Here is a 97,514-nt window from a genome sequence, read left to right as displayed (position 1 = left end):
GCGGCACCGCGCGCGCGAGCAGCACGACGGTGCCGCTGCCCCCCGCGGGCCTCACCGCGCGCCCGGTGCCGCGGCGGCCCACGCACGAGACCCTCAGCGCGCCCGACTACGACAGTGAGCCGGAGCCCGCCACGCAGATGGCGCGTCCGCGAGACCTGCCCACGGCGGACCCTGGCGATGACGACGAGGAGTCCACCGCCGTCCGCACCGTGCCGCTCACCGTCCCGGCGAGCGACGACGCGGAGGATGACGGGGACGGTGAGTTCACCGTTCCGCTGCGCAAGCGCCCGCGCATCGAGGATGTGCCCACACGGCCCATGCCGGGCCCGGGTCGCCGCAGCCTGACGCCGGATGAGCGCCCGGGTCCGCCCGTGCCCGCTCGCGTCCTGGAGTCCCCGGTGGGGCAGGCTCGCGCCACGCCGGAGGCCTTGCGCCCCAGGCGCGCGACGAACCCGGCCTCACCCCTGGCGGCGCCGCCACGCCGGGCCTCGGAGGATGAGGACGACGGCTCCGGAACGCTCTCGCTCACGCAGCCTGTGCAGCGCCCCTCCGCCCACCGGGACGAGGCGCGCACGCAGGACAGCGCCATCACGCCCCCGCCGGCGCCCACCCCGTCGCCGCGCGCGAGTCGGCCCACGACCCCTCCGCGTCCCGCGCCCCTGGATGAGCCCTCGCTGCCGACGGGCGTGAGCTTGTCGGGCGCCACGGATCCCGACTCGTTCGCGGGGACGGCGCTGGATGATGATGACGACGAGTCCACCGTGGGGTCGTCGGAGGCCTTCGCTCGCCGCTCCGAGGATGACGAGGAGCGCGACACGCTGGCTCAGCCCGCGTCGCGCTCGCGCGGCATGCTGGGCGTCGTCCTGCTGGTGGGCGGCGGAATGCTCTTCTTCCTCCTCGCCGCGGGCATCTTCTGGGCGCTGAACTCCCCGGCCTCCTCGGAGCCGGAGCCACCGCCCCCGGAAGTGGGCCAGGCGACGGCCATCGTCCCGCGCGGCGCCGAGCCCCGACCGGCGCCCGAGGTGGCGAGTCCCCCCGTGGACAGCGCGCCCGCGACCTCGGAGGGCATCGACACCGGGGTTTCGGATGCGGGTTCGATTCCCACGGCCGAGAGCCCCCCCGCCGCGGTCGTCGCGCCCGACTCGGTGGATGCCGGCGTGCCGACGCCGCAGGTGGCCGCGACGCCCATCGCCACCGAGGCCAAGGTGCTCTTCGAGGCGCCCGCGAAGACGATTCTCAGCCGCCCAGGTGGAGCCCGCCTGCCCCTCAACAAGGTGCTGACCCTCCCCACGGGCCCCTTGCGCGTGAGTTTTGACTGCCCCGGACGCCGCGCACCTCGGGGTACTGAGACCTACGTCATCCGACCCGACTCCGGGGAGGCCCAGGTGCTCAAAATCTCCTGCAAGGCGCGACGCTAGTCGCATCGGACACTTGCTCGTATGGGGCATCCTCCCCCTGGGGCGGACAAGTGGGACCGGGTGGGGTTGAGTGGACTTAAGTCGTTGGAATCCCTCGGCTTTCTAGCAGGCGAGCGCGTTTACACGTGTCAGACGGGTCCGTAGAATCCCGCCCCACGTCATGGCGCCCTCGAAGAAGCAGAAAAACGTAGTGAAGAAGCGGAGTTACACGGCCGGTCGCGTGGTTCGGCAGAGCCCCGTGGACCCCGAGCCGAACCGCCTGGTGAAGGTGTGGCGGCGGGTGCTCGAGCGCCGTCTGCGCACGCGCCTGCGCGCAAAGGTGGCGGTCGAGATCCACGACAACACGCACACGATGCTCACGTTCCAACGTCAGCGGGCGCTGTGGCGGCTGCGGCTGCACCACATGTTCCTGGCCGCGCCGGACGAGGTGCTCCAGGCGCTCGCGAGCTTCGTTCGGAAGGGGGACCCGGACGCCAGTGCGCTCCTGGACAAGTACATCGAGCGCAACCGCGTGTTCATCCGCCGGTTGTCACCGGCGCAGATGCGCCGACGCATCCGGTTGGAGCCGGTGGGGCAGCACCACGACCTCTTGCGCATCTACGAGCGGCTCAACGAGCGCTACTTCCAGAGTCGCATCGACGCGGCCATCACCTTTGGCCCGGCGCCTCGGGTGAAGCAGCCGCGCAAGAGCATCAAGATGGGCTCGTACTCGGCGGACTCGAAGGTCATCCGCATCCACCCGGCGTTGGACCAGCCGGTGGTGCCCCGGTACTTCGTGGAGTGGATCGTCTTCCACGAGATGCTCCACCACGTGTACCGCGCGCGGCGGGGCGAGGACGGGCGCCGGTGCATCCACCCGCCCGCGCTGATGGCGCACGAGAAGCGCTTCCACGACTACTCGCGCGCGCTGGCCTGGGAGAAGGAGAACCTGGACCTGCTGCTGTGCGCTGGCATGTCCCCGGCCTGAGGGGGGGACGACGGACTCCCCTGCGCCTGAGGGGCTCAGGGGAGGATGAGGCCGCCCGCGCTGCGCCGCTCCGTCGGGAGTGGGGCCCCGGGCGCGGGCGTGGTGGGCTCGGGGTCCCCAGGCAGGGCCTCGGCCGCCGCCAGGGCGAGCACCTTCTGGAACAGGGTGTGGGCGAAGCTGGAGAAGGGCTCGTCGGGCCCGTGATAGAGGCGCCGCGCCTCGCCCCGCGCCACCTGTGCTTCATGCGCGCGGCCGGTGTGCTCGAAGAAGCGGGCCATGTGCCACAGCCGCAGGCCGTAGCGGCGGCGGACCTCTGGCGTGAAGAACGCGCGGGCGGCGCCGAGCACTCTCTGGTGAACCTGCTCCTGGCGCTGCGCCTCGCTGAGGGCGAGCGGGCTGGAGGTGAGCGAGGTCACCTGGGCGAGGAGCTGGCGTGTCTCGAGTTCCGGAGGCAGCCACTCGGCCATCTCTGGGGTGCTGTGGAGCTGGTAGCCCGCGAGGACGTGCCGCGTGTCGTCGGCCTCGGGAGCGGGTGGGGCGGCGGGCTCGGCGCGGGGCTGCACGCCGTGGTGGCGCAGCATCGTGTCCAGCTCGGTGGGGAAGGGCGTGTGCGAGCGGAGGTTGGCGCCGGCGGCCTCGGCCAGCAGGGCGGCGCCTTCCTCTTGCGAGACCTCCACGCCGTACCGGTTCTCGTGCCCGAGCTTGAGCATGCGGCGCACTTCGGCGCGGCTCGTGTCGACGCGGGTCAGCTTGAGCACGCCGCGCTCATCCGAGATGACGGCCTGGGCTACCTCCATGCCTCCGCGGATGGGGCGGGACAGCAGGAGGCCGAACTCGCCGTCCGACGACATCAGCGTGACGAGGGCGGGCAGGGTGTCGGTCGTGGGCGCCGGCTGGACAGGCCCGGACGCGGTGGGGCGCGGCGCTTCGGCCACGGCGACGCCGCGCGAGCGCAGCCGGTACAGCGCCTTCTTGGCGGCCTTGGCCAGGGACTTCACCGACGAGGCGGCCAGGGCCTCGGGCAGCGCGGCGTGTCCGTCCACGACGGCGCCCTCCAGCACGGCGGCGGCGAGGGCCTCGGGGAGCACCTCCACGTCGGAGGCGCAGAGCGAGGCAGTGTCGCGCGCGAGGGCTCGTGCCCGGTCCACGGCATCAGGAGGGAAGGCGGGCAGCGGCGTGCCGGCGCGCAGCGCATCCAGCAAGGGACGGGGCTCGGTGGGCGAGGGGCTCATGTGCGTCCCCCTTCTATCGCACGTCGAGCGAAATCGCGGTCTCTGCAAGGCTCCGCCGCCCAGCAGGCCACAGTCGCCAGGACTCCAAGGTCCGCGACGACGCGCGAGCCAGCTTGCGCCATGTGCTCGGTGGCAGATGCCCGCGACGGAGCCGCCGCTGACACGTACCAACCGGAACCCCCGCCTCGGCGCGGCTGCGCCGAACCTCCGTCGGCGCAGTGGCAAGAACTCCAGGGTCAGCGACGACGCACGAGCCAGCTTGAGCCGGCGTGCTCGACGATGACGAGGTCCGACTGGAGCCTGGCGCCGAACACGCGCGATGGATGCACGCCCCGGACGAGGAAGTGGTCGTACCAGTCGCCCTCGGTGTCCCAGCGCATGTCCTGGGGGCGCCACTCGGAGGGGAAGGTCGGCGGCGCTTCGTCTCGGTAGCGCAGCGGCGAGTGGGGCGTGGAGGCGAAGGTGAAGTTGGGCACTCCGCCCCGAGCGCGCGCCAGCACCGCGGCGCTGTGCAGGAAGACCGGGAAGCGCACCACGCGCGAGCCCGGGTCGAACACGAGCCCCATGACCTTCGGGCGCGACGCCGTGGCGGCGGCCAGCGCATCCCACTCGGAGGCCTCGCGCGAGAAGGCTCGGAACCCGGATGCCATCACTCCCGCCAGGAGCAGCGCGCACGCGGCGGCGGCCAGCCTCAGCGGACGCCACGTGTCTGGCGCGGCGGCGGGCATGGCGATGATGAGCAGGGCCGCGGCCAGGTGGGCGTAGCGCGTGTTGAGGTAGTAGACGTAGCCGCGAATATCGAAGGGCAGCAGGAAGAAGAGCGCGAGCCCCAGCAGCGCGAGCCCCAGCAATCGGAAGCGCGCCACGGAGCCCTCGGCGCGTGGGCCGGGCCGCATGAGTCCCAATCCCCAGCCCCCGAGCGCCACCGCGCCCACGGCGTACAGCGGCCAACGGTCCGAACCGTCATGGAACGTGTTGGCGAGCACCTGGAGGAACTCGGCGCGGTTCTGCTCGAAGCCCTTCCACGCCAGGTTCTGCGGCGAGAGCGGGGGACCCCAGGCGTGCCACGGGGCTCCCGGTTGGATGTCCGGCGCGTCGCCAAAGCGCAGCACCACCCAGGCGAGGAACAGCGCCACGCTGGGCATCACGCCCACGAGCGCGGCCAACCTCGGCCGCACGCGGTCCACGAACCGCGCCACCTGGGCATCTTCCGGCACCGGCGTGGTGAGCAGCAGCCAGGGCAGGCCCACCGCGAGGAACCCAAAGGCCTGCACATGAAAGAGGAGCACCGCGACCAGGCACGCCGCGAGCCCCACGGCCCAGGCTCGGCGGCGAGACACCTCCGTCAGTGTCCGCACGAACAGGCCGCAGCACAGGAATGTCAGCGGAAGCGCGGCGAGGTAGTTGATGAAGCCCCAGCCGAAGCTGTCCCCATACGCCAGCGGCAGCGCGAGCAGCGCGGGCCACGTGGGGCGCCCCAGCGAGCGCAGGAGAAACGCCAGGCTCAGCGGAAGCCCCACCACGTAGGCGGTGAGGAAGACGCGGTTGGCCAGCTCCAGCGGCAGCAGCCAGTTCAGCGCGCTGACCAGATAGTAGTACCCGAGGTAGGGCGTCAGCGCGTGGCGCGCGGCGAAGAGCTGGGGATACAGCGTGGTGGGGTCATCCAGCCGGTGCAGGACCGAGATGAGGTACAGGTGCTGCGGCAGGTCCACCATGGGCAGCGCGCGGGACACCCACAGAGGCAGGGCGCCCAAGAAGAGCGCGGCGACGGTGATGAGGCGATCGGTTCGGTTCGGCACGGGAAATGGGCGCGGACTGTATGCGGCGGCTCCCCTCCGAGCGAGCAGCCCCTGTGGGGTAGGTAAAGGTGGGGCCGTGTTCTTGGCACTGGGGTAGGCGCTGGGGTATAGGCGCACCTGTAGCAGGGGACGGCGACTGTCCCCGGCGAGGAGAGCGGACATGACGCGCATCGCGGCTGTGCTCACGGCGGGACTGCTGGCGGGTGGCCTGTTGGGCGCACCAGGCAGGGCGGATGCCTGCGAGGCCCACGCGAAGGCCGCGGCAACCGCCCCCGAGCCTTCCTCCCCCGAGGCGAGGCCCGCCGAGAAGGCCGAGGCCGCGCGCCCACTGGACGAGTTGGATGAGCTCGTGGCCGGCAAGTGCTCGTGCGGGAGCAAGGCGGACTGCACTTGCAAGAAGGGCGCGTGCGAGTGCAGCAAGTGCAAGGGCCGGCACCCGGCGCGCCAGGTGATGGACGCGCTGCGCGGCCACTCGCCGGAGCCCAAGCTCCAGGACGCGCGCTACGACGCGTCCGCCGGCATCTTCATCTAGGCGTCTGCGCCGAGCCCTTCTGGGCCTTCACCACCAGCAGCGGCGGCAGGGAGACGCGCTCGAAGCGCACCAGCCCCGCCGCGCTCGCCGCCGCCTTGAGGGATGCCTCGGTGCGTGGATGAAGCCCCGCGCTGCGATGGAGCGCGGCGGCGGGCCGGGCCGGCGGCAGATAGGTGGCCGCCACCCAGCGGCCTTCCGGGCGCAGCACGCGGGCCACTTCCAACAACAGCCGGCCCAGGTCCTCCACGAAGTGGAGCGAGCCCGCCATCAGCACCGCGCCCAGGGACGCGTCCTGGAACGGTAGGGCAGGGGCCTCGGCGCGCAGGAAGTCCACCGCCGCGCCGTCCTCGCGCGCCTGCCCCACGCCCTCCTCCAGCATGGCCCGTGACACGTCCAGGCCCAACACGGGCGGGAAGCCCGGCTCGCGCGCGAGCTTTCTCGCCACCCACCCAGTGCCGCAGCCCACGTCGAGCACGGGCGCCTCGGGCTGGCCCAGCAGCGTGCGCAAGAGGACGTACTCGCTCTCGCGGTCCAGCGGTTGGCGGGTGAGGGCGCGCTGAAGGGCGGGGCGCACGTAGCGCTCGAAGGAGCGGGCCACCCAGCGCTGCTCCAGGCCGCGCTGCACGGCGCCCAGGCGCGGAGGCTCCAGGACCAGGTCCGCCACCCCTTCCGCCACGGGGTAGCTGGCCCCGCAGTCCGCACAACGCAAAGGGCCGAAGTGGAGGACCGCGGCGTCGTCCGGAGGGCTCAGGTGGGAGCGCCTGCATCGGGGACACCGCAGCAACTGGAGGAGCGCACGCCGCATGGGCGGCGCACCCTATCAGGCGGAGGGGGCCTTCGAGCGCCCCGCGCGCGCGCCCTCGGCGACGAGCACCGGCCACCCTCGGGCCATGGCCTCACGGAAGAAGGCGGCCAACTGGCGCCGGCCCGCGTTCACCGCGCCCTGGAAGGGGTCGATGAGGGCTTCCTCTCCGAGGCTCCGGGCCGCGTTGAGCTCCACGGGCGTGCCGCAGCGCTCACAGCGGATGGACACCTGCCGCACCAGCGCGACCGGGACGGCGTAGCGCGCGCCGCACTCGGCGCACTTCCATACCAGGGCGCGTTCACCGGACTCGCGCCGGGCCAGCGCTTCCAACTCGTCGGCCAGGCGCAGCAGGGCGGGCAGGTCCTGGGGCGGCTGCGCGAACACGGCGCTCGGGCCATAGCCCGCGCCAGGGGAGCCGTGGGCAGGAGGACGGTCGCCTTGCAGCAGGGCGCGAAGCCGGTCCCGGGCGCGCTCGTCGCGGAACTCAGCGCCGGTGAGGGCGCGCTCCACGGCCTCGTGCATCGGAGGGAGCTCCGGCTCGAGGCGCTCATCATCCGGCAGCGTCTGCGACGAATCCGTCAGGCGATGCCCTGGAACTGCGAGAAATCGGAAGGCCACGGGCTCTCCATTGCACCCTGGCTCGCCCGGCGCAAGGCGGGAGTTGGCGAATGTCCGCCCCCGCGACAGTGTGACCCGGCCCTACCGCGACCACTCCAACATGCGCGTCAGGGGCGCGAGCGCCGCACCCTGCAGGTCCAGTGGCAGCACCAGCTCGGGCGTCCGGTCCTTCATGCACCGGTAGAGCTTCTCCAACGTGTTGAGTCGCATGTACGGGCACTCGTTGCACGCGCACCCGTTGTCCGGCGGCGCCGGGATGAAGGTCTTGTGCGGCGCGCCCTTCTTCATCTGGTGGAGGATGCCCGCCTCGGTCACCACGATGAACTTCTCGGCGGGGCTCGTCACCACGTGGTCCAGGATGGCCTTGGTGGATCCGATGAAGTCCGCGTGGCGCAGCACGGCCTGCTCGCACTCGGGATGGGCCACCACGCGCGCGTCCGGGTGCTCGACCTTGAGCTGCACGAGCTTCTTCTCGCTGAAGATCTCATGGACGATGCAACTGCCCGGCCACAGCACCATGTCCCGCCCGGTCTCCTTCATCACGTGGCGGCCCAGGTGCTGGTCCGGCGCGAACAGGATGCGGCGGTCCTTGGGGATGCGGTTGACGATCTTCACCGCGTTCGAGGACGTGCAGATGACGTCGCTCATCGCCTTCACCGCGGCGGAGCTGTTCACGTAGCTCACCACGAAGGCATCCGGATGCTGCGCCTTGAACGCCTGGAACGCGGCGGGTGGGCAGCGGTCCGACAACGAGCAGCCGGCCTTCAGGTCCGGCAGCAACACCTGCTTGCCCGGGTTGAGGATCTTCGCGGTCTCGGCCATGAAGTGCACGCCGCAGAACACGATGACGTCCGCGCGCGTCGTGGCCGCCGCCTGCGCGAGCGCCAGACTGTCCCCCACGAAGTCCGCGACGTCCTGGACCTCGCTCTCCTGGTAGTAGTGCGCCAGGATGACCGCGTTCATGGAGCGCTTGAGCTCCGCGATCTCCCGCTCCAAGTCGACTGCGACGCCCATCGGGGGCCTCCCTCGCTGGAGCGTCATTTAACCGGCATGCCGGATGGGAGCCAGCCTCACGTCCCGCCCCCCTGGCCGCCCACACGCGCAGCGGGTTCCGACGGTCGGATGACACCCCCGGAGTGCGTGCCGCATGGCCCCTCTAGGCCCCGCTGCTGGGTTCGTTAAGATGCGCCCACGTTTCCCGCCGTCCTGCATCCTGACTTAAGAAAAACTTGTTTGTCCTGTTTCCAGGATGATCAAGGGAGAACGACTCCCTGGGCCCGCGTCTGTCCTCAGGCGTCCGCGGGCTGGGGTGCCCACGTTCTCCCTACCTGGTGAGTTATGCGGTCCGGGGCTGGAGGCAGTCCCCGGTACGAGGAGGACGTATGAGCGTGTCCACGCGTGCTGTCCTGGTCGTCCATCCGAGCGCGGAGCGCCGTGCTCAACTCCGAGAAATCCTGGCGGAATATGAAGTTATCGAAGCGACCAACCGCTTGGATGCTTCGAAATTTCTGGTCCGGACTCCGCCCGCCCTGGTGTTGACGACCCCGGAGCTCTTCCCGCGGTTGCTCAAGGACCTGGAGCGGTCCGCGCCCCGGGCGGTGCGCGTGGTGCTGTGCCCTCGGCGGACGGTCCAGGTGCAGCAGGAGCTGGTGGACCTGGCGGCCGCGGGCCACATGTTCTTCACCCTGGAGGAGGAGCCGCTGGACGCGCTGCGCAAGGCGCTCCACGAGCTCATGCAGGTGCGCGGCTCGGGGCGGCGCGACCCCGCCGAGCCCTTCATGGCGCACTTCGAGGCCGGGGGCGTGCGCTACCAGGCGGAGGTGGCCGACGTGGGGACGGGGGGCGTGGGCTTGCATCTGATGGGCGGCGTGCACGTGGAGCGCCTCACGCCCGGCACGCGGCTGGAGGGCCTGGTGCTGACGCGGCGCGACGGGACGCCGGTGCTGAACGCGGTGGGCGCCACGGTGCGCGTGCTGCGCGCGATGAACGGCGCGGGGGGCCACCACCTGGGCGTGTCCATGGAGCGGCCGCCGCGTGCGGAGGAGGGCTCGCTGTCGGCGGTGCTCCAGGACCGCGTGGCCATCCACGGGCTCTTGCGGCGGGCGGTGCGGCGCGGGGCGGCGTTTTCGCTGCGCAGCCACGAGGGCAACCGGCTGGTGGACTTTGGCCATGCGCGCTTCGCCATGGAGTCCACGCGCCTCCTGCTGTCCGAGCAGCGCCACACCGCGGAGCTGTTCAACCCCGGGGACATGGTGCAGCTGTGCTTCGACCTGGGCGGCATGAGCCACGTGGGCACCACGGCGGTGCTCAGCCAGGACGGCGCGGTGCTCGCGGTGGCCATCCCGCGCTCGTTGACCGAGTACCACCGCCGCAACAGCCTGCGCTTTCGCTCCACGCCGGATCGGCCCTTCGCCATCTCGTTCGTGGCGCCGCTCACCGGCGAGGAGGTGTACCGCCCGCTCTTGGATCTCCACGTGGGCGGCGTGGCCTTCTCGTTCGACGCGGGGCACGAGGTGTATCCGCCGGGCCTGCGGTTGGACGCGCTCACGCTGCACCTGCCCGGAGGCAGCACCGCGCGGTGTCGCGGACATGTGGTGGACACCGGCCCGCTGGCGCACTCGGATGAGACGCGCACCATGGAGCGGCCGCGCCGCTGCGGCGTGCGCTTCGACGAGCTGGATGACGTGGCGCACCGGGCCATCATGGAGGCCTTCATCCACGCGCGCTGCCCCTTCATCCACGACGGCTCGATGCTCCCGTTCCCGGCCATCTGGGACATGTTCCGCGCCGCGCGGGTGCGCTTCCCGGACTATCCGCTGGAGGGCGGGCCCGCGCTCACCACGCTGGAGGATTCACACCGCATGCTCGGTGACGGGCGCCACGGCCTGTCCAAGACGCTGGTGTTCGAGCGCGATGGCGACTTGCGCGGCCACTCCTCGGGCCTGCGCATCTACTCGCGCACGTGGATGTCTCAGCACCTCGTGGTCCGCCCGGGCTATCACCGTCAGGAGTCCATCTCGCAGGACCTGGTGAGCCTCGCGGTCGACTACGCCGAGTCGCTCGGTGACATCGATTACCTGCGCGGACTCTGGCGCGGCCACAACCGCTGGAGCGCGCGCATCTTCGGCGGCATCGCGGCGCGCATGCAGCGCCCGGGGCTCAGCAGCCTCCACGCCTATACGCCGTGCCGCATCCCCATCCAGCGCGCGCTGGCGATGGATCCAGGCGCGTGGCGCGTGCGCCCCGCCGCCGAGGAGGACGTGGCCTGGCTGGAGGCCTACCTGCGCGAGCATCAGGACATCGTCCGCCTGCGCAGCACGGACTTGCTCGGCGACGAGATGCGCCTCACGACGCTGTCGCGCCGCTACGCCGAGCAGGGCCTCGAGCGCGGACGCGAGTTCGCCGTGGTGGACGGGCCTTCCGGGCCTCTTGGAATGGTTGTCATGGAATCCATGACTCCAGGCTTGTTTTGGGCGGAGTGGTTCAACGCATTCTGGATGGTCATTCCCGACCCGGCGTCACCGCATGCGAACGAGGTGCGGCGCGCGTTGGTGGCGCATGCCTCGCGGCGGATGGCCGAGCGGGGCCGGCCCGTGGCAGAGTGCCTGGCCGAGGACGGGGACCTCTCCCTGCTGGCGACGCTGGGCTTCCAGAACCTCGGGCGCGTGTTCGAGTGGAGCATTCATCGGACGCTGGCGCGCGAGTGGAACAACCAGCTCGTCTCCGTCTTCGAGCGTCTGTCGCGTCCACAAGAGGACGAGGCGACCCTGGAAGGGCACGAGACGGCGGCATGACCTATCTGATGGAGTCGGATTCCGAGGCGCGGCGGCTGCTGGAGCAGGAGCGCTCCTCTCCGAGTCTGGAGCGCTTGCGGGTGACGGGGCTGCGCCCGGGCGCGGTGGTGCTCGACGCGGGCTGTGGCCCCGGAGCCATCACCGCGTCGTTGGTGCGCATGGTGGGGCCAGAGGGGCGGGTCGTCGCGTTGGATCCCAGCGAGCCTCGGTTGGAAGAGGCCGCGCGGGTGCTGCACGGGATGGACAACGTGGAGCTGGTCTGCGCGGCGTTGCCTCAATCGGGCCTGCCCGCGTCCCTGGCCCAGACGGGACTTCCGTCGGATCACTTCGACTACACGTGGTGCCAGTACGTCTTCGAGTACCTGCGGGATCCGGAGACGGCGCTCGATGAGCTCATCCGGGTGACGCGGCCGGGCGGCAAGGTGGTGGTGGCGGACATCGACGGGGTGGGGCTGCTCAACTGGCCCTTCCCCGCGCTGCTGCGCGACGGCACCGAGAAGCTGATGCGCGCGCTGACGGAGCAGGGGTTGGACCTGAACGTGGGGCGCAAGCTCTACCACCTGTTCCGCCAGCACGGCCTGCGCGACGTGCGCGTGCACCTGTCTCCGTTCTACGTGGTGGGCGGCCGCGCGGATGACGCCATGGTGGCGGACTGGTCGCTGCGCTTCGACGTGCTCAAGCCCATTGGGGTGCCCGCGCTGGGCGGGGAGGCGGCCTACACGCAGTTCCGCGACGCGTTCCTGGAGATGCTGCGCGACGAGGAGACCTTCAAGTACGCCGTGGTGCTGACCACGGAAGGGACCAAGCCATGACGTCGGGAGGCGCGGCGCCGGACGACCTGGCGCCAGTCCCCGCCGATACCCCGGAGATCAGCGTCCGGACCCTGCGCGGCTTCCTCCTGCACTTCGAGGAGGCCTATGGCCGCGAGCGGCTGGCCGCGCTGTGGGCGCGCGAGAAGCTGCCGTTGCCACTGAGCTACGTGGAGACGCTGTCTCACTTCGTGTCGCTGCGCTTCGTGGAGTCCATGTTGGACCTCATGGTGCGCGACTCGGGGGACCCGGAGTTCGCGACGAAGGCGGGCATGCGCATCGCGAGCCCCGGCGCCATGGGCTTCGCGTACTACATGCTCAAGGCGCTCGCGACGCCGGCCGTCTGCTACGAGCGCACCGTGGAGCTGGGGCCCACCTTCAACCGGGTGGGCACCTTCCGCATCGTGCAGATGGGCAGCGACCAGATGGTGCTGCGCTACACGTCGCGCATCCCCGAGCACGGCCGCAACCTGTGCCGCGCGCGCATGGGCAACTTCGCGTCGCTGCCCACCATCTGGGACCTGGCGCCCGCGGAGGTGCGCGAGACGCAGTGCCACGTGGAGGGCGCGCCCTGTTGTGAGTACCACCTGCGCTGGCAGGCGTTGCCGCCGGTGGCGTGGCGCCGCTATGTGGGCGGGTTGGTGGGCGTGGTGGGCGGATTGATGGCGCATGCGCTCGCGCTCGGGCCGGCGGGCTTCTCCGTGGGCGCGTTCGCGTTGACGGGCTCCGCGCTGGGCGCGTGGCTGGACACGCGCGCGGAGCTGGAGCGCAAGGACCTGCAGCTCAACGAGCAGCATCAAGGGCTCAAGCGCTCGCTGGAGGACCTGCAGCGGCGCAACGAGGAGATCTTCCGCACCAACCTGGAGCTGGAGGACCGCGTCGAGGCGCGCACGCGCGAGCTGTCCGAGGCCAACTCCAAGCTGGAGGCCGCGCTCGTGCGGCAGCAGGAGTTGGATCGCGTCAAGAGCGAGTTCTTCGACAACGTGAGCCATGAGCTGCGCACGCCGCTCACGCTCATCCTCCTGTCGCTGGAGTCGCTCCAGAAGAAGGCGCCGGAGGAGCTGCCCGAGGTGCTGCGCCAGCACCTGGCCACCATGGACCGCAGCGCGCAGCGCCTCCTGCGGCTCATCAACAACCTGCTGGACCTGGCGCAGCTCGAGTCCGGCAAGGTGCGCTTGCGCTACCACCCGCTGGAGCTGCACGGCTTCCTCACCACGCTGCTCCTGCCGTTCCGCACCATGGCGGAGAAGCAGGGCGTGGAGCTGGTGCTGGATGGGCAGACCGTCTCGCCGGTGCACGTGGACAGCGAGCGCATTGACATCGTGTTCCAGAACCTGGTGTCCAACGCGCTCAAGTTCACCCAGGCGGGCCGCGTCACGGTGCGCGTGCGCGAGGACGACACGGACGTGCACGTGGAGGTGGTGGACACGGGGCCGGGCATCGCGCAGCGCGACCTCGCCGTCATCTTCGATCGGTTCGCTCAGGCGGACACGTCCGGCACGCGCCGGTTTGGCGGCACGGGCATTGGCCTCGCGCTGGTGAAGGAGACGCTGGAGCTGCACTCGGGTGGCATCTCGGTGATGAGCGAGGTGGGCCGAGGCTCCAACTTCCACGTGCGGTTGCCGAAGGGCACGGCGCACGTGCGCGACGAGCTGCGCGAGCGCCGACGCCAGGATGTCCCGGTGCGCCGCGACCGCCGCATCTCTGGCAACTTCCCCTCGCTGTCGACCCAGGCGCCCACCGCGGCTCCCTCCTCGGCGCCGCATGACCACCCGGGGCCGGATCAGCGCGCGCCGCGCGTGCTGGTGGTGGAGGACGACCACGAGATTCGCGCGTTCATCGCGGGCATCCTGGAGCAGCACTACCGCGTGCTGGAGGCGTCCAACGGCGAGGAGGGCCGGCAGCGCGCGATGACCGAGCATCCGGACCTGGTGCTCTCCGACGTGATGATGCCGGTGATGTCCGGCCTCCAGCTCCTGGACGTGCTGCGCGCGTCGCCGCAGACGGTGGACATCCCCTTCATCCTGCTCACCGCGCGTCAGGATGTGTCCGCCAAGGTGGAGGCGTTGGGCTCGGGGGCCAATGACTACCTGGGCAAGCCCTTCAGTCCTCGCGAGCTGCTGGCCCGTGTGGAGACGCAGCTGCGCCTGCGCGAGGCCGCGGTGCGCGCGGCGGAGAACGAGCGGCTGGCGGCCATCGGTCTTTTGACGTCGGGCTTCGCGCACGAGGTGCGCAACCCGCTCAACGGCTTGATGAACGCGCTGGTGCCGCTGAAGGAAGTGGTGCAGGGCGGGCAGGGCACGGACCCCGACATGGGCGTGGCCATGCTGGAGGTGATGGAGGAGTGCGGTCAGCGCATCCGCCACCTCGCCGAGTCGCTCTTGTCCTTTGTCCGCACGGCGGAGAAGCCCGTGGCGGTGCGCCTGGACGCCGCGCTGGACTCCACGCTGAGCGTGCTGGGCTGGAAGGTGCCGCCGGGCGTGGTGGTGGAGCGCGCGTACCACTGCTCGGAGCCCGTGCTGGGGGACCCGGGCACGCTCAACCAGGTGTGGCTCAACCTGCTCGACAACGCGCTGCGCGCCGTGGGGGAGAGCGGGCGGGTGCGCGTGGCCACCGCGCGCGAGGGCGACGAGGTGCTCGTGTCCTTCACCGACACGGGCGTGGGCATCCGCCCCGAGGACATGGAGCGCATCTTCCAGCCCTTCTTCTCCACCCGCGCGGCCGGAGAGGGCACGGGGCTGGGGCTCGCGCTGAGCCGGCGCATCATCCTCCAGCACGGAGGGCGCATCGGCGTGTCGAGCAAGCCGGGCGAGGGGACGCGAGTGGAGGTCCGCCTGCCATTGCGTCCGACGGTGGGCGGGGCGCCTGCTCCCACGCCGCCCTCCCAGGACAGGTGGACGCGCCGGCTCGGCTGAGTGCGTCACGACGGGCCGGAAATTCCGCCGCTTCTCAGGTGTCCTCTCTGTCAACGCAAAGGGACGGCTCTGCTACACTGCCGTGCCTTTTCCAGTCCTACCCCTCACATCCTTTCGAGGAAGACACGGCATGCAAAGCACCGTCGCCGCAGGCGAGACCCGCAAGGGACATCCCCCCGGCCTCTACCTGCTGTTCGCCACCGAGATGTGGGAGCGCATGTCCTATTACGGCATGCGCGGCCTGCTGGTGCTCTTCCTCACGGCCAAGGTCGCCGACGGAGGGCTCGCGTGGACCAACGCGGCGGCGCTCGATATCTACGGCACGTACACCGGGCTGGTGTACCTGACGCCCATCCTGGGCGGTTACATCGCGGACCGGTACATCGGGCAGCGCAAGGCCGTGGTGATTGGCGCCGTGCTGATGGTGCTCGGCCACTTGCTGTTGGCCTTGCCCGGCATGGCCATCTTCTACGCGGGCCTGGGCCTGCTGATTGTGGGCAACGGCTTCTTCAAGCCCAACATCTCCACCATGGTGGGCGGGCTGTACCCGAAGGGCGATGGGCGCCGGGATGCCGGCTTCACCATCTTCTACATGGGCATCAACCTGGGCGCGCTGTTGGGCAACTTCATCTGCGGCACGCTGGGTGAGAAGGTGGGCTGGCACTGGGGCTTCGGCTCGGCCGGCGTGGGAATGTTCCTGGGCCTCATCATCTTCCTCGCGCTGTCGAAGAAGCTGTTGGGCGACGTGGGCCTGGCTCCGGCGCCCCAGCCGGTGGTGGCCGCCTCGAGCGCGACGCCCTCCTCGCCGCGCGGCTTCACGCGCCAGGAGATCGACCGCATCATCGCCATCTTCATCATCTCGATGTTCGTCGTCGTCTTCTGGACGGGCTTCGAGCAGGCCGGCGGCCTGATGAACCTCTATACGAACCAGAAGGTGGACCGGACCATGTTCGGCTGGGAGGTTCCCACCACGTGGTTCCAGAACTTCAACTCCATCTTCGTCGTGTCGCTGGCCCCGGTGGTGGCGCTGGTGTGGAGCTTCATGTCCGCGCGCGGCAAGGACCTGAGCTCGGCGGTGAAGATGGCCCTGGGCCTGCTGTTCATGGGCATTGGCTTCGTCTTCATGATGGGGGCCTCGCGCGAGAGCGAGCTGTTGGGCAAGGCCGCCTCGTGGTGGGTCATCGCGGCGTACCTGTTCCACTCGGTGGGTGAGCTGTGCTTGTCCCCGGTGGGCCTGTCCATGGTCACCAAGGTGGCCCCGGCGCGCGTCGTCTCCGCGATGATGGGCGTGTGGTTCCTCGCGAACGCGGCGGCCAACAAGCTGGCCGGTGTCCTCGGTTCGCGCGCGGACAAGCTGGGCGAGATGGGCGTGTTCGAGGCCATCGCCATCGGCGCCATTGCCTCGGGCGTGCTGCTGCTGGCGCTCGCCCCGGTCATCAAGCGGATGATGCACGGCACGGATCAGGGCGAGACGCCCACCGACTCGTCCGAGTCAGACGGCCGCCCGGTGTCCTCCGCGGCCTGACCGACAGCCGTGACTCCCGGAGGGGCACTGCCGCTGCCCCCCGGACATGAAAACGCCGGAGCACCCTCGGGGCGCTCCGGCGTTTTTCATTGCCCCGAAGTCCGAGTGGCGCGCCACGAGGGCCTTGGGGCTCGGGCTTCGGGGGGCGGTGGCCGCGCTCCGTCAGGGCGTGGGCCTGAAGCCAATGCCGTGCGGGGTGTCCTAGTGGCGAGCCCTCGGTCGGGGCCCGCCGCGGAGGCGGCTCAGGTCGCGGGCGCGGCGGCCGGCGCGGCGCCCTCCGAAGGCGCGGGCACCGGGGCCTGGTAGTAGTCGCGGACCACGAAGCGGCGGGCGACGAGCGCCATGCCCACGGCGGCGGCGGCGGCGAAGCTCGCGTAGAAGAAGAACTGGCCCGCGCCGGTGAAGACGTTCAGCTCGGAGGCGATGGCCACCGCGATGTTCGCCGTGGCGTTGCAGACGAGCCAGATGGACTGCACCACGCTCTTCATCTCGCGCGGCGCCTGGGTGTACGCGAACTCCAGGCCCGTGGTGGACACGAGAATCTCCGCCACCGTCAGCACGATGTAGGGCAGGAGCTGCCAGGCGATGTTGAGCGTGGTGCCGTGCTCCATCATCACCTGATAGCCGCCCGCGATGACGTACGCGACCGCGCCCACCGCGAGCCCCAGGGGCATGCGCCGCAGCGGTGTCAGCTCCATGCCCGCGCGCTGCAGGGCCGGGTACACCACCGCCGTGAGGAACGGGATGAGCAGCATCACCAGCGCGGGGTTGATGAACTGCATCTGGCTGGGCTCGAACTTCAGCGGGCCCACGTAGGGGTCCATGGAGCGGGCCTGGACCACCCAGGTGGAGGCCTTCTGGTCGAACAGCATCCAGAAGAAGGGCACGAACGGGAGCATCAAGCCGCTGATGCGGAAGACGGCCTTGGCGCCCTCCACGGCCTCGGGCGGGTGCCGCTGCAGCGCTGCGTCCAGCCAGTGGGACTTCGCACCCGCGGGCGCCTCCGGGCGCTTCCGGGAGAGGGCGGAGAGCACGATGCGCAGGAAGGAGTGCGGGTTGGGCCCCGAGGGCGGCACCAGCACGTAGTGCTTGCGGCCCAGCCAGAACAGGAACGTCGCGACGAACATCAGGACGCCGGGGATGCCGAAGGCCACCGCGGGCCCCAGCTTCTTGAGCGCCAGCGGGATGAACAGCGACGCGAACAGCGAGCCCAGGTTGATGGTCCAGTAGAAGATGGCGAAGATCTTCTTCAAGAGGTGCTTGTTCTTCGCCGTGAACTGGTCGCCCACCATGGCCGCCACGCACGGCTTGATGCCGCCGCTGCCCACCGAGATGAGCAAGAGGCCGGTGAAGAAGCCGGGGATGCTGTTCTCGAACAGCGCGAGGCACGCGTGCCCGGCGCAGTACACCAGGCTCAGCCAGAGGATGACGCGGAACTTGCCGAAGAACCGGTCCGCCAGCCACCCGCCCACCAGCGGGAACCAGTACACGCCGAACATGAAGAAGTGGAAGAGCGCCTTGGCCCGCGTGGTGCGCATCTCCGTGTCCGGAATCTGCGTCAGGAGCAGGTAGTCGATGAGGAACACCGTGAGGATGTTCCGCATCCCGTAGAAGCTGAAGCGCTCACACGCCTCGTTCCCGATGATGTAGGGGATCTGCGGCGGAAAGCGGTCGTCCTGCCCGGTACGTGTCTCGGCCATGGGAGGGCGAACCTACCCAAGCCCACCCTTGGACTCCACCGGCCTGGTGGCCCCACGGCCCTCGCTCGCCCGGCCACCGTCTCGCGCCCACGCAGGTGCAACCGCGTTGCAGATGCAAGCGGAGCACGCACGCTTGCCCACCCACCCGGAGCGTGCGGCTAAATAGCTCTGGCGGTTTATGCGTGAATTATGTCTATGCCGGATTTGACATGAATTAAGGAGTCTCTATCATTCCGGATACTCCAAGGTGGGCGGAGGGGCGGGGCGCGGTCAGGGCCCCGTCCCTCTTCCCCGGAGTCTCGCTTCGGGGCCGCTCGCCGGAGGAGTCGCTCGGCGCGGACTCAGGCGGCGTCATCCACGCGCTTGCCGACTCGGGCGCGGCGCGACTTGCCCAGCACGTGGCGCAGGTAGCGGCCGGTGTGGCTGCCCTCGACCTGGGCGACCTGCTCGGGCGTGCCGGCGGCGAGCACCTGTCCTCCGCCCGCGCCACCCTCGGGGCCCAGGTCCACGATCCAGTCCGAGCTCTTGATGACGTCCAGGTTGTGCTCGATGACGAGCACCGAGTTGCCCGCCTCCACCAGACGGTTGAGCACGGACAACAGCTTGCGGATGTCCTCGAAGTGCAGGCCGGTGGTGGGCTCGTCGAGGATGTAGAGCGTGCGGCCGGTGGCCACGCGCGCCAGCTCGCGCGCCAGCTTGATGCGCTGGGCCTCGCCTCCTGACAGGGTGGGAGAGGGCTGGCCCAGGCGGATGTAGCCCAGTCCCACGTCATCCAGCGTCTGCATGACGCGCATGATGTCCTTGTGCGCGCCGAAGTGCTGCATGGCCTCGCGCACGCTCAGGTCCAGCGTCTCCGCGATGTTCTTGCCCTTGTAGCGCACGCGCAGCGTGGCCTCGTTGAAGCGCTGGCCATGGCACACCTCGCAGGGGACGTACACGTCCGCCAGGAAGTGCATCTCCACCAGCTTCACGCCATCGCCCTCGCAGGCCTCGCAGCGTCCGCCCTTGATGTTGAAGCTGAAGCGCCCCGGCCCGTAGCCGAACGCGCGCGCCTCGGGCGTCATCGCGAACACCTCGCGGATGGCGTCGAACACCTTGGTGTACGTGGCGGGGTTGCTGCGCGGGGTGCGCCCGATGGGGCGCTGGTCGATGTCGATGACCTTGTCCAGGTGCTCCAGGCCCGTCACGGCCTTGTGTTTGCCCATGGGCTCGCGCGTGTCGTAGAGCGCGCGCGACAGGGCGGGGAAGAGAATCTCGTTGATGAGCGTGGACTTGCCGGCGCCGGACACGCCCGTCACCGCGGTGAACATGCCCAGCGGCAGGTCCACGTCCACGTTCTTGAGGTTGTTCTCCGACGCGCCGGTGATGCGGATTTGATGCTTGGGATTGGGCACGCGGCGCCGGTCCGGAATCTCAATCTCCTTGCGGCCGGACAGGTACGCGCCCGTGAGGCTTTGGGTGTCCGCCATCACCTGCTTGGGCGTGCCCTGCGCCACCACTTGTCCGCCCAGCTCGCCCGCGCCCGGCCCGAAGTCCACCAGCCAATCGGACTCCTCCATCGTCTCCTCGTCGTGCTCCACGACGATGACGGAGTTGCCCAAATCGCGCAGGCGCTTGAGCGTGGTGAGCAGCTTGCCGTTGTCTCGCTGGTGCAGGCCGATGGAGGGCTCATCCAGGATGTAGATGACGCCCGTCAGCTCGCTGCCCATCTGCGACGCCAGCCGGATGCGCTGGCTCTCACCGCCGGACAGCGTGGACGCGGTGCGATCCAACGTGAGGTAGTTCAGGCCCACGTCCACCAAGAAGGACAGCCGGCTGCGGATCTCCTTCAGCAGCTCGCTGGCGATCTTCCGCTCGTGCTCGGACAGCCCCAGCGCGCCCAGGAACGCGTGCGCATCCGCGATGGTCATCCGGCTGAGCTCCACCAGCGAGCGGGCGTGGACCTTCACCGCGCGACTCTCGGGCCGCAGACGCTCGCCCTTGCAGGCGGGGCAGGGCTTGTCGCTGAAGTACTTCTGCAACTCGGCCCGGCGCGCCTCGGAGGTGGTGGTCTTGAAGTTGCGCATCATCTTCTCGACGAGTCCCTCCCACTCCATCTTGTACTGGCCGCCCTCGCCCCACTCGACGGTGAACGCCTTGCCGGACGAGCCGTGCATCAGCGTCTCCTTCTCGCGCTTGGTCAGCTTGGCGTAGGGCACGTCCAGGTCGATCTTGAACGCCTTGGCCAGGCTCTCCACGAAGTCCGCGGTCCAGCCCTCGCCGCGGTTCATGCCCGTGGCCCAGGGCTCGATGGCGCCCTCGCGGATGGAGCGCGACGGGTCCGGCACGATGAGGTCCGGATCCATCTCCGGCTTCGTGCCCAGGCCGTTGCAGTCCGTGCACATGCCCAGCGGGTTGTTGAAGGAGAAGGACGCGGGCGTCAGGTCCCCGAAGGACAGGCCGCAGGTGGGGCACGCGTTCAGCTCGCTCATCACGCGGTCGGACGCGATGGCGCCCGTCTCGTCGGTGACGATGAGCGTCCCCTTGCCCTCGCGCAGCGCGGTCTCCACCGAGTCCGTCAGGCGCGTGCGCACGTCCGCCTTGAGCACGAGCCGGTCGATGACGAGCGCGATGTCGTGCTTGGACTTCTTGTCCAAGTCGATGCGCTCCTCCAGGTTCTTGAGCTTCCCGTCGATGCGCGCGCGGGAGAAGCCTCGCTTCTGCGCGTCCGCGAGCAGGTCCTTGTGCTCGCCCTTGCGGTTCGTCACCAGCGGGGCCAGCACCTGCACCTTGCTGCCCGCGGGCGCCTTGAGGATTTCATCGACGATCTGCTGCGCGCTCTGCTTGCCCACCTTGCGACCGCACTGGGGGCAGTGCTGCACGCCGATGGAGGCGTAGAGCACGCGCAGGTAATCGTGGACCTCCGTGACGGTGCCCACCGTCGAGCGCGGGTTGTTGCTGGCCGCCTTCTGCTCGATGGAGATGGTGGGCGACAGGCCCCTCAGGGTGTCGTACTTCGGCTTCTCCATCTGCCCCAGGAACTGCCGGGCATAGGAAGACAAGCTCTCCACGTAGCGACGTTGCCCCTCCGCGTAGAGGGTGTCGAACGCGAGCGAGCTCTTGCCGGATCCCGAGACTCCCGTGAAGACGACCAGCTTCTTCTTGGGGATGTCCAGGGAGACGTTCTTGAGGTTGTGCTCCTTGGCGCCGCGAATGGAGACGACATCGGGTTCGGACATGGGCGGGCGATCTATCACTGAATGGGTGTTCCGGTACGTGGAAAGGCGGACGCACCGAGTGATTGGGGACCAACCCGCGGGAGCGCAATGCGCATCCCCGGCCGGCCAACCCAGGGAAAGGGAGGGCCGCAGGGTGACGAATCCGAGGGGCTGTCCCTCGGACCGAGGCCAGTGTCAGGGGCTGGCGGTTCCGGAAACTTTTTCCGGGTTTCCGAACTCAATGGGAATCCCGTTCCTCAGGATGGGTAAGGCTTTTCCCAGGCCGGCCAATGAGTTGTCGCGTCGGCCGCCCGACGTCCCGCCTGGGGAGCCAGCGGGCATCCGGGTTGCAGACATCCGGCCTTGCCGGGGCGTGCCGCACGAGTGGGGGCTCCCCGGCGTCTGTGGGGAGGACGGCACCGTATGCGAGGACCTCGGGTGTGGGCGTGGGTGGCGGTGGTGGCGGCGTGCATGGCGTGTGGACAACCGTCCTCACATTCTGCGCGGACTGCATTCGAGGCCCGGCCGGAGTCACTGGAGTTCGGTGTCGCGGCGGTGGGCCGGACGAAGACGTTGAAGCTCCGGCTCGCCAATGGTGGGCGCGCGCCGTACCGCGTGGAGGGCGCGACCTCCAATGTGCCGCACGTGCAGGTGCCGCCGTTCGAGCCCTTCACGCTGTCTGCCGGAGCGGAGCAAGAGGTGGAGGTGCGCTTCACGCCCGACGTGGAGGGCGATGTACAGGGGCAGGTGCAGTTCCTCACCGATGCGGACGGGGAGGCCAGCGCGACGGTGCCGGTGTCGGGGCGGGGCGTGAAGGCGACCCTGGAGGTTCCCGAGGCGCCGCTCGATTTCGGCAACGTGGGGTTGGGGCAGGTGGAGACGCTCCCGCTGACGCTGCGCAACACCTCGGCCGTGGACAGCCCGCTGGAGCTGTCGCTGGCGGGCTCGGACGCGGACGAGTTCTCGGTGGGGCCGGGGCTGCCCGCGATGCTGTCGCCGGGGGAGTCGCGGCAGGTGACGCTGTCGTTCGAGCCCACGCGGCTGGGCGCGGCGGAGGCCGAGCTGCGCGTGACGGTGTGCACCGGGTGCGAGCCGGCGGTGGTGCCGCTCAAGGGCACGGGCGTGGCGAGCCTCCTGGAGGTGACGCCGCTGCACGTCGACTTCGGGCGCGTGGCGGTGGGCGCCACGGCGGAGGAGCGGATCACCGTGCGCAATCAGGGGACGGAGCCCCTGCGCTACACGGGCGCTTCGTTGGTGGAGGATCCCGGCGGCGTGTACCGGGTGGTGAGCGCGCCGTCGATGCCGGGGAACCTGCTACCGGCGGGTGGCTCGGTGGAGGTGCGCGTGGCCTTCACGCCGCTGGCTCCGGGTGCGGCGGGCGCGGGGCGGGTGTTGTTGGATGTGGGCAAGGCTGGCACCAACACGCCGGGCCCCAAGGTGTCGCTGACGGGGGAGGGTGGGGGCTCGTGCGTCGCGGTGTTGCCGGATCGCCTGGACTTTGGCGTGGTGGCCAGCGGCATGACGGCCACGCGGCAGGTGGAGGTGCTCAATCACTGTCGTGACGAGGTGCTCTTGAGCAACCTCGCCGTCGCGACGCAGCAGGGCGGCTATTTCACGCTGGCGCAGCCTCCGGCGAGCACGCCCATTCCGTCCGGGCAGTCCCTCAAGGTGGGCATCACCTTCAGCCCTCGCCCGAGCGCGGCGGGAGGCAGCGCGGGGCAACTGGGCGTGACGGTGCGCCATGGCTCCGCGTCCTCCACGCAGGGCGTGGCGCTGCTGGGCGAGGGGCAGGTGTTCTCTCCCTGCGTATTCGCGGTGCCGCCCACGCTGGACTTCGGTGGGGTGCAGGTGGGCACGGAGGTGGCCCTCGGGGTGACGCTGCGCAACACGGGCACGGAGCGCTGCTACCTGGCCTCCATGTCGTTGGCCTCGGGCTCGGACGTGGCCTTCAGCGCGGAGCCGGTGGAGAACGGCGTGCTGGCGCCGGGGCAGAAGGCGACGCTGGTGGTGCGCTTCAAGCCGGATGAGGCGGGCGACTTCTCGGGGATGGCGGAGGCGTGGCTCAACCACCCGACGCTGGGCCATCCGCTGGTGGCGCTGGCGGGCAAGGGCGTGCAGGGGTGCTTCTTGGTGCAGCCCGGCACGGTGGACTTCGGCACCGCCAAGCTGTCGTGTGGTCCTCGCACGCGGGACGTGGTGGCCATCAACCAGTGCTCGGGGCCGGTGTCCGTCTCGCGGCTGGGCTTGGAGCAGGTGGGCTCCGAGTTCGAGGTGAAGGGCGTGCCGGCGCTCCCGCTGGAGATTGCGGCGGGTGGCAAGCTGCGGATGACGGGGGTGTATGAGCCCGTGGACGACGGCGCCGACGCGGCGGCGCTGCGCTTCACGCTGCCGGATGGGCAGGTGTACACGGCGGGGCTCGTGGGCCGGGGTGTGACGAAGGCCGACCAGACGGACGTCTTCTTCCAGGAGTCCGAGGCCAAGGTCGACGTGCTCTTCGTCGTCGACAACTCGGGCTCGATGATGGAGGAGCAGCAGAGCCTGGGGCAGAACTTCGCGGCGTTCCTCAGCGCGGCCAGCAAGGCCAACGTGGACTTCCGCATCGGCGTCACCACCACGGGGCTGGATCCGTCTCCCGGCGGTTGGTCCGAGTGCCCGGGCGGCGCGCAGGGCGGTGAGAACGGACGGCTCTTCCCGGCGGATGGCTCCAGCCCGCGCATCATCACGCCCACCACGCCCAACGCGGCGGCGGTCTTCGCCAACAACACCAAGGTGGGTGTGTGTCATTGGAACGAGCAGGGCCTGGATGCCGCGTACCGCGCGCTCTCCGAGCCGCTGCTCAGCAGCGAGGACGATATTCGCACGCCGCTGGCGCATGACGGCAACGCGGGCTTCCTGCGCGACGATGCCAAGCTGGCCATCATCGCCCTGTCGGACGAGGAGGACTTCAGCTCGCAGCCGGTGTCCTTCTACGAGTCCTACTTCCTGTCGCTGAAGGGGCAGGACAAGTCGCGCGTCAGCTTCAACGCCGTCGTCGGCCCGCCGGACCTGACGACGTGCCCCACGGCGAGCAGCTCGGGCAGCCGCTACGCGGCGCTGGCCCAGGCGTTGGGTGGCGTGGTGGACAGCATCTGCACACCGGACTGGGCCACGTCGCTGGAGAAGCTGTCCCTCAGCGCCTTCGGTCCCAACCGGAACTTCCCGCTGTCCGCCAGGCCGGCGGACACCTCGAAGATTGTCGTCAAGGTGGATGGGGTGGTGCAGACCGGTGGGTGGTCCTACGACGCGGGCACGAACACGGTCGTCTTTGATTCGGCGACGGCGCCCGCGCCTGGCGCGATGATCGAGATCACCTACCCGCTGGGCTGCGATTGAACCCTGGGGAACCCTGGCGGACGGAGTTCTGTCCGCCAGTGGCTCCCGGGTGCAAAGGCTGCTCGACAGGGTGGGTCCGTTGTGCGCACCCTTCGCGCCAAGATGCCGCAGGACTCTCTCCTGGTCGCCGCGCTGGGCGACATCCATGGCCGCTTCCATCGGGTGGAGGCGTGGTTGGACGCGCTGTCACAGGCGCGGGGCAGGGACGTGGACCTGGTGCTCGCGGTGGGAGACGTGGAGGCGTTCCGCCGCGCGGATGACCACCGACGCAAGGCCGCCAAGCGCGCCATGCCCGCGGAGTTCGCCGAGTACGCGGACGGCGTGCGTCGGGTGAAGCGACCGCTGTATTTCATTGGCGGCAACAACGAGGACTTCGAGGCGCTGCACGACGTGCAGGGCGGCGGTGAGCTGGCTCCTGGGGTGCAGTACCTGGGGCGCTCCGGCATGCGCGAACTCCGGGGCCTGCGGGTGGCGTACCTGTCTGGCATTCACGCGCCGCGCTTCTATTCCCAACCGCTCAAGCGCCCCTTGTCCCTGGATACCGCGAAGCAGGCTGGCTACTTCCGCGAGGGCGAGGTGGAGCGGCTGCTCCTGGCCCGCGATGTGGATGTGCTGCTCGTCCACGAGTGGCCGCGCGGCATCGTGCAGCGGGCGCGAGACGAGAACCCGGATCCGCCCCGGCCGCTGCCTTCGTATTGGATTGGCAATCCGGTGACGCGGCGGGTGGTGGACACCCTGGAGCCGCGGTGGTTGCTGTGCGGCCATTCGCACAAGGCCTTCGCGATGACGTTGGAGGGCCATGGGCGCTCCGGGGCAACGCGCGTGGCGTGCCTGGACCAGGCCTCGCGCCCGGACGAGTCGCTCTTCTGGATGGAGTTCGAGGGACGCGAGGTGGTGCGCGCGGGCTGGGGGACCTCGGGCGCGGTGACGTGGGAGCCGCCGCGCCGCTGGGACATGGCCATGTTGCCGCCCCTGCGCGCGGAGGGCGACGGCGCGCCGCTCGGGCTGTGAGCCCCGGGCACGCCGCCGCCTGGGCCTTGCGCTACTGCCGCACGAAGCCGCGTGCGCGAGCCCGCGCTGTGCCGGACGGACGCAGCGTGGCCGACTCGAACCGCGGATACTGGAAGCCCGAGCCCGGCGCGAAGACGTAGGCGGTGACTTCGTATGCCGTGGCTTGTCCGCTCGGAGACGGACGGCTGGGCGCGAGCGTGCTCGGCAGCGGGAAGGCGAAGGTGCGCACCCCGGCCCGCGACGGGCCCACGTACTTCCAATCCCACGTCATGCCGCGCGCGCCGCGCAGCACGGAGACGAGCTCGGTGCCCGCGGGCGCGGTGTATTGGTAGCTGCCCTCGAGCGCCGTGGGCGCCGGGGCGGTGTCACACTCGCTGACGCCGGGCGACAGGCCGCGCACGCCGTCCGGCAGGGCGAGCACGCCCACGCTGCCCGCGGTGGGCGCGTAGTTCCAGGCGCTGAGCGTCTCGCACAACGCCGGGCTGGTGTTGTCGGCCTCGGCCTGAAGGGCCTCGGCGGCGGGGGCGAGCGGCGCGATGTACTGCGTGCTGAAGGCCGTCGCGGTGCCCGCCTGCGATTGGGCCTCCCCAATGGGCTGGACCGGGAAGCCCGGCTGTGTGCGCACCGCGCGGGTGATGAGGCCGTTGGACGTGCCACTCCAGTCGAGCGGGAAGGCCGCGTCTCCCGTCGAGGTGGTCGTCGTGAGCGGGCCCGGCTCGAACGCGATGTCGAGCGGGGTGTCGCCGCTCAGCGGACCCACGCTGCCCATGTCCTTGTGCGAGTACAGGCCGCCGCCGGACAGGTGGTACGCGTACACGGACAGCGGCACGCCCGTGGGAAGCCCCGCGAGGGAGTACGTGGCGGTGCCGCCCGGCATGGACACGAAGTTGGTCGTGAGCGAGAACCCATTGGTTCCGACGACCCAGACTGCGGCGCTGCCCGTCGCCGCGCCGCCCGACAGCGTGCCGGACAGGGTGACCGTCCCCGCGGTGGCGGAGGAGCGCTGTGCCCACGCCGCGCCATCGAACGTCCACACCTCCCCGGCCGGGGTGACGAGCACGAGGTTGCCGGTGCCCGGGTCGTACGCGAGGTTCCTTCCACCCGCGGGAGGACTGCCTACCGCGCCCTGCGCCGTGACGGTGCTCCAGGTGCCCATGCGGAAGCGGAGGAGGTCATTGCGCGCGGTGCCGCTGGCGGTCCCGCCAAAGACATACAGGCCGTCCCCGGGGCGGTAGGCCATGCCGTGCCCGCGGCGTCCCAGGGGCATGGCGGGCGCGCCGGCCCACGCGTTGGTGGTGCGGTTGTAGGTGGAGCACGTCGTCTGGTCCGCGCCACCGAACGGCGTGCCGCTGGCTCCGCCGCACATCCACATCAGGTTGGTGCTCGTGTCGACGGCGGCGGCGGCGAACGCGCGGGCGGTGGGCAGCGTTCCGGTGGGTGTCAACTTGCCCCAGCCGGCCACGAAGGTCCAAAGCTCGTTGTTGACGGTGAGCGTGTTCTGCGCGCCCGTGGCCGTGGTTCCGCCGAACAGCAGGATGCCGCCCGCGACCGGGGAGGGCGCGATGGCCGCACCGGAGCGCGCGCTGGGACCGGGCGCGCCACTCTGCTGCCACGTACGCGTGGCGGACGAGAACTGCCACGTGTCCGAGAGCTTCGTGCCCGTGCAGCTCTCACCGCCGAAGAGGACGCTGACCCCACTGCCCTTGAACTGGAACGCCGAGGCCACGCGCGCGGCAGGGGCGGCCGTGCCCGTCATGCCCGGTGGCGTCCACTCCTCCCACGCGGGCGTCGCCGGAGTCCCCAACGCCACGGTGTCGTTGAGACAGCCGTTCGGCATGCCCGGGGTGTTGTTGCGTCCGCCCATGTGGATGAAGCGCGCGGCCGTCGTGTCCCAGGTGGCGGCGGACGAGGCGCGCCGCAGCGGCAGGGGATAGTTGGCGGCGACCAGCGTCACGCGCGACGCGTTCACCTGCGCCATCGTGACGTTGAAGAGGTTGCTGCCGTTGGCGGTGATGTCCACCGTGTCCATCGCGCCGTCCAGGCCCAGGCCCGTGAAGTACACGCGGCCCTGCGCATCGGTCAGCGCCTCCCGCGCGGGCGTGTACTCCGCGCCATTCTTGCGCACGCGCACTCCCACGTTCGCGCGTGGCTGGTTGTTCTCGCCCAGGACGAACACGGTCAGCGCGTCCGTGATGGGGCTGCCCTCGGGCTCGACGCCCAGCGTGCCCATCGAGGCCTGAGGCTGGGGCGCCACGACCTCCAGCGACAGTGAGCCATGGGCCGCGTGCCCATTGGCGTCCACCACGTCCACGTCCACCGCGTGCACGCCCGCCGCGCCCGGGGTGGGGATGCCGGACAGCTCGCCCGTGTCCCCGTCCAGCGCGAGGCCCGCGGGCAGTCCCGTGGCGCTCAGGTGCAGCGGCGCCTTGCCCGCGGAGGCGGCGAGGGCCTCCGCGGTGCCCGGCGCGCGGCGGTACGTGACGCCCTCGGTGGCCCTCGTGAGCGTCGTCGTGTCGAGGCTCGGCGGAGCGTAGACCGCGAGGGAGAACGCCTGGGTGGACTCCGCGCTGGCCGCGTCCGTCACGGACACCGTGAAGGTGGCGGTGCCCGTGGCCGAGGGCGTGCCGGACAGCGCGCCCGTGCTCGCATCCAACGTCACGCCCGAGGGCAGCGCGCCAGCCACCACGGCCCAGGTGTAGGGCGCCTGACCTCCGGTGGCGGACACGCCGGCGCTGTAGGCCTCGCCGGTGTATCCGTCCGCGAGCGCGGCCGGGTCGATGACCGGGATGTCGTCGAGTGCTCGGGCGACCCGGGCCGGCATGTCTGTCTTTGTATCGCGAGCCGACGGCGAGCCTGCCGCTGGCGTTTCATTCGAGCATCCCGACAGCAGCGACGCGGTGAGACACGTGAGTCCAAGCAGACGCGTTGGGTTCATGGGGCTCCTTGTGGGGGCATGGCTCTCGCCTCTCCGGCCCTCCGAGGGAGGGTCGGTCTTGACTTGGTATTCTTGCAGTCCGGGGAAGGCTTGAGTCGAGGGCAGGGTGTCGACTCAAGACATCAACGTCAAGAGAGGTGTTGACGGATGTCTAGATGTTTCGCGTGGTGTGTCACCTGATACCCACGGGAAATCAACGAGCCCGAGTGAGCCGAGGCGCGGTGGGCTCCCAGGGCCCTGGGGCGTGAGAACCCGGGCCCCGAGAGGGACGTCACATCATGAAGCCTGGGCCACGAGGACGATGAGGCCTCGGCCGCACACGTCATACGTCGTGTTCTCGCCGCCAATCTTGTCTGTGCTGGTGGGCGTGAGATGGACCTGGTTGGCGCCCTCGTTCCACGGGCAGGTGTCGGTGACGCGGTACCAGCTGTTGCCGGTGCCGGGCCAGGGCAGGGTGAACGTCACGTTGCCGGACCAGCCGTTGTAGGCCACGTAGATGGCCTTCACCGTCTCGCCGGTGAACTCGGTGGCGTCGACGCGGAAGGCGATCGCGTGGTTCGACGGGTCGTCGAAGTAGGTGGAGTTGGGGACGGTGCCGTCCGGCTTGAACCAACGGTGCTGCTCCATCACGTTGACGGTGGGGTTGCCGTCCGTGGCGCTGTAGAAGCCCGCCGGGCGCAGCGAGGGGTGCGCGTTGCGGAACGCGATGAGGTTCTTGGTGTAGAGGCGGAAGTTGGTCTGGTCGGTGTTCCAGGTGTAGTTCAGCCAGTTGCCGGACGAGTCCAGGTTGTATGCGTTGTTATTGCAGTTGACCGAGCGGAGGAACTCGTCACCGCCGGTCAGCATGGGCACGCCCGCGCTGAGCATCAGGAACGCCAGGCCATTGCGCGCCGCCTGGCGCTGGAGGGACGCGGTGCCGCCCTGGTCCCAGCTGTGGTTGGTGTCCTCGCCTCCGTCGGAGGGGCCGTAGGGCCATGGCTGGGAGTTGTTCTTGCTGTTGCAGGAATAGAGGTCCTTCAAGGTGAAGCCGTCGTGGGCCACCATGAAGTTCACCGAGTTCAGCGGCTTGCGGCCGTCATCCCCGAACAGGTCCGACGAGCCCGTGAAGCGGGAGGCCAGCGTGCCCGTCGTCACGGAGACCACGCCGAGCTGGTTCTGGTCCTCGCGGAAGGCATCGCGGAACATGCCATTCCACTCCTTCCAGCCCACGGGGAAGTTGCCCACTTGATAGGAATTGCCGCCGATGGCCCAGGGCTCGGCGATGAAGTCCGTGCCGGCGCCGCCCGTGTCCGGTCGAGGCGCGAGCGCGGTGATGATGTGATTGAGCGCCGTGCCCGAGTTGTCCCGGTTGTAGTTGAAGCAGCCGTGCTCACAGGTGTTGCCCAGCACCGAGGCGAGGTCGAACCGGAAGCCATCCACGCCGAGCGTGTCCTTCCAGTACGCGAGCGAGTGGATGATGACGTCCTGCGCCACCGTGTTGAACGTGTTGTAATTGCCGCCCACGCCGGTGTTGTCCCAGCTCAACTGCTTGTCCGTGGTGAGGCTGTAATACGTGGGGTTGTCCAGGCCGCGGAACGACATCAGGTTGAACGTGCTCGAATCCCCGCTCGTCCACGCGCCGCCCTCGCCAGTGTGGTTGTAGACAACGTCCACCAGCACCTTGATGCCCACGGCGTGGAACGCGCTCACCATGGCCTTGAACTCTCGCGTGGGGCCGCCCGCGCTCTTGTCACACGCGTAGCGGCGGTCCGGCGCGAAGTAGTTCAGGGTCATGTAGCCCCAGTAGTTGTCTCCCGCCGTGGTGGTCGGGGCCGTGTCGTTGTTGTCGTTGTCCGTCTCCTGGAGCGGCAGGAATTCCACCGCGGTGACGCCCAGTTGAGACAGCGCCAGCGCTTTCTGGCCCGCGGTCTTGTACGTGCCCAGGCAATTGGCATCCAGGCCGGAGGCCGTGTCCTGCTTCGTCAGGCCGCGCAGGTGGACTTCATAGATGACGTCGTCCTTGAACGCGCGCGTGGGCCTGGTGCCGATGGACGTGGTGTCTGGCAACAGCACGATGCCCTTGGGCGCCACGGTGCCGCTGTCCTTGTAGCGGTGCGTCGGGCCGGAGGCGAACACCGTCGCGTCCGCGTTGAGCGGATTCACCGGGTCGTGGCTCAGCTCCAGCGCATAGGGGTCCCACAGCAGCTTGTTGGGATTGAAGCGGTTGCCATTGCTGTCCACATCCGAGACGAAGCCCGCGGTGCGGTTCGTCTTGGACCAACCCGCGACGTGCGGCCAGTTGGGCCCCCAGGCGCGGAAGCCGTAGTAGACGGTGCCGGTGATTCCCGCCGCCTTCACGGCGCTGACGTCGACGCTCAGACTCCACACATGGGTGGTGGCGTTGGGCGTCATGGAATACTTCACGACCTCGGCGGCCCCCTGCGGCGCGGCGTAGAGCCACAGCTCGATGTCCGTGGCGTTCAGCGAGTACACGCGAAAGTCAATCTTGGTCTGGTCCGCGTTGTAGCGAGCGCCCAGTGTCCAGGTGACCAGCTCCTGCGAGGTGCGTTCCGGAGTGGAGGGCTCGGGCTGGGGCGGCTCGGTGGGGGCGCAAGACATCCACGCGGAGGCGAGCCCCGAGACCATGAGCGCGGGCCAGCGCGCGAGCCAGGGGCTCCGGCGATGACGACGGGAGGAAGACGGCATGATGTGGCTCCTGACGCGGCAGGCTGGAATTCCGGAGGGGAATTGGTTCAACGGGTCCGCGCTCTACCCGGGGAATTCCGGTATGCATACCATCGCGTCGACGGGGAGCGCCGCCGGCCACGGGCGGGGTCTGTATCACCCGGTGGGCATCAGAAGCTCCCGGACAGGCCCACATCGCGCGGGCCGACGGACAGGCTCAGCCGTGGGGGGGTGGAAGGCGTCGTGTCGTCCGTCCGGCCATGCAACAGCAGGGGCACCGCGGCGCCGAACGCCGAGCCGAGAACCGCGCCCGTGACGACATCGGTGAGGTAGTGCTTGTCCGCGGCCATCCGGAGCAATCCCACGGACGTGGCCAGGGGCAGGCCAATGCCCCACAGCCAGGCTTGATGTGCGTCGCCGCGCAGCGCGGCCACCGTGCCAGCGGAGACCACCAGCGAGAACGCGAGCTGTGTGTGTCCGCTGTAGAAAGACAGGTTGTTGTCGTTGGGGTGCGCGGTGAGGCGCTTGTCCGCGTCGGGCAGGACGTGCACGAAGGGCCGCTCGCGTCCCGCGGCGAACTTCACCGCTTGGTTGAACACGGAGCCGAGCATCGCGCTCTCCAGCATGATGGTCGCGTCCTGCGCGAAGCGCGCGCCGGAGTCCGGCCCGCTGGCTCCCACCGCGTACTTCAGGCCGAACATCGCGAGCGGCACGCCCGCGAAGCCCACGGCGTTGCTCCACGTGTCCGCGCGCCGCCGCGCGTCCGGCGTGTCGCCGGCGAGTCCGCGTCCCCAGCGGTCCAAGCGGTTGAGGGTGTCACGGCCGTCCGAGGCCCGGTCGCACCAGCGACAGTGGGCGGGGGCCAGGTCGTCCTTGAACAGCGTCTCGCTCGTAATCCAGAGCACGGCGGGGATGCCCGTGAGCAAGCCATCCCGCGTCCAGTCGAAGCGCAGGGCGTAGGGCGGCGTGGGGGCCTCACCGGACTCGGCGCGGACGGGGGCTCCGGGCAGCAGAAGCAGCAGGGCTACGAGGGCAAGAGAGCGAGGGGCGGGCCGCACGGTCGCGAGCATAGGCATGGTTGGCGTCCAGGCCGGGGAGCTGCCCAGGAATCCTGGAATCTCGTGGCCGCCTCCCTCCACGGGGGGAGGGTGGGCGGGCCGCCGACAGAGCACAGTGGCGAGCGGTCGTCGAATCGAGCATGCAACCCCGCCGCGCCCCCGTTCTACACTCCGCCCCCCGCATGTCCGCCCCTGGCCGCACGCTTCATGTGTTCCCCGACGCTGGCCGGCGTCAGGCCGCGCTGCGCGCCGAACGCCCGGGCCGGGGCGTCCGCGTGGGGACGCACCAGCTCACCTGGGATGCGTTCGTGCAGGCGTTGGGTGGGGCGCGGGAGCTGAATCGCCGGCCGTGCTCGGCCCTGACGGCGCGGACGGTGGTGGCCACGCTGGGGCCGAGCCTCGGCGCCACGCCGTATGGCGACTTCGTGCGCGAGCCCGGCTTCGCGCGCGCGGCCTTGGATGCCTTGCTGGACCTGAAGGCGGGGCGCCTGTCGCCGCGCGAGTTGCAAGACGCGGCCGAGGCCCTGCCGCCGGAGCGGCGTCCGCGCGTGCGGGTGCTGGCGCGGCTGTTCTTTCTCTATGAGCAGCGCCTCGCGGTGCTGGGACTGGCGGACCGCGAGGACGTCGTGCGGGGCGCGCGCGAGGCGCTGGACCGAGGCGCCTGGCCCGCGGCCTGGGAGGACGTGAGCACGGTCGTCCTGCATGGCGTCTATGATGTGCGCCCCTCGGGCCTGGAGCTGCTGCTGGGGCTGGCCGCCGCGTGTGAGGCGCGACGCGTGGCGCTGCGCGTGGAGACGCCGGTGGGAGGCTCGCCCGTCGCGGACGCCGCGCTCGCCGCGCTCTTCCGAGCCTTCGAGAGCCGGGGCGAGTCCATGCCCCACGTGGACCTCTTCAAGGCGGATGTCACGTTCGAGGGCCGGCCCTTCACCGACTTGGGACGGCAGCTGTTCTCGCCGCGAGCGCCGCGGGACGTGCTGAAGGGCGCCGAGCCCGCGCCAAGGTTGTGGAGCGCCGCCACCGCGAGGGACGAGGCCCGACTGCTCGCGCGGGATGTCCGGCGCCTGGTGGCCGATGGCATCGCGCCTGGAGACATCGCGGTGGCGTATCGCGAGCTGGGGCCGGAGGCGGGCTGGCTCGCGGAGGCGTTGGGCGAGCTGGGCGTGCCGGTGCGCTTGCCATGGGGCGAGCGGCTCGCGCTCGCGGGTCCGGTGCGCCTGGCGCTGGGCTTGCCGCAGTTGGTGGAGGACCGCTTCCCCGCCGAGCGCGTCGCGGAGTATGTGAGCAGCCGCTACGCCCCCACGCTGTCGCGCGGAGGCCCCGAGGCTCCAGCCTCGCTCTTCGCCCTGGCCGCCGTGCGAGATGACCGCCTCGGCGCGGTGCGTGGACGGGGCGCGTATGACGTGCGTTTGGAGGGGCTCGCGAGGAGGTTGCTCGCGCTGTCCGGGGCGCGCCGCAAGGAGGACAGCGTCCGCGTGCACGCGGTGCAGCTGCTGCGCGAGCGATGTCTGCTGCTATTCCAGCAGTGCCGTCGCATCCCCGAGGAGGGCAGCGCCGAGGACCTGCTGAACGCGTGGTGGTTGGCGGTGGAGCGGTTGGGGTTGCTCGACTCGGAGGGGCCGCTGGCGCCCCGCGAGGAGGGCGAGCTGGGCGCGCGCTCGGTGGATGCACGGGCCCGGGATGAGGCGGCACGGCGTGGCCTGCGCCACAGCGTGGACGAGCTGCGGCGCTCGCTGCGTTCGGTGGGCGGCGGTCCGAAGTTGCGGCGGCGCACCTTCGGGCGATGGCTGACGGATTCGCTCGCGGACCTGCACCTGCCCGCGCGAGGCCCGACGACGGGCGCGGTGGAGGTGCTGGACGCGCGCGAGGTTCCAGGGCGCACGTTCCGGCACCTGTTCCTGGCGGGCCTCACGGAGGGCCGCTTCCCCGGGCGCGAGCCGGCCTCGCCACTGCTCGCGGACGCGGAGCGCATCGCGCTCAATCAGCACCTGGGCCGCGACGTGTTTCGCCTCACGGGGGGCGAGTTCGAGGACCGCGCGGCGTGGCGTCTCGCGGAGGACCGGTTGTTGTTCGCCAGCGCGCTCTCGGCGGCGTCGGACGGGCTGAGCCTGTCCTACGCGGTGGAGGCCGCCGGCGGTCAGGAGCAGGTGCCCTCCGCGTTCCTGGAGGAAGTGCGGCGACTGACGGGGCTCAAGTGGGCACCGCGTTCGCAGCCGCCCATCGCGCCGCTGGACGAGGTGCTCACCGCGACGGAGCTGCGGCGGTGCGTGGCGCTGGAGGCGGTGGCCTGGCCCAAGCTGCGCGTCACGGAGCCGGATCCCGCGGGCCCGCTGCTGCGCCATCGCTTCGAGTCCGAGGGCTGGTACCGCAGCGCGCGCGAGCTGGCGCACATGGAGGCCGCGCGTCTGCGCTTCTTCGGAGATCGAGACGCCGCGCCCGGTGAGTTCACCGGCGGCGTCCAGGCGCCCGAGCTGGGAGCGAAGCTGCGGGAGACATTCCACTTCGGGCTGGAGCGGCCACTGTCCGCGTCGGCGCTCGCGCGCTTCGGCAACTGCAGCTTCCAGGGCTTCCTCACGTACGGGCTCAAGGTGACCGAGCCCGACGCCCCGGGCGAGGAGTTCGACGCGCGCGGGCGCGGCACGTTCTGGCACCGCGTGGTGGAAGAGGTGTTCAAGGCGCTGAAGCAGCAGGACCTGCTGGGCAAACCGCCGGAGGAGATCCCCGACGCGGTGCTGGACGCGGCGCTCGCGTCGGCGGTGACGCACTTCGAGAAGTTCCACCACGTCGGGCATCCGGAGCTGTGGAAGCTGGCCCGAGAGCGGGCGCGCGCGATGGCTCGGCGCATCCTCACGGATGACCGCCGAGGGCTGCCCTTCGAGACGCTGTCGCCCGAGGGCTTCGAGCTCGAGTTCGGACCTTCGGCGGATGACGAGCGTTGGAGCAAGGTGCTGCTGCCCATCGCGGATGACGCCATCGTGTTCGAAGGCAAGATTGACCGCCTCGATGTGCGCGGCGCGGAGGTGGGCGTCATCGACTACAAGTCGGGTCGCTTGGACAAGCGCACGTTGAAAGAGAACCTGCTGCGCTCCGACTTCCAGCTCCCGCTCTATCTCTATGCGGCGCGTGAGAGCGGCCACGCGCGGGCGCGCGACGCGGCGTGGTTCTCGTTGCGCACGGGCGCCAGCATCCACCTCACCGAGGTGCTTCCTGCCGAGGAGTTGGAGGACTTGCTGTCGAAGGACCCCGCCGTGCGCGAGCGCGTGAAGGGCTCGGGAGGGCTCAACCTGCCCAACGCGGTGGAGGGATTGGTGAACACGCTCAGGGCGGGCGAGTTCCCCGCGCGACCCAATGACTGCGGCGCGTGTGGCTTCCGCGCGGTGTGCCGCATCACTGAACGTCGCGTGACCGAGGAGGGGAGCGGATGAGCGACACGCCCTCGCCCCTCGCGCTGGAGCGCAACCTCGCGCTGCTGGCGGGCGCCGGTGCTGGAAAGACCTACAGCCTCGTCACCATGACGCTGCACCTGTTCTCGGGCGCGCGCACGGTCGGCGAGGCGCTGCGGCCCGCGCGGCTGTGCATGCTCACGTTCACGGACAAGGCCGCGGCGGAGATGCGTCGCCGCGTGCGCGAGCGTCTGGATGCCCTGGCGCAGGGAGATGCCCCCGCAGGATCCGAGCCCGTGCTGCGCGCGTCGCTGGAGCGGCTGGGACGTCCGTTCCCGTCGGCGGAGGCGTGGCGACAGGTGCGCGAGGAGTTGAGCGCGGCCACGGTGGGCACGTTCCACTCGCTCTGCGGACAGATGCTCAGGCGCGCGCCTCCCGCGGTGGGCATCGACCCGGCCTTCGAGGTGTTGGATCCGCTCGAGGCCTCGGGGTTGGTGCAGGACGTGGCGGAGCGCGTGGTGCTCGACGCGCTGGAGGAGCAGGACCCGAAGGTGCGCGAGCTGTGCTCGGAGCTGGGCTTCTCGGGCTCGGGCTTCTCGGATGGGCTCGTCGCCGCGCTCATCTCCGTGTATGCGACGCTGCGAGAAGAGGGCCTGCGCGCCGCCGCCGCGCGAGTGGGTGACGCGGCCGAGGGCCGTGCCCAGCTGGAGGTCCTCATCCAGGATGGCCGCAGGCTGTGCGGCGAGGCGCGCGCGCAAGACGCGAAGGGCGAGTGGAGCCAGCTGCTGGCCGCGTGCGAGCGCGCGCTGGAGGGAATGACGCCCGAGACCTTCCTGGAGCCGAGCCACTTCCCGCTGCTGCGCTCGGTGCTGCTGTCCGAGCCGCGCAACCTCGCGCACCTGCGCAAGGGCGCGGGTGCGCTGGTGAAGGAGTTGCTCTGGAAGGTGAAGGGCAAGAGCGACGGCTCCGTGCGGCGCCTGGAGGATGCTTACGCGGCGTGGCGCTCGGCGCCGTTTGAGGCCACGTTCCGCGAGCTGCTCGGCCGGCTGGAGACGCGCCACGACGCGGAGATGGCGCGGCGCAACGTCTTCGACTTCACGTCCCTGCTCGTGAAGGCGCGCGACCTGCTGAGAGACTTCCCGGAGTTTCGTCAGCAGGTCCAGGAGCGGCTGGGCGCGCTGCTGGTGGACGAGTTCCAGGACACCAATCGCTTGCAGTTGGAGCTGGTGTTGCTGCTCGCGGAGCAGCGCGAAGGAGGGCCGCGCGAACTGGCGCCCGATGCGGACCTGGTGGCGTCGCTGCCGCTGGAGCCCGCGTTCCTCTGCGCGGTGGGTGACCGCAAGCAGTCCATCTACGAGTTCCGCGGCGCGGACGTGTCTGTCTTCACGGTGCTGGCGAAGAAGATTGTCGCGGAGGGAGGCGCGCAAGACTTCCTCCAGCACAACCGCCGCTCGGTGCCGGGCCTCCTGTCATTCTTCAACCGCGCGTTCGCGGGCGTGCTCGTCTCGCGTCACGAACCACCCCGTCCCTACGAGGTGACGTACGTCCCCGCGCAGGACGACCTGTCCCCCGTCCGCCCCGCGCTGCACGATGGGCCCGTGGTGGAGCGGTTGATGCTCCCCGAGGCCGCGACCTCGCTGGATGTCCGCGAAGCGGATGCGGACGCGATGGCGCGACGGCTCCGCTTGCTGCTCGCGCCCGGGGCACCCGCGACGGTGGCGCGCGAGGATGGAGAAGGCCCACGGCCCGCGCGCGGTGGTGACGTGGCGGTGCTCTTCCGGACGTTCACGCACCTGGAGGTCTATCGCCAGGCGCTCATCCTCCACGGCGTCCCGCACCGCGTGCTGCGGGGCCGCGGCTTCTACGGGGCGCAGGAGGTGCTCGACCTCGCGTCGCTGCTGGCGCTGCTGGCGGACTCGGAGGACTCCCTGGCCTTCGCCGCGGTGCTGCGCTCGCCGCTGGTGGGCCTGTCGGATGCCTCGCTCTTCCGCCTCGCGGGGGATGCGCCGCTGTCGCTCGCGTCGGCGGGTCTTCGAGACGCCGAGGTGCGCGCTCGGCTGCCCGCGCGCGAACAGGTCCGCCTGGAGCGGTTCCTGGAGGTGCTGCCCGCCCTGCGCCGCGAGCGGGATCGCCTGGGGGTTCGCGCGCTGCTGCACGTCGCGCTGGAAGAGACGGGGTATCGCGAGGCGCTGGCGGGCTCGCCCTACGCGGAGCAGGCCAGCGCCAACGTGGACAAGCTGCTCGCGATGGCCGCCAGAAGAGACGAGCGAGGCACGGGCGGCTGCGTGGGCTTCGCGCGCGAGCTGCGCATGCTGGCTGACTCCGACCCCACGGAGGCGCAGGCGGATCTGCTCGACGCGGATGACCCGCGCGCGGTGCAGTTGCTCACCATCCACCGCGCCAAGGGCTTGGAGTGGCCCATCGTCGTCGTGCCCGCGCTGGGCGGCCGGCGGCGCACCACCACGGCGCGGGCCCACTTCGAGCGCTCACACGGGCTCGCCTTGCGCCCCTGGGTTCCGGACTCGCTGGAGACGTTCACTTCCGAGCGCTTCGAGGCCGTGCGCCAGGAGCTGAAGGCCCGCGAGGATGCCGAGTACCGCCGCCTTCTCTACGTGGCGCTCACCCGTGCGAAGGACCTGCTGGTGTTGTCCGGAGGAGAGGAGCCGCGCGCGGGCAAGGACTCGTGGTGGCACATGGTGGATGCGCGCGTGGCGGACGACGCCGAGGTGCGCGAGCTCGTGGACGACGTGGACGTGGAGGCGTTGCCTCCGCCTCGCGAGCCCGAGCCTCCTGGTCCCGAGGACGTGGCGCGCGCAGAGGCCCGGGTGGAGGCCGCGCTGCTGCGCGTGACGGGACTCGATGAAGGCCTCGCGGAGGCGGGCGACGCGGTGGCCTCGGTGGCGGGCGTGCAGGACTTCCTCACGTGCCCGCGTCGCTATCACCACGTGCATCGCGTGGGACTGGCTGCCTCCCCGCTGCCGTGGGAGGTGTCGCCGCAAGCCGCGGCGCCACTCGTGGAACAGGACGCATGGCTTCCCTCGGTGGGGCCGGACGCGCAGGTGGCGCGGCTGCTGCGCGACGTGGACCTCGTGCGGACGTCGGGTCCGGACGCGGACGCGGCGGATCGCCGGGCCCACCTGGAAGCGCTCTGGCGCGAGGCGGGGCACGCGCCGGACTCGGAGGCCATGGAGTCAGCGCTGCGCACGGCCGAGCGCTTCCTGTGCACGGACTTCGCGCGACGGCTGGGCGCCTCGCCTGCGTCTCGCGTGCACCGCGGCCTGTCCTTCGTGTCGCACCTGGAGGACGGGGTGGCGTTGGAAGGAGAGGTGGACATCTTGTGGGAGTCCCCCGAGGGGGAGGCCGTGGTGGTGGCGCTGCGGGCAGGCGGGCGGCATCCCTTGGGCGCGGCGGCGTGTGCGCACGCGCTCGAGGCTCAGGCGTTGGCGGCGCGAGGCCTGGTGCGCGAGGGTGTGCGGGTGCGCGCGGGCGTGGTGTTCCTCGGGGAAGCGCGGCCCGAGCCGGAGTTCCTGGCCCAGGCAGCGGGTGAGCAAGAGGCGTCCCGGCGGCTTGCGAACGCGGTCCGGGCACTGGTCAAGGAAGAAGCGCGGGGCAAGTGGCCCGGACGTGACAAAGCGGCCTGCCAAGCCCTTCATTGCGGCTTCGCGGAACACTGTCACCCGGCCCCTCGCGCGTGCTAAGCGGCGGGCACCATGCCGAACGTCGTCGTCGTTGGAGCGCAGTGGGGAGATGAGGGAAAGGGCAAGGTCGTTGACCTGCTCACGGAGCACGCGCAGGTGGTCGTCCGTTTCCAGGGCGGCAACAACGCGGGCCACACCCTCGTGGTGGGCGGACAGAAGACGGTCCTCCACCTGATTCCCTCGGGCATCCTTCACCCGGGCAAGACCTGTGTGATTGGCAACGGGGTGGTGGTGGACCCGGCCGTCCTCGTCGGGGAAATCGATGCGCTCAAGGCGCGCGGCTTCCTCAAGGACGACACGCAGATGCTCATCTCGGACAATGCCCACGTCATCTTCCCGTGGCACAAGCTGCTCGACAGCTTCCGCGAGAAGGCCCGGGGTGGCAGCGCCATTGGCACCACGGGTCGCGGAATCGGACCGGCCTACGAGGACAAGGTCGCTCGCCGTGGCATCCGCGTGCGTGACCTCCTCAACCCGGAGCGCCTGCGCAAGCGCATCGACGAGCGCCTGCCCGCCGCGCTGGAGGAGATGAAGGAGCTGTGCGCGAAGGCGGGCGTGGAAGTGCCCCGTCTGGAGGCGCCCCAGGTGCAGGCGGAGTTCTCCGCGCTGGGCGAGCGTCTCAAGCCCTTCGTGCACGACGTCTCCCTCTTCCTCTCCGAGCAGGTGCGTCGCGGCGCCCGCATCCTCTTCGAGGGCGCGCAGGGCACGCTGCTCGACGTGGACCACGGCACCTATCCGTTCGTCACCAGCTCCAACTGTGTGGCGGGCAACGCCGCGGTGGGCTCGGGCCTCGGCCCCACGGCCATCGACAAGGTCATGGGCATCAGCAAGGCCTACACCACGCGCGTCGGTGGCGGTCCTTTCCCCACCGAGCTGAACGACGAGACGGGCGAGCGGCTGCGCAAGGTGGGCGACGAGTTCGGCGCCACCACGGGCCGCCCGCGTCGCTGCGGTTGGCTGGACGGCGTGGTGCTGCGCTACGCGGTGCGCGTCAACGGCCTGTGGGGCCTCGCGCTCACCAAGCTGGACGTGCTCAGCGGCCTCAAGACGCTGCAGATCTGCAACGCGTACGAGCTGGACGGCCAGAAGGTGACCGAGCTGCCCGGTGACTACGAGGACCTCGCGCGCGTCAAGCCGGTGTACGAGACGCTGCCGGGTTGGGACGAGAAGCTCGCGGGCGTGCGCACCTTCGACGAACTGCCCGAGAACGCCAAGCGCTACGTGCGCCGGGTGGAAGAGGTCAGCGGCGTCCCCGTGGTGTGCGTCTCCGTGGGCGCCGACCGGGGCGAGACGGTGCTGCTGCAGAACCCCTTCCGGAGCTGAGCGGCGACGTGGGTCGAAGACCCACGGGATTGACTTTCGAATCAATCCTGTGGGTCGATCCTCCCCATGTCCGACTCGAACACCGCCATCATCGTGGACGCCGTGCGCACCGCGCGCGGCAAGAAGAAGGGGACGCTGGCCGGGGTCCATCCCATGGACCTGGCCGCGCACGCGTTGAGCGCGGCGCTGCGCCGCACGGGCGTGGACCCTCAGCGCGTCGATGACGTGGTGTTGGGCTGCGTGTCCCAGGTGGGCGAGCAGGGGTTGAACATCGCGCGCGGCGCGGTGTTGGCCTCGGGGATGCCCATTGACGTGGCGGGCGCCACGGTGAACCGATTCTGCGGCTCGGGCCTCCAGGCGGTGAACTTCGCCGCCATGCAGGTGATGTCGGGGCAGGCGGAGCTGGCCATCGGCGGTGGGGTGGAGTCCATGAACCGCGTGCCCATGGGCTCGGACGCCGAGGGGCCGGGCTCGCCCGCCGCCCCGTCCCTGGTGGAGCGCTTCCCCAACCTGGTGCCGCAGGGCGTGTCCGCGGAGCTCATCGCCGAGCAGTGGAAGTTGTCTCGCGCGCAGGTGGACGAGTTCGCGCTGAGCAGCCAGCAGAAGGCGGGCGCGGCCATCCGTGACGGCCGGTTCCAGAAGGAGATCGACCCCTTCTTCGTCACGGGCGCGGACGGTCAGCGCGTGGGCTTCGCCACGGACGAGCACTGCCGCCCGGGCACGACGATGGAGGCGCTCGCCGGGCTGCGGCCCGTGTTCAAGGAGAACGGCGTCATCCACGCCGGCAACTCCTCGGGCATCGTGGACGGCGCGGCCGCGGTGGTGGTGGCCAGCGACAAGGCGGCGCGGGCCTGGGGGCTGCCTCGTCGGGCGCGCATCGTGGCCACCGCGGTGGCGGGCTCGGATCCGGTGCTGATGCTGACGGGGCCCATCCCCTCCACGCGCAAGGCGCTGGCGCGGGCCGGGTTGTCGGTGAAGGACATCGACCTGTGGGAGATCAACGAGGCCTTCGCGCCGGTGCCCATCGTGGTGGCGCAGGAGCTGGGCATCTCCCCGGACCGAGTGAACGTGAACGGCGGCGCCATCGCGCTGGGGCACCCACTGGGGGCCACGGGCGCCATGCTGGTCGCCACCTTGCTGAGCGAGCTGGAGCGCCGGGATCTGCGCTACGGCGCCGTCACCTTGTGCATCGGTTACGGAATGGGGGTCACCACCCTCATCGATCGCCAGGTGAGCTGACGCAGCGCCGGCTTTCTGCTACGGCACTCGAGTACCCGCACGGTGGGGGCTGCCATGGTCGTCGTTGTCTCGCGCGCAAGGGCCTGGAGTGTGGCCGCGGCGCTGCTGCTGGGCGCGGCGGCGCCGTCCGCCCTGGCACAGCAGTCACCCGTCACTGAGCGCGCGCCCTCCGAGTCCAACTCCACCCTGGCGGCGTCGCGCATCCGGGATGGGGACGTGTTGATGCGCGAGCGCCGCTATCGCGAGGCGGCCTTCGCGTTCCTGGATGCCTCGCACGCGGACGCGGGCCACGTGGAGGCGCGCTTCAAGCTGGGCAACGCGCTGGCCGTGCTCGGCTACTACGGGCAGGCCATCGAGCAGTGGGAGGCCGCGGCGCGCCTCACCACGGACACGGCCATCCGGCAGAGCGCGCAGGACAACGTGGCGCGCGCGAAGGTGAAGCAGGCGCAGTCGGGCAGCTCGCCCCTGGCGGCGGGGCTGCCTCCGGGCTCGGGGCCGGTCGCGGAGCCCACGCGCGTCCAGGCGCGCAAGGCCTACGAGATGGGCGTGCAGCGCATCGGCGAGCGCGACTTCGCCGGGGCGCTCCAGAGCCTCACGCAGGCGGTGCAACTCGAGCCGATGCTGGCGGTTGCCTATACGGCGCGAGGCAGCGCGAACATCGGGCTGCGCCGCTACCCCGAGGCCGCGGCGGATTACCAGTACGCACTGAGGTTGGAGCCCGATTCGGCCTCCCCACTTTACGGGTTGGCTGAGTCCTACCGCGCGATGGGGCGCAACGCCGAGGCGCGGAGTCTCTACGAGCGCTACGCGGCGTCCACGGCCGCCGATGTGCGCCCTCCGTTGCAGGCGGAATCCCGACAGAAGGCGGAGCGTCTGCGTTGACCGCCTGCCAGCCCGTGGGGGGCTGCGTTTGAAACCCACCCGTGTCCGTCACTAACTTCCAGGCATGGACGGCAACGACGCGCATGCGGAAGGCAAGCAGGTGTTCCGTCCCCGTCGGGTCTTCGCGGTGAGCATGGGCGCGGCAGGCCTGATGTGGGTCGCGGTGCTGGTGTACCTGTTCCGGTTTGAGGGCGTCCCGCTGAAGACATTCCTCTCGGCGGGGTTCTTCGTCCTCTTCTTCGCGGTCTCCGTCACGTACTACAGCCGCACGCTCATCGTGGTGGACGCGCGCGGCGTCACGTACCGAGGACTCGTTCGCACGCGCTGGTTCCCGTTCGCGGACATCCGCAAGCTGGATGTGCTCCCCGGGCCGGTGACGGTCTACGCCATCCGAGGCACGGGCGGCTTCGTGCACTTCACGAGCTTCTTCAGGCACCACCAGGACCTCGCCCGGCTCCTCGTCGAGCGGGCGGGGCTGTCCCCCCTGCACGGGGCCTAGCCAGCGCTCCTCAGCCCGCCAGCAGCGCATAGGTGACGAGCAGCCCCACCAGGGCCGCGGTCGCCGCGAGGGTGAGGAGCCAGCCTTCCACCGCGTCGCGTCTCGGCTCGGGATGCGCAGCGGGTGGCGCAGGAGGCTCGGGAGGGGCGGGCGCTTCTGGTTCGGGCGGGAGCGGCGCTGGCTGCGCAGGCGCCTCCGCGATGGGCGCGGGCGGTTCGTCCACCGGGGCCTGGAAGCGCAGGAGGGAGCGCCCCAACTCGATGACGTCTCCGTCCGTCAGGGGCGTGGCCTGTCGCAGGGCCTTGCCGTTGAGGAAGACGCCGTTGGCCGTGCCCAGGTCCTCCAGGTGGAAGCCGTCAGCGTCATGGTGGATGCGCGCGTGCACGCGGGACACGGCGCGGTCGCGCAAGCGCACCTTCGCGCCACCTCCACGCCCGATGTCCGTGAGCGCTTCCCCGATCGCGAAGGTCCGCCCCAGGTCGAGCCCGGTGAGGCAGGTGAGGGTGGCCGCGCGAGAGATGACGTGCTCCGAACCCAAGAGCAGCTCCTTGAGCACCGCCACGGTCCCCACGCCGCGCTCCACGGGGACCTCGGGCTCCAGGACGCGCACGCACATCTGTTCGGTGAGCCCGAGGACCTCTCCCGGCAGCACCAGCCGGGCGACTCCGGGTGGCACGAACACCTCGTTCACGGTGAAGGTGCGCGAGGACGCGACGGTGAGCCGCTGCTCCTCGATGCTCAAGGTCAACAGTGCCGGAGGGAGCCCCTCCAGGTGGACCTGATCCTCGGGACCTCCACCGAGCCGATGCGTGCCCTCGGGAAGCTCGAAGGGGATGGTGCTGTCCTGATGTTCGAACTGGAAGTGCATGGGCGCCGACGAAGCAAGGCCGAGGCCCCGCTCCCATCACGCGCTTTCGCGGGGTTGGCGCGCGCGGGCGGTCCGTGACGTCTGCCCCCGTCCGAGGCCCGAGACGGCGTGTCAGCTCCGTGGGAGGCGCGTGCCGGGATACACCGCGACCGCGGATCCATCCGCGACGAACGCCGAGCGGGGCTTCCCGCCAAGACTCTCCACGAAGGCCTCGCCGTACAGGGCTCGCACGTCGCAGTCGAAGGTGGAGTCCGTCGCGCGCCACACCTTCCATCGAGGATGCTCGACCGCGTACTCCGCGCAGCCTCCGTCGCGCTGGGCGGTGTAGCCCCAGTAGTGCTCGGTGATGAACTCCTCTTCGGAGTCAGGTGCGCTGGAGACGGGCGCGCCCTCGGTGCTCGCGGAGAGCTGGTGCCATCGCCCCGCGTACCGCCAGCCGTACGCGACCCGTCCGGGCGCACCGCTCTCGGCGGCTTCCATCTCCACGGTGTGCCGCATGGGAACCGAGAGATACGGCTCGTTGTAGAGCACGCGCGCCACGGTGGCGATGGCCCAGCGAGGCACCAGCTCCCGCACGAACACGACGCCCCGGCGCCAGCCCTCGGGGCCTTTGCGCCGCACGTAGAAGCGCAGGTTGACCTCGTCGAAGTCGCGATGCATTGGCACGGCGACGCCGCGCACGCGGGTGTCGAGGAAGCGGAAGCCCACCATGCTGGCAAGCGCCTGTCCCTTCCACGTCTCCAACTCGGTGCCCACGGGGACGAGGGGGCGGAGGACCTCCGGCGCGACCTCGTAGTTGAGCATCAGCAGGGAACGCCAGGTCGCCGTGAGGAAGGGGCGCATGGGGCGCGTCGTAGCGAACCTGCTGCCCCTCGTCCAACCTCGCCTGCCGCCCGAGCGGCTCCGTGGCGTGGGAGGCACGAAGCCCGCATCGCCGGTGCGCCTTGGGGCGCGAAGCTGGCTAGGATGCCCGGCCTCGATGCGCCTCCATTCCACGTCCTGGTTCACGCTTCTGCCGTTGCTGTGCCTCGTCACGTCCTGTCGGGACGAGCAGGCGGGCCCGGCCCATCGCACGCCGCGTCTGCCGGCGGCCGCCCAGGTCCGCACGCGCGAGGCTGTGCCCTCGGACCTCACCTACCGCGCGGACACGACCTTCGCGGGCGGCGCGGTCGCATACCTGGGCTCGCGCGTGACGCCTGAGCGCGCGGCACCAGGGCAGCCCGTCACGCTGACGCATTACTTCATGGCACGGCGGCCCCCGCCCGAGGGCTTCGGCTTCTTCGTGCACGTGGTCGACGTGGCCAGCGGCCAGATGGTGGGCAACGCCGACCATGAGATTCAAGACGGCGCCGCGCCGCTCGCGACGTGGCCCGTGGGCAAGGTCATCGAGGACACGCACGTGGTTCCCATGCCAGCGAGCCCCGCGCGGGTGATGCTCGGCTTCTGGCGAGGCGATGATCGACTGCCGGTGGACGATGCGCGCGCGCAGGACGGCGCGAACCGGATGCTCGGGCCCACGCTCGGTGGTGCTCCGCCGGAGCTGCCCGAGTACAAGGTGTCTCGCGTGAAGAAGGCCCCGGTCATCGACGGGGTGCTGGACGACGCGGTCTGGAAGGACGCGCCGGCGGTGACGCTGGTGGGCAGCTTCGATGGGCGGCCGGCCTCCCTCCGTACCGTGGCGCGGCTCGCGTACGACGACGCGAACCTGTACGTCGCCTTCGACGTGGAGGACCCCGATGTCTGGGGCACGCTGCGAGAGCGCGACGCCTCCATCTACGAGCAGGAGGTCGTGGAGATCTTCCTCGACGCCAACGCGGACGGGCGCACGTACAACGAGCTGGAGGTGTCGCCCCACAACGTCATCTTCGATGCGTACTTCCCCGCGCGACGCCAGGGCATGGACCTGTCGTGGGACTCGGGCATGAAGACGGCGGTGAAGGTGCGGGGAACGTTGGATGACCCCTCGGACCGCGACGAGGGGTGGTCGGTGGAGATGGCCATCCCGTTCAACCGGCTCGCCGAGGTGCCGCACCTGCCCCCCCAGAAGGGAGACCGCTGGCGCTTCAACCTCTACCGTCTGGAGCATCGCGACCGCCGACAGGTCGAAGGGCAGGCCTTCTCACCGCTCTTCGTGGGGGACTTCCACGCCCTGCCGCGCTTCGCGTGGCTGACCTTCCAGTGAGCGTGTCTCACGCGTGCGGCGAGAGTTCCCAAGGCGCGTCCGCCACGGAGCGCTCGGAGGGGTCGCCGAGGAAGCGCAGGAAGCCGCGCAGCTCCAGCGTGTCCACCAACTCCTCTGCCTCCAGCGCGGAGAAGCCCTTGGCCTCCACGAGCAGGTTGCGCATGAACGACTTGCCGCGCAGGTAGCCGATCGGCTCGCCAGGCGGCAGCAGGGCCTTCAGGTCGGCGGTGAGCTGCCGGAGGTCGATGTCCTCGAGCGTCATCCGCTCAAGGATGGGAATCCCCCGTGCGCTCGGCAACCCTCGTCGCCGCCGGCGCTGTCTCCCCCGTGAGGAAGGGGACCATGCGGACGTCCTGGCCGTCGCTCTCCAGGGTGATGGCCCCGTCCACATCGGTTCGCCAGCAGGTGGTTCCCATCGCCGCGTAGCGCGTCAGGACCTCCTCGTGCGGGAAGCCGAAGCGATTGCGGCGGCCCACGCAGAACACCACGTGGCGAGGTCGGGCCCGAGTGAGCAGTTCCTCGGAGGACGAAGTGCGCGAGCCGTGATGCGGTGCCTTCATCACCGTGACGGGCCCGCCAAGGTGCTCCAGGAGTGCCGCTTCGCCCTCCGCCTCCACGTCGCCCGGCAGCAGCACCGTGACGTCGCCATGCCGCACGCGCAGCACGATGCTCTGGTCGTTCACGCCCTCCATCAGCTCGCGGTCCCGAGGCGGGCCGAGAACCTCCAGCGTGGCTTCACCCAGCTTCACGGACGGATGGCCCAGCTCCACCTGCTCCACCACGGCACCTCGCGCCGAGTCCACCACCGCCCGAGACAGCGCGCCCTCCGCGGTGCCAGCGGCGAGCCACAGGCGCTCGGTGGGAACCTTCGCCAGCGTCGACACGAGCCCGAGCGCATGGTCCGGGTGGGGATGCGACAGCACCGCCAGCTCCAGGTGAGAGATGCCCGCGTGGCGCAGGAAGGGCACGACGATGCGCTCGCCGGGGTCCGCGCCCTGGGGCACGCCGCCCGCATCCAGCAGCGCGTGATGCCCCCGTGAGCTGAGGACCACCGCGTCTCCCTGTCCCACGGCGAGGAAGGTCAGGCGCAGCGCTGGGGTGGGGCGCAGCGAGGGCAGCAGCACCGTCAACACCACGGCCGCGGGCACGAGCGCGCCCCCCCACCGCCACCGTCCCGAGCCCAGGGCCCAGAGCCCCAGGCCGGCCGCATAGGCCAGTCCCATGCCCACGCCGAGCCCCGGCACCTCCACCGCCGCGAAGGGCAGGGCGGAGAAGATGCGGGTCACTCCGAGCAGGAGCTGTGACGCCCACGCGCCGGCCCACAACACTGGCGTCGCGAGCAGCGGGGACAGCACGAACAGGGCCGCGCCACCGGCCGCGAGCCCCGTCAGCAATCCGCACAGGGGCAGGGCGACGATGTTCGAGGCCAGACCCGCGACGCTCACGCGCCCGAAGGCCTCGGCCACGATGGGCAGTCCGGACAACGTGGCCGCCGCGCTCGCGCAGAGTGTTTGAAGCACGGCCTCGCGAGCCTTGCCCAGCCACCGCTTCATGCGGTTCGTCTCTTGCGGATCCGGAGGCGCCAGGGGAATGGCGGCGCGGAGCGCGGGCGACAGGAGGATGAGCCCCAGGACGGCCAGGAACGACAGCCGCAGCGACAGGTCCACCACGCTAGAGGGCAGCCCCACCACCAGCACCAGTGCCGCCGAGGCGAGGCTGTTGAGGCCATCCGCGCGCCGCCACAGCGCCAGTCCCAACAGCACCACCGTGGCCATCACCGCCGAGCGCACCGCGGGTGGCTGATTGCCCGTGAAGAACACATAGGCCCAGACGAAGGGCACGGACACGGGGGCCGCCACGCGCCGCGCATCGAGCCTCCGCCAGCGCGCACCCACGCGGACGAGCAGCCACCTCAGGAGCGCCAGCGTCATCAGCGCGAGCGCCGCGACATGCAGCCCCGACACGCTGAGCACATGCGCGAGCCCCGCGCGCGAGAAGGCCTCCTCCCACGTGTCATCCAGCGCGGCGCGCTGCCCCGCCGCGAGCGTGAGGAAGAGCGCGGCCGAGTCGCGGCTCGGGGCCACGGCATGGACCGCCTCCGCCAGCCGACCTCGCGCATCCTCCACCCAGCTCCGCCACGCAGGGGCGGGAGAGAGGACCAGCAGGCGGTCGGCCGCGAGGCTCCCGGTGAAGGCCACGCCCCGCCTGCGCCGCGGTGACGAGAGGTCGCGCTCGCCTGGGTTCGCGGGGGGCGCATCCGGGGCCAGCCTGGTCTCCGCCTGGATGCGTTGCCCGGGCAGGAGCGCGCGGGCGCCTCGCGCCGTCAGGCTCGCCCGGAAGCGCGCGGGCTGCATCGGCCCGTCCAGCGGACCTGCCCGCGCGACCACGAGCCCCACGCGGGTGGCGCCATCGAAGGCATCGACTCGGTCCACCTCGCCTTCGAGTCGCGCGGCCCCGCCGCGGGCCAGGGACGGGGGGATGTCGACGCGTGCCTCCAGCCCCGCCAGGCCCGAGCCCGTGAGTCCCAATCCCAACAACACGGCGAGGTGTGCCCCGGGCAGCCGAGCAAGCGTGCCGCCCAGGACGACGAGCAGCGCGCCACCGAGGAGAAATGCCCCGGCCGCGGCGCCTGTTCGAGAGGGCCAGAGCGCCCCGAGCACGAGGCTCAGCGCAGGGAAGAAGAGAGGCCGCGACCCCAGGTCGCGCCACGCAAAACGCTCCACGCCCGACCCCCGCCCGCCACCCTACGCGTCGCTCACACCGAGCGACAGCGCGTACAAAAGCGGACACCGTAGTCGGGCCCACCTTGGGTGGTCAAGGCGATCTCGTTGCCCGTCGATGTGGTTTGTGGTAGTAGTGCCCGGCTTGAAGGCCGGGGGTTGAGTCTTTCAAGGAGGCAGTTAGTGCAGACCAGCTTCAAGACTGGTGACAAGGCGGTTTATCCGGGCCAGGGCGTCGGTGAGGTGATGGGCATCGAGCACACCGAAGTGGCCGGACAGCGCCAGTCGTTCTACGTGCTGCGCATCCTGGAGAACGGGATGCGGATCATGATCCCGATCAACAAGGTCGGCTCCGTCGGCCTGCGGGAGATCATCAGCGAGGAGGACGTCAAGCAGGTCTACTCCATCCTGAAGGAGAAGGACATCTCCGTGGACTCGACGACGTGGAACCGTCGGTACCGCGAGTACATGGAGAAGATCAAGACCGGCTCCGTGTTCGAGATCGCCGAGGTGCTGCGCGACCTCTACCTGCTCAAGGGCGACAAGGACCTGTCTTTCGGTGAGCGCAAGATGCTCGATACCGCTCGCTCGCTGCTCATCAAGGAGCTGTCGCTGGCCAAGGACTGCTCCGAGGAAGAGATCGAGTCCGACCTGAAGAAGATCTTCAACCTCGCCTGACCTTTCACCGCGGGCGGCCAGCTGCCTCCGGTATCACCTCCGCCCCGGGTTCCCTGTTGGAATCCGGGGCGTCGTGTTTTCGGCCCATGACCGAGCCCTCCTTCGACCCTGAATCCGAGCTGGCCCTCGTACGGGACGAGCGCGCGCGCCGCATCGAGGAACTGGAGGCGCGCCTCTCCACCCGGGGACGCGTGGGCGTACGTCCCTCGGTGGCGCTGATGGGCATGGTGCTGGGCCTTGCGCTGCTGGCGGTGCAGTGGCAGGACCTCGCGTACTTCGCCTCGTCCGCCACGCCGCTGACGCTGGGCGCGGAAGGGGACTATCGCTACGAGCGGCTCGTCACCAACCGCTACGCCCAGGTGCATGGCATCCCCACCTCGCGCGGGGCCTATGAGCGCCAGGGCGACAGCTTCTCTGTGCTGGTGGGGCTGCGGGACTCGCCCTTCGTCGTGCGCCGCGCGCCATTGCCGGGAGAGCGCTGGGATGAAGGACGGCCGCCGTCGCGCCCTGACCCCACGCCCTTCGCCATGCGAGGTCGCCTGCTCTCCGAGGAGGAGGCCCCGCGTTACCGGGAGGCCTTCGCGCTCCTGCGCGCGCAAGGCGAGGTTCAGCCGCGAGAGGGGCGGCTCTGGTTGCTCGTGGAGGGGGAACGCCCTGGGGCGGACCGGGGGCGGCTGCTCGTCGCGTTGATGCTCAGCGCCTTTGTCTGCGTCAACGCGGTGCTGCTGGCGCGCGGGATTCGGCGCCGCTGAGTCGGGTCAGTCCGTCGCGTGCCTCGCGATCCTCCGAGTCGTATTGGAGGGCTCGCTCGTAGTGCTCGCGCGCCTCGTCTTGCCGACCCCCCTGGGCGGCCTCCCGACCCACCAGGGTGTGCAGTCCGGCCAGTTGCTTGCGCAGCACCGGACCTTGCTTGCTCCAACCATGCGACAGCTCGAAATCCAGCGACAAGGCCGTGGTCAACGACGCGATGGCGTGGGGCAGGTCCCGCTTCGCCAAGGCCTTGCGCGCGTCGGCTTCCGCGGCCTCGTAGCGGGTCAGCAGTGCGGCCAGCGCCGTCAGCTTCGCGCTTTGGGCTCGCTCTCGCGCAGCCGCGACGTTGCCGGATTCGTAGCGGGCGCGAACATCCGCCTCCAGCGCCGAGGCGCCTCCCCGCGCCGGCGTGACCTCCACCACCTGCTGCGCCCCTCCACGCTCCGCGGCCGCGGTGGCCGCGCGCGTGCGCACGCGGGGCTCCTGCGGCTCGCGAGGCGCGGCGGATGAACCCGGGCCTCGACCTCCGGCACGAGACTCCTGGGCCTCCCGCTGCGCCGCGGCCGAACCCCGGCCTCCCGCCCGCGCCACCTGGGCGGCGCTGCGTGTCTCGGTGGGCGCTTCCTCGGGCGTGTCGTCCGAGGAGGGGTCCACTTCCGTCGCCGTCAGGTGGATGCCGGGCCGAGGCGGCTCGGGTGGAGGCGCTGTGGCCTCGCTCGGAGGCGCCGCGGGAATCACCGAGGGTTGGGTCTCCGTGGCGCGAACCGCCGCGAACGTGAGGAGGGCCGCCACGGCGGATCCTCCCGCGGCGGCCAGCAACGCCACGGCCAAGGAGCTGGCGCGTCGCCGGCGAGGGGGCTCTGGAGGAGGGGGCTCGGGTGGGTGCACTGCGGGCAGCCCCGCGGCGGGCGTCCCACCAGGACCCCGCAACCGAAGCACGGCGTTCCCCAGGCTGAGCTCGTCGCCGGAGTTCAGCTCGACCTCGCCGGTGATGCGCACCCGATTGACGAAGGTGCCGTTCTGGCTGCCCAGGTCCCTCAGGACGCAGTGGTTGCCCTTGCGGGTGAGCTGGGCATGGCGGCGGCTGATGGAGGCGTGTTGCAGCCGCAGGTCCGACGACGACGAGCGCCCCAGCGTCATGGCTCCCTGCTGCACCGGCACGAGCTGTCCGGCGCCAGGGCCCTTCTCCACGTAGAGGAACGCCGGGGGATGACCGGGGTCCGAGTACTCCTTGTGCCAGTCGAGCCGCGGGGACAGCTCCCGGTCCGAGCCCGTCCGGTCGCCCCCTTTGCGCCGCCGCCCCTTGCGCGGCCCCGCCGGGAACTGGGGCACCCGCTGGGGGCGCGGGTCATCCGCCTGGAGCGGGGCGACCTCGTCATCGTCGAAGGGGAGGTCCACCGAGTCGTCCGGGGCCGCTTGCTTTCCCGGCGGGCGGGGCGGTCGCGGCGGGCGCTTGGGGTTCGGTGGAGCCATGCGGACCATTCTCCCTGAGTCGGGCGGGGGACGGGAGTCTCCTGCCTGGTTGCCCGAGGTTGCGCCCGGAGCGGCCGGATTCTACCGGGCAACGCCGGCTGATACCTCCGGGCCGCTGTGTATTGCTGGCCTGTGTGGGACCCGGGATCCTAGAGTGCCGGCCACACCCACCAACACCCGAGGAGACCCGCCATCGTGTCCCCGCCCCCCATCCGGCTCTTCAACACGATGTCCATGCAGAAGGAGCTGCTCGAGACCCTCGTCCCGGGCAAGGTGGGGATCTACGTCTGTGGGCCCACGGTCTATAGCTACGTCCATATCGGGAATGCGCGCACGTTCACCTCTTTCGACGTGGTGGTCCGCTACCTGCGCTACCGCGGCTACGAGGTGACCTACGTCCGCAACTACACGGACGTGGACGACAAGATCATCAAGGCCGCGCACGAGACGGGCGAGGCCCCGGTGGCCCTGGCGGCCCGCTTCGTCGAGGCGTTCCGCGAGGACGCCCAGGCGCTCCACCTGCTGGAGCCGGATGTCTCGCCCCGCGTGAGCCAGACCATCCCGGAGATCGTCGCCATCATCCAAAAGCTCGTGGACAAGGGCTACGCCTACGAGTCCCAGGGCGATGTCTACTTCTCCGTCAGCCGTGATGCGGACTACGCCAAGCTGTCCAAGCGCAACCTCGAGGAGCTGTGCGTGGGCGAGCGCGTGCAGCCGGGCGACCAGAAGCGCGAGCCGCTCGACTTCGCGCTGTGGAAGGCGGCCAAGCCGGGCGAGCCGTCCTGGGACAGCCCCTGGGGCAAGGGACGGCCGGGGTGGCACATCGAGTGCTCCGCGATGAGCGAGAAGTACCTGGGCGCCTCGTTCGACATCCACGGCGGCGGCCTGGATCTCATCTTCCCCCACCACGAGAACGAGATCGCCCAGAGCGAGTCCGCGACGGATCAGCGGATGGCGAAGTACTGGATGCATTGCGGCTTCCTGGACCTGGAAGGCGCGAAGATGTCCAAGTCGCTGGGCAACGTGGTGCGCCTGCGCGACGCGCTGACGCGAGTGGACCCCGAGGCCCTGCGCTTCTTCTTCCTCTCCACGCACTACCGGCACCCGCTCAACTTCGCGGACAAGGCCCTCGCGGACGCCGAGGCGCGGCTCGAGTACTTCTACGAGACGCTGCGCAAGGTGGACGAGCGCGTGGCCGGGAAGGACTTCGCCGCCGGCCCGCTGCACGGTGAGCCTGGTCGCTTCCGCGCCGAGTTCGAGACCGCGATGGACGACGACTTCAACAGCGCGGGCGCCCTGGCGGCCTTGTCCGGGTTGTTCGCGCTGATGAACGAGCTGACCGACAAGCCGCCCGTGAAGGACAAGGCGATGGTCGGTCGCACGCTGCAGGCGCTGCGCGAGGAAGTGCGCCGCGTGTCGTCCGTGCTCGGGCTGTTCGAGGACTCTCCCGCGGAGTGGTTGTTGCGCCGGCGGGATCGCGCGGTGCGCGAGCGGGGCATCGACGTGGCACAGGTGGAGCGGCTGCTCGGAGAGCGGGCGGCGGCGCGCGCGGCGAAGAACTTCGCGGAGTCCGACCGGGTCCGAGGGCTCCTCAAGGAGCAGGGAGTGGAAATCATGGACACGCCAGGTGGCACGGTGTGGAAGGTGGCTCCCGCCTCCACCTGAAATCCCCCAGCGGAGACGTTGGGCTTCGTGTTACGCCCAGGGGCCATGAGTCACTTCTGGCCTCTGCTGATGTGTCTCGGTGCCGGCTCGGCCCTCGCGGCCGGTTCGGCGCCCTCGGTGACCCCCGCGGAGAAGAGCGCGGCGCGAGCCATCGACGCGAACGTGCTCCGCGCGCACGTGCGCTTCCTCGCGGGGGACTTGCTGGAGGGCCGAGGCCCGGGGACTCGTGGCGACGCGCTGGCGCAGGCGTACATCGCCGCGCAGTTCGAGGCCTCCGGCCTCCAGCCCATGGGCCAGGACGGCTCGTACCTGCAACCCTTTGAGCTGGTCGGGCTGTCGGGCCATCCGGACACGATGGCCTTCCTCGCGCCCGGCGCGGCCTCCGCCACCGAGCTGAAGTTCCGCGACGACTTCATCGCCGTCTCCGGCGTGCAGGCACCCGAGGCGAAGCTGGAGCAGTCCGAACTGGTGTTCGTGGGCTACGGCATCGTGGCGCCGGAGTACGGCTGGGACGACTTCAAGGGCATGGATTTGCGCGGCAAGACGCTGCTCATCCTCAACAACGACCCCGAGGATGACCCGCGCCTGTTCGCCGGGCGCACACGACTCTGGTACGGCCGCTGGGATTACAAGTACGAGCAGGCCGCGAAGATGGGGGCCGCGGGCGCCATCATCCTCCACACGCAGCAGAGCGCGGGCTATCCCTGGCAGGTGGTGCAGAGCTCCTGGTCCGGCGAGCAGTTCGAGCTGCCCGCCGCCGCGGGCCCGCGGTTGGAAGTGAAGGCGTGGACCACCGAGGACGCCACGCGCCGCGTGTTGAAGCTCGCGGGGCAGGACCTGGACGCGCTCCGAGCCTCGGCCCAGCGGCGCGAGTTCAAGCCCGTGCCGCTCGGCGTGACGGTGTCGGCGCGGTTCGCCACGCAGGTGCGTCGTCGCCCCACCGCGAACGTGCTGGGCCTGCTGCCCGGAAGCGATCCCACGCTCAAGCACGAGGTCGTGCTGTACAGCGCGCACCATGATCACCTCGGAATGAAGGCGGACCCCAAGCCGGGCGAGGACGCCATCTACAACGGCGCGGTGGACAACGCCTCGGGCGTGTCCGCGATGCTCGCCGTGGCCCGCGCGTTCCAGCAGCTGTCCTCGCCGCCGCGTCGCTCCATTCTCTTCGCGGCGGTGGCCGCCGAGGAGCAGGGATTGCTGGGCTCGCAGTTCCTCGCCGAGCACCCGCCGGTGCCGCCGGGCCGCATCGCCGCGAACATCAACATCGACGGCGCGAACATCCACGGCCGCACGCGCGACGTCACGGTCATCGGGTTGGGCAAGTCCAACCTGGATCCGCTCATCATCGCGCTGGCGAAGTCGCAGGGGCGCGAGGTGAAGGCGGATCAACTCTCGGACCGGGGCTTTTTCTACCGCTCGGATCAATTCAACTTCGCGCGCCAGGGGATTCCGGCCGCCTACTTCGGCAGCGGTATGGACTTCGTGGGCCGGCCCGAGGGCTGGGGCAAGCAGCGGCGCGAGGAGTGGGAGGCCCGGCACTACCACCAGCCCTCGGATGAGCTGCGCCCGGAGTGGGATTGGTCTGGTGCCGTGGAGGATGTCCAGCTCTTCTTCCTGCTGGGCGCCCAGGTGTCGCGCCTGCCGGAGGCCCCGCGCTGGAATCGGGGCGATGAGTTCGAGGCGGCCCGCCTGCGTGCCCTGGAGGCGCTCAAGACGCAGGCCGTCACGGGCGAGGCGGGGGCCCGGTAGCGCCCGTCCGTCTTCCTCCAGACGGGCAGGCACGATCCTGCGTCGCCCCGACGAGCGGGGTGTTAAATCCAGGATCATGCCGGAGTTCCAGCTCGTCAGTGACCACACGCCGCAAGGCGACCAGCCACGCGCCATCCAGGAGCTCACCGAGGGCTTGCTGCGAGGCGACCGCTACCAGACTCTCCTGGGCGTCACGGGCTCGGGGAAGACGTTCACGATGGCGAACCTCATCGCCAACGTGAAGCGGCCCACGCTCGTCATCGCGCACAACAAGACGCTGGCCGCCCAGCTCTACGGAGAGTTCAAGACGCTCTTCCCGCACAACGCCGTCGAGTACTTCGTCTCGTACTACGACTACTACCAGCCCGAGGCCTACGTCCCCTCGTCGGACACCTTCATCGAGAAGGACTCGTCCATCAACGACAACATCGAGCGGATGCGGCACTCGGCCACGCACAGCCTCCGCACGCGCGACGACGTCGTCATCGTGGCCAGCGTGTCCTGCATCTACGGCCTGGGCGCCGCTCGCTCCTACGTGGACCTGGCCATCCGGTTGAACGTGGGCGCGGAGTTGGGGCGCGACACGTTCATGCGCCAGTTGGTGGAGGCGCAGTACGAGCGCAACGACCTCGACTTCCACCGCGGCACCTTCCGCGCGCGCGGCGACACGGTGGAGGTGTTCCCCATCTACGAAGAGGAGCGCGCGGTGCGCGTCAGCTTCTTCGGCGACGAGGTGGAGCGCATCACCGAGTTCGACCCGCTGCGCGGCGAGACGCACGGCCAGCTCGAGAAGCTGGTCATCTTCCCCGCGAGTCACTACGTGGCCGGCCCCGAGGCGCGCCAGCGCGCCATGCAGACCATCCGCGAGGAACTCTCCGAGCAGCTCCAGCTCTTCAAGCGCGACAGCAAGCTGGTCGAGGCGCAGCGGCTCGAACAGCGCACCATGTATGACCTCGAGATGATCGAGCAGGTGGGGTACTGCAACGGCATCGAGAACTACTCGCGCCACTTCTCCGGGCGCGCGCCGGGGGAGCCGCCCCCGTGCCTCATCGACTACTTCCCGCGCGACCTGCTCGTCCTCATCGACGAGAGCCACCAGACGGTGTCTCAGATTGGCGCCATGTACCGAGGCGACCGCGCGCGCAAGGAGACGCTCGTCTCGTACGGCTTCCGCATGCCGAGCGCGCTCGACAACCGCCCGCTGAAGTTCGGTGAGTTCGAGGAGCTGGTGCCTCAGGTCGTCTATGTCTCCGCGACGCCGGCCGAGTATGAGCTGCAGAAGTCCAAGGGCGTGGTGGTGGAGCAGATCATCCGCCCCACGGGCTTGACCGACCCCGAGGTGGAGACGCGGCCCGCCGGCAATCAGGTGGATGATCTGCTGGAGGAGGTCCGTCAGCGCGTGTCTCGCAAAGAGCGCGTGCTGGTGACGACGCTCACCAAGCGCATGGCGGAGGACCTCACCGAGTACTTCGCCGATGTGGGCGTCAAGGTTCGCTATCTGCACTCAGACATCGATGCCATCCAGCGCACCGCCATCATCCGCGATCTGCGCAAGGGCGAGTTCGATGTGCTGGTGGGCATCAACCTGCTGCGCGAGGGCTTGGACATCCCCGAGGTGTCGCTGGTCGCCATCCTCGACGCGGACAAGGAAGGCTTCCTGCGCAGCCACGTGTCGCTCATCCAGACCATTGGCCGCGCGGCGCGCAACGTGAATGGCCGCGTCATCATGTACGCGGATCACCTCACCGACTCGATGAAGCGCGCCATGGAGGAGACGGCGCGGCGCCGGGACACGCAGCGCACGTACAACACGCAGCACGGCATCACCCCGCGCTCGGTCCGCAGCAACATCACGGACCTCTCGGAGCACCTGCCCGACTACGACGCGGGCGCCATGGCGCTGCCCATGGCCGCCGAGGGCGAGAACGACGTGCTGGTCCCGAAGGAGATCAAGCGGCTCATCGCGGAGTTCACCCAGGACATGCTCAAGGCCGCGGACGAGATGCAGTTCGAGAAGGCCGCGGAGTTCCGCGACCGCGTCCAGTTGCTCAAGGACATGGACATGGGACTCAAGCCCGCCTCGCGCTCGCTGCTCAAGGCGCCGCCCAAGGCCGTGGACGCGGTGGCGGCCACGCCTCGCAAGGGCAGGGGAGGCCGGCCGGCCGCGTCGAAGAGTCCGGGGGGCCGCTCGCGCATGCGCGGCAAGAACTAGGGACCGCGCGCATGGACATCCGGCTTCAGGAAAAGCTGGACGCCCTTCCCACCGACCCCGGCGTGTACCTGATGAAGGACCGCCGGGGGCAGATCATCTACGTGGGCAAGGCCGTCAATCTCCGCAACCGCGTGCGCAGCTACTTCACGCGCACGGGGGATACCCGCGTCTTCGTGTCACTGCTGGATTCGCTCCTCGGTGACATCGAGACGGTGCTCGTCCACAACGAGAAGGAAGCGCTCCTCCTCGAGAACGAGCTGATCAAGAAGCACAAGCCGCGCTTCAACGTCCTGCTCAAGGACGACAAGCAGTTCATCTCGCTGCGCTTGGATCGCACCCAGACCTATCCGCGCCTGGAAGTCGTGCGCAAATACGAGAAGGACGGCGCGCGGTACTTCGGGCCGTACTCCAGCGCGGGCGCCATCCGCGAGACGCTGCGGCTCATCAACCGCTTCTTCCGCCTGCGCACCTGCACGGACCACGTGCTGGCCAACCGCACCCGGCCGTGTCTGCTCTTCCAGATTGGCCGCTGCCCGGGGCCGTGCGTCTATCCCGTCCCGCCCGAGGACTACCGCAAGAGCGTGGACGAGGTGGCCATGTTCCTGGAGGGCAAGGCCACGGAGCTCATCGAGGGCCTGCGCCTGCGGATGAAGCGCGCCTCGGCGGAGCTGAAGTTCGAGGAGGCCGCGCGCGTGCGCGATCAACTCCTGGCCATCGAGCGCAGCCTGGAGCGCCAGAAGGTGGCCACGTCCGACTTCAAGGACCAGGACGTGTTCGCCTTCCATCGCGAGGGCGATCGCATCCTGTTCTACGTGCTGCACGTGCGGCAGGGCCGCCTCAACGGTGGGCAGGCCTTCCCGTTCGGCAACCAGGAGTTCCCGGACGAGGAGTTGCTCGCGTCGTTCGTGAACCTCTACTACGACCAGGGCGGCTTCGTTCCGGAAGAGGTGCTCTTGCCGCTGGAGCCGGGCGATGGCACCGACGGCCTGGAGGCCCTGCTCGCCGAGCGCAAGGGCGAGAAGGTCCGCGTCATGGTGCCGCGCCGGGGCGAGAAGCATGACCTGGTGCTGATGGCGGCGAAGAACGCCGAGCAGTCATTCATTGAACGCCGGCGCACCAAGGACGAGACGGACGCGGTGCTGTCACGCCTGCAGTCCAAGCTGGGCCTGCGCAACTTCCCTCGCCGCATGGAGTGCTTCGACATCTCGCACTTCCAGAGCTCGGCCATCGTCGCGTCCCAGGTCGCGGTGACGGATGGCGAGGCGGACAAGTCCCGCTACCGCCGCTACAAGATCAAGACGCTGGAGATCCAGGACGACTTCGCCAGCATGTACGAGATCATCTCCCGGCGCCTCAAGCGCGGCTTGGAGGAGGGGGACTTGCCGGACCTGCTCGTCATCGACGGCGGCAAGGGGCAACTCGGCAGCGCGCACGCGGCCATGAAGGACCTGGGGGTGGAGGGCGTGGACGTGGTGGGCCTGGCCAAGAGCCGGGACCAGGAAGTCTTCGACCGCGACGCCGAACGCGCGCAAAGCCCCGAGCGCATCTTCGTCCTGGGTCGCAAGGACCCGGTCGTCCTGACCCAGAACTCCGCCGAGATGTTCATGCTCACGCGCATGCGTGACGAGGCGCACCGCTTCGCCATCACCTTCCAGGCTCAGACGCTGCGCAAGAGCCGGGTGCGCTCGGCCCTGGAGGACATCCCCGGCGTGGGCGAGGTGCGTCGCAAGCTGCTGCTCAAGCACTTTGGCTCGCTCAAGCGCGTGAGCGACGCCACCATCGAGCAACTGGCCGAAGCCGTGGGGCCCGCGATGGCGGAGCGCGTCCATGCGGGGTTGCACGGACACCCCGACGAAGACTCCGAAGACCCGATCCGCGAGGCCTCCCTGGACGACGCCACCGAACCCCTGAGCGAAAAATCACAAGGAGGGTCCCCACCCGATGCGGCATGATTAAATTCGGCTGCGGATTCCCGGGGGGAGTGCGCTGGAACCGCGACGTTCCTAGGGTTTTTCATTGCGACCAAGCTTGGCGCTGATTTATAGCGGTTGACGATCCGAGCAAGTCAAAGAGGGTGAGGGACGGACAATGAGGCTGTATCCGAAGGTGATCCCGATCATCTCGCGCGAGGCCGTTCAGCAACTCATGGCGGACGGGGACATCGAGGTGGAGCCGATGCGCGTGGCCGACGCCGAGATGGACCTGTCGGCCATCATGCGCGAGTACCTCGCCAACGAAGAGCGTGTGAACCAGGCGACGCGTGAGGCCCTGGAGCGTCGCGGGTACGACTACTCGAAGTTCAACCAGGTGAAGCGCGAGATGGCGGACGTTCGCGGCTTCAAGATGGGCGACGAGGGCATCGAGTACGTCATCAACCAGATGATCGAGTTCCTCCTCATCAGCCGCAACGTCGAGGAGGTCTACTCCGTCGACAACATCCTGCGTCAGAAGATGTTCCAGGTGATGAAGAAGCACCTCGACGTGGACGATGAGATCGACAAGGAGGCCCGCTCCCGCCTGAAGCACCTGCAGGAGGGCACCAGCGCCTTCGACATCGAGTACAACAAGACCGTGGATCAGATTCGCCGGGCTCGCGGCCTCATCTAGTCCCGGGGCGTGCCGCATCCCGCCCCGCTGCCTACCTTGCTCGAAAGGGAGGCAGCGACGATGGCGGGGACCTTCATCACGCTCCTGTTGTCAGGTCTCCTGGTGGCGGCGCCAGGGGAGGGCGGGTTCACGTTCGAGGGCCTGAAGGCCAGCGCGAGGACCGAGCAGCCCGACGGCTTCTTCACCCAAGGCACGCTGCCCTTCACCGACCTGGCCGAGCGCGGCTTCGGTGAGGCCTCGCTCGACGTCGAGGACCGCGTCTCCCTGCCGGGGGCCACCTTTGGCGACCGTGCCCGCCTCGACGCCCGCTTCCGAATCGGTGGCGTGGACTACCGCGTGGAGCTGACGCAGGCCGGCTTTCCTCCCCGCCAGACGCTGGCGCAGGCGCCCGCCTTCGCGCTCCCCAAGCCTCCTCCGCATGTCATCGAGGGCGGCGTGATGCTCGGGCGCGCGGTGTATGGCGACAGCGGTGTGGGCTGGCGGGCGACGACGCGCGCGCATGCGGCCATTGCCGTCTGGGGCGTGGGGAGCGTGTGGCGCAACGGGCGGCTGCTGACGGACGCGGCCTTCGTGCACGCCGCCGCGCTGGACGCGGGCATCTTCGCGGATGACGACACGCACCGCATTCAGCGGCAGGCCCGTCCAGGGGACACGGAGCTGCTCATCCTGGTGTGGAACCTCCCGCCCGAGGCGGAGCCTCGGGGCTTCCTCCAGTTCGGGTTTGATCGCGTGGCCATCACCGTGGGCGGCACACCCGTGCGCTCGGTGGCGTTCGTTGACGTCACGGGCGAGCCGCCCGTGAGCCTCGCGGAGCTGACGCCCGTGGCCCCGGGCGCGTTCCCGGGGGGCTCGCCCTTGCCACCCCCGCTTCCGCTCGCGCAGCAGGCCCAGGCGGCCGCCAGCGCGACGGGCGGCGCCGGGACGCTGGCCGGCACCACCGCGCCCGATGTCATCAGCGGAACGTTTCTGCCTGTCGAAGCGCCCAACCCTCCCGCCAACATCTCGGGGCAGTTGCCTGGCACGCCGGACCCCGGTTCGCTGGAGCAGGTTCAGGGGTTCGTCTCACCCAGCGCTCCTGCGCCCGGTGCCCCTGCCTTCACTGGCTCCGCGCCGAGCGCCTTCCAGACGCCGCCCACGCCCGCGCTGGTGACGCTGGGGGGCTTCACGGTGCTGCCGGTGTCGCCCCCCAACTTTGACGCCTTCGTGGGCACGTCGCAGGTGAGCCCGGGGCTGTTGTCCACCGTGACGCCGCTGGGGCAGGACACGTCCGTGTCGACTCCGCCGCTGCTGGGGGCGCCCGCGCCGCTCAATGCGGCCCCGCCGCCGCCGCTGTTGGGCACGCCTTCGCCCCTCAATGCGAGCCCGGCTCCGGCGCTGCCCGCCACGCCCGCGCCTCCGGGGCCGGCGGGGACTGCGCCCGTGACGCCCTCGCCGTGAGCGGATGCGCGCCCGTTGGACTGGAAAATTGACCCGGCGCTACGGGCCTGTAGCGTCCGCGACATGTCCTCTTCCGTCGCAGTCCTCGCTCCCCCCGCGAGTGTGCGCCGTGCCGACCCGGTTCGCGTGGCGCGGGACCGATTGACTCGGGCGCTCCCAGCGCGCGCGGACGCGGCCGTGCTGGTGGACCTCCTGGAGGATGACCTGCGCGAGGGATTGGACGCGCTCGGTGACGTGGAGGCCCACTTCCATGGGCTGCTCGCCACGCTTCAGCGAGGCGCGTTGTCTCCCGTGACGCTGCTGGACGCGGGCGACGATGACCGAGTGCTTCAGCGTCTGGAGTGTCTGCACGAGGCGGTGACGCACCTGCGTCGCCGCCTGTCCCAGGCCGCGTTGATGATGCGGAAGGGGTAGCGCTCGACGGCGCCACCCCCGCCCCGGCTCACAGCGAGCCGAGGAACTTCACCAGCGCCGCGCGGTCCGTCGCGTTGAGGGAGCGGAACCCTTCGCGCGCCTTCTGCGCCTCGCCCCCGTGCCAGAGGATGGCCTCCTCGAACGAGCGCGCGCGCCCATCGTGCAGGAAGGCCGCGTACGGCAGCACCGTCTGCGTCAGGCCCAGGCCCCACAGCGGCGGCGTGCGCCATTCGGTGCCGGTGGCCGCGCCGTCCGGACGACCATCCGCGAGGTCCGGACCCATGTCGTGCAGCAGCAGGTCCGAGTACGGGTGGATGCGCTGGTGGGACAGCTCCGCGACGGGGTGTTCGCCCGTCTCCAGCGTCTCGCGATGGCACTTCTCGCAGCCGAGCGCGCGGAACTTCGCCTCGCCCAGCTTCACCTGCGCATCCTCGAGGCTCGTGCGCGCCGGTACGCCCAGGGACTGCGCATAGAAGACCGCGGCGTTCAACGTGGCCGCGGAGACCTCGAACGTGCCGTCCGCCTCGGGGAAGAGGGGATTGGAAAGCCCCATGTCGTTGAAGTACGCCTCGGCGGACTGCTGCGTCAGGTTGGGGCTGTTGGCCTTCCAGCCGAAGCGCCCGGGGGCCAGCGCCTGCGTGCGCACGTCCCAGACCTGATTCACGCGCCCGGAGATGCCGTCGCCGTCCCGGTCGGACGGGTCCGCCATGGACTCGAGCGTGGCGATGTCCACGGCCTCCAGCAGCCCCAACCCGAAGACGGGCGGCGGCAGGCGAAGCGACATCAGCATGTTCGGCGGAAGCGCCGAGCCGTCCGTGGGCACGATGGTGACCGAGGGCACGCGCATTCCGTAGGTCGTGCCGTCCATGTACTGGCCCTGGCTCTCGGTCCAGGCCAGCGTGACGGTCGCCTCGGGCCGCACGTTGTAGACAGCCTGGTCCTGTATCTGGAAGCCGAACCCCGGCACCGGCACGGCGCCGTTGGGGTGGTTGGGCGTCCCCTCCGGAAGGCTCACGCGCACGAGCAGCTGCGTGCGCTGCGGGCCCTGGCCCATCACCGGCATGCCGCGGCCGTTGCGCAGGTGGCAGCCGTTGCACGAGGTGTTGTTGTACGTGGGACCCAGCCCCGGGTTGACCGGGGCCGGGCCCGGGACGAACAAGGCCGCGAAGGCCGCGTCGCCCTTGCGGTGCAGGTCCTCGTGCTCCGCGGAGAGATTGGGCGCGGGCAGGGCGAATGCCTGCGACGTACGGTTGTCGATGGTGGTCTCGCCTCCCGCACGTGGAGGCGCTTCAGGTGACACAGGCTCATCGCCGCATCCCGCGGCCAAGAGCAGACTTCCCACAATCAAGGCACGTCGCATGGCATTCCCCCGTTGGGCTCGTCTCAGGGCAGGACGATCTTCTTCACGTCCTTCTCGAACGTGTCATGCAGCTTGCGGATGGCGGCCTGCGCGGCCTCGATGCGGGGCGCGGCGGCGGGGTCCTTGATGGACACCGGGAACGGCTCCGGCACCTGGCCCAGGGCCGCGATGGCGTCCGTGATCTCCTGGCGTACGCGCGCATCCAGCGCCGCGTCCTTCTCCTGCACCACGGACGTCAGCGTCGTGCCCGTGGTCGTCTCGTCTGGCAGGTGGCCCAGGTAGACGTTCTGCACGCTGCGGATGTTGTTGCTGAAGTCGCTGAGCGAGTTGAGCGCGAACTGGCTCTCCACCAGGTTCGGATCCTTGGCGTCGTACGGGTCGGCGATCTTCCCGTTGGCCACCTCGTCAAGAATGCCCACGATGCCGGTCAGCATCTCCTGCGCGGCGGACTCCACGGTGGGGTAGGCCGTGTTGGTCTTGTCACCCGCCGTGGCCAGCGTGTTTCGGTACGGGGCGTTGCCGTCCTTGCCCGTCGTCCACGCGCTCGCCAACTGGCTGCTGATGCCCTTCATATTCGCGGTGATGGCCAGCAGGTACTCGAACTGGCGCGCGTTGAAGTCCGTCTCCTTCCGGGTGCGGTTCTCGCCGAAGAGCAGGTACTCCACAGTGTGGAATCCCTTCTGCGCCTCATCGAGGTTGTCCACATACGCGGGGGTGAGCGCGTTGTTGTTCGCGAGCACCGCGTCCAGGTCCGTGCGGTTGACCGGCCAGCTGTCCAGCGCGGGGTCGAACTGGTAGCTGGTCACCGGGCCGAACAGGAACGACTCGCTCTGCTCCCACGGCAGGCGCGCGGCGACCCACGCGTCCTGCGCGGCCTTCAGCTTCGCCGCGGACGGATCCGCCTTCAGCGCCGCCACCGCGGCATCCAACTCCGTGATGCGCGTGGCGAGCTTGTTGTACGTGGGCACCACCACGGCGTCAGCGAAGTTCACCACCAACGCCTGGTCCAGGCTGTCGGTCGTCGAGGGCGGGGACGTCTTGTCGTCGCCGCAGGCGCTCAGCGAGAGGGCGCCGCCGAGCAGGAGGGAGAGCTTCAGGGAACGGGAGGTCCGGAACATGGAGGGTTTCCTTGTTGCAACCAGGTATCAGTAGACGAAGCCAGTGGAGAGCCGGAGCGTGTTCTCCGGGCGGAAGTCGGACGAGCCCATGCGGCGATGGGCGAAATCGAGCTTGGCGAACGCGATGCCCGCCAGCGTGTAGCCGGCGCCCACCGTGTACGTGGTGCGCTCGAAGCGGGGGTTGTCGAACAGCTCGGCGCGCGGGTTGAACTGCGTGTCGGAGTAGTCCACGCGCACGAAGGGCTCCAGCCGGTGGTCCTCACCCAGGCCCAGGAGCGGCGCGACGTCGTAGCCCAGCTCACCCCAGGCGGCGAGCGCGTTGTCCGACACCGGCGTGCGCAGCACGTTGAGCAGGTTGGACAGGCGCGAGTTGCGCGCGGACACCGCGCTCGCGTTGCTCAGGTGGCCCCAGAGCATCAGCGCATGGGCGCGGAACGGACCACGCTTGAGCGACAGGTGCGCGTCCAGGATGAGCACCGAGGCGGACACGTAGCCGCACGGCGCGATCACGTTGGGATTGGCGTCATCACACTGCTGCACCAGGTCCGGCTTGGGGCGGTTGCGTGACGTGCCGCCGTAGTACGCCGACGCGCCGAAGGTGATGCCCTCGAAGCGCGTCACGTCCGCGCGCGCCACCGCCGCCAGGTCCGTCGCCTTCACCAACTCGAAGCGCGTCTGGTGTCCGCGGGCTACCCAGCTCTGCGAGCTGAAGCCCGTGGAGTCGAGCCCGTTGACCACCTGCCCGATGAGCCGCAGGCCCCACGGCACCTCCAGCTTGGCCTGCAGGCCCATCTCGTCCCACGTGTTGGGGATGACGCGCGTCTCGGCCTCCGAGCGCACCGTGCCCAGGTAGTCCGTGGGGCGGTAGTCGTCGAACAGCGTGCCCACCGCCACGTAGAAGCGCCCGGCCGAGAGCTCCAGGTGCTGACCCAGCTTCTTCGTGAGGTACAGCTCCTCGAGCAGCACCTCGCCGCCGCGGCCAATCTCCTGCTCGAACTCGCCGAACTCCTCGTACTCCAGCTCCATCGCGGTGCCGGTGCCGGCGTGCTCGAACTCGACCTCCATCTCGGCTTCCAGGCCGTACTCCGGCAGCGCCGCTTCCATCTCCAGCACGAGCCGGGTCGTGTCGAACTGCAGCCGCGAGTCCTTCTGCGAGCCGCCCGCGCGGTTCTGGTTCTCGCCGTAGTTGAAGTAGCCGAATTGCAGCTCGCCGTAGCCACCGAACTCGAGGTCCAGGCGAGGACGGTGCTTCTCTTCCTCGGCCTTGCCCTCTTCCTTCTTCGTGGGGCCATGCGCCTCGGCGGGGCGCCCGTGCTCCTCACGCTCCTCGCGCTCCTCCTTCTTCGCCTCCTGGCGGGTGACGTGCTCCTCCTCCGCGTGGGCCACCGGCGCGTCGGAGGGGCCCGCCTCGCTCGAACCGGCGCGAGGCTCGTCCTCGATGCGGCCACGGGCCGCTCGGGCGGTGACAGGGGTCAACAGGAGGGGTGCGAACAGCAGGGGCACCAGCAGCAGCGGCGTCGAGGTGGTGGAGCGCATTGGAGCGGCGCGCACCCTAGACGCGGGATTTTGATTTTGCAAACCACTTTCAATTGAAGGTGCAATGAAACGCCAGCGCCGGGTTGGGGCGCTGGCGCTCCGGGGCGCTAACCCCGCGTCACCACTTGAGGTCTTCGGTACCCTGGGCCTCGATGCGCTTCTCTCCGGGACGGGAGACGGCGGTCAGGGTGGCCCGCACCGCGCCCAGGTCGATGGTGCCGACGGCGGCGAGCGGGAGGCGGCGGGCGTCGTCGGAAATCCACACGTGCACCTCGCGGCGCTGGCTGGGGCGATCCACGCGCACGGCGGTTCCGGACATGTGCCAGGCCTCGAACTCGCCCAGGGGCAGCGACACGTGCTCTCGTTGAATCACGGTGCCCGTCATGCGCCACATGCGGCGCACGCCGTACACGTCGAAGCAGACCTGGAGGTCCTTCTTCAGGGGGAGCTGGCGCAGCAGGTACACGGAGCCGGCCACGTCGAGGCCGTCCTTGTCGAAGTTGTAGTTGGCGACGCCGCGAGGCCGGTCCCCAATCTGGTAGTCCACCTTGACGGAGCGGTCCTTGGCGCCGAAGGCCACCTCCACCTTGCGGTGCGTCTCGTTCTCGGTGGCGTCCTCGGTGTAGCGGGACGGGCGCAGCGTGCGCGGGTGCAGGTAGCTCACCGCGGTGCCATGCACGCGCCGCACCTTGGAGAAGAGGGTGTTCGTCTGGGCTTCCACCTGCACGGGCAGGGCGCCGTTGGCGGGGCGCTGCACGCGCATGGTCATCTTCCCGGCCTTGGCGCCCATGGCGTCCAGGTCGAACTCGAGCAGCTCGCCGGGCATGAACGCCAACGGCATGCGCAGCGCGGGCAGGCCTTGCGCGCAGGGCTCCACGGTCACCGGCGCCTCGGGCCTGGTCGGCTCGGGCGTGGTGTCATGGCCGTCCGGAAGCTGGGCCCAGGCGGCGGTGGTGGACAGCGTGAGCCAGACCACGAGGAGGGTGCGCATCGAATCCATCCTTCTTTCTTCCGAAGGGACTACGGGGGGCTCCCGGGGATTGGACCGCCCGGGCGCTGTTTCTGTTCAGAGGCTTCCCACCGCTGGCGCAGCCGCGCCGTGACGTCCTGGCGCACCTGCTCCCATTCTCGCGCGTCGCGAGAGATGTCATAGCCCGAGCGAGCCAGTCGGCGCGCGGCGGCCTGGGCGAAGGACGCGTCCCCCAGGCGGGCCAGCAGGCGCAGGTACTCGTAGTCTTCCAGGCCGTCGCGCAGGTGCTTGAGTCGCAGGGACACCACCGGCTGGTGTCGCGAGCCTCCCACCCTGCCCGGCGTCCCAGGGTAGAAGAGCGTCCCGTCGCCGTTCCCGCCGAACTCGAAGACGCTCGACCACACGTCCCTCTGGGTGTTGTAGGCGAACACGGTGTCGAAATAGAGCTCACCGTCCACGCCGGACTCGAAGGCCAGCACGCCCATGGCGCGGTTGAGGGGGGCGGGGTGGTCCACCATGTAGGAAGCCCAGCCTCCATACGCGGCATCCGCCTCCGCGTCCGGCAGGGGGCCGCCATTGCAACCGTGTGAGTTGCAGCTCTGGTACCACCACACCTTCGTCCCGGACGGCAGCCGCGCGCGCAGGGCGCTCACCCCCAGCACCGTGGGGCACGTCTGCGGCCCGGGCCGCGGATAGAAGCAGTTGAGCGTGGGTGCCAGGATGTCCGCCGTTCCCTTCAAGGCATCATCCAACGGACTGGTGACAAGCACGGGGATGTGCCCGGCCTCGCGCACCCGCTTGGACTGCGCGCGCACGAGCGGCACGTCCGCGGGCTTGGGCTCGTCCTTGGCGTAGAAGAAGAGTTGCGCGGCCCAGCCCTTCTGTTGGAAGTGCTCGGCGAAGGCGCGGTAGTACGCGACCTTCTCTGTGTCGGTGCTCGCCTTCGTGTTGTCGCGCACGTCGGTGGTGGTGAAGCGCGCGCCCGAGGGCAACGCCGTGCCCTCGAGGAAGGGCGCCATCTCCGCGTCGTACGCGCGCCAGTCCACCACCGCGCGGCCCTTCTCGAAGTGGACGGGGGGCGGATCCATGCCCATGCCGTGCGCGCTCACGCGGTGCGCCAGCAGCGCCTGGCCGTACTCGCGCAACAGCGCATGCGCCTCAGCTGATTCCGGGGCGAGCCCATGTGCCCGCGAGATGCTGTACAGCGAGATGCCGAAGCTGTTCGGCAGGGACGACGTGGCGGGGAGCGCGAATGGCTGGACCTCCACCGTGAAGGGCACGCGGAGCAGGTCCTGGCCGTCCGCGCTCAGCGCGAGCTTGCCCCGATATGTGCCGGGCGCCTGCTTCTCGGGCGCGCAGACCTCCACGTAGAGGACCGCGGGGAGAGACGCGTTGGCGGGGGCCTGCAGCGGCAGCAGCGGATCCGGCCAGGGCCCCGCGCGGCCCTGCCCGTTCGACGGCGTCTTCACGTCGATGAAGCCCTCGCGCCAGAGCGACGCGGTGAGTGCCTTGCCGGGCCCGCGCAGTGACAGCGGGCGGGCGCGCACATGCTCCACCATCCCGGAGAGGACGACCTGCGTCGCCTCGCATTCGCCGCGCGCCACGCTGAGCCGGGCCTCGCGCTCCCCTCGGACGGGCGCACCGGGCCGGACCTTGATGAGGGGAGACACGACTTGTGGCGCGGCCGGAGCGGCAGCCAGTGTCACCAGGATTGCCCACGCCCATCCCACGCCCATTCCCCCCTTCGCCCCCAAGTCTCGCCGTTAGCCGCCTGGGGACTCCGCGCGGGCCACCGTCACCACGCGGCCCGGTTTGTAGTCGGTGAGCTCCGCCACCACCGTGCCCAGCGAGAACTCCGCTTCGATTCGCACCGGGACATGGCTCGCGTCCGAGGCGAGGTACGCCACCAGGTCGCGCTTCGTGTCCAGCTTGCCGCCGAACTCGGTGTGCACGCGCACGCGGAAGGCCTCGCGCAGCCCCATGCCGGTGGAGACGACCTCGCGTGCCTCCACCACCGCGTGCATGGAGAACTGCCTGCTGCCGGTGAACACGGAGTAGACATACTCGCGCCCCACCGTGAGCGCTTGATTGCGCAGCGCGAACGTGGCGCCCGTCATGTCCAGGGTGTTGGGTGGCAGCTCATGAGTGGACTCGCGCGGGGCTTCGCTGTCCTTCTGTTTGATGACGAGCGCGCTGGCTCCGTCCGCGGTCATCTTGATGCGCTGCCGGCGACGCTTGCCATTCTCGTCCGAGTGCAGGTCGCTGCCCGCCACGCGCTGGCCCGCCGCGTCCCAGTACGACACGAAGCGGCTCTTGATAGGCCACACGCCGATGACGTCATCGGACTTCGCCACGGACACGATGGGCCAGACGTTCTGCTCCCATTGCGTCATGGGCGCGCCCACCGTCACCTGCGCGGTGCCCGCCGTGATGCCGAGGTACCTCACGCGATACTGGGCCTGTTCGCCGGGGCCGAACGCGGACGGCGCGGTGCCCTCGGCGAGGCAGACCCCGGCCCACAGCAAACCCGTCAACGCGGCTCCGAGCCCCCACTTGGACTGCCTGCGCATCGAGTGAACTCCCTCGCAAGGAAACTAGGTAGCCGGCCCTGGCTCCGCCAACCCCGCCCCCGAACCCTTCGCCGCGCCGGACATTTCCTGGACGGGCCCGGCCTTGCGCCATTCAACGCCCGCCCGGTCGTCCCCCGGTCGCGCGGCATGGACTCCCCACCGGGGCCGCACTCTGGCATGTCCAGGTGACAAATCCCCGACGCCGCGCGTCGTCCTGCGCGGGAGGTGGTTTCGCGGGTAGGGACTGGCGGGGCGGGCTGCTAGCCTCGCGCTCCACGCCCACACGCCCAGGAGTCGCGCGCATGGCCAGTGATTTCGATTTCGACGACGACGCCCAGCAGGAGTCCGCCGGCTCCGGCAAGGCGCGCAAGGACTACGATTGTCCGTCTTGCAACGCCAACAACCCGCTGGACGAGCCGCTCGTCAACGGAGACGAGGTCCGCTGCAACTACTGCGGCTGCGAGTTCAAGGCGGTCGTCAACGCCGAGGGCCGGATGAAGTTCAAGGAAGTGTGACGCGGCCCGCGGCGGCGGGCGCTCAGGTCCGCTCGCCGAAGATGGCCGTGCCCACGCGGACGAGCGTGGCGCCTTCTTCGATGGCGTGCTCGAAGTCGTGCGTCGTCCCCATGGACAGCCCGGGCAGCCCGTGCTGTCGGGCCAGCTCCCTCAGCGCGCGGAAGCCCTCGCGCACGCGGGCGTCGTCCGCGGAAGGGGGCGGCAGCGCCATCAGCCCCACGAGTTGGAGCGCCGTCAGCGCCTTCGCCGCGTCCAGGAACGCGCCCAGCTCGGAGGGCGTCAGGCCGCTCTTGGTCGCCTCGCCCCCCACGTTCACCTCGACGTAACAGGGCAGGGGCGGTGCGTCCTGGCGGCGCTTGGCCAATTCCCGCGCGACCTCCAGGCGGTCCAGCGCGTGGAAGGCGCTCGCGACGCGGGCGACGTACTTCACCTTGTTGGTCTGCAGGGCGCCAATGGCGTGCCACCGCAAGTCCTTCAGGTCGGCCAGCTCCACCGCCTTGTCGCGCAGCTCCTGGGCATAGTTCTCGCCGAAGTCGCGCTGCCCGGCGGCGTACGCCTCGCGGATGAGGGCCGCGGGCTTGAGCTTGGAGACGGCCACCAGCGTGACGGACTCCACGGGACGCCCCGCGCGCGCACAGGCGGCGGCGATGCGCTCGCGCACCTGGGCCAGGTTCTCCGCCACGCCCGTGCTCATGACAGGTCCTTCCAGGGCAGCGGCACTCCCGCGCGTTCCAGCAGCGCGAGCGTCTCGCAGAGTGGCAGGCCGATGACGTTCGTGGGGCTGCCCTCCACGCTGGCCACCATGAACGCGCCCTTGCCTTGCAGGGCATAGCCGCCGGCCTTGTCGAGCGACTCGCCCGTCGAGGCGTACCAGGCGATCTCCGCGGCGCTGAGTGACCGGAACGTGACGCGGGTTCGCACGATGAAGGATTCCTCGTACCGGCCCGCCAGGGCGACGCCGGTGTGGACCTCGTGGGTCCGACCGGACAGTCGGCCCACCATCGCGCGGGTCTCGGCGGCATCCTGGGGCTTGCCGAGCAGCTCCAACCCGAGCACCACGGTGGTGTCCGCCGCCAGCACCCAGGCCCCGGGATGACGAGAAGCCACGGTCCGGGCTTTCTCTCGGGCCAACCTCGTCACATAGTCCACCGCGGGCTCGCCCGGATGGGGCGTCTCGTCGATGTCGGCCGCGGACACGATGAATGGGAGTCCGAGTTGAGACAGCAAATCTTTGCGTCGAGGCGAAGACGAGGCCAGGACGAGCTGCGGGGTTTGATCCGCGTGCGTGTGCATGTTAGGGCTCGCGGCCTTAGCAGACTTGCTCGCCGGAGTGGACCCCGATGAACCCCGCGGACCTCCTGACGGCCATGAAGCGGACGGTCGAGCAACTGGCCGCCTTCAACGAGATGGCGAAGGCGTTGACTTCCACGCTGGAGCTCCGGGAAGTCCTGGCGCTCGTCATGCAGAAGGTGAGCAGCCTGCTGCTCCCGCGGAACTGGTCGCTCATCCTCCAGGACGATCGGACCGGGAAGCTCTACTTCGAGATCGCCGTGGGGGAGGGCGCCGAGGTCCTCAAGGGCCTGCAGCTCAACCCCAGCGAGGGCATCGCGGGCGCGGTGTTCAGCTCCGGGGTGGCGCGGCTGGTCCATGACGTGGGGGGCGACCCCAGCTTCTCTCCGCGCTTCGATGAGGCCTCCGCCTTCCACACCCGCTCCATCCTCGCCGTGCCGCTGCTGGCTCGCGGGCGCGTGCTGGGGCTCATCGAGCTGGTGAATGGCCCCACGGATCCGCCGTTCTCCAACGACGACCTCACCATCCTCACCGCCATCGCGGACTACGCGGCCATCGCCATCGAGAACGCGCGCAACTTCCGGCGGGTGCAGGAACTCACCATCACGGATGAGCACACCGGCTGCTTCAACGCGCGGCACCTGCGCGCGCAGCTCGAGCTGGAGGTGAAGCGCTCGGTCCGCTTCCACCGTCCGTTGTCGCTCGTGTTCCTGGACCTGGACCACTTCAAGTCCATCAACGATCACCACGGCCACCTGATGGGCAGCGCCACGCTGAAGGAAGTGGGCGACCTGCTCATGGGCCTGGGGCGCAACAACCTGGACGCGGTGTTCCGCTACGGGGGCGACGAGTTCGCGGTGATGCTGGTGGAGACGGGCGCGGACGGCGCTCAAATCATCGCCCGGCGCATCTGCGAGGCGTTCCGCGAGAAGACCTTCCTGCAAGCCCAGGGGCTGGACGTGCGCCTCACCGCGAGCGTCGGGGTGGCGTCCTTTCCGGACCACGCCCACGCCTCGCTGGACCTCATCCGCGCGGCGGACTTCGCCATGTACGCGGCCAAGGCGCGCGGCCGGGATGGCGTCGCGGTGGCGGACCGGCCCGTGGGAGACAGCGAGCCGCCGGACTTCTCCTCGGCGCGCTGAGCGGCTGGGCCCCAAATGAAAAGGGCGGCGGGGTTGCCCCGGCCGCCCTCTCACGCTTCCTCCTGGCGGAGGACTACCCCGCGGACGCGGGGCCGAGGAGCGAGTCGATCGCCTCGGTGTTGGTGACGACGGTGCCGCTCTTGCGCAGCGACTTGAGGAACGACTCCGTCAGCTCGATCTGCTTGGCCTGATGGGCCTGGCTGCGCAGCTCGTCCTTGCGCTTCTCGAAGCCCGCGGCGTCCGGCTTCTGGCGGTCCACCACCTGCGCCACCACGAAGCCCTCACCCACGGGGAAGACCTCGTTGAGCGGCTGCGCGGTATTGGCGGCGAAGGCCGCCTTCACCAGCGCCGGCGCGGGGCCCAGGTGCGGCACTGACTCACCCGCGGACGTGAAGCTGTCCGTCTCCACGGCCTCGGGCTTGGTCTCCGTCTCGAAGCGGAGCAGGGCCGGCTGCTGGCCCTCGGCCACGGGGAACTGCTCCTTCAGCGACTTGCCACCCTTGAGGGAGGCCAGCGCCTTGTCGGCGTCCGCCTTGGCCAGCTCCTTGGCCTTGTCCTGCTTGTAGAGCGTGGTGGCGATCTCGCCCTTCACGTCCTCCAGCTTCTTGTCCTGCGCGGCCTGCTTCTCATCCACCTTCACCAGGTGCACGCCGAACTTCGTCTCCACCGGCTGAGAGACCTCGCCCGCCTTCAGCGCGAAGGCCGCGTCCGCCAGCGTCGGCTCCCAGCTGCCGCGCTCGATCCAGCCCAGGTCTCCACCCTTGTCCTTGCTGCCCGGATCCTCGCTGCTCGCCTTGGCCACCGCGGCGAAGTCCTTGCCGCCGGCGATCTCCTTGCGCAGCGCCTCGGCGCGCGCCTTGGCCTGGGCCTTCTGCTCCGCCGTGGCGTCCGGCGCCAGCTTCACCAGGATCTGCCGCGCGCGGATGCGCTCCGGCTGCTGGTACACGAACTTGTTCGCGTCGTAGTAGTCCTTGATCTCCTTCTCGTGCGCCTTCGAGAAGTCCGCGAGCTGCTGCGCCGTGGGCGCCGCGACCTTGTCGGCGTACATGGTGGGCAGGAAGCGCGCGAAGGCCAGCTTCGCCTGGTTGCCGTCCTTCTCGTAGCGCGCGTGGACCTCGTCGTCGGACACCACGGCGCCCGTGCGGACCACGTCCAGCATCTTCTGCGCGGAGAGCGACCGGCGCAGCTCCGCCTCGTACTCGGTCGGCGTCTTCCGGTAGAAGTCGCGCAGGACCTGCTGATAGCGGTCGAAGTCGAAGTTGCCGTCCTTGTCGTGGAAGTCGGCGTTCTGGTGGATGAGCGTGCGCAGCTCCTCATCCGACGGCGCGATGCCGTGCTGCTCGGCGGCCTGGGCCAGCAGCTCGGCGTTGACCAACCGCTCGAGCACCTGCTGGTCCAGATGGAAGTTGCGGGCAAGCTGCTCCGTGATGGGGCTGCCCTGCGAACGCAGGAAGTTCATCTGGCGGGCCCACGCCATGCTGAAGTCACGCAAGGGGATTTCCTTGCCATTGACCACGGCTGCTGCGCTAGGAGCCGCCCGCGCCGCGCCACCGCCGCGACCGAACCCGGAGCTACCCGGGCCGAACTGCAGCGTGAACACCACGGCGATGCCGATGATGAACAGCAGGGAAATGACCTTCCGGGGGTTCAGACCGTCCATTGTCGTCACTTCACTTCGCGCTGGACGCGCCCGAAAAGCTTCCCTCTGCGGAAGGTCTCGCGGCGCGGTGTTGTTGGTAGCCCGGCCGGTGAGGGATGGACCTGAACCCTCCCCCCACGTAGGGCCTTGACTGCCTAGGACAACAGACCAGAAAATGCAAGCGATTTAGAGAGTTTAGCCAGCCCCCTCTCCCTCCCGCCGTCCCCTCCCACTTCCGGGAACTCCACCCGTGCTGTCCTTGCTCAAGCGGTACCGCCGCCCCCTGCTCGTGGGGATTCTGCTGCTCTACCCGCTCGCCGCCTTCCTGGTGAGCGGGCGGCGCGGCAGGGACCCGAATTTCATCGACCGAGGGGTCATCGCCCTGACGGCCCCCGTGCAGCAGGGGCTCACCGCGACCATCGACGGCGCCGTGGCCGCCGTGCGCAACTACCTGGACCTCCGAGGTGTGCGTCAGGAGAACGACGCGCTGCATCTGGAGAACCTCCAACTGCGCTCGACGGTGCAGGTGTTGGGAGAGACCCGGGCGGAGAACGGGCGGCTGCGCAAGCTGCTGGCCTACGCGGAGGCCGTGCCGGGGCCCGAGGTGCCTGCTCGGGTGGTGGGCGTCAACCCGGTGGCCAAGCTGCTGTCGGTGCGCATCAGCAGTGGCGAGCAGGACGGCGTGTTTCGTGGCATGTCCGTGGTGACACCGGATGGAATTGTCGGGCAGGTCATCCGGGCAACGGGAGGCTACGCGGACGTGGCGCTGGTGACGGACCCTCAGAGTCGGGTGGCGGTGCGCGTGCAGCGCTCGCGGGCGCGCGGGACGGCGGCGGGGGCCGGCAACGGGCCGCTGACGCTGGAGAACATGCTGCGCACCGAGGACGTGGAGGACGGCGACCTCATCATCACCTCCGGCACGGACGGCATCTATCCGCCGGGCCTCGTGGTGGGGCGAGTCACCCACCTGGAGAAGAAGGAGCACGGCATGTTCCAGCGGGCGGACATCCTCCCCGCGGTGGATACGAGCCGGCTCGAGGAAGTGCTGGTGGTGGGCAGCCCCTACAGCGCGATGGCGCCCGGGGCCACGGCGGAGGGCTCGCAGAAATGAAGTTCCTGGTGACCGTGGGCATCGCGCTGGCGCTGCTCACGCTGGAGTCGGTGCTCGTGCAGCAGGCGGGCCTCGTGCTGGGTCGGGTGGATGTCACGGTGGTGCTCGTGGCCTTCCTCGCGCTGCGGGCCAGTCTGGTGGAGGGAGCGCTCTCCGCCTTCGCGGTGGGCTACTTGTTGGACCTGATGAGCGGGCAGCCCACGGGCCTGTTCACCTTCCTGGCGGTGCTCACGTTCCTGGCGGGTCGGCTCGTGTCCACGTTCGTGGACGTGCGCGGCGCGGTGTCCTTCGCGCTGTTCGCCATGGGCGCGGACCTGGGGCACGGCCTCTTGTCCGCCTTCTTCACGTGGCTGACGCTCAAGGACGGCATCACCGCGCCGCTCTTGTCGGGCATGCCACTGCAGGTGGCGCTCACGGGTCTGGCCGCGCTGGGCCTGTATCCGCTCTTCAAGCGCTTCGAGACCGCGCAGGACCGTCAGCCGGGGTTGCTGCGGTGACGCCTCCGACGCTGGGCAACACCACGCCGGGCCGCGACCTCAAGCGGCGCTTCCTCTGGCTGGGCCTGGCGATGTCGCTGGGGTTGTGCGCGCTGGCCATCCAGCTCTACCGGCTCCAGCTCATCCGCTATGACGAATACGCGGCCAAGAGCGTGGCCAACTTCGTCAAGGAAGTGCGGCTGCGCGCGGACCGCGGCGTCATCAAGGATGCGCGCGGCACCATCCTGGTGGACAGCCGCCCCTCGTTCGACGCCTTCGTCACGCCGGCCTTCTGCACGGACTGCTTCGAGCAGGTCGTCCCGCGGTTGGCGGAGCTGCTTCAGTGGGACGGGGAGCAGCGCAAGAAGGTGGAGGACCTCTTGCGCGCGGGCCGGCGCAACGCGCCGTTTCAGCCGGTGCCGGTGCGCATCGACCTGACGCGCGACGAGTACGATCGGCTGGCCGCGCGCCGCGACATCCTGGACGGCGTGGAAGTGGTGCCCGTCCCGCACCGCAACTACCGCTCCGGCAACGTGCTCTCGCACGTGCTGGGGTACATGAACGAAATCACCCAGGAGGAGTTGGATCGGCTCAACGCCGACGGTGCTCGCTACGCCTTGGGTGACTACATCGGGCGGCGCGGCCTGGAGCGCTACTTCGAGTCCAAGCTGCGAGGCGAGGACGGCGTGCGCAAGGAAGTGGTGAACGCGCGCGGGCAGACCATCGAGGAGCTCAACGTCAAGCTGGGCGAGAACGCGGTGGTGCCCCCCACGGCGGGCAGCAACCTGGTGCTGTCCATCGACATGCGCTTGCAGGAGGAGGCCGAGCGCGCCTTCCCGGGCGTGTCTGGCGCGGTGGTGGCCATCGACGTCAACACGGGCTTCATCAAGGCGCTGGTGTCGCGCCCCGGGTTTGATCCGAACCTGCTCACCGGCCGCGTGACGCCGCAGCAGATGGCGCTGCTGGCGCGGGATCCGCTCCATCCGATGATCAACCGCGTGGCGGCGGAGCACTACAGCCCGGGCTCGACGTTCAAGATCGTCACGCAGCTGGCCGCGTACAAGTCGGGGCTCTTTCGTCCCGAGACGGTGGTGAACTGCCCCGGTGGCTATCGGCTGGGCGCGCGCCTGTGGCGGTGCCACAAGGACAGCGGCCACGGCCCGCTGGATGGCAAGAACGCCATGAAGGCGTCGTGCGATACCTGGTTCTACAAGGTGGCGGACACCATCGGCCTGGACCCCATCTCGGAGATGGGCAAGTCGCTGGGCCTGGGCAGCCCCACCGGCATCGGCGTGGTGGCCGAGGTGCCGGGCATCATGCCGTCCACCGCGTACCACGAGAAGGCCTCGCCCGGCGGCTACACGAAGGGCATGGCCCTCAACAGCGCCATCGGGCAGGGCGATGACAACGTCACGCCGCTCCAGCTCGCGCTGGTGTATGCGGCGCTGGCCAACGGCGGCACGTTGTACAAGCCGCAGCTCGTGCAGCGGCTGGAGAACCTGGACGGACAGGTGACCGAGGAGTTCAAGCCCGAGGTGGTGCGCACGACGGACATCAACCCCGCGCACCGCAAGGCCGTCATCGAGGGGTTGATCGCGACGGCGCAGGAGCCGGGCGGCACGGCGTACCGCGCGCGCCTGGCGGGCATCCGCGACAAGGACCTGCTCGTGGCGGCGAAGACGGGCACCGCGCAGGTGTCGCGCATTGGCGCCGTGCGCTTGAAGACGTTCCAGATGAGCTACTTCGAGCGCGACCACGCGTGGTTCGCGGGCTTCGCGCCCGCCAACAAGCCCGAGCTGGCGGTGGTGGTGCTCAACGAGCACGGTGGACACGGTGGCGCTGACGCGGCGCCCACCGCCATGGCCATCTTCCAGAAGTTCTTCGACCTGAAGGCCGATGACGCCACGGCACCGCCGCCGCGTCCCAACCAGCCCTACACGCCCACGCTGCCGCCGGCGCCCAGCCTGGACGAGGCCGCCCTCACGCGCGGCGCGGCGGCGCCCCCCATCGAGCCGCTCGCGCCCGGCGAGCCCGCGAACCCGCCCGACGAGTCCGAGGAGGAACCCAGTGCAACTGCGGATTGAGCGGCGCATGGTGCCCCACGTCCCGTGGGGACTCATTGTCTGCGTGCTCGGGGTGTGCGCGCTGGGTATCTGGAACCTGGCGTCGGCCTCGCGCCCGCCGCTCGCGCCGGTGTGGTCCAGCCAGCTGCTCTATCTGGGGCTGGGGATCGCCGCGGTGCTGGTGGTGTGCCTGGTGGACTACCGGTGGATCCAGACCATGGCCTTGCCCATCTATGGGCTCAACATCCTGGCGCTCCTGGCGCTCAAGGTGATTGGCCATACAGCCAAGGGCGCGGAGAGCTGGTTCGTCATTGGCCCGTTCCGCTTGCAGCCCGCCGAGTTCATGAAGATTGGCGTCGTGCTGATGCTGGCCAAGGTCTATCACGACGACTTCCGCCCCAACGAACCGTCCTATGGGTTGGTCCGTCTGTGGAAGCCCGTGGTCGTCGTGATGGTGCCGTTCCTGCTGGTGTTGGTGCAGCCGGATCTGGGCACCGCGCTGATGATCTTCCTCTCGTCCCTGACGGTCATCCTGTTCGGCAAGGTGCGCTGGTACCTATCCGCGGTCCTGGTGGGCGGACTGCTCGTGGGCGCGCTCATCATCTGGAATGACTATGTGCGCGAGATGCCCGAGCCGCGCACCACCATCGTCCGGCACTACCTGAAGAAGCACCAGAGCCAGCGCATCTCGGGGTGGTTGGACCCTGAGGCGGACCTGCGCGGCAGCGGCTATCACGCGGCGCAATCGAAGATCGCCGTGGGCAGTGGTGGCCTCACCGGCAAGGGCTGGCGCGAGGGAACCCAGACGGGGCTGCGCTTCCTGCCCGAGCAGCACACGGACTTCATCTTCTCCGTCTGGGCCGAGGAGCATGGCTTCGTGATGTGCCTGCTGCTGCTCGTGTTCTACGGGGGCCTGTTCATCCTGGGCCTGGGCGTGGGCTTCAACGCGCGGGATCGCTTTGGCGCCTTCGTGGCGGTGGGCGTGGTGGCCACCATCTTCTGGCAGGTGTTCGAGAACATCGGAATGGTCATCGGGTTGTTGCCCGTGACAGGAATCACGCTGCCGCTGATGAGCTACGGCGGTTCCTCCATGCTGTCGGTGATGATCAGCATCGGCTTGTTGGTGAATGTGAGCATGCGCCGCCACATGTTCTGACGGGGGCGCGGCCGGCCGGAGGTCCCGGACCGGTGAGGGTTGGGAAGGATGCTGGCCGAGACGGGTGGCGACGTATCGCCCCCGGGCCAGCGGAGAATGACGATGCAGAAAAAGGGAACCCAGAAGGGTCAGGTCGGGGCGCGGGTGGTGACACGGGATGGGGCAGCGACGGAGGCGAGCAGCACCCCCGCGCGCCCTCCAATGACCATTCCGCCGATGCGTCCTCCGGTCGAGGCCGCGAGGCCCGCCGCGCCGCCGGTGAAGGTGTCGACGCCCGCGCCACAGCGGCCGAACTTCTCACCCATCATCGAGGCCAATGATGGCGAGCCAGAGCACCGGCACTTTCCGCGGGCCCAGCTCGCCACTCGGTTTGATTTGTGGATGGAGGACGAGGAGGGGGGACGCCGCTTCTCCGCCAGCCTCACGTCCATCAACGTGAGCGTCAGCGGCGCCTTCCTGGAGAGCACCTTCTTCTTGCCGCTGGGCACCGTCATGGGCAGCCGCTTCGCGCTCGAGGACGGCGCACCTCCCGTGGAGGCGCGCGCGGAAATCGTTCGCGAGGAGCGAGGCACCGGACATGACGGGCGCAGCGGCTTTGCCCTGCGCTTCTTGGACTTTTCAGGACAGACGGAGGTGGCACTCGCCAGGCTCTTCCTGGGTATGCGCTTGCGTGCCTTCGCCGAGGACTACCTCAAATCTCAACGGGCTCGTTCACTTCCCAACGAATTGGAGCGCGTGGTGGATGTGTTGGCCGCCTGGGAATTGATGAAGGCGACCTCCCCCGGAGACCCCTGGCGGGGCGAGTGACGACCGCGTCTCAGGCCGGCTTGCCGTGCGACAGCAGGCGGCGGCGCTCGGCCTGGTAGTGTGCGGAGCACAACCCCTTGGAGCGCTGATCCCGAGTGCAGCCCTCCACCGTGCAGCGGCGGCTCATGGCATTGAGTCCGCCCGAGACGACCTTGGGCGGACGGCCGCGGCGGCGGCTCGCGGTGACGGTATTGCTGCTCGGCGTGCTGCCCAAGCCAGGCATGCCGGTGTTGAGCGCGCGGAGCATGCCGCGGCCAATGGCATCCCCAATCGCCTCTGCCCACGACGTCAGGGCAGGGGTGAGGGGTGCAGAGATCATTTCCTTATGCGGACGTGCCATGAAAACTCCCGGTGAAACTCGTTAAACAAGACAGAGCCAGCTCGCGTCTATTTGTCTGTTGAGGCGAACGCTGTCAACAACACAGCGGCGGGTCTGGTTTGACTCGTAAAAGAATTTCGGCAACTGGTAACAAGTCTGCACTTGGCGCCGTGTCCGCAAGAGAGTGCTTGCATGCGGCTGCGCTCCAAGGGCAGGACGAAGGATTGGCGGTGGGAGGGCTTGGCGACGGTGACAACCCTTACATCGCGCCAGGAAACGCTGTTTCACAGACAAATTGAAACAGCACTGTCACTGGGACGGCTCGGATTGCGCTGTGCGGCGGCTGCCTCCGCTGCCATGCGCGGCTCCGAGCGGGGAGCCACGGGCGCGGCAGCGGAGGCAAGGGCACTACAGGGTCTTCTTGATGGCGTCCTCGATGCGGGACTTGGGCACCGCGCCGACAATCTGCTCGACCACCTGACCGCCCTTGAAGACGAGCAGGGTGGGGATGGAGCGGATGCCGTACTGCTGGGGCGTGTCCTGGTTCTCGTCGATGTTGACCTTGGCGAACTTCACCTTGCCCTTGTACTGGGTGGCCAACGCGTCGACGGAGGGCGCGATGGCGCGGCAGGGAGCGCACCAGGTGGCCCAGAAGTCGACCAGCACGGGCTCCTGCGAGTCCAGCACCTGCTGCTTGAAGTCCCCATCCCCGATGTTGATCACGTCAGCGCCTGCCATGGTGTCTCCTTGGGCCTTTCGAGGGCCGCGACGGCGCGTGCTCTAGTACGTGCGTTCGGACCCTGCAAGAAGCGGTGGAACCGCCACCGCCCGCCTCAGATGCGGTCAACGAACGGGCGTTGCAACCAATTCCCCGCGAGCCCTCGGCGGGACGCTGGTGTAGGCTCACGCGCGTGACGAAGCTCTTCCTGTCCCAGACCCAACTCGAGGAGTGGGCGCTGGACGACAAAGCGGACCTGCGCGAAGGCAAGCTGGTGGTGGCCGCCGAGGGAGGTGGCGCCTGGCCGGTCGTCCCGGCCGTGCACTTCGTGCAGCTGGTCTCCGGGGATGACACCCACAAGCTGGTGGCGCGGGTGAAGACCGAGGAGCAGCTCGCGAAGCTGGGGGCCGAGCAGATGGCTGACTCCGTCCTGGTGGGAGACACCGCATACGAGGTGGTTCCGGGGTATGTGGCGGAAGTCACGGCTCCGGCTGCTGACCCGAAGAAGCCAAGCTCGGAGACGGACCTGTTGGCCGCCTTCATCCTCAACAAGATGGGCTGATCGCGGGCTGATTGCCCGCTCGGCCGTGGTTATGAGCCTGCCGCCATGAGCCATTCGCTCGTCTCGCTCGCATGTCACGCCTATGGGCTCGCCGCCCTGGTCTACTTCGCCTACCTGGTCCGCCAGTCGGAGGTGCTCGCCACCACGGGTCGGGTGTTGGTGGGAGGCGGCCTGGTGCTGCACGGCGTGGCGCTCTTCGCGCTGCTGGGCGCGCAAGGCGGGCTGCCCGTGGGGCCGGCGCAAGGCTTCTCCTCGCTCGCCTTCCTGCTCCTCGCCATCTTCCTGGCCTTGGATGTCCGCTACCGCAGGCCCGTGATTGGCGCGTTCCTCACGCCGTTGGCGGTGACGGTGTTGGTGCCGGGGTTGTTGATGGAGAGCGGACCGTCTCCGCTGCCGCCCGCGGTGCGCCAGCCGCTCTTGCCGTTGCACGTGAGCCTCGCGCTGCTGGGGCTCGCGGCCTTCGCGGTGGCCGCGGGCGTGGGGGTGATGTACCTGCTGATGGAGCGTCAGGTGCGCGCCAAGCGCTTCGGGCTCCTGTTCTCGCGGCTGCCGTCGCTGGAGTTCCTGGACACCCTCAACCGCCGGTTGGTGGTGTGGGGGTTCATCGCGCTGTCGGTGACGCTGGCCACGGGGGCGTTCTTCGTGAGCACGGCGCCGGGCGTGGGCTGGACGTGGGATGCGAAGGAAGTGGCGACGGTGGTGGCCTGGGGGGTGTTCGCCGCGCTCGTCAACGCGCGCATCTTCGCGGGCTGGAGAGGTCGCCGGGTGGCGCTGCTGACCATGGCGGGCTTCGGGTTGGTGTTGGTGTCGTTCCTTTCTTCGTATGACTTGTCCTCCGCGACTCGGGGGATGCCTTAGCCATGGAACTGATTTGCATTGGCTTGTCCCACCGCTCGGCGCCCCTGGCCATCCGCGAGCGGCTGGCCCTGCCGGAGCCCCAGCAGCTGGAGGTCCTTCAGCGGCTGGCGCAGGCGCCCGTGGAGGCGCTTTGGGTCTCCACCTGCAATCGGGTGGAGGTGTATCTGGCGGCGCCCACCGCGCGGCTCGGGCGTGAGCGCGTCCACGCGGAGCTGCGGGAGCTGGGCGGCGCCGAGGCGCTGGAGCACCTGTATGAGCACGAGGGCGAGGCGGCGCTGGTGCATCTGTTCCGCGTGGCCTCCAGCCTGGACTCCATGGTGCTGGGCGAGGCGCAGATCCTGGGACAGCTCAAGGACTCGTTCGAGCGCGGCCAGGGCGCGGGCGCGGTGCGCGGAGAGATGACGCGGGTGTGCGCGGCGGCCTTCAGTTGCGCCAAGCGCGTGCGCACGGAGACGGCCATTGGCCGAGCGGCCACGTCCATGGCCTCCGCCGCGGTGCAACTGGCGAGCAAGGTGTTCGACGGCCTTCGCGACAAGACCGTGCTCGTGGTGGGCGCGGGCGAGATGGGCGAGCTGGCCGCGAGGCACCTGCGGCAGGCGGGCGCGGGGCGGCTGTGGATCACCAACCGGACGCTGTCGCGCGCCGAGGCGCTCGCGGGCGAGGTGGCGGGCGTGGCCCGTCCGTTCGAGGAGCTGCTCTCGCTGGTGTCCGCCGCGGACGTGGTGGTGACGAGCACCGCGTCGCAGGTGCCGTTGTTCACGCGCGACAACGTGGGAGCGCTCGGCAAGGGGCGCAAGGGACGGCCTCTGTTCATGGTGGACCTGGCCGTGCCGCGAGACATTGACCCCGAGGTGGGTTCACTGGACTGGGTGCACGCCTACGACGTGGATGACATCCAGAAGTTCGTCGCCGAGAACGCCGCGGCGCGCGCCGAGGAGGCGCACAAGGCCGGTGGGCTGGTGGCGCAGGAGGTCGCGCGCTTCGCGAAGGATCGCGCGTTGCGTGACGGCATGCCGGTGCTGGCGCGGCTGCGTCAGCGCGCGGAGGGCATTGCCCGCGCGGAGGTGGAGCGCACGCTGGCCGCGCTCGGCGACGACCTCACCGACAAGCAGAAGAAGAGCATCGAGGCCATGGGGCGGGCGATCGTGAACAAGCTGTTGCATGAGCCCACCGCGCGGCTGCGCGCCGTGGGGCCGGAAGGTGATGGGAATCGGTTGGCGGGCGCCGCCGCGGAGCTGTTCGGTCTGACGGAGGAGTCCGGGGCGGCGGTCCCAGGCACGTCGCCGGCGGCGCAGGCGGTCTCGGGAGGGCGGCGATGACGTCCTTGCGAATCGCGACCCGGCAGAGCCCGCTGGCGCTCTGGCAGGCCCGGCACGTGGCCTCGCTGCTCACGGCTCGGCACCCGGGGCTGGAGGTCTCGCTCGTGGAGATGACCACCGCGGGCGATCGCTTCCTGTCCGCGCCGTTGTCGGCGGTGGGCGGCAAGGGCCTGTTCGTGAAGGAGATCGAGCAGGCGCTGCTCGACGGTCGCGCGGACCTGGCGGTGCACAGCCTCAAGGACATGACGTCGGAGTTCCCCGACGGGCTCATCCTGGCCGCGGTACCCGTGCGAGAGGACCCTCGCGACGCGTTCTGTGCGCCGGCGGGAGTCACGGTGGGCTCGCTGCCCTCCGGGGCCCGCGTGGGCACCTCGTCCTTGCGGCGCAGTTGCATCCTGCGCGCGCGGCGGCCGGACGTGGAGATCGTCTCGGTGCGCGGCAACGTGCAGACGCGCTTGCAGCGCACGAAGGAGATGGGGCTGTCGGGGGCGCTGCTGGCGTTCGCGGGCCTCAAGCGCCTGGGCCTGGAGCACGTCATCAGCGAGGTGCTGTCCGTGGAGGAGAGCCTGCCCGCGGTGGGGCAGGGCGTGCTGGCCATCCAGTGCCGCGAGGACGCGGCGACGGTGCGCTCGCTGCTGGCGCCGCTGGAGGATGCCACCACGCGCATCGCCGTGCGGGCGGAGCGCGCGTTGCTGGCGAAGCTGGAGGGCGGGTGCACCGTGCCGCTGGCGGGCCATGCCACGGTGTCCGGCGAGCGCGTGCACCTGCGCGGGCTGGTGGGGCGGCCGGATGGCACGCTCGTCATCCGCGGCGAGGTGCGCGGCGATGCGGCCGACGCCGAGACGCTGGGTGAAGCCTTGGCGGACGACCTGCTGGCGCGGGGCGCGGCGAGCATCCTGCGCGATTTCGCCCGCCGCTCGGCCGCTCCGACGCCCTAGAGTGCGCCCGCGTGGAACGGCGACTGGAAGGCATTCGAGTCTTGGTGACGCGCCCGCGCGAGCGGGCCGAGGAGCTGTGCTTCCTGCTGGAGGACGAGGGCGCGGAGGTGTCCAGCGTGCCGCTCCTCGAACTGCAGCCGCCCGAGGACCCTCGGCCGCTCGCGTCGGCGGCCGAGCACATCCAGCGCTATGGCTGGGTGGTGTTCGCGAGCCCGTCGGCGGTGGACGCGCTCATGGATGCCTTGCGGGAAGCGGGCACGGTGGGCTGGCTGTCTCGCGTGAAGCTCGCGGCCGTGGGCCCGCGCACCGCGCGCACGCTGGAGTCCTATGGGCTCACGGTGACGCTGGAGCCGGTGGAGGGCACGGGCCTCGCGCTCTTCACGGCGATGCGTGACGGGCTGCTCCCCGAGGACGAGGTCCTGCTGCCCGCCGCGGAAGCGGGCCGCCGCGAACTGGAGGACGCGCTGCGAGAGCAGGGCGTGCGCGTCACGCGCGTGACGGCCTATCGCTCCTCGCCCGCGCTCCTGTCCGAGGACGCGCTGTCCACGCTGGATGCGGCGCCGCCGCAGGTGGTGTTGTTTGCCTCGCCGCGCACCGCGGAGGCCTTCCTGGAGGCCGCGGGCCGCGAGCGCCTCGCGGGGGCCAAGGTGGTGGCGATTGGCCCCACCACGGCGGGGGCGTTGGAGCGTCTGGAGATTCCCGTCGCCGCCGTGGCGGAGCGGCCCACTCCTGAGTCGCTCGTGGATGCCGCGGTCCTGGCCATTCGCGGGTAGACTGTCCGCTCGGTGACGCTGCGGGCACTCCTGTGCCCCTGCGCGATGCGATGCGGAGAGGTGCGAGATGAGTCGTGGAATGCAGCGGGGGGCGCTGGTCCTGGGGCTGTGTCTGATGGCCGCCACGGCGATGGCGCAGGGCTCGGGTGACTACAAGTACCTGGACTTCCAGGTGCTGGGGAACAGCCAGGACCCCTTCGCGTATTACATCGACGGGCGCACGCCGAAGCCCGCGGGCATTGACCTGACCGAGGTGGAGACCGCGGTGAAGGCCGCGCTCCAGACCTGGGAAGACGTGGACTGTGCCTGGCCCGCGTTCAAGTACGCCGGGCGGGCCACCGCGGCCAACGTCCCGAACGTGGAGGAGCGGCAGGATCGCTTCAGCATCGCGGCCATCTTCGTCACGGACAAGACGAACCCCAACTACGTGGGCGCGCTCGCGCAGGGACAGAGCGCCGCCACCGCCGTGCCGCTGACGTACGGTGGTTATGTCTATCAGTGCGACATCTTCCTCAACGCGGTGGACTACCGGTGGACCACGCTGCCGGCGACGCCCGCGGGCTTCATGGACCTGCGCTCGCATGTGCTGCGCGAGATGGGGCACTGTCTGGGAATCGCGTCCATCTACTCGCTGGACTCGGATCCGGTCATGGCCTTCCTGCCGCCTGGGCCGGGCGTGAGCAAGCGGACCCTCAGCACGTATGACCGCGGCGCCCTCTGCCAGCTCTATCCGCAGGAGGGCGCGGTGGGCTCGCCCTGCACCACCACCTGCACGAATGGCCTGACGTGCGTGTCCACCACGTCCACCACGACGGGCAACGCCATCAAGGTCTGCGCCAAGGCCTGCACCGGCGCGACGCCGGGCGAGTGCCCCGACCCCTACGTGTGCCGCGCCTCCACGCTGGTGTCCGGCAGCGCCAATGCGTGTCTGCCGGCCCTGCCGGACGCCGTGACGAAGGTGGGCCAGCCTTGCACTGGCAAGACGGCGGGCGAGTGCGGCTCGGCGCGCAGCCAGTGCATCGAGGCCGGCACGGCGTACCCGTCGTTCCCCACCTCGTGGACGGGCGGCTACTGCACCGAGGGCTGCACGACGTCCAAGGACTGCCCGGCCAACTCGCAGTGCATCGAGACGGGGTCAGCCAAGGGCAAGATGTGCGCGCAGCAGTGCCGTCCGGGCACGGGTGACTGCCGCGATGGCTATGCGTGCGCGCCGCTGGGCGAGGGCAGCGTGTGCGTGCCGGCGTGCTCGACCAATTCGGAGTGCGCCGCGACCTCGGTGTCGTCGGTGTGCCGCGTGTGCGACCGCGTCTGCGTGGTGGAGCAGGCCACGGGCCGTCAGATTGGCGACCCGTGCGGACAGGATTCCGAGTGCGGCACCAATCAGGTGTGTCTGCGACTGAACGATACGACCCTGGGCGTCTGCGCGTCGCCGTGCTCGCTGGAGGCATGCTCCTGCCCGGCGGGCACCACGTGCCATACGGCGGGCACGCGCGGTGAGCGCTTCTGCCTGCGCGACTGCGAGGGCAGCACGTGTGCGTCGCAGTTGCAGTGCAGCCCCTATGACACGAGCCCGGCCTGCATCCCCACGTGCCGCACGACCAAGGACTGCCCCAACGGCACGCAGTGTGGCCTCGGGGGCCGTTGCTTTGATCCGCGCGCGAAGCCTGACGCGGGCACGTGCACGCTGTGCAATGACGCGGGCACTCCGCCGCCGGTCGTCACGGACGCGGGCACGGGCGGCACCACCAGCCCGAGCGGGTGTGGTTGCCAGAGCGCGCCCACCTCGGCGGCGTTCGTGATTGGCCTCGGCGTCATGTTGCTCATGAGCCGGAGGCGGCCGGGGCGCAAGTCATGATGCCAGGGGGCGGAGCACCCGTGCGCACGCGCGCAGACTTCACCACGATGTTCGTGTTGGAGGCGCTCGTCGCGCAGGAGCTGCTTCGGCCCGAGCAGGCGCAGGAGGTCCTCGCCCGCGAGCCGGCGGCGCGCGCGCGCGTGCTGAAGGCGCATGCGGGGCAGGGGAAGGAGGCGGCGCGCTACGACGTGTCGCCCGTGGAGGTGATCGCGGCGTTCCAGATTCCGCTCCCCGGCGGCAGGACGGTGCTCGATGAAGACCGCATCACCGAGGCGGCGGCGCGCGCCTCGGGCATCGCGTACCGGAAGATTGACCCGCTGAAGCTGGACATGGCGCTGGCCACCCGGACGGTGTCGCGTCCGTACGCACAGAAGCACGTGCTGCTGCCCCTGGAGCGGACCGAGCAGGGGCGGCTGCGCGTGGCCGTGGCCAACCCGTTCGACCGCGAGCTGTTCGAGAGCTTCCAGCGGCTGACGGGCGTGCCGGTGGAGCCGGTGCTGTCCTCCAAGCTGGACATCCTCAAGTCCATCGCGGACATCTACGGCTTCAAGAAGACGCTGGCGCGCGCGGCGGACGACTTCAGCGGCGCGCAGGTGCAGCTGGGCAACTTCGAGCAGCTCGTGTCGCTCAGCGGCACGCAGGAGCTGGAGGCCTCGGACAAGCCCGTGGTGCAGGCGGTGGACTACCTGCTGCGCTACGCGTACGACAACCGCGCCTCGGATATCCACATCGAGCCCAAGCGCGCCACCAGCGTGGTGCGGCTGCGCATCGACGGGGTGCTGCACCCCGTCTACACGCTGCCGGTGCAGGTGCACGCCCCCATCGTGTCGCGCGTGAAGATGCTCTCGCGCATCGACATCTCCGAGAAGCGCCGGCCTCAGGACGGTCGCATCAAGACGGAGCGAGACGGGCGCGAGGTGGAGCTGCGCGTCTCCACGCTGCCCACGGCCTTCGGCGAGAAGGTCGTCATCCGCATCTTCGACCCCGAGACGCTGGTGCAGGACATCGCCCAGCTCGGCTTCGAGCCAGACGAGAAGGGCTCGTTCGAGTCGTGGATTGATCAACCCCACGGCCTCATCCTGGTGACGGGCCCCACGGGCAGCGGCAAGACGACGACGCTCTACTCGGCGCTCAAGGCGCTGGCGGGGCCGGACATCAACGTCGTCACGGTGGAGGACCCCATCGAAATGGTGTGGGACGCCTTCAACCAGGTGCAGGTCCAACCCAAGCTGGGGCTCGACTTCGCCGGGGCCCTGCGCCACATCCTGCGGCAGGACCCGGACGTCATCATGGTGGGTGAGATTCGCGACGCGGAGACGGCGGAGAACGCCATCCAGTCCGCGCTCACCGGCCACCTCGTGCTGTCCACCTTGCACACCAATGACGCGCTGGGCGCCGTGGCGCGCATGCGCGACTTGGGCGTGCCGTCCTTCCTCCTGGCGCAGTGCCTGCTTGGCGTCATGGCCCAGCGGCTCTTGCGCCGTGTGTGCGGCCATTGCGCGCAGGAGGCCACGCTCACGCCGGACGAACTGCTCGCCCTCCAAGCGCCGTTGCCGCTGCTGCCCGGTGGCGTGCGCCTGCTCCAAGGCGCCGGGTGCGTGCGCTGCCGCAACACGGGCTACGTGGGGCGCACGGGCGTCTTCGAGATTGTCACCGCGGGCCGCGAGCTGCGGGAGCTCATCGCGCGGGACGCGCCCTACGAGCGACTGGTGGAGTCCGCGCGGCGCACCGGCATGCGCACCCTGCGCGAGGCGGCCGTGCGCAAGCTGGCCCAGGGCCTCACCGCGTTCGACGAAGTCGTGCGGATGACGTCCGCCTGAGTCCCTGCGGGGCGCTGAAACGACCGCGGCCCGACGCCAGTGAAGGCGCCGGGCCGCGAGTACCGCTGAACTCCCGAGGCTAGAAGCGCGACTGGAGCAGCGTGTTGAAGCCGAGCGCGTGCGGCTTCTCGAAGTTCGGCTGCGCCACGCCCGTGACGTCGTCCTTGAAGGTCGTCCGGTTCGTGTCGTACGTGTAGTAGACCTCGCCGACCGCGGCCACGGACTCAGACAGGTCCCAGCGGAACGTCGCCTTGGCGGAGAAGATGGGCTCCGCCTCGCACGGCTTCGTCTTGTTCTTGTCGCACGTGGTGGGGAGGATGCTCAGCTGGTTCACGTCGCGCACCACCACCGTGCGCGTGCCCGTCAGGCCCGCCGGCGGGTTGTTGCCACCCAGCGTCGAGTCCGGGCTGCGGTACGAGGCCGGCTGCTGCACGCCGAGGATGATGCCTGGCGTCAGGTGCAGCGTGGGCAGGTGGTAGTCCGCGCCCACCGCGACGAACATCTCCGGCTTCAGCTCCGTGCCCTTCGGGAAGTTCTGGAAGGGCGGCAGACCCGGCACCTCGAACTGGATGAAGGACAGGCTGCGGTACAGGCCGAGCACGTTGAGGCGCAGGAAGTCGAACTTCGCGCGCGCTTGCAGGGCCATGGCCGTGGCGCCCTGCGGCTTCGTGGCGCCGAACTTGTCCGGATCCTGCAGCGTCTGCGAGAGGTAGCTGCCCTCGAGCGACACGGAGTAGGACAGGCCGCCCGGGTACTGCTCCGGCGCGAAGAAGCGCTGATAGATTTCCGGGTCGTTCTTGTAGAGCTTGAAGTCCACGCTCGTGCCCACGGGGACGCCCACGTGGTAGACGATCTGCGCGGACGCGCCCGTGGCGTTCACCGCCGCCTCGATGCCCTGGTTGGCGAGGCCCGGAACGATGCCCTTCTGGAAGTAGCCCCAGCCACCCTCGACGCGCAGGGTGTCCAGGATGTCCCAGCCCGCGCCGGCCATCACGCCGTAGAGCGTCTCCTGCTCCAGGATGAGGTCGTTGAGCACCAGCGACGTCTTGCCGCCCACGTAGGCGTACCAACGGTCGCGGGTAATCTGGAGCTTGGCACCCGGCGCGCCCGAGTTGGCCGAGCGGTTGGTGAAGATGCCGCTGCCGCCCCACGAGATGCGGTACGCGTACCCCAGACGGAAGCGGTCCGCGGACACCGGGAAGCCGGTGAGGCTGATGCCTTCCTTCTCACCCCAGCCGGACGGCGTGTAGTTGAGCCGGATGTAGCTGGAGTTGTCGCGCAGGTCGACGCCGCCCGACGGCTTCTCCAACACCAGCAGCGTCAGCGCCGCCTCGGTGGTCAGCCCCTCGAAGAAGGCCGGCATCCGCTTGTACAACACCAGGTTCGACAGGGTCTCGAAGCCCGAGAACTTGGTGTTGAAGTTGTCGTAGAACTGCGTGTTCTGGTTGCCGGCGCCGAAGCGCGCGGCCGGACTGCTGGGCGTCGTCTCGCCAGCGCCCGCCAGAATGTTGTCATCCGCGAAGACGAACGACAGGCGGGTGTCCACGAAATCACCGGCCCAGGCGGGCGCGGAAAGGCCTGTCAGGCCCATCAGGGCCAGGGTCTGCAGCGTTTTCAATGTCCCTCCACGGACACGGCCCCCGGGAGGGCCGCTCTTCCCTGTACCCCGCGTCAGCGGGGTGCGTTGCTTCTCAAAGATGAATCACTACGGGCACGGCTTGATGGGCCGCGGGCACTGCATGTTCGGGCCGGGGTAGCAGCACATGTCGTCCTGGTCCCGCGGAATCACCGCCCACCGGGGACGCGCCGCGCCGATGTGGCGCAGGTGACCCACGACATCGAACGAGGCGGCGTGCAGGTAGGCGCACTGCTGCGCGCGGTCAGGATTGGGGTCCGTCTCGCTGCAGTTGGGCACCAGCTCCGGCACCGCGTCCTTGGTGATGAGCAGGATGCGCGAGCGCATGTTGGGCGTCACCTGGCACATCCCGTCGGCGGTGGCCGTTGCGTCGCGGAGGAGGGACGCCATCGTCTCCTCGCTCCCGAGCTTGTACTTGAAGAGCGTGTTCGGCGCGACGAGCGTGTCCGTGGCGCTCGCCGTCACGGTGTCCCCGCCGAAGCGCACGCGCGTCGGCTGGTCGCACCAGACGGTGACGTGCGTGTCGGGATCCAGGCTGCGCGTGAGGCTGGTGGGCGTGGCCTTCACCGCGATCTTCTGGATGCGGCCCGGCACCGAGTCATCCAACCCCGCGGCGGCGGGGCCGGACGGGTTCATCTCCACCACGAACTGCGAGAATCCATCGTAGTTCGACTTCTCGGTGCAGACGGTGTTGGCGTACTGGCCCACGCCGAGGGTGCAGTCGATGAGGCACTGGCGCTCGGCGCCGTCTGGATCCGCCGGGTTGTCACCGAAGCAGGTCGTCCACGTGCCGGTGCCGGTGTTGGAGCAGAAGCGGGGCAGGGTGTTGTTGCCGTTGCCATCGCAGCTCACGAACTTGGTGGGGAACTTCACGCGCGGCAGCTTCACGAGGGAGGACTCCAGGCTCTCCATCTTGAAGGACTTGTAGACGTAGCCGCACAGCGCGTCGTTCACCGACGGGGACGCGCCAAAGCCACACAGCCGGCCGGAGATGACCGTGGGCGGCACCTGGCTCAGGTACTTGTTCCACTCGGCCTGCGGCAGCAGGCGGACCTTCTCGCGGATGCTCCACGCGGGGAAGGTGAGCTGCGTGGTCGAGGTGAACTCCTGCACCGAGCCCGAGAGCGTCCACAGCAGGTCGCCCTGATCCAACCCCTCCGGGAAGGAGTAGTTGTAGACGAACATGCTGTTGAACCGGCCGGGGGTGAAGCCATCCGGCTCGGGCGTGGGGACGGTGTTGCTCGCGATGCTGTTCTCCTTCACGCGGCACGCCGTCATGTCCGTGACGAAGAAGCCGCTGGGGTCGAGCCCCGTGACGAGCAGCGTGACGGGCTTGCCGTTGTTCGGGTCGGACGCGTCGCAGTTCTGGGTGAGGGCGGGGCCTGCCTCGGGGTTGCGCCCGATGCGCAGGAAGCTGCCCTGGAAGGCGGACTCCTGCTCGCCGCCCTGCGGAATCTGCACGGCCGCGATGGTGGGCTCCTGGAACTGGATGGGCACGGACAGGCCCGTGGCGTAGGTGCGCTTCTCGGGCTCCTTCGGGAGCTGCGAGACGTCACCCTCGATGCCACCGTCCCAGTACTTCACCTCGGGGGGCTCGTCCTGCACCCACACGCGGACCTCACCATAGACGTGCGAGGCGCGGACCGAGCCCGTGCCCTCACCGTTGGTGAGCTGCGTCCAGCGCGTGGTGTAGTCACCGGAGAGATCGCCCGGCACCACGCGGAACGACACGGGGCCATTGAAGGTGGTGAGGGGCTGGCCCGAGCCGTCCATCGCGACGATGCCCAGCGCGATGTCCACCGGGGTGCTGGGCATGACATAGGCGCAGTCCGCCGTGCCGCGCACCTCGTTGGGGACCTTGTCCTCACCGTTGAACCGCGCGCTGCACGAGGACACCACGGGCAGCACGATGTTCTTGGTGCCGCTCGGGGTGGTGATGCCCTTCACGGTCACCCGGAAGGAGGACACGCCCGAGGGCTGGACGGAGTCCTTCGTGACACAGCCCGTCGCCACCAGGGCCGACAAGAGGAGCAGGCGCTTCATTACTTCACCCTCCGGCCAATGCGGCCGTCATCCAGAGCGTTCGCGAGGGGCATCGCGGTCGGGTTCTCGCAGAAGTTACGCAGCTGCAGCGTCACGTTTCCGCAGGTGGGGTTGTTGCCCGCCAGCACATCCCGGCACGTGCACCGGCCGGTGTAGGGGCCAGGGGAGGTGGTGCAAGCGGCCTTGGCCAGCTCCACCGTGCCAATGTCCGGCGCGTTGCAGCCCGAGGGATTGTAGTCGCGACCCTGGAGCTCGCCGCAGGTGCACGAGCCCACCTTCTTGCCGCTCATGCAGGCCTGCTGCGCCTGCTCCGGCGTGGTGACGTTCTCCGCGCCGCAGCCCTTGGGATCGTAGCCGCGCTTGAGCAGGTCGCCGCAAGAGCAGCTCCCCACGCGCACACTCAGCTCGTCCTCGAAGTCCTGCATCCTGCGGCAGCTCGCCTTGGTCGCGTCATCCACGGTCCACACGCCGTTGACGAGCGAGCCGCACGGCTGGGCGCCATCCACGCCGCCGCGCGTCGCGTGGCCGGCGTTGATGTCATCGCACGTGCAGAAGTTCTGCATGTACCCGATGAGCGAGTCGCGCAGGCTGATGCCCGTCTCCTGGCGCGTGGTGTTGCGCTTGAGCACCGTGAAGCCCGAGCCGCCCTTGGCGATGTAGTCGTTCACCGCGACGCGGTACGTGCCGTTGGGGTCCAGCGCCTTGCCGTTGATCTGGATGTCCGTGGCCGGGTGCGCCCAGCAGCGCGCGCCGTTCACGTCCTCCAGACACTGCCACGGGGCATGGCCTTCGCGGTTGTCGGCGGGGCACTGGGAGCAGGGGATGCGCAGGTCGTTGAGCTGCACCTGGGCGCAGTCCATGGTGAACTTCGCGCCGGAGATCTGCGCCTGGCTGACGCAGCCGCGCTCGGAGGAGCGCTCGGCGACGAAGTCGAACATCTCCTGCATCTCCAGACCGGAGAGGTACATGATGTTGATGGTGTTCTCGAACGGGAACACGTTGAACATCGCCTCCTGGGTCACCACGCCTGCATACAAGTTGTCGCGGATGCCCAGCGAGTTGGTGAGCGCGACCTCCGCCTCCACGCGCTTGCGCTTGCGCATGGAGTCCGCGGCGATGTTGCCCAGCGGCGAGTCACCGCCCGTGGAGGTGTTGCGGCGCTGCACGTCCTTGGGGGCGTAGGAGAAGATGGACGTGAGCTGGAGGTTGAAGTCCATGCCCAGGATGTAGGGCACCAGCAGGTCCGTGGTCTCCGCGTCCTCCTTCTGACGGCACTGCTCGATGGCCTCGCGCACGCCGGGGGCCTGGATGAACTTGCCGGCCTCCCAGAAGATGCGCGGATCGAAGCGGTACTTGCGCATGGCCTCGTTGCACCAGAGCGCGTCCAGGGGGAACACCTGGTAGTCCTCGCTGATGACCTCGGCGCCCTCGCCCTGGCCGAGCACTTCCGGCATCTTCACGACCAGGTCCAGGCGGCCCACGTACTTGGCGAACGCGCCCGAGTGCGACAGGACGACCTTGCGGCCGCTCGGGTCCGCGATGAGCTGGGGCGGGTTGAGCACCACGTGCAGGTGGCCGCCGAGCACCACGTCCAGGCCGCTGACGCCGGGGATGTGCACGCGCACCACCGACTTGGGGTCACCTTCCGGGCCGAACCACTCGAGCACGGTCCACTTGTCGGTGGGGCGCTCGAGGAAGTTCGTGATCTTCCCGTACTCGTAATAGGCCTCGTAGCCCTGGATGAGGTCCTGGTCCTCGGTGAGGCCCAGGTGGCTGACCACCACCAGGAGGTCCGTGACGGGGCGCAGCAGCTCCACATAGGCGCGCGCCGCCTCGTTCTGCTCCAGCGGGGTGGCTTGCAGGCTGTTGCCACCCTCGACGATGGAGTTGAGCGAGGAGATGTTCGCCATGCCGATGACGCCCACGCGCACGCCCTTGATCACCTTGAGGGTGTAGGGCGAGGTGACGAGCTCAGCCTGGTTGTTGTCCAACTGCTTCCAGTCATCCCACTTGTAGTTGGCGGCGAGCAGCGGGAAGGTGGCGAAGTCCCGCGCCTTCTGGACGAAGTTCAGCGCGCCCGCGTCGAACTCGTGGTTGCCCACCACGGCCGCGTCCGCGTGCATCCGGGACAGGAAGCGGAACTCCACCTCGCCCGTGTTCACGTTGAAGATGGGCGCGCCCTGGAAGCAGTCGCCCGAGTCCAGGTGGAGGATGCGGTCGCCCTTGGTGCGCTCTCGCTTGAGGATACCCGCCATGCGCGCCGCGCCGCCGAACGGACCGGCCTCCGGGACGAGGCCCAGGTCCTGGTCCGTCTTCAGGGGCGTGAAGTCGTACGGGATGATGCGGGAGTGGATGTCAGAGGTATGCAGGATGGTCAGGCGCACCTCCTGACCTTCGAGGTGGTAGTCCTGTCCCTCCAACACCGGCATGCACGAGGCGGTGGCCAGGGCGCAGAAAAGGCCGAGCAGTGCGCGACGCATTCGATACGGATCCGTAAGGCGATTTCGGGGGAGTGACCGCTAGAAGACGGCGCAAGGTACGGGATCATGGGGGCATGGGCAAGCAACGCCGCCATGACACCCCGCCACATCGCATCAATTTCGGGAGCAGGCAGACATGCGGCCCAGTAGTTCCAATGTGACTGATATCGAGATCATCGAGGATTTCTCATCCACGGCGCGCTGCGACGAGGGCTTCCTGCGAGTGCGGCGGCTGCGCTGCCGCAACCGGCGCGCGGATGGGTCCTCCTCCCCGGTGTATCGGGTGGACGTGGTGGACCGCCCGCGGCTGGATGCCGTGTCGGTGCTGGTCTACCGGCGCGGTGACACCGGGGGGCTGGAGGTCCTCACGCGGATGAACCTGCGCCCCGCCGCGTACTTCCGGCGGGAGCAGACCGCCTCCATGACGGTCCCCGACGGGGTGAGCTATCTGCGCGTGGAGGAGATTGTCGCGGGCCTGCTCGAGCCCGAAGACAAGGGGGAGGAGGGATTGCGACGCCGTGCGTCGGAGGAGGTCCGGGAGGAGGCGGGCTACGCGGTGCGCCCCGAGGACATCCAGTTGTTGGGCGGCGCGTTCTTCCTCGCGCCGGGCATCTTGTCCGAGAAGGTCTTCCCGGCGGCGGTGGACGTGACGGGCGTGCCGGCGGGCGAGCCGGAAGGCGACGGCTCTCCTCTAGAGGAAGGGACCCATCTGCGGTGGCGACCCCTCCACGAGGTGTTGGAGGCCTGCCGGCGCGGAGACATCGCGGATGCCAAGACCGAGGTGTCCCTCACGCGGCTGCTCGCCATCCTGTCGTGACGCGCGCGCGGGTTTCCGGAGGGAGACAGACGGGGTAGGGTGCGCCCCGCCTTCTCTTCCTTTGACGAGGTTGCTGCATGTCGTCGTTGCCCCCGTGGCTGGCCCAGCTCCTGCCGATCGTCATCCTGCTCGGGGCCATTGCCCTGGTGCTCACACGGCTTCCCCGCGTGGACCTGGGGCACTCGCCGCGGTTCCTGCGCCGGCGCTTCCTCAATTGGTTCCCGTTGGGGATGACGTACGCGTTCCTCTACATGGGGCGCTACAACGTCAACGAGGCGACGAGCGCCATGGGGAAGCAGACCTCCAACGCGGACTTCGCCACCATCTTCTTCTGGGGGACGCTCGTCTACGGCGTGGCCTTCCTCGTCAATGGCCCGCTGACGGACAAGCTTGGCGGCCGCTTCACCATCCTGCTGTCCGCGGGTGGCTCGGCGGTGGCCAACATCCTCATGGGGGAAGTGGTGTACGCGGTGCTCGAGCGTGGGTGGGCGCCGCCGGGAGGCATCGTGGCGTGGCTGTCCGTGCTCTACGCCATCAACATGTATTTCCAGAGCTTTGGCGCCGTCTCCATCGTCAAGGTGAACGCCTCGTGGTTCCACGTGCGGGAGCGCGGGCAGTTGGGCGGCGTGTTCGGCATCCTCATCTCCCTGGGCCTCTACTTCGCGTTCGACTGGAGCAAGTTCATCGCGAACGCGGCGCCGGTGTACTGGGTGTTCTACGTGCCGGCCGTGTTGCTCGCCGCCTTCGTATTGCTCGACAGCTTCACCATCGTCGACACGCCTGGCGAGGCCGGGTTCAAGGACTTCGACACGGCGGATGCCTCCAGCGGTGACACGGGGCCGGCCCTGGGGGTGGTCGCCATCTTCAAGAAGATGCTCACCAACCGCACCATCCTCGTCATCCTCTGCGTGGAGTTCTGCAGCGGCTTCCTGCGCAACGCGGTGATGCAGTGGTATCCCAAGTACGCCAAGGCGGTGGGCGTGGGCGGCGAGTTCGTCGCGTCCAACTGGGGCATGCTCTCGTGCGTGGCCGGCATCCTCGGCGGCATGTTCGCGGGGGTCATCAGCGACCGGGTGTTCGACTCACGCCGCGGGCCCGTGTCCGCGGTGCTCTATGCCGGACTGCTCGCGGGCGCGGTGGCGGCGGTGTTCCTGCTCGGCACCACGGGCACGGGTTGGGCCGTGGTGTTCATGTCCCTGTGCGTCATCGGCGTGCACGGCATGCTGTCCGGCACGGCCACCATGGACTTTGGCGGCAAGAAGAACGCGGGCGTGGTGGTGGGCATCATCGACGGCGCGGTGTACGCCGGCACGGCCATCCACGCGCTCGTCTACGGGGCCATCCTCCCCACGGGCGCGGACATGAAGGTCGCCGCCAACTGGATGCCCTGGCCCGTGGCCATGCTGCCCCTGGCGGTGGTGGGGCTCGTGCTCGCCACGCGGGTGTGGAACGCAAAGCCTCAGCCTCGGTCGGTGCCCCAACTATCTTCGGCGCCG

General features: G+C 69.7%; 69 protein-coding genes and 1 pseudogene (1 of these 70 only partly in view). 41 read left to right on the top strand and 29 right to left on the bottom strand.

The features are described from left to right. Positions 1–1,418, top strand: a pseudogene (locus tag KRR26_RS22105) (hypothetical protein); the annotation flags it as partial. Positions 1,419–1,638: 220 nt separating this feature from the next. Then, positions 1,639–2,385 carry a hypothetical protein gene (locus KRR26_RS22100; RefSeq protein ID WP_120202251.1) on the top strand — a complete coding sequence of 249 codons (747 nt, stop codon included), beginning with the start codon at positions 1,639–1,641 and terminating at the stop codon, positions 2,383–2,385. A 35-nt stretch (positions 2,386–2,420) separates the two neighbouring features. Here the strand turns inward: KRR26_RS22100 and KRR26_RS22095 are convergent, their stop codons facing one another. Together KRR26_RS22095 and KRR26_RS22090 are read right to left on the bottom strand one after the other, a co-directional pair. Then, a complete protein-coding gene (locus KRR26_RS22095) occupies positions 2,421–3,617 on the bottom strand; it encodes a hypothetical protein (protein ID WP_120201157.1) in 1,197 nt (398 codons plus the stop codon). Positions 3,618–3,853: 236 nt separating this feature from the next. Beyond that, positions 3,854–5,416, bottom strand: coding sequence for a hypothetical protein (locus KRR26_RS22090; RefSeq protein WP_217080731.1), 1,563 nt, complete (start codon positions 5,414–5,416; stop codon positions 3,854–3,856). 160 nt (positions 5,417–5,576) lie between these two features. On the opposite strand from KRR26_RS22090, the gene KRR26_RS22085 reads away from it, so the two are divergent. Then, complete coding sequence (locus KRR26_RS22085) at positions 5,577–5,948, top strand: metallothionein (protein WP_217080730.1); 372 nt, start codon at positions 5,577–5,579, stop codon at positions 5,946–5,948. On the opposite strand, the gene KRR26_RS22080 is transcribed toward KRR26_RS22085, so the two are convergent. From KRR26_RS22080 to nadA, 3 genes are all read right to left on the bottom strand, one after another. Beyond that, the gene (locus KRR26_RS22080) at positions 5,941–6,612 is read right to left on the bottom strand and encodes a class I SAM-dependent methyltransferase (protein WP_233576507.1); all 672 of its coding nucleotides are present in this window, start codon (positions 6,610–6,612) and stop codon (positions 5,941–5,943) included. The two genes, KRR26_RS22085 and KRR26_RS22080, sit on opposite strands and share 8 nt — an antisense overlap. Before the next feature lie 156 nt (positions 6,613–6,768). Continuing rightward, a complete protein-coding gene (locus tag KRR26_RS22075; protein ID WP_120201149.1) occupies positions 6,769–7,371 on the bottom strand; it encodes a zinc ribbon domain-containing protein in 603 nt (200 codons plus the stop codon). Between the two features lie 81 nt (positions 7,372–7,452). Beyond that, positions 7,453–8,385 carry a quinolinate synthase NadA gene (nadA, locus tag KRR26_RS22070; protein WP_120201147.1) on the bottom strand — a complete coding sequence of 311 codons (933 nt, stop codon included), beginning with the start codon at positions 8,383–8,385 and terminating at the stop codon, positions 7,453–7,455. Between the two features lie 368 nt (positions 8,386–8,753). On the opposite strand from nadA, the gene KRR26_RS22065 reads away from it, so the two are divergent. From KRR26_RS22065 to KRR26_RS22050, 4 genes are all read left to right on the top strand, one after another. Continuing rightward, positions 8,754–11,165, top strand: a complete 2,412-nt coding sequence (locus KRR26_RS22065; RefSeq protein WP_217080729.1) for a PilZ domain-containing protein — start codon at positions 8,754–8,756, stop codon at positions 11,163–11,165. Then, the gene (locus KRR26_RS22060) at positions 11,162–11,977 is read left to right on the top strand and encodes a methyltransferase domain-containing protein (protein WP_199723635.1); all 816 of its coding nucleotides are present in this window, start codon (positions 11,162–11,164) and stop codon (positions 11,975–11,977) included. The genes KRR26_RS22065 and KRR26_RS22060 overlap by 4 nt, the downstream gene beginning before the upstream one ends. Next, a complete protein-coding gene (locus tag KRR26_RS22055; RefSeq protein WP_217080728.1) occupies positions 11,974–14,889 on the top strand; it encodes an ATP-binding protein in 2,916 nt (971 codons plus the stop codon). The genes KRR26_RS22060 and KRR26_RS22055 overlap by 4 nt, the downstream gene beginning before the upstream one ends. Before the next feature lie 130 nt (positions 14,890–15,019). Further along, a complete protein-coding gene (locus KRR26_RS22050) occupies positions 15,020–16,414 on the top strand; it encodes a peptide MFS transporter (RefSeq protein WP_120201141.1) in 1,395 nt (464 codons plus the stop codon). A 242-nt stretch (positions 16,415–16,656) separates the two neighbouring features. Here KRR26_RS22050 and KRR26_RS22045 read toward each other — a convergent pair whose 3' ends face one another. Together KRR26_RS22045 and uvrA are read right to left on the bottom strand one after the other, a co-directional pair. Then, complete coding sequence (locus tag KRR26_RS22045; protein ID WP_120201139.1) at positions 16,657–18,114, bottom strand: POT-type proton-dependent oligopeptide transporter; 1,458 nt, start codon at positions 18,112–18,114, stop codon at positions 16,657–16,659. Between the two features lie 341 nt (positions 18,115–18,455). Continuing rightward, on the bottom strand, positions 18,456–21,332 hold the full coding sequence (gene uvrA / locus KRR26_RS22040; RefSeq protein WP_217080727.1) for an excinuclease ABC subunit UvrA: 2,877 nt from the start codon (positions 21,330–21,332) through the stop codon (positions 18,456–18,458). A gap of 402 nt (positions 21,333–21,734) precedes the next feature. Here uvrA and KRR26_RS22035 point away from each other — a divergent pair, with 402 nt between their 5' ends. Together KRR26_RS22035 and KRR26_RS22030 are read left to right on the top strand one after the other, a co-directional pair. Next, positions 21,735–24,683 carry a choice-of-anchor D domain-containing protein gene (locus KRR26_RS22035; protein WP_217080726.1) on the top strand — a complete coding sequence of 983 codons (2,949 nt, stop codon included), beginning with the start codon at positions 21,735–21,737 and terminating at the stop codon, positions 24,681–24,683. Positions 24,684–24,785: 102 nt separating this feature from the next. Next, the gene (locus KRR26_RS22030) at positions 24,786–25,694 is read left to right on the top strand and encodes a metallophosphoesterase family protein (RefSeq protein ID WP_217080735.1); all 909 of its coding nucleotides are present in this window, start codon (positions 24,786–24,788) and stop codon (positions 25,692–25,694) included. Positions 25,695–25,725: 31 nt separating this feature from the next. On the opposite strand, the gene KRR26_RS22025 is transcribed toward KRR26_RS22030, so the two are convergent. The 3 genes from KRR26_RS22025 to KRR26_RS22015 all read right to left on the bottom strand — a co-directional run bounded on the left by KRR26_RS22025 (position 25,726) and on the right by KRR26_RS22015 (position 32,369). After that, entirely contained in the window at positions 25,726–28,515 is a 2,790-nt protein-coding gene (locus tag KRR26_RS22025) for a Kelch repeat-containing protein (protein ID WP_217080725.1), read from the bottom strand. Between the two features lie 390 nt (positions 28,516–28,905). Further along, on the bottom strand, positions 28,906–31,314 hold the full coding sequence (locus tag KRR26_RS22020) for an isoamylase (protein ID WP_217080724.1): 2,409 nt from the start codon (positions 31,312–31,314) through the stop codon (positions 28,906–28,908). A 149-nt stretch (positions 31,315–31,463) separates the two neighbouring features. Beyond that, complete coding sequence (locus tag KRR26_RS22015; protein ID WP_233576503.1) at positions 31,464–32,369, bottom strand: phosphatase PAP2 family protein; 906 nt, start codon at positions 32,367–32,369, stop codon at positions 31,464–31,466. A 164-nt stretch (positions 32,370–32,533) separates the two neighbouring features. Here KRR26_RS22015 and KRR26_RS22010 point away from each other — a divergent pair, with 164 nt between their 5' ends. From KRR26_RS22010 to KRR26_RS21985, 6 genes are all read left to right on the top strand, one after another. Next, on the top strand, positions 32,534–35,773 hold the full coding sequence (locus KRR26_RS22010) for a PD-(D/E)XK nuclease family protein (RefSeq protein WP_217080723.1): 3,240 nt from the start codon (positions 32,534–32,536) through the stop codon (positions 35,771–35,773). After that, positions 35,770–39,429: a UvrD-helicase domain-containing protein gene (locus tag KRR26_RS22005; RefSeq protein ID WP_217080722.1), complete on the top strand. Its 3,660-nt coding sequence runs from the start codon at positions 35,770–35,772 to the stop codon at positions 39,427–39,429. Before KRR26_RS22010 ends, KRR26_RS22005 begins: the two co-directional genes overlap by 4 nt. 12 nt (positions 39,430–39,441) lie before the next feature. Next, positions 39,442–40,752, top strand: coding sequence for an adenylosuccinate synthase (locus KRR26_RS22000; protein WP_120201124.1), 1,311 nt, complete (start codon positions 39,442–39,444; stop codon positions 40,750–40,752). Positions 40,753–40,818: 66 nt separating this feature from the next. After that, complete coding sequence (locus KRR26_RS21995) at positions 40,819–41,991, top strand: thiolase family protein (protein ID WP_120201122.1); 1,173 nt, start codon at positions 40,819–40,821, stop codon at positions 41,989–41,991. Positions 41,992–42,045: 54 nt separating this feature from the next. Continuing rightward, complete coding sequence (locus tag KRR26_RS21990) at positions 42,046–42,873, top strand: tetratricopeptide repeat protein (protein ID WP_236068961.1); 828 nt, start codon at positions 42,046–42,048, stop codon at positions 42,871–42,873. A gap of 64 nt (positions 42,874–42,937) precedes the next feature. Further along, positions 42,938–43,372: a PH domain-containing protein gene (locus tag KRR26_RS21985; protein ID WP_120201120.1), complete on the top strand. Its 435-nt coding sequence runs from the start codon at positions 42,938–42,940 to the stop codon at positions 43,370–43,372. A 10-nt stretch (positions 43,373–43,382) separates the two neighbouring features. Here the strand turns inward: KRR26_RS21985 and KRR26_RS21980 are convergent, their stop codons facing one another. Together KRR26_RS21980 and KRR26_RS21975 are read right to left on the bottom strand one after the other, a co-directional pair. Beyond that, complete coding sequence (locus KRR26_RS21980) at positions 43,383–44,240, bottom strand: FHA domain-containing protein (RefSeq protein WP_120201118.1); 858 nt, start codon at positions 44,238–44,240, stop codon at positions 43,383–43,385. Between the two features lie 111 nt (positions 44,241–44,351). Then, positions 44,352–45,083, bottom strand: coding sequence for a YqjF family protein (locus KRR26_RS21975; protein ID WP_120201115.1), 732 nt, complete (start codon positions 45,081–45,083; stop codon positions 44,352–44,354). A gap of 136 nt (positions 45,084–45,219) precedes the next feature. On the opposite strand from KRR26_RS21975, the gene KRR26_RS21970 reads away from it, so the two are divergent. After that, complete coding sequence (locus KRR26_RS21970) at positions 45,220–46,422, top strand: carbohydrate-binding family 9-like protein (protein WP_217080721.1); 1,203 nt, start codon at positions 45,220–45,222, stop codon at positions 46,420–46,422. Positions 46,423–46,429: 7 nt separating this feature from the next. Here the strand turns inward: KRR26_RS21970 and KRR26_RS21965 are convergent, their stop codons facing one another. Together KRR26_RS21965 and KRR26_RS21960 are read right to left on the bottom strand one after the other, a co-directional pair. Further along, complete coding sequence (locus KRR26_RS21965; RefSeq protein WP_120201111.1) at positions 46,430–46,684, bottom strand: hypothetical protein; 255 nt, start codon at positions 46,682–46,684, stop codon at positions 46,430–46,432. A gap of 4 nt (positions 46,685–46,688) precedes the next feature. Continuing rightward, on the bottom strand, positions 46,689–49,145 hold the full coding sequence (locus tag KRR26_RS21960; RefSeq protein ID WP_120201109.1) for a DNA internalization-related competence protein ComEC/Rec2: 2,457 nt from the start codon (positions 49,143–49,145) through the stop codon (positions 46,689–46,691). A gap of 180 nt (positions 49,146–49,325) precedes the next feature. On the opposite strand from KRR26_RS21960, the gene KRR26_RS21955 reads away from it, so the two are divergent. Further along, positions 49,326–49,820: a CarD family transcriptional regulator gene (locus KRR26_RS21955; protein WP_013939202.1), complete on the top strand. Its 495-nt coding sequence runs from the start codon at positions 49,326–49,328 to the stop codon at positions 49,818–49,820. Positions 49,821–49,906: 86 nt separating this feature from the next. Further along, a complete protein-coding gene (locus KRR26_RS21950; RefSeq protein ID WP_120201107.1) occupies positions 49,907–50,572 on the top strand; it encodes a hypothetical protein in 666 nt (221 codons plus the stop codon). Here KRR26_RS21950 and KRR26_RS21945 read toward each other — a convergent pair. Continuing rightward, positions 50,532–52,043, bottom strand: coding sequence for an FHA domain-containing protein (locus tag KRR26_RS21945; protein ID WP_120202245.1), 1,512 nt, complete (start codon positions 52,041–52,043; stop codon positions 50,532–50,534). The genes KRR26_RS21950 and KRR26_RS21945 overlap by 41 nt on opposite strands. Positions 52,044–52,238: 195 nt before the next feature. On the opposite strand from KRR26_RS21945, the gene cysS reads away from it, so the two are divergent. The 7 genes from cysS to KRR26_RS21910 all read left to right on the top strand — a co-directional run bounded on the left by cysS (position 52,239) and on the right by KRR26_RS21910 (position 62,127). Continuing rightward, the gene (cysS, locus tag KRR26_RS21940) at positions 52,239–53,708 is read left to right on the top strand and encodes a cysteine--tRNA ligase (RefSeq protein WP_328707186.1); all 1,470 of its coding nucleotides are present in this window, start codon (positions 52,239–52,241) and stop codon (positions 53,706–53,708) included. Positions 53,709–53,753: 45 nt separating this feature from the next. After that, entirely contained in the window at positions 53,754–55,457 is a 1,704-nt protein-coding gene (locus KRR26_RS21935) for a M28 family peptidase (RefSeq protein WP_120201103.1), read from the top strand. A gap of 76 nt (positions 55,458–55,533) precedes the next feature. Continuing rightward, positions 55,534–57,669: an excinuclease ABC subunit UvrB gene (gene uvrB / locus KRR26_RS21930; RefSeq protein WP_236068959.1), complete on the top strand. Its 2,136-nt coding sequence runs from the start codon at positions 55,534–55,536 to the stop codon at positions 57,667–57,669. A gap of 11 nt (positions 57,670–57,680) precedes the next feature. Then, positions 57,681–59,621 carry an excinuclease ABC subunit UvrC gene (uvrC, locus tag KRR26_RS21925; protein WP_120201099.1) on the top strand — a complete coding sequence of 647 codons (1,941 nt, stop codon included), beginning with the start codon at positions 57,681–57,683 and terminating at the stop codon, positions 59,619–59,621. Positions 59,622–59,757: 136 nt separating this feature from the next. Further along, positions 59,758–60,276, top strand: a complete 519-nt coding sequence (locus KRR26_RS21920) for a DUF507 family protein (RefSeq protein ID WP_120201097.1) — start codon at positions 59,758–59,760, stop codon at positions 60,274–60,276. A 60-nt stretch (positions 60,277–60,336) separates the two neighbouring features. Next, positions 60,337–61,713, top strand: coding sequence for a hypothetical protein (locus KRR26_RS21915; protein ID WP_217080720.1), 1,377 nt, complete (start codon positions 60,337–60,339; stop codon positions 61,711–61,713). A gap of 63 nt (positions 61,714–61,776) precedes the next feature. Then, positions 61,777–62,127, top strand: coding sequence for a hypothetical protein (locus KRR26_RS21910; RefSeq protein WP_120201092.1), 351 nt, complete (start codon positions 61,777–61,779; stop codon positions 62,125–62,127). A 28-nt stretch (positions 62,128–62,155) separates the two neighbouring features. Here KRR26_RS21910 and KRR26_RS21905 read toward each other — a convergent pair whose 3' ends face one another. The 6 genes from KRR26_RS21905 to KRR26_RS21880 all read right to left on the bottom strand — a co-directional run bounded on the left by KRR26_RS21905 (position 62,156) and on the right by KRR26_RS21880 (position 69,681). Next, positions 62,156–63,469, bottom strand: a complete 1,314-nt coding sequence (locus tag KRR26_RS21905) for a di-heme oxidoreductase family protein (RefSeq protein WP_328707187.1) — start codon at positions 63,467–63,469, stop codon at positions 62,156–62,158. 41 nt (positions 63,470–63,510) lie between these two features. After that, entirely contained in the window at positions 63,511–64,605 is a 1,095-nt protein-coding gene (locus KRR26_RS21900; protein WP_120201088.1) for an imelysin family protein, read from the bottom strand. 27 nt (positions 64,606–64,632) lie between these two features. Next, positions 64,633–66,141, bottom strand: a complete 1,509-nt coding sequence (locus KRR26_RS21895) for a hypothetical protein (RefSeq protein ID WP_236068955.1) — start codon at positions 66,139–66,141, stop codon at positions 64,633–64,635. Between the two features lie 118 nt (positions 66,142–66,259). Next, positions 66,260–67,141 carry a DUF3108 domain-containing protein gene (locus KRR26_RS21890; protein WP_217080718.1) on the bottom strand — a complete coding sequence of 294 codons (882 nt, stop codon included), beginning with the start codon at positions 67,139–67,141 and terminating at the stop codon, positions 66,260–66,262. A gap of 20 nt (positions 67,142–67,161) precedes the next feature. Next, positions 67,162–68,847, bottom strand: a complete 1,686-nt coding sequence (locus KRR26_RS21885) for a DUF4091 domain-containing protein (protein ID WP_217080717.1) — start codon at positions 68,845–68,847, stop codon at positions 67,162–67,164. Between the two features lie 27 nt (positions 68,848–68,874). After that, on the bottom strand, positions 68,875–69,681 hold the full coding sequence (locus KRR26_RS21880; RefSeq protein ID WP_217080716.1) for a DUF3108 domain-containing protein: 807 nt from the start codon (positions 69,679–69,681) through the stop codon (positions 68,875–68,877). A gap of 302 nt (positions 69,682–69,983) precedes the next feature. Here KRR26_RS21880 and KRR26_RS21875 point away from each other — a divergent pair, with 302 nt between their 5' ends. Further along, a complete protein-coding gene (locus tag KRR26_RS21875) occupies positions 69,984–70,196 on the top strand; it encodes a hypothetical protein (protein WP_120201080.1) in 213 nt (70 codons plus the stop codon). Positions 70,197–70,218: 22 nt separating this feature from the next. Here KRR26_RS21875 and KRR26_RS21870 read toward each other — a convergent pair whose 3' ends face one another. Next, entirely contained in the window at positions 70,219–70,890 is a 672-nt protein-coding gene (locus tag KRR26_RS21870) for a YggS family pyridoxal phosphate-dependent enzyme (protein ID WP_217080715.1), read from the bottom strand. Next, positions 70,887–71,489 (bottom strand): Maf family protein, encoded by a 603-nt coding sequence (locus KRR26_RS21865; protein ID WP_217080714.1) that lies wholly within the window; start codon positions 71,487–71,489, stop codon positions 70,887–70,889. Before KRR26_RS21865 ends, KRR26_RS21870 begins: the two co-directional genes overlap by 4 nt. Before the next feature lie 47 nt (positions 71,490–71,536). Here KRR26_RS21865 and KRR26_RS21860 point away from each other — a divergent pair, with 47 nt between their 5' ends. After that, on the top strand, positions 71,537–72,628 hold the full coding sequence (locus tag KRR26_RS21860; protein ID WP_120201074.1) for a GGDEF domain-containing protein: 1,092 nt from the start codon (positions 71,537–71,539) through the stop codon (positions 72,626–72,628). A 73-nt stretch (positions 72,629–72,701) separates the two neighbouring features. Here the strand turns inward: KRR26_RS21860 and KRR26_RS21855 are convergent, their stop codons facing one another. Then, positions 72,702–74,288 carry a peptidylprolyl isomerase gene (locus KRR26_RS21855; protein ID WP_217080713.1) on the bottom strand — a complete coding sequence of 529 codons (1,587 nt, stop codon included), beginning with the start codon at positions 74,286–74,288 and terminating at the stop codon, positions 72,702–72,704. A 229-nt stretch (positions 74,289–74,517) separates the two neighbouring features. On the opposite strand from KRR26_RS21855, the gene mreC reads away from it, so the two are divergent. The 5 genes from mreC (at position 74,518) to KRR26_RS21830 (ending at position 79,880) form a co-directional block, all read left to right on the top strand. Next, positions 74,518–75,378: a rod shape-determining protein MreC gene (gene mreC, locus KRR26_RS21850; protein WP_120201070.1), complete on the top strand. Its 861-nt coding sequence runs from the start codon at positions 74,518–74,520 to the stop codon at positions 75,376–75,378. Beyond that, the gene (locus KRR26_RS21845; RefSeq protein ID WP_120201068.1) at positions 75,375–75,875 is read left to right on the top strand and encodes a hypothetical protein; all 501 of its coding nucleotides are present in this window, start codon (positions 75,375–75,377) and stop codon (positions 75,873–75,875) included. The genes mreC and KRR26_RS21845 overlap by 4 nt, the downstream gene beginning before the upstream one ends. Continuing rightward, positions 75,872–77,938 carry a penicillin-binding protein 2 gene (mrdA, locus tag KRR26_RS21840; protein ID WP_217080712.1) on the top strand — a complete coding sequence of 689 codons (2,067 nt, stop codon included), beginning with the start codon at positions 75,872–75,874 and terminating at the stop codon, positions 77,936–77,938. The genes KRR26_RS21845 and mrdA overlap by 4 nt, the downstream gene beginning before the upstream one ends. A gap of 7 nt (positions 77,939–77,945) precedes the next feature. After that, entirely contained in the window at positions 77,946–79,073 is a 1,128-nt protein-coding gene (gene rodA, locus KRR26_RS21835; RefSeq protein ID WP_199723654.1) for a rod shape-determining protein RodA, read from the top strand. A gap of 216 nt (positions 79,074–79,289) precedes the next feature. Further along, positions 79,290–79,880 (top strand): PilZ domain-containing protein, encoded by a 591-nt coding sequence (locus KRR26_RS21830; protein WP_407931730.1) that lies wholly within the window; start codon positions 79,290–79,292, stop codon positions 79,878–79,880. A 10-nt stretch (positions 79,881–79,890) separates the two neighbouring features. On the opposite strand, the gene KRR26_RS21825 is transcribed toward KRR26_RS21830, so the two are convergent. Together KRR26_RS21825 and trxA are read right to left on the bottom strand one after the other, a co-directional pair. Next, positions 79,891–80,220: a hypothetical protein gene (locus KRR26_RS21825; protein ID WP_120201060.1), complete on the bottom strand. Its 330-nt coding sequence runs from the start codon at positions 80,218–80,220 to the stop codon at positions 79,891–79,893. A gap of 387 nt (positions 80,221–80,607) precedes the next feature. After that, the gene (trxA, locus tag KRR26_RS21820) at positions 80,608–80,937 is read right to left on the bottom strand and encodes a thioredoxin (RefSeq protein WP_120201058.1); all 330 of its coding nucleotides are present in this window, start codon (positions 80,935–80,937) and stop codon (positions 80,608–80,610) included. A gap of 173 nt (positions 80,938–81,110) precedes the next feature. Here trxA and KRR26_RS21815 point away from each other — a divergent pair, with 173 nt between their 5' ends. From KRR26_RS21815 to KRR26_RS21785, 7 genes are all read left to right on the top strand, one after another. Beyond that, positions 81,111–81,479, top strand: coding sequence for a hypothetical protein (locus tag KRR26_RS21815; RefSeq protein WP_233576489.1), 369 nt, complete (start codon positions 81,111–81,113; stop codon positions 81,477–81,479). A gap of 45 nt (positions 81,480–81,524) precedes the next feature. Then, positions 81,525–82,337 (top strand): cytochrome C assembly family protein, encoded by an 813-nt coding sequence (locus KRR26_RS21810; RefSeq protein ID WP_120201054.1) that lies wholly within the window; start codon positions 81,525–81,527, stop codon positions 82,335–82,337. A 2-nt stretch (positions 82,338–82,339) separates the two neighbouring features. After that, entirely contained in the window at positions 82,340–83,656 is a 1,317-nt protein-coding gene (gene hemA, locus KRR26_RS21805) for a glutamyl-tRNA reductase (protein ID WP_217080711.1), read from the top strand. After that, positions 83,653–84,594 carry a hydroxymethylbilane synthase gene (gene hemC, locus KRR26_RS21800; protein WP_120201050.1) on the top strand — a complete coding sequence of 314 codons (942 nt, stop codon included), beginning with the start codon at positions 83,653–83,655 and terminating at the stop codon, positions 84,592–84,594. The genes hemA and hemC overlap by 4 nt, the downstream gene beginning before the upstream one ends. An 11-nt stretch (positions 84,595–84,605) precedes the next feature. After that, positions 84,606–85,367, top strand: a complete 762-nt coding sequence (locus KRR26_RS21795) for a uroporphyrinogen-III synthase (RefSeq protein ID WP_217080710.1) — start codon at positions 84,606–84,608, stop codon at positions 85,365–85,367. Positions 85,368–85,434: 67 nt separating this feature from the next. Beyond that, positions 85,435–87,222, top strand: a complete 1,788-nt coding sequence (locus KRR26_RS21790) for an MYXO-CTERM sorting domain-containing protein (protein WP_147422840.1) — start codon at positions 85,435–85,437, stop codon at positions 87,220–87,222. Further along, complete coding sequence (locus KRR26_RS21785; protein ID WP_120201044.1) at positions 87,219–89,042, top strand: GspE/PulE family protein; 1,824 nt, start codon at positions 87,219–87,221, stop codon at positions 89,040–89,042. Before KRR26_RS21790 ends, KRR26_RS21785 begins: the two co-directional genes overlap by 4 nt. A gap of 79 nt (positions 89,043–89,121) precedes the next feature. On the opposite strand, the gene KRR26_RS21780 is transcribed toward KRR26_RS21785, so the two are convergent. The 3 genes from KRR26_RS21780 to KRR26_RS21770 all read right to left on the bottom strand — a co-directional run bounded on the left by KRR26_RS21780 (position 89,122) and on the right by KRR26_RS21770 (position 95,201). Next, positions 89,122–90,660, bottom strand: coding sequence for a hypothetical protein (locus KRR26_RS21780; RefSeq protein WP_199723633.1), 1,539 nt, complete (start codon positions 90,658–90,660; stop codon positions 89,122–89,124). Positions 90,661–90,747: 87 nt separating this feature from the next. After that, entirely contained in the window at positions 90,748–92,721 is a 1,974-nt protein-coding gene (locus KRR26_RS21775) for a single stranded DNA-binding domain-containing protein (protein ID WP_120201042.1), read from the bottom strand. Then, complete coding sequence (locus KRR26_RS21770; protein WP_120201040.1) at positions 92,721–95,201, bottom strand: bifunctional metallophosphatase/5'-nucleotidase; 2,481 nt, start codon at positions 95,199–95,201, stop codon at positions 92,721–92,723. Before KRR26_RS21770 ends, KRR26_RS21775 begins: the two co-directional genes overlap by 1 nt. Before the next feature lie 136 nt (positions 95,202–95,337). On the opposite strand from KRR26_RS21770, the gene KRR26_RS21765 reads away from it, so the two are divergent. Further along, entirely contained in the window at positions 95,338–96,018 is a 681-nt protein-coding gene (locus tag KRR26_RS21765) for an NUDIX hydrolase (RefSeq protein WP_120201039.1), read from the top strand. A 77-nt stretch (positions 96,019–96,095) separates the two neighbouring features. Then, positions 96,096–97,514, top strand: partial view of an MFS transporter gene (locus KRR26_RS21760; RefSeq protein WP_120201036.1) — the 5' portion only. It continues 39 nt past the right edge of the window; 1,419 of the gene's 1,458 nt are visible here — the first part of the coding sequence; its start codon is at positions 96,096–96,098; its stop codon lies beyond the right edge, outside the window.

It is taken from the genome of Citreicoccus inhibens, assembly GCF_019039035.1.
Lineage (GTDB): Bacteria > Myxococcota > Myxococcia > Myxococcales > Myxococcaceae > Citreicoccus > Citreicoccus inhibens.
Note: the sequence above shows the minus strand (reverse complement) of the source record. Positions and strands in the feature narration are given on the sequence as shown.

Coding starts and splice junctions, on each gene's coding strand:
- KRR26_RS22095 (WP_120201157.1), bottom strand. CDS start 3,617: ATGAGCCCCTCGCCCACCGAGCCCCGTCCCTTGCTGGATGCGCTGCGC.
- KRR26_RS22085 (WP_217080730.1), top strand. CDS start 5,577: ATGACGCGCATCGCGGCTGTGCTCACGGCGGGACTGCTGGCGGGTGGC.
- nadA (WP_120201147.1), bottom strand. CDS start 8,385: ATGGGCGTCGCAGTCGACTTGGAGCGGGAGATCGCGGAGCTCAAGCGC.
- KRR26_RS22065 (WP_217080729.1), top strand. CDS start 8,754: ATGAGCGTGTCCACGCGTGCTGTCCTGGTCGTCCATCCGAGCGCGGAG.
- KRR26_RS22060 (WP_199723635.1), top strand. CDS start 11,162: ATGACCTATCTGATGGAGTCGGATTCCGAGGCGCGGCGGCTGCTGGAG.
- KRR26_RS22055 (WP_217080728.1), top strand. CDS start 11,974: ATGACGTCGGGAGGCGCGGCGCCGGACGACCTGGCGCCAGTCCCCGCC.
- KRR26_RS22050 (WP_120201141.1), top strand. CDS start 15,020: ATGCAAAGCACCGTCGCCGCAGGCGAGACCCGCAAGGGACATCCCCCC.
- KRR26_RS22045 (WP_120201139.1), bottom strand. CDS start 18,114: ATGGCCGAGACACGTACCGGGCAGGACGACCGCTTTCCGCCGCAGATC.
- uvrA (WP_217080727.1), bottom strand. CDS start 21,332: ATGTCCGAACCCGATGTCGTCTCCATTCGCGGCGCCAAGGAGCACAAC.
- KRR26_RS22035 (WP_217080726.1), top strand. CDS start 21,735: ATGCGAGGACCTCGGGTGTGGGCGTGGGTGGCGGTGGTGGCGGCGTGC.
- KRR26_RS22030 (WP_217080735.1), top strand. CDS start 24,786: ATGCCGCAGGACTCTCTCCTGGTCGCCGCGCTGGGCGACATCCATGGC.
- KRR26_RS22025 (WP_217080725.1), bottom strand. CDS start 28,515: ATGCCGGCCCGGGTCGCCCGAGCACTCGACGACATCCCGGTCATCGAC.
- KRR26_RS22020 (WP_217080724.1), bottom strand. CDS start 31,314: ATGCCGTCTTCCTCCCGTCGTCATCGCCGGAGCCCCTGGCTCGCGCGC.
- KRR26_RS22015 (WP_233576503.1), bottom strand. CDS start 32,369: ATGCCTATGCTCGCGACCGTGCGGCCCGCCCCTCGCTCTCTTGCCCTC.
- KRR26_RS22010 (WP_217080723.1), top strand. CDS start 32,534: ATGTCCGCCCCTGGCCGCACGCTTCATGTGTTCCCCGACGCTGGCCGG.
- KRR26_RS22005 (WP_217080722.1), top strand. CDS start 35,770: ATGAGCGACACGCCCTCGCCCCTCGCGCTGGAGCGCAACCTCGCGCTG.
- KRR26_RS22000 (WP_120201124.1), top strand. CDS start 39,442: ATGCCGAACGTCGTCGTCGTTGGAGCGCAGTGGGGAGATGAGGGAAAG.
- KRR26_RS21995 (WP_120201122.1), top strand. CDS start 40,819: ATGTCCGACTCGAACACCGCCATCATCGTGGACGCCGTGCGCACCGCG.
- KRR26_RS21990 (WP_236068961.1), top strand. CDS start 42,046: ATGGTCGTCGTTGTCTCGCGCGCAAGGGCCTGGAGTGTGGCCGCGGCG.
- KRR26_RS21985 (WP_120201120.1), top strand. CDS start 42,938: ATGGACGGCAACGACGCGCATGCGGAAGGCAAGCAGGTGTTCCGTCCC.
- KRR26_RS21980 (WP_120201118.1), bottom strand. CDS start 44,240: ATGCACTTCCAGTTCGAACATCAGGACAGCACCATCCCCTTCGAGCTT.
- KRR26_RS21975 (WP_120201115.1), bottom strand. CDS start 45,083: ATGCGCCCCTTCCTCACGGCGACCTGGCGTTCCCTGCTGATGCTCAAC.
- KRR26_RS21970 (WP_217080721.1), top strand. CDS start 45,220: ATGCGCCTCCATTCCACGTCCTGGTTCACGCTTCTGCCGTTGCTGTGC.
- KRR26_RS21965 (WP_120201111.1), bottom strand. CDS start 46,684: ATGACGCTCGAGGACATCGACCTCCGGCAGCTCACCGCCGACCTGAAG.
- KRR26_RS21950 (WP_120201107.1), top strand. CDS start 49,907: ATGACCGAGCCCTCCTTCGACCCTGAATCCGAGCTGGCCCTCGTACGG.
- KRR26_RS21945 (WP_120202245.1), bottom strand. CDS start 52,043: ATGGCTCCACCGAACCCCAAGCGCCCGCCGCGACCGCCCCGCCCGCCG.
- KRR26_RS21935 (WP_120201103.1), top strand. CDS start 53,754: ATGAGTCACTTCTGGCCTCTGCTGATGTGTCTCGGTGCCGGCTCGGCC.
- uvrB (WP_236068959.1), top strand. CDS start 55,534: ATGCCGGAGTTCCAGCTCGTCAGTGACCACACGCCGCAAGGCGACCAG.
- uvrC (WP_120201099.1), top strand. CDS start 57,681: ATGGACATCCGGCTTCAGGAAAAGCTGGACGCCCTTCCCACCGACCCC.
- KRR26_RS21920 (WP_120201097.1), top strand. CDS start 59,758: ATGAGGCTGTATCCGAAGGTGATCCCGATCATCTCGCGCGAGGCCGTT.
- KRR26_RS21915 (WP_217080720.1), top strand. CDS start 60,337: ATGGCGGGGACCTTCATCACGCTCCTGTTGTCAGGTCTCCTGGTGGCG.
- KRR26_RS21910 (WP_120201092.1), top strand. CDS start 61,777: ATGTCCTCTTCCGTCGCAGTCCTCGCTCCCCCCGCGAGTGTGCGCCGT.
- KRR26_RS21900 (WP_120201088.1), bottom strand. CDS start 64,605: ATGTTCCGGACCTCCCGTTCCCTGAAGCTCTCCCTCCTGCTCGGCGGC.
- KRR26_RS21895 (WP_236068955.1), bottom strand. CDS start 66,141: ATGCGCTCCACCACCTCGACGCCGCTGCTGCTGGTGCCCCTGCTGTTC.
- KRR26_RS21890 (WP_217080718.1), bottom strand. CDS start 67,141: ATGGATTCGATGCGCACCCTCCTCGTGGTCTGGCTCACGCTGTCCACC.
- KRR26_RS21885 (WP_217080717.1), bottom strand. CDS start 68,847: ATGGGCGTGGGATGGGCGTGGGCAATCCTGGTGACACTGGCTGCCGCT.
- KRR26_RS21880 (WP_217080716.1), bottom strand. CDS start 69,681: ATGCGCAGGCAGTCCAAGTGGGGGCTCGGAGCCGCGTTGACGGGTTTG.
- KRR26_RS21875 (WP_120201080.1), top strand. CDS start 69,984: ATGGCCAGTGATTTCGATTTCGACGACGACGCCCAGCAGGAGTCCGCC.
- KRR26_RS21870 (WP_217080715.1), bottom strand. CDS start 70,890: ATGAGCACGGGCGTGGCGGAGAACCTGGCCCAGGTGCGCGAGCGCATC.
- KRR26_RS21865 (WP_217080714.1), bottom strand. CDS start 71,489: ATGCACACGCACGCGGATCAAACCCCGCAGCTCGTCCTGGCCTCGTCT.
- KRR26_RS21860 (WP_120201074.1), top strand. CDS start 71,537: ATGAACCCCGCGGACCTCCTGACGGCCATGAAGCGGACGGTCGAGCAA.
- KRR26_RS21855 (WP_217080713.1), bottom strand. CDS start 74,288: ATGGACGGTCTGAACCCCCGGAAGGTCATTTCCCTGCTGTTCATCATC.
- KRR26_RS21845 (WP_120201068.1), top strand. CDS start 75,375: ATGAAGTTCCTGGTGACCGTGGGCATCGCGCTGGCGCTGCTCACGCTG.
- rodA (WP_199723654.1), top strand. CDS start 77,946: ATGGTGCCCCACGTCCCGTGGGGACTCATTGTCTGCGTGCTCGGGGTG.
- KRR26_RS21830 (WP_407931730.1), top strand. CDS start 79,290: ATGCGTCCTCCGGTCGAGGCCGCGAGGCCCGCCGCGCCGCCGGTGAAG.
- KRR26_RS21825 (WP_120201060.1), bottom strand. CDS start 80,220: ATGGCACGTCCGCATAAGGAAATGATCTCTGCACCCCTCACCCCTGCC.
- trxA (WP_120201058.1), bottom strand. CDS start 80,937: ATGGCAGGCGCTGACGTGATCAACATCGGGGATGGGGACTTCAAGCAG.
- KRR26_RS21810 (WP_120201054.1), top strand. CDS start 81,525: ATGAGCCATTCGCTCGTCTCGCTCGCATGTCACGCCTATGGGCTCGCC.
- hemA (WP_217080711.1), top strand. CDS start 82,340: ATGGAACTGATTTGCATTGGCTTGTCCCACCGCTCGGCGCCCCTGGCC.
- hemC (WP_120201050.1), top strand. CDS start 83,653: ATGACGTCCTTGCGAATCGCGACCCGGCAGAGCCCGCTGGCGCTCTGG.
- KRR26_RS21790 (WP_147422840.1), top strand. CDS start 85,435: ATGAGTCGTGGAATGCAGCGGGGGGCGCTGGTCCTGGGGCTGTGTCTG.
- KRR26_RS21785 (WP_120201044.1), top strand. CDS start 87,219: ATGATGCCAGGGGGCGGAGCACCCGTGCGCACGCGCGCAGACTTCACC.
- KRR26_RS21775 (WP_120201042.1), bottom strand. CDS start 92,721: ATGAAGCGCCTGCTCCTCTTGTCGGCCCTGGTGGCGACGGGCTGTGTC.
- KRR26_RS21770 (WP_120201040.1), bottom strand. CDS start 95,201: ATGCGTCGCGCACTGCTCGGCCTTTTCTGCGCCCTGGCCACCGCCTCG.
- KRR26_RS21765 (WP_120201039.1), top strand. CDS start 95,338: ATGCGGCCCAGTAGTTCCAATGTGACTGATATCGAGATCATCGAGGAT.